General features: G+C 64.2%; 100 protein-coding genes, 2 pseudogenes and 2 riboswitches (2 of these 104 running past the window's edge). Of the genes and pseudogenes, 37 read left to right on the top strand and 65 right to left on the bottom strand.

Going from position 1 to position 115,343, the window contains the following annotated elements:
• Together LA343_RS03600 and LA343_RS03595 are read left to right on the top strand one after the other, a co-directional pair.
• Nucleotides 1-1,288: the 3' portion of a dipeptidase gene (locus LA343_RS03600; RefSeq protein ID WP_039910851.1), read on the top strand. 101 nt of this gene lie to the left of the window's left edge; 1,288 of the gene's 1,389 nt are visible here — the last part of the coding sequence; its start codon lies beyond the left edge, outside the window; it ends in the stop codon at nt 1,286-1,288.
• Nucleotides 1,289-1,556: 268 nt separating this feature from the next.
• Nucleotides 1,557-2,183, top strand: coding sequence for a hypothetical protein (locus LA343_RS03595; RefSeq protein ID WP_224209212.1), 627 nt, complete (start codon nt 1,557-1,559; stop codon nt 2,181-2,183).
• 81 nt (nt 2,184-2,264) lie between these two features.
• On the opposite strand, the gene LA343_RS03590 is transcribed toward LA343_RS03595, so the two are convergent.
• The 3 genes from LA343_RS03590 to LA343_RS03580 form a co-directional block, all read right to left on the bottom strand.
• A complete protein-coding gene (locus LA343_RS03590; protein ID WP_025401997.1) occupies nt 2,265-3,470 on the bottom strand; it encodes a glutamate--cysteine ligase in 1,206 nt (401 codons plus the stop codon).
• Nucleotides 3,471-3,601: 131 nt separating this feature from the next.
• Nucleotides 3,602-4,351 (bottom strand): LytR C-terminal domain-containing protein, encoded by a 750-nt coding sequence (locus LA343_RS03585; protein ID WP_025401996.1) that lies wholly within the window; start codon nt 4,349-4,351, stop codon nt 3,602-3,604.
• Between the two features lie 73 nt (nt 4,352-4,424).
• Entirely contained in the window at nt 4,425-4,631 is a 207-nt protein-coding gene (locus LA343_RS03580; protein WP_025401995.1) for a DUF3263 domain-containing protein, read from the bottom strand.
• Between the two features lie 25 nt (nt 4,632-4,656).
• On the opposite strand from LA343_RS03580, the gene LA343_RS03575 reads away from it, so the two are divergent.
• From LA343_RS03575 to LA343_RS03555, 5 genes are all read left to right on the top strand, one after another.
• Nucleotides 4,657-5,295 carry a peptide deformylase gene (locus LA343_RS03575; RefSeq protein ID WP_025401994.1) on the top strand — a complete coding sequence of 213 codons (639 nt, stop codon included), beginning with the start codon at nt 4,657-4,659 and terminating at the stop codon, nt 5,293-5,295.
• A complete protein-coding gene (locus LA343_RS03570) occupies nt 5,267-6,421 on the top strand; it encodes an N-acetylglutamate synthase, CG3035 family (RefSeq protein WP_396021870.1) in 1,155 nt (384 codons plus the stop codon). The genes LA343_RS03575 and LA343_RS03570 overlap by 29 nt, the downstream gene beginning before the upstream one ends.
• A gap of 9 nt (nt 6,422-6,430) precedes the next feature.
• Nucleotides 6,431-7,189: an exodeoxyribonuclease III gene (locus LA343_RS03565; RefSeq protein WP_025401992.1), complete on the top strand. Its 759-nt coding sequence runs from the start codon at nt 6,431-6,433 to the stop codon at nt 7,187-7,189.
• Nucleotides 7,190-7,271: 82 nt separating this feature from the next.
• On the top strand, nt 7,272-8,780 hold the full coding sequence (gene cls / locus LA343_RS03560; protein WP_025401991.1) for a cardiolipin synthase: 1,509 nt from the start codon (nt 7,272-7,274) through the stop codon (nt 8,778-8,780).
• A 144-nt stretch (nt 8,781-8,924) separates the two neighbouring features.
• On the top strand, nt 8,925-9,464 hold the full coding sequence (locus LA343_RS03555; RefSeq protein WP_025401990.1) for a MarR family winged helix-turn-helix transcriptional regulator: 540 nt from the start codon (nt 8,925-8,927) through the stop codon (nt 9,462-9,464).
• Between the two features lie 21 nt (nt 9,465-9,485).
• Here LA343_RS03555 and LA343_RS03550 read toward each other — a convergent pair whose 3' ends face one another.
• The 3 genes from LA343_RS03550 to LA343_RS03540 form a co-directional block, all read right to left on the bottom strand.
• On the bottom strand, nt 9,486-10,661 hold the full coding sequence (locus LA343_RS03550; RefSeq protein WP_039911105.1) for a multidrug effflux MFS transporter: 1,176 nt from the start codon (nt 10,659-10,661) through the stop codon (nt 9,486-9,488).
• 110 nt (nt 10,662-10,771) lie between these two features.
• The gene (locus LA343_RS03545; protein WP_025401988.1) at nt 10,772-11,584 is read right to left on the bottom strand and encodes a DUF2705 family protein; all 813 of its coding nucleotides are present in this window, start codon (nt 11,582-11,584) and stop codon (nt 10,772-10,774) included.
• 2 nt (nt 11,585-11,586) lie between these two features.
• On the bottom strand, nt 11,587-12,576 hold the full coding sequence (locus tag LA343_RS03540) for an ABC transporter ATP-binding protein (RefSeq protein WP_025401987.1): 990 nt from the start codon (nt 12,574-12,576) through the stop codon (nt 11,587-11,589).
• A 71-nt stretch (nt 12,577-12,647) separates the two neighbouring features.
• On the opposite strand from LA343_RS03540, the gene LA343_RS03535 reads away from it, so the two are divergent.
• From LA343_RS03535 to LA343_RS03525, 3 genes are read left to right on the top strand one after another with little or no spacing between them, the layout of a single operon-like run.
• Nucleotides 12,648-13,997 (top strand): GlnX family signal transduction membrane protein, encoded by a 1,350-nt coding sequence (locus tag LA343_RS03535; protein WP_039910850.1) that lies wholly within the window; start codon nt 12,648-12,650, stop codon nt 13,995-13,997.
• On the top strand, nt 13,997-15,046 hold the full coding sequence (locus LA343_RS03530) for a glutamate ABC transporter substrate-binding protein (protein ID WP_025401985.1): 1,050 nt from the start codon (nt 13,997-13,999) through the stop codon (nt 15,044-15,046). The genes LA343_RS03535 and LA343_RS03530 overlap by 1 nt, the downstream gene beginning before the upstream one ends.
• A complete protein-coding gene (locus LA343_RS03525; RefSeq protein ID WP_025401984.1) occupies nt 15,039-17,423 on the top strand; it encodes a serine/threonine protein kinase in 2,385 nt (794 codons plus the stop codon). The genes LA343_RS03530 and LA343_RS03525 overlap by 8 nt, the downstream gene beginning before the upstream one ends.
• Before the next feature lie 18 nt (nt 17,424-17,441).
• Here LA343_RS03525 and LA343_RS03520 read toward each other — a convergent pair whose 3' ends face one another.
• From LA343_RS03520 to LA343_RS03450, 15 genes are all read right to left on the bottom strand, one after another.
• Nucleotides 17,442-18,659, bottom strand: coding sequence for an acetate kinase (locus LA343_RS03520; protein ID WP_025401983.1), 1,218 nt, complete (start codon nt 18,657-18,659; stop codon nt 17,442-17,444).
• Nucleotides 18,660-18,725: 66 nt separating this feature from the next.
• Nucleotides 18,726-20,114, bottom strand: a complete 1,389-nt coding sequence (pta, locus tag LA343_RS03515; RefSeq protein ID WP_396021876.1) for a phosphate acetyltransferase — start codon at nt 20,112-20,114, stop codon at nt 18,726-18,728.
• Nucleotides 20,115-20,310: 196 nt separating this feature from the next.
• Nucleotides 20,311-21,291 (bottom strand): sulfite exporter TauE/SafE family protein, encoded by a 981-nt coding sequence (locus tag LA343_RS03510; protein WP_025401981.1) that lies wholly within the window; start codon nt 21,289-21,291, stop codon nt 20,311-20,313.
• Nucleotides 21,292-21,342: 51 nt separating this feature from the next.
• A complete protein-coding gene (locus LA343_RS03505) occupies nt 21,343-21,990 on the bottom strand; it encodes a sirohydrochlorin chelatase (RefSeq protein ID WP_025401980.1) in 648 nt (215 codons plus the stop codon).
• Nucleotides 21,991-21,992: 2 nt separating this feature from the next.
• Nucleotides 21,993-23,216, bottom strand: coding sequence for a sulfate adenylyltransferase subunit 1 (locus LA343_RS03500; protein ID WP_182841001.1), 1,224 nt, complete (start codon nt 23,214-23,216; stop codon nt 21,993-21,995).
• Entirely contained in the window at nt 23,216-24,151 is a 936-nt protein-coding gene (gene cysD / locus LA343_RS03495) for a sulfate adenylyltransferase subunit CysD (RefSeq protein ID WP_025401978.1), read from the bottom strand. The genes LA343_RS03500 and cysD overlap by 1 nt, the downstream gene beginning before the upstream one ends.
• The gene (locus LA343_RS03490) at nt 24,133-24,918 is read right to left on the bottom strand and encodes a phosphoadenylyl-sulfate reductase (RefSeq protein ID WP_025401977.1); all 786 of its coding nucleotides are present in this window, start codon (nt 24,916-24,918) and stop codon (nt 24,133-24,135) included. Before LA343_RS03490 ends, cysD begins: the two co-directional genes overlap by 19 nt.
• Before the next feature lie 201 nt (nt 24,919-25,119).
• Nucleotides 25,120-26,526 carry an NAD-dependent succinate-semialdehyde dehydrogenase gene (locus LA343_RS03485; protein ID WP_025401976.1) on the bottom strand — a complete coding sequence of 469 codons (1,407 nt, stop codon included), beginning with the start codon at nt 26,524-26,526 and terminating at the stop codon, nt 25,120-25,122.
• Between the two features lie 111 nt (nt 26,527-26,637).
• Complete coding sequence (locus tag LA343_RS03480) at nt 26,638-28,332, bottom strand: phospho-sugar mutase (protein WP_025401975.1); 1,695 nt, start codon at nt 28,330-28,332, stop codon at nt 26,638-26,640.
• Nucleotides 28,332-29,009, bottom strand: a complete 678-nt coding sequence (gene deoC, locus LA343_RS03475; RefSeq protein ID WP_025401974.1) for a deoxyribose-phosphate aldolase — start codon at nt 29,007-29,009, stop codon at nt 28,332-28,334. Before deoC ends, LA343_RS03480 begins: the two co-directional genes overlap by 1 nt.
• A gap of 31 nt (nt 29,010-29,040) precedes the next feature.
• Complete coding sequence (locus LA343_RS03470; RefSeq protein WP_025401973.1) at nt 29,041-30,390, bottom strand: MFS transporter; 1,350 nt, start codon at nt 30,388-30,390, stop codon at nt 29,041-29,043.
• A gap of 62 nt (nt 30,391-30,452) precedes the next feature.
• Nucleotides 30,453-31,169 (bottom strand): purine-nucleoside phosphorylase, encoded by a 717-nt coding sequence (deoD, locus tag LA343_RS03465; RefSeq protein WP_025401972.1) that lies wholly within the window; start codon nt 31,167-31,169, stop codon nt 30,453-30,455.
• Between the two features lie 117 nt (nt 31,170-31,286).
• Nucleotides 31,287-32,222, bottom strand: coding sequence for a sugar-binding transcriptional regulator (locus LA343_RS03460; protein ID WP_025401971.1), 936 nt, complete (start codon nt 32,220-32,222; stop codon nt 31,287-31,289).
• A gap of 7 nt (nt 32,223-32,229) precedes the next feature.
• Entirely contained in the window at nt 32,230-32,439 is a 210-nt protein-coding gene (locus LA343_RS03455) for a hypothetical protein (protein WP_025401970.1), read from the bottom strand.
• On the bottom strand, nt 32,436-34,115 hold the full coding sequence (locus tag LA343_RS03450) for a nitrite/sulfite reductase (protein ID WP_144084471.1): 1,680 nt from the start codon (nt 34,113-34,115) through the stop codon (nt 32,436-32,438). Before LA343_RS03450 ends, LA343_RS03455 begins: the two co-directional genes overlap by 4 nt.
• A gap of 215 nt (nt 34,116-34,330) precedes the next feature.
• Here LA343_RS03450 and LA343_RS03445 point away from each other — a divergent pair, with 215 nt between their 5' ends.
• Together LA343_RS03445 and LA343_RS03440 are read left to right on the top strand one after the other, a co-directional pair.
• Complete coding sequence (locus LA343_RS03445) at nt 34,331-35,746, top strand: FAD-dependent oxidoreductase (protein ID WP_025401968.1); 1,416 nt, start codon at nt 34,331-34,333, stop codon at nt 35,744-35,746.
• Nucleotides 35,736-36,215, top strand: a complete 480-nt coding sequence (locus LA343_RS03440) for a GNAT family N-acetyltransferase (RefSeq protein WP_025401967.1) — start codon at nt 35,736-35,738, stop codon at nt 36,213-36,215. The genes LA343_RS03445 and LA343_RS03440 overlap by 11 nt, the downstream gene beginning before the upstream one ends.
• Here the strand turns inward: LA343_RS03440 and trhO are convergent.
• From trhO to LA343_RS03425, 3 genes are read right to left on the bottom strand one after another with little or no spacing between them, the layout of a single operon-like run.
• Nucleotides 36,193-37,119 carry an oxygen-dependent tRNA uridine(34) hydroxylase TrhO gene (gene trhO, locus LA343_RS03435; RefSeq protein WP_025401966.1) on the bottom strand — a complete coding sequence of 309 codons (927 nt, stop codon included), beginning with the start codon at nt 37,117-37,119 and terminating at the stop codon, nt 36,193-36,195. The genes LA343_RS03440 and trhO overlap by 23 nt on opposite strands.
• 27 nt (nt 37,120-37,146) lie before the next feature.
• Entirely contained in the window at nt 37,147-38,367 is a 1,221-nt protein-coding gene (gene purT / locus LA343_RS03430; RefSeq protein WP_025401965.1) for a formate-dependent phosphoribosylglycinamide formyltransferase, read from the bottom strand.
• Between the two features lie 23 nt (nt 38,368-38,390).
• A complete protein-coding gene (locus LA343_RS03425; RefSeq protein ID WP_144084470.1) occupies nt 38,391-39,572 on the bottom strand; it encodes an HNH endonuclease signature motif containing protein in 1,182 nt (393 codons plus the stop codon).
• A 412-nt stretch (nt 39,573-39,984) separates the two neighbouring features.
• On the opposite strand from LA343_RS03425, the gene LA343_RS03420 reads away from it, so the two are divergent.
• A complete protein-coding gene (locus LA343_RS03420) occupies nt 39,985-40,395 on the top strand; it encodes a Rieske (2Fe-2S) protein (protein ID WP_025401963.1) in 411 nt (136 codons plus the stop codon).
• Between the two features lie 11 nt (nt 40,396-40,406).
• On the opposite strand, the gene LA343_RS03415 is transcribed toward LA343_RS03420, so the two are convergent.
• The 3 genes from LA343_RS03415 to LA343_RS03405 are packed head-to-tail and all read right to left on the bottom strand — an operon-like array spanning nt 40,407 to nt 42,972.
• A complete protein-coding gene (locus LA343_RS03415) occupies nt 40,407-41,564 on the bottom strand; it encodes an ATP-binding cassette domain-containing protein (protein ID WP_025401962.1) in 1,158 nt (385 codons plus the stop codon).
• On the bottom strand, nt 41,564-42,172 hold the full coding sequence (locus LA343_RS03410) for an energy-coupling factor transporter transmembrane component T family protein (RefSeq protein ID WP_025401961.1): 609 nt from the start codon (nt 42,170-42,172) through the stop codon (nt 41,564-41,566). The genes LA343_RS03415 and LA343_RS03410 overlap by 1 nt, the downstream gene beginning before the upstream one ends.
• 53 nt (nt 42,173-42,225) lie before the next feature.
• On the bottom strand, nt 42,226-42,972 hold the full coding sequence (locus tag LA343_RS03405; RefSeq protein WP_039910847.1) for an ECF transporter S component family protein: 747 nt from the start codon (nt 42,970-42,972) through the stop codon (nt 42,226-42,228).
• 257 nt (nt 42,973-43,229) lie between these two features.
• On the opposite strand from LA343_RS03405, the gene metE reads away from it, so the two are divergent.
• The 4 genes and pseudogenes from metE (at nt 43,230) to LA343_RS03385 (ending at nt 48,175) form a co-directional block, all read left to right on the top strand.
• Nucleotides 43,230-45,503: a 5-methyltetrahydropteroyltriglutamate--homocysteine S-methyltransferase gene (gene metE, locus LA343_RS03400; protein WP_025401959.1), complete on the top strand. Its 2,274-nt coding sequence runs from the start codon at nt 43,230-43,232 to the stop codon at nt 45,501-45,503.
• Between the two features lie 59 nt (nt 45,504-45,562).
• A complete protein-coding gene (locus LA343_RS03395; protein WP_025401958.1) occupies nt 45,563-46,948 on the top strand; it encodes a YibE/F family protein in 1,386 nt (461 codons plus the stop codon).
• Between the two features lie 152 nt (nt 46,949-47,100).
• Nucleotides 47,101-47,592 (top strand): annotated as a pseudogene (locus LA343_RS03390) (LssY C-terminal domain-containing protein); the annotation flags it as partial.
• A 283-nt stretch (nt 47,593-47,875) separates the two neighbouring features.
• The gene (locus tag LA343_RS03385) at nt 47,876-48,175 is read left to right on the top strand and encodes a hypothetical protein (protein ID WP_025401956.1); all 300 of its coding nucleotides are present in this window, start codon (nt 47,876-47,878) and stop codon (nt 48,173-48,175) included.
• Here LA343_RS03385 and LA343_RS03380 read toward each other — a convergent pair.
• Entirely contained in the window at nt 48,172-49,077 is a 906-nt protein-coding gene (locus LA343_RS03380) for a nucleoside hydrolase (RefSeq protein ID WP_039911100.1), read from the bottom strand. The genes LA343_RS03385 and LA343_RS03380 overlap by 4 nt on opposite strands.
• 43 nt (nt 49,078-49,120) lie before the next feature.
• On the opposite strand from LA343_RS03380, the gene LA343_RS03375 reads away from it, so the two are divergent.
• A complete protein-coding gene (locus tag LA343_RS03375) occupies nt 49,121-49,762 on the top strand; it encodes a TetR/AcrR family transcriptional regulator (protein ID WP_025401954.1) in 642 nt (213 codons plus the stop codon).
• Between the two features lie 51 nt (nt 49,763-49,813).
• On the opposite strand, the gene LA343_RS03370 is transcribed toward LA343_RS03375, so the two are convergent.
• A complete protein-coding gene (locus tag LA343_RS03370; protein WP_224209211.1) occupies nt 49,814-50,308 on the bottom strand; it encodes a hypothetical protein in 495 nt (164 codons plus the stop codon).
• Between the two features lie 590 nt (nt 50,309-50,898).
• On the bottom strand, nt 50,899-52,215 hold the full coding sequence (locus LA343_RS03365) for an ISL3 family transposase (protein ID WP_025401756.1): 1,317 nt from the start codon (nt 52,213-52,215) through the stop codon (nt 50,899-50,901).
• A 442-nt stretch (nt 52,216-52,657) separates the two neighbouring features.
• Between LA343_RS03365 and LA343_RS03360 the strand changes: the two genes are divergently transcribed.
• Genes LA343_RS03360 through LA343_RS03350 form a run of 3 tightly spaced genes read left to right on the top strand, consistent with a single transcriptional unit; the run spans nt 52,658 to nt 55,673 of the window.
• Nucleotides 52,658-53,437, top strand: coding sequence for an SDR family oxidoreductase (locus tag LA343_RS03360; protein ID WP_025401952.1), 780 nt, complete (start codon nt 52,658-52,660; stop codon nt 53,435-53,437).
• 3 nt (nt 53,438-53,440) lie between these two features.
• A complete protein-coding gene (locus LA343_RS03355) occupies nt 53,441-54,646 on the top strand; it encodes an acyl-CoA dehydrogenase family protein (RefSeq protein WP_025401951.1) in 1,206 nt (401 codons plus the stop codon).
• Nucleotides 54,636-55,673 (top strand): phosphotransferase family protein, encoded by a 1,038-nt coding sequence (locus LA343_RS03350; RefSeq protein WP_025401950.1) that lies wholly within the window; start codon nt 54,636-54,638, stop codon nt 55,671-55,673. Before LA343_RS03355 ends, LA343_RS03350 begins: the two co-directional genes overlap by 11 nt.
• A 27-nt stretch (nt 55,674-55,700) precedes the next feature.
• Here the strand turns inward: LA343_RS03350 and LA343_RS03345 are convergent, their stop codons facing one another.
• Nucleotides 55,701-57,314: an AMP-binding protein gene (locus LA343_RS03345; protein WP_025401949.1), complete on the bottom strand. Its 1,614-nt coding sequence runs from the start codon at nt 57,312-57,314 to the stop codon at nt 55,701-55,703.
• Nucleotides 57,315-57,944: 630 nt separating this feature from the next.
• Between LA343_RS03345 and LA343_RS03340 the strand changes: the two genes are divergently transcribed.
• Together LA343_RS03340 and LA343_RS03335 are read left to right on the top strand one after the other, a co-directional pair.
• Nucleotides 57,945-58,445, top strand: a complete 501-nt coding sequence (locus LA343_RS03340; protein ID WP_025401948.1) for a phosphoribosyltransferase — start codon at nt 57,945-57,947, stop codon at nt 58,443-58,445.
• A pseudogene (locus tag LA343_RS03335) lies at nt 58,375-60,252 on the top strand (choline/carnitine O-acyltransferase). Before LA343_RS03340 ends, LA343_RS03335 begins: the two are co-directional and overlap by 71 nt.
• A 217-nt stretch (nt 60,253-60,469) precedes the next feature.
• Here the strand turns inward: LA343_RS03335 and LA343_RS03330 are convergent.
• Nucleotides 60,470-61,294, bottom strand: a complete 825-nt coding sequence (locus tag LA343_RS03330) for a GNAT family N-acetyltransferase (RefSeq protein ID WP_025401947.1) — start codon at nt 61,292-61,294, stop codon at nt 60,470-60,472.
• A 3-nt stretch (nt 61,295-61,297) separates the two neighbouring features.
• Complete coding sequence (locus LA343_RS03325) at nt 61,298-62,587, bottom strand: adenylosuccinate synthase (RefSeq protein WP_025401946.1); 1,290 nt, start codon at nt 62,585-62,587, stop codon at nt 61,298-61,300.
• 231 nt (nt 62,588-62,818) lie between these two features.
• Here LA343_RS03325 and LA343_RS03320 point away from each other — a divergent pair, with 231 nt between their 5' ends.
• Nucleotides 62,819-63,694 carry a hypothetical protein gene (locus tag LA343_RS03320; RefSeq protein ID WP_025401945.1) on the top strand — a complete coding sequence of 292 codons (876 nt, stop codon included), beginning with the start codon at nt 62,819-62,821 and terminating at the stop codon, nt 63,692-63,694.
• An 84-nt stretch (nt 63,695-63,778) separates the two neighbouring features.
• Here LA343_RS03320 and LA343_RS03315 read toward each other — a convergent pair whose 3' ends face one another.
• The 15 genes from LA343_RS03315 to LA343_RS03245 form a co-directional block, all read right to left on the bottom strand.
• Nucleotides 63,779-64,420 carry a response regulator transcription factor gene (locus LA343_RS03315; RefSeq protein WP_039910844.1) on the bottom strand — a complete coding sequence of 214 codons (642 nt, stop codon included), beginning with the start codon at nt 64,418-64,420 and terminating at the stop codon, nt 63,779-63,781.
• The gene (locus tag LA343_RS03310; protein WP_025401943.1) at nt 64,420-65,625 is read right to left on the bottom strand and encodes a sensor histidine kinase; all 1,206 of its coding nucleotides are present in this window, start codon (nt 65,623-65,625) and stop codon (nt 64,420-64,422) included. Before LA343_RS03310 ends, LA343_RS03315 begins: the two co-directional genes overlap by 1 nt.
• Before the next feature lie 66 nt (nt 65,626-65,691).
• Entirely contained in the window at nt 65,692-66,468 is a 777-nt protein-coding gene (locus LA343_RS03305) for an ABC transporter permease (protein ID WP_025401942.1), read from the bottom strand.
• 182 nt (nt 66,469-66,650) lie between these two features.
• Nucleotides 66,651-67,583, bottom strand: coding sequence for an ABC transporter ATP-binding protein (locus LA343_RS03300; protein WP_081737393.1), 933 nt, complete (start codon nt 67,581-67,583; stop codon nt 66,651-66,653).
• A 229-nt stretch (nt 67,584-67,812) separates the two neighbouring features.
• On the bottom strand, nt 67,813-69,033 hold the full coding sequence (locus LA343_RS03295; RefSeq protein ID WP_025401940.1) for an FUSC family protein: 1,221 nt from the start codon (nt 69,031-69,033) through the stop codon (nt 67,813-67,815).
• Between the two features lie 11 nt (nt 69,034-69,044).
• Nucleotides 69,045-69,959, bottom strand: a complete 915-nt coding sequence (locus tag LA343_RS03290; RefSeq protein ID WP_052337500.1) for an endonuclease/exonuclease/phosphatase family protein — start codon at nt 69,957-69,959, stop codon at nt 69,045-69,047.
• Between the two features lie 19 nt (nt 69,960-69,978).
• The gene (locus LA343_RS03285) at nt 69,979-70,494 is read right to left on the bottom strand and encodes a DUF3151 domain-containing protein (RefSeq protein ID WP_025401938.1); all 516 of its coding nucleotides are present in this window, start codon (nt 70,492-70,494) and stop codon (nt 69,979-69,981) included.
• 149 nt (nt 70,495-70,643) lie between these two features.
• Entirely contained in the window at nt 70,644-71,678 is a 1,035-nt protein-coding gene (fbaA, locus tag LA343_RS03280) for a class II fructose-bisphosphate aldolase (protein ID WP_025401937.1), read from the bottom strand.
• A gap of 120 nt (nt 71,679-71,798) precedes the next feature.
• Nucleotides 71,799-72,119 carry a ferredoxin gene (locus LA343_RS03275; protein WP_081737254.1) on the bottom strand — a complete coding sequence of 107 codons (321 nt, stop codon included), beginning with the start codon at nt 72,117-72,119 and terminating at the stop codon, nt 71,799-71,801.
• Nucleotides 72,112-73,290, bottom strand: a complete 1,179-nt coding sequence (locus LA343_RS03270; RefSeq protein WP_025401936.1) for an NADH-ubiquinone oxidoreductase-F iron-sulfur binding region domain-containing protein — start codon at nt 73,288-73,290, stop codon at nt 72,112-72,114. Before LA343_RS03270 ends, LA343_RS03275 begins: the two co-directional genes overlap by 8 nt.
• On the bottom strand, nt 73,287-73,943 hold the full coding sequence (locus LA343_RS03265; protein WP_025401935.1) for a hypothetical protein: 657 nt from the start codon (nt 73,941-73,943) through the stop codon (nt 73,287-73,289). The genes LA343_RS03270 and LA343_RS03265 overlap by 4 nt, the downstream gene beginning before the upstream one ends.
• A gap of 5 nt (nt 73,944-73,948) precedes the next feature.
• Nucleotides 73,949-74,158: a hypothetical protein gene (locus LA343_RS03260; protein WP_144084468.1), complete on the bottom strand. Its 210-nt coding sequence runs from the start codon at nt 74,156-74,158 to the stop codon at nt 73,949-73,951.
• Between the two features lies 1 nt (nt 74,159).
• Entirely contained in the window at nt 74,160-75,218 is a 1,059-nt protein-coding gene (locus tag LA343_RS03255; protein ID WP_025401934.1) for an FAD:protein FMN transferase, read from the bottom strand.
• A 108-nt stretch (nt 75,219-75,326) separates the two neighbouring features.
• A complete protein-coding gene (locus LA343_RS03250) occupies nt 75,327-76,514 on the bottom strand; it encodes a glycoside hydrolase family 76 protein (protein WP_224208021.1) in 1,188 nt (395 codons plus the stop codon).
• A 186-nt stretch (nt 76,515-76,700) separates the two neighbouring features.
• Nucleotides 76,701-77,258, bottom strand: coding sequence for a hypothetical protein (locus LA343_RS03245; protein WP_025401932.1), 558 nt, complete (start codon nt 77,256-77,258; stop codon nt 76,701-76,703).
• A gap of 224 nt (nt 77,259-77,482) precedes the next feature.
• Here LA343_RS03245 and LA343_RS03240 point away from each other — a divergent pair, with 224 nt between their 5' ends.
• Nucleotides 77,483-78,085, top strand: a complete 603-nt coding sequence (locus LA343_RS03240) for a TetR/AcrR family transcriptional regulator (RefSeq protein ID WP_025401931.1) — start codon at nt 77,483-77,485, stop codon at nt 78,083-78,085.
• Between the two features lie 313 nt (nt 78,086-78,398).
• Here the strand turns inward: LA343_RS03240 and LA343_RS03235 are convergent, their stop codons facing one another.
• The 4 genes from LA343_RS03235 to gcvH form a co-directional block, all read right to left on the bottom strand.
• Entirely contained in the window at nt 78,399-79,031 is a 633-nt protein-coding gene (locus LA343_RS03235; protein ID WP_052337499.1) for a TrmH family RNA methyltransferase, read from the bottom strand.
• Nucleotides 79,032-79,101: 70 nt separating this feature from the next.
• Entirely contained in the window at nt 79,102-79,641 is a 540-nt protein-coding gene (pyrE, locus tag LA343_RS03230; RefSeq protein WP_025401929.1) for an orotate phosphoribosyltransferase, read from the bottom strand.
• Between the two features lie 114 nt (nt 79,642-79,755).
• A complete protein-coding gene (locus LA343_RS03225; RefSeq protein ID WP_025401928.1) occupies nt 79,756-81,750 on the bottom strand; it encodes a type III secretion system chaperone family protein in 1,995 nt (664 codons plus the stop codon).
• Nucleotides 81,751-81,758: 8 nt separating this feature from the next.
• Nucleotides 81,759-82,142: a glycine cleavage system protein GcvH gene (gene gcvH, locus LA343_RS03220; protein WP_025401927.1), complete on the bottom strand. Its 384-nt coding sequence runs from the start codon at nt 82,140-82,142 to the stop codon at nt 81,759-81,761.
• A gap of 262 nt (nt 82,143-82,404) precedes the next feature.
• On the opposite strand from gcvH, the gene nadA reads away from it, so the two are divergent.
• The 3 genes from nadA to LA343_RS03205 all read left to right on the top strand — a co-directional run bounded on the left by nadA (nt 82,405) and on the right by LA343_RS03205 (nt 85,268).
• Complete coding sequence (gene nadA, locus LA343_RS03215; RefSeq protein ID WP_025401926.1) at nt 82,405-83,457, top strand: quinolinate synthase NadA; 1,053 nt, start codon at nt 82,405-82,407, stop codon at nt 83,455-83,457.
• On the top strand, nt 83,457-84,374 hold the full coding sequence (gene nadC / locus LA343_RS03210) for a carboxylating nicotinate-nucleotide diphosphorylase (protein WP_025401925.1): 918 nt from the start codon (nt 83,457-83,459) through the stop codon (nt 84,372-84,374). The genes nadA and nadC overlap by 1 nt, the downstream gene beginning before the upstream one ends.
• Nucleotides 84,375-84,509: 135 nt before the next feature.
• Nucleotides 84,510-85,268: a hypothetical protein gene (locus LA343_RS03205; protein WP_025401924.1), complete on the top strand. Its 759-nt coding sequence runs from the start codon at nt 84,510-84,512 to the stop codon at nt 85,266-85,268.
• Here LA343_RS03205 and gcvT read toward each other — a convergent pair whose 3' ends face one another.
• Both gcvT and gcvP read right to left on the bottom strand, forming a co-directional pair.
• Nucleotides 85,269-86,438 (bottom strand): glycine cleavage system aminomethyltransferase GcvT, encoded by a 1,170-nt coding sequence (gcvT, locus tag LA343_RS03200; protein ID WP_025401923.1) that lies wholly within the window; start codon nt 86,436-86,438, stop codon nt 85,269-85,271.
• Between the two features lie 63 nt (nt 86,439-86,501).
• Nucleotides 86,502-89,456, bottom strand: a complete 2,955-nt coding sequence (gcvP, locus tag LA343_RS03195; RefSeq protein ID WP_025401922.1) for an aminomethyl-transferring glycine dehydrogenase — start codon at nt 89,454-89,456, stop codon at nt 86,502-86,504.
• 40 nt (nt 89,457-89,496) lie between these two features.
• A riboswitch (glycine riboswitch) is annotated at nt 89,497-89,601 on the bottom strand.
• A riboswitch (glycine riboswitch) is annotated at nt 89,602-89,695 on the bottom strand.
• Between the two features lie 99 nt (nt 89,696-89,794).
• Between gcvP and LA343_RS03190 the strand changes: the two genes are divergently transcribed.
• A complete protein-coding gene (locus LA343_RS03190; RefSeq protein ID WP_025401921.1) occupies nt 89,795-90,658 on the top strand; it encodes an SDR family oxidoreductase in 864 nt (287 codons plus the stop codon).
• A gap of 6 nt (nt 90,659-90,664) precedes the next feature.
• On the opposite strand, the gene LA343_RS03185 is transcribed toward LA343_RS03190, so the two are convergent.
• From LA343_RS03185 to clpB, 7 genes are all read right to left on the bottom strand, one after another.
• Complete coding sequence (locus tag LA343_RS03185) at nt 90,665-91,255, bottom strand: hypothetical protein (protein ID WP_025401920.1); 591 nt, start codon at nt 91,253-91,255, stop codon at nt 90,665-90,667.
• Nucleotides 91,256-91,369: 114 nt separating this feature from the next.
• Nucleotides 91,370-91,933: a PTS sugar transporter subunit IIA gene (locus LA343_RS03180; RefSeq protein WP_081737252.1), complete on the bottom strand. Its 564-nt coding sequence runs from the start codon at nt 91,931-91,933 to the stop codon at nt 91,370-91,372.
• Nucleotides 91,934-91,944: 11 nt separating this feature from the next.
• On the bottom strand, nt 91,945-92,832 hold the full coding sequence (locus tag LA343_RS03175) for a sulfurtransferase (protein WP_025401918.1): 888 nt from the start codon (nt 92,830-92,832) through the stop codon (nt 91,945-91,947).
• A gap of 230 nt (nt 92,833-93,062) precedes the next feature.
• Nucleotides 93,063-94,466, bottom strand: a complete 1,404-nt coding sequence (locus tag LA343_RS03170) for a sodium/glutamate symporter (RefSeq protein ID WP_025401917.1) — start codon at nt 94,464-94,466, stop codon at nt 93,063-93,065.
• Between the two features lie 574 nt (nt 94,467-95,040).
• Nucleotides 95,041-96,933, bottom strand: coding sequence for an HNH endonuclease signature motif containing protein (locus LA343_RS03165; protein ID WP_025401916.1), 1,893 nt, complete (start codon nt 96,931-96,933; stop codon nt 95,041-95,043).
• 414 nt (nt 96,934-97,347) lie between these two features.
• Nucleotides 97,348-98,868 (bottom strand): acetaldehyde dehydrogenase ExaC, encoded by a 1,521-nt coding sequence (gene exaC, locus LA343_RS03160; RefSeq protein ID WP_025401915.1) that lies wholly within the window; start codon nt 98,866-98,868, stop codon nt 97,348-97,350.
• A 251-nt stretch (nt 98,869-99,119) separates the two neighbouring features.
• Nucleotides 99,120-101,729 (bottom strand): ATP-dependent chaperone ClpB, encoded by a 2,610-nt coding sequence (gene clpB, locus LA343_RS03155; RefSeq protein WP_025401914.1) that lies wholly within the window; start codon nt 101,727-101,729, stop codon nt 99,120-99,122.
• A 337-nt stretch (nt 101,730-102,066) separates the two neighbouring features.
• On the opposite strand from clpB, the gene LA343_RS03150 reads away from it, so the two are divergent.
• Nucleotides 102,067-103,335: an FAD-binding oxidoreductase gene (locus tag LA343_RS03150; RefSeq protein WP_025401913.1), complete on the top strand. Its 1,269-nt coding sequence runs from the start codon at nt 102,067-102,069 to the stop codon at nt 103,333-103,335.
• 24 nt (nt 103,336-103,359) lie between these two features.
• Here LA343_RS03150 and LA343_RS03145 read toward each other — a convergent pair whose 3' ends face one another.
• Nucleotides 103,360-104,259 carry a carbon-nitrogen hydrolase family protein gene (locus LA343_RS03145; protein WP_025401912.1) on the bottom strand — a complete coding sequence of 300 codons (900 nt, stop codon included), beginning with the start codon at nt 104,257-104,259 and terminating at the stop codon, nt 103,360-103,362.
• A gap of 281 nt (nt 104,260-104,540) precedes the next feature.
• On the opposite strand from LA343_RS03145, the gene LA343_RS03140 reads away from it, so the two are divergent.
• The 4 genes from LA343_RS03140 (at nt 104,541) to LA343_RS03125 (ending at nt 109,117) form a co-directional block, all read left to right on the top strand.
• A complete protein-coding gene (locus tag LA343_RS03140; RefSeq protein WP_025401911.1) occupies nt 104,541-104,849 on the top strand; it encodes a hypothetical protein in 309 nt (102 codons plus the stop codon).
• Complete coding sequence (locus LA343_RS03135; RefSeq protein ID WP_025401910.1) at nt 104,846-106,132, top strand: alpha/beta hydrolase; 1,287 nt, start codon at nt 104,846-104,848, stop codon at nt 106,130-106,132. The genes LA343_RS03140 and LA343_RS03135 overlap by 4 nt, the downstream gene beginning before the upstream one ends.
• 103 nt (nt 106,133-106,235) lie before the next feature.
• Entirely contained in the window at nt 106,236-107,486 is a 1,251-nt protein-coding gene (locus LA343_RS03130; protein ID WP_025401909.1) for an NAD(P)-binding domain-containing protein, read from the top strand.
• Between the two features lie 161 nt (nt 107,487-107,647).
• Entirely contained in the window at nt 107,648-109,117 is a 1,470-nt protein-coding gene (locus LA343_RS03125; RefSeq protein WP_039911087.1) for a basic amino acid/polyamine antiporter, read from the top strand.
• Nucleotides 109,118-109,131: 14 nt separating this feature from the next.
• Here LA343_RS03125 and LA343_RS03120 read toward each other — a convergent pair whose 3' ends face one another.
• On the bottom strand, nt 109,132-109,929 hold the full coding sequence (locus LA343_RS03120; RefSeq protein WP_025401907.1) for an IclR family transcriptional regulator: 798 nt from the start codon (nt 109,927-109,929) through the stop codon (nt 109,132-109,134).
• A gap of 96 nt (nt 109,930-110,025) precedes the next feature.
• On the opposite strand from LA343_RS03120, the gene LA343_RS03115 reads away from it, so the two are divergent.
• Entirely contained in the window at nt 110,026-111,189 is a 1,164-nt protein-coding gene (locus LA343_RS03115; protein WP_025401906.1) for an acyl-CoA dehydrogenase family protein, read from the top strand.
• Nucleotides 111,190-112,305 carry a CaiB/BaiF CoA transferase family protein gene (locus LA343_RS03110; protein ID WP_025401905.1) on the top strand — a complete coding sequence of 372 codons (1,116 nt, stop codon included), beginning with the start codon at nt 111,190-111,192 and terminating at the stop codon, nt 112,303-112,305.
• A gap of 6 nt (nt 112,306-112,311) precedes the next feature.
• Here LA343_RS03110 and LA343_RS03105 read toward each other — a convergent pair whose 3' ends face one another.
• Both LA343_RS03105 and dnaJ read right to left on the bottom strand, forming a co-directional pair.
• Complete coding sequence (locus tag LA343_RS03105; protein ID WP_025401904.1) at nt 112,312-112,812, bottom strand: heat shock protein transcriptional repressor HspR; 501 nt, start codon at nt 112,810-112,812, stop codon at nt 112,312-112,314.
• Nucleotides 112,812-114,053 (bottom strand): molecular chaperone DnaJ, encoded by a 1,242-nt coding sequence (gene dnaJ, locus LA343_RS03100; protein ID WP_025401903.1) that lies wholly within the window; start codon nt 114,051-114,053, stop codon nt 112,812-112,814. Before dnaJ ends, LA343_RS03105 begins: the two co-directional genes overlap by 1 nt.
• A gap of 245 nt (nt 114,054-114,298) precedes the next feature.
• Between dnaJ and LA343_RS03095 the strand changes: the two genes are divergently transcribed.
• Nucleotides 114,299-115,343, top strand: the 5' portion of a protein-coding gene (locus tag LA343_RS03095) for a hypothetical protein (RefSeq protein ID WP_025401902.1). The gene runs 335 nt beyond the window's last position; only the first 1,045 of its 1,380 coding nucleotides appear in the window; the start codon lies at nt 114,299-114,301; its stop codon lies off the right edge, out of view.

Genomic DNA, 115,343 nt, shown 5'->3' with positions numbered 1-115,343 from the left:
CACCCCCGGCCTCGAGGAAGACAATTCCGGCGCCGCACAGTGGGTTGTCGATGCCTACACCAAGGCCGGCATCCCTTGTGAAGCCATCGACACCGCCGATGGATCCAAGACCGTTGTGGGCCACCGCCCCGCCGCCGAGGGCTTCCCCACCGTCCTTCTCTACTCGCACTACGACGTGCAACCCGCCGGAGACGTCAACGAATGGACCTCCGACCCCTGGACCCTCACCGAACGCGACGGGCGCTGGTACGGCCGCGGCTCCTCTGACTGCAAGGGCCACGTGGCCATGCACCTCGCCGTACTAAACGTCATGCGCGAGCTCGCCGAAGACGGACACGAGGACTACGGAAAGCTCGGCATCCGCGTGATCGTCGAAGGCTCCGAGGAGCGCGGCGGGTACGGCCTCGAAGACCTGCTGGAGCAGCGCCCCGAACTGTTCGAGGCTGACCTGTTCATGATCGCCGACTCCGGCAACGACGCCCTGGGCGAGCCCAGCGTGTGCACTGCCCTGCGCGGCTCCGCCCCGGTGAAGGTTCACCTCAAGACCATCGAACAGCCCATGCACTCCGGCCAGTACGGCGGCGCCGCACCGGATGCCCTGCTCGAGCTCATCAAGCTGCTGTCGACCCTGCACGATGACAATGGCTTGGTTGCCGTCGAGGGTCTGCAGCCGAAAAACCACTGGGATGGCGTCGGACCCGATAATGAGACCTTCCGCGAGAATGCCGGCGTGCTCGATGGGGTGAACGTGATCGGCGTGGACGAGGGCTTTGAGCCGAACGACCTGACCGTGAGCAACCCCTCGATCACCGTGACGGGGTTGGATTCACTGTCGGTTGCGGATTCCATCAACTCCGTGCCCGCCACCGCCGCCGCGGTGGTCAGCCTGCGCGTGCCGCCGGGACGCGACCCGAAGGAGTGCCAGGACCAGCTCATCGCCCACCTGGAGAAGCACCGCCCCAACGCGATCATGGAGATCGAGCGTGTCGCCCGCGCCGAACCGTTCAGCGCTGATACCTCCGGCCCATACCTGCGCGAGTTCTCCGAGGCGATCGGCGAGGTGTACGGCAAGGAGACGGTCGAGGTGGCATCCGGTGGGTCTATCCCGCTGACCAACAAGCTGCTGTCGAAGTTCCTGGAGGCCGAATTGGCGCTGTACGGCATCGAAGAACCACTGTGCCGTATCCACTCTGCGGACGAGTCCGTTTCACCAGTTGAGATTCGGGACATTGCGGCCTCTGAGCTGCTGTTCCTCACTCGGGTGGCAGGCACCGCGGCCAACAAGTAGCCGCCACGCCGACGCTCCGCAGGTCAGCGGGGGCACCCGCCGCATCACCCGGATTCCGCAAAAGTATTTGCCAGCCCGGGTGATGCGCATTACATTGTTATCTCATGAGCAACATTCTCAAGCGAGTACCCAACCCGGGTGGAGGCGAGGACTGACCCCTCCACGACCGGGGTTAGACGTATAAACGCTTGAGAGTCGGTCCACTTCCTTACACACATCCAGGAAGCCCAGTCCGCACACGAGACACACACCAGGGACCGATAGACCAATGAATGACTCAATGTTTGAATCCGAAGGCACCATGAACGCCACCACCTTGATCCGCTTCGCCCGCCCGGAGGCTGCCCGCCCCACGTACGAACCGGAACCCCGCCTCCGCCGCTCCACGGCGAAGACGTTCACCCGCTCCACGCCGACCCGCATTGAGAAGCGTCGCCAGCGCACCCGCACCTTCGCCGAGGATCCGTTCCGCGCACGCTTCGGCCAGCGCCTCCCCATGGGCATGCGCCAGGAAGCCCGCGGCATGGAGTGGAAGAACTTCATCCGCACCTACGCCCCCGGCACCATCCGCGTGGAGGCCATGCGCAGCGAGCGCAAGTCCCTCGGCAAGCACGAGTTCTCCATCGCCATGACCGGCCTGCGCGCCGACGGCCAGGGCACCCGCGTGACCATCACCGCCATGGGCGCTTCCTCCGCCATGACCGAGATCCTGGCGGATCACGGCTACCGCGTGGAGATGCTGGAATTCCACCAGTTCTCCATCTTCGAGGCCACCGCGACGTTCATCTACACCGTTCACAAGTCCAAGCGCGTGTGGGCTGTTGGCTTCGGTGCCGACCGCGACCTGTCCATCGCCAACGCACTGTGCAACGCCGCTAGCCGCCTGCACTTCTAAGCAGGATCGCAAGGCTGGGCCGCTGAGCGGTCCTGACGACCCTCTGTCACTGACAGCGCTCCCTCAGCAGAAACACCATTTCTACCGGGCGGAGCGCTTCAGTGCTTCCACGGTCACATCCACCGCTGCAACCCACGCCTCCGGCTGTGTGAAGCCCTCTTCGGCTCCCACATCGCCCCGCATGCGCGTTCCCGGCTCCAGCGCAGCACCAGCAGCTCGGGCAGCCTCGCGCTGGATGGCATAGTCGCCCCCGCGATCCAGCACTGCCGGCACATTACCCAGCTCCTCGGCGCAGCCCAGCTCCTCTGCGATGGACATCAACCGCTCCACCCACGCGCGGATCTCGTCGGTCACCAGCGCCTCGTTGGTGTCGCGGTCCACGATGATTTCCGCCTCCAAGCCGTAACGAGCGGCACGCCACTTGTTCTCGGCCACGTGCCACGGCTGCAGGGTGGGCAGCACCGTGCCTGCCGCACCATCCGCCCCCTCAGCGGCATCCCACTGCCTCTCGAAGTACACCACGAGGCAGTGCACGTACGCGCTGATCGCGGCCAGGACCCACACTTCCATCGTCGCATCCGCGAAGCGCACCTCTACCGTGCCGTACTTCGTGGGCCGCACGTCGAAGTGCATGGAGCCGGTGTGGTTGATCACGCCGGAGCGGTCCTGGTCGCGGTTAAACTCCTCCCACTGCTCCCATGTCTCGAACTGGTAGGGAATACCCGCTGTCGGCAGCTGTTGGTAGAGCAAAGTGCGGTTGGAGGCATATCCCGTGTCCAGCCCTTCCCAGGCCGGGGAGCTCGCGGACATTGCGAGCACGTGCGGGTACTGCGTCATCACCGCGTTGATGATCGGCCAGACCTTGTCCTTGCTGCCCACGCCCACGTGCATGTGGATGCCCCAGATGAGCATCTGGCGGCCCCAATACTGGGTTCGTTCGATGATTTCCTGGTAGCTGGACTTGCTGCTCAGCAGCTGGTCACCCCAGTGCGCGAACGGGTGCGTTCCCGCGGAGAACAGTTCCACCCCCAGCTCCTCGGCGGCCACCAGCAACTGTCCCAGTTGCTGTCGCAGATCAGCCACGGCCTCGGGGACGGTGCGGTGCACGCCGGTCACCATTTCCACGGTGTTGGCCAGAAACTCCCTGGTCACCCTGTGGCCGGGGTGGTCGCGGTCGAGAATGTCTAGCAGTTCCCCGGCGCGGGGTACGAGGTCTTTGGTCTCTGGATCAACCAGCGCCACTTCCCATTCAAGTCCAATGGTTGGCTCAGAGCCGGGGAAGTCCATGGGGTGTCCTCACGTCAACAGGTGCATTCGAATGCGTGGCCGCGCAGGCAACCCCGCCGGTGCACATGCTACTCCGCCGGGGTTTCACCCATCGCAGCCACTGCGGTTTAACTGCGGGCTTAACTCTCGCCCTAGCGCGGCATATCGTTGGTCGTCACCACGATCACTCCGGCGGGCGGCGGTCCCTCCAACATCCGGGCCCCGGCGATCGCCTGGTCGGTCTCGGGCGTGCGTTCCTCGGCCTTCAGCCCCAGGTCTCGGGCCACAGCTTCCGCGTTGGCCTTCGCTTGGGCGTCGCCCTTGGGGTACAGCACCACGGAGGTGGGGAAGGTTCCGGACTGGTCCGGTAGGTTGCCTACGCCCGTCTTCTGCCACTGGTCGCGGCCGAGCTTGCCCGCGACATCGCCCGCGAGTCCCTGCACGCGGGAGTTGTTCAGCACGGTGATGTAGGCATTCTTCTTATCGACGCCACCCTGCGCCCCAGCGTTCCCGGCCTGATCCTGTGGGGCTGGCTGGGCCTGCCCCTCCTGGCTGGCATTGGGATCCTGCGGCGCCGGGGCGGTGCTCTGGTCGGTAGTGGCAGGTGCCAGGCTGTTTCCCGGGGTGCTGGCTTCCTGAGCCGTGGTGGAATCGGAGCCGGAATCGTCGTCTCCGCTCATCAGGGAGTATCCGCCCCAGCCAATGAGGATGATGGCCACGGCCAGCAGGATCATGGCCAGGCCACGCAGCGGTAGCCCCTTGGGCTCTTCGGCCTGGGGCTGACGGTCGCCGGCTGGTTCGTCGAAGGTGAACGCTTCGTCGTACCCGTTTTCGTAGCCGTTCTCGTAGCCGTCGTTGTAATCGTCGTCCAGGGAATGGCGTGGTCGATGAGATTCAGTCACGCCCCAATCTTAACTCCCGTCACATCGGTCACAAATGCGACGCGCGGGAAAGTGAAAGACTGATCGGCTGGTGTTACCCATCCCGGCGGCGCAGCAGCATCCGCACCAACACCGGGTCGTAATCCAGGGCGTCCGGCTGCGAAATCAGGTTGTTGAGCTGCTGAAAGTAGCGCACCGGAGACACCCCAAACTCGCTACGGATGGCCTCCCGCTTCGCACTGGGGTCGCGCCACCATCGCCGTTCAAAGTCCAGCATGTGGATGTCTCGGTCCGTCAACATGGTTCAAGATTCTAGACTGTAAACCATGACAATCATGCCCATCGTTATCGCAGGCGATCCCGTGCTGCACAACCCCACCGAGCCGATCGAGCTGGCGGATGGTTCCATCCCCGAGGATCTTGCCACCCTCATCGCCGACATGTACGAGACCATGGATGCCGCCCACGGGGTGGGCCTCGCCGCCAACCAGGTGGGAGTGAACAAGCGCGTGTTCGTCTACCACTGTCCCGACATTGAGGGACCGGATGGCGAGCGCCTCAGCGAGGAGGAGATCGAGGCCAACGGCGGCCCCATGCGCCGCGGCTGCGTGATCAACCCCGTGCTGGAAACGAGCACCATCCCGGAAACCATGCCGGATGAGGAACTCGACGAGGAAGGCTGCCTGTCCGTTCCCGGGTACTCCTTCCCCACCGGTCGCGCCGACTGGGCGCGCGTGACCGGCACCGACGAGCACGGCCAGCCCGTCACCGTGGAGGGCTACGGATTCTTCGCGCGCTGCCTGCAGCACGAGACCGGCCACCTGGACGGCTACCTCTACACCGACATGCTCATCGGCCGGTGGAAGCGTGCCGCGAAGAAGGCCATCAAGTCCGAGGGCTGGAAGGAAGCAGGCCACACCTGGACCCCCGGCGTGGATGCCGACCCCTTCGGCCACGACGATTAACGCTCCCCCACCGACCATGAACACCCCCTACACCTCCTATAGCGCCGCTGCCGCCGGCGCCCGCCGCGTCCCCGGCTTGGACTTTCCCATCTCTCGGCGCACCGACCCCGTCAGCGTGCGGCCGGGCACGCGCGTGATCGTGCGCCGCCTCCTCGATACCCCAGATGACCACGGCCACACCGTCACCGACGTGATTGGAACACTGGTCTCCACGTCGCCGCTGCGGGTTCGAGCGCATTCACCGCAGGACAACCTGACTGCCGCTGACGACGCAACAGACGCGCAACGCACTGTGGAAATCGACCCACGTAGCGTCGTCGTGCTTAAAACACTGAGCACCAAGCCGGTTCGCAACAGGGATATCCGCGCCGTGGAGCAAGCGGCGGCCGCGGCGTTTCCCGGCAAGACCAACCGCATGATCGGCGGGTGGCTGGCTCGGGCTGGCGACGGGATCACGGAGCGCTCCAACTCCGCCGTGCCCATCGGGCCGGAGGCCGCGACCTCGGCACTGCCGCTCGACGAGATCCACGCGTTCTACCGCGAGCACGACCTGCCCACGCAGCTGCTCGTTCCCGACCGCATCGGACGCGCCGCCGAGAACGTGGCCGGTGAGCGGGGCCCGGAGATCATCGTGATGACCCGGGATCTGAAGAGCACAGACGCCCCAGACGCCACAAACTCCCCAGCCACCCGCCCACCCGAGCTGTCCGCCGGGGTGGAGATCACCGTAACCGATCAACCGGACGAAGACTGGCTGTCCATGTACCACTTCCGCGGCGAACCGCTGCCGCGCCACGCGCTCGAGCTGCTGTGCGAGCGCATCGACGGCACGCTGGGCTTTGCGCGCCTCACCGTTGATGGGCAGCTCGCCGCAATCACCCGCGGCACGATCACCCGCGGCGGGGAACACACGTGGCTGGGCTATTCCGCCGTGGAGGTCGCCGAAGATTTTCGACGCCAAGGCCTCGGCACTCTGCTGGGCCGTCACATGCTGTACTGGGGCACCGCCGGAGGGGCGGATGGAGCCTACCTGGATGTCATCAGCACCAACGTGGCCGGGCGAGGGTTGTATCACAATCTGGGTTTCGGAGAGCATCATAGACACCGCAGCGTGCGGGTGGGCTAGCCTATATCCATGCGCATCGCAACGTGGAACATTAACTCCGTCCGGAAGCGGGAGCAGCGAGTACGGGACTTCCTGGAGCGCTCCGACGTTGACGTGCTGTGCCTGCAGGAAACCAAGTGCACAAACGCACAGTTCCCCGACTTCACGGACACCGGATACGAGCAGGCCCACAACGGGGGAAGCAGCTTCAACGGCGTGGCTCTCCTCTCGCGCGTGGGGTTGGACAACGTGAGCACGGAGTTCGGCCAGCCCGGGTTCTCTAAGGACCTGTCGAAGGAGCCCGCTGTGGAAGCCCGGGCGATTGGCGCGGAATGCAATGGGGTGACGGTGTGGAGCCTGTACGTGCCCAACGGCCGTGAGATCGCGGACCCGCACTACACCTACAAGCTGCGCTGGCTGCACGCCCTGGCCGACTACGCGGCTCAGGGACCGGAGAAGCTGTGCCTCGTGGGCGATTTCAACATCGCGCCGCGTGACGAAGACGTGTGGGATCGCAGCTACTTCAACGGCAAGACCCACGTGACACCCCGGGAGCGGGCGTGCCTCGACGAGCTGGAGAAGGCCGGTCTCACGGCCGCGACGGATCTCATCAAGGATGAGTACACCTACTGGGATTATCAGGCCATGCGTTTTCCCAAGAACGAGGGCATCCGCATTGACTTGCAGTACGCTCGCGGGATCACCGCGGAATCCGCCCGCGTGGACCGTGATGAGCGCAAGGGCAAGGAGCCGTCCGACCACGCCCCCGTCATCGTCGACTACAGCTAATGACAAGCTAATTACAGCTAACAGACCTGTGTAGAGCTGTGTAGAGCCCCAGGGCCAAGAACCGCCAAAGGAGAGCCACCCCATGACGTTCAATGTGTTCAACCTTGTGCTCAACATGGCCGATGACCTGCAATGGTGGCAGGTGGCGCTCATCGTGCTGGACTACACCTTCAAGTTCGTAGCGCTCGGTTGGGTTCCCGCAGATCGGCGCCCCACCTCGGCCATGGCGTGGCTGTTGGCGATCTTCCTCATTCCCTTCCTGGGACTGTTCCTGTTCTTCCTCATGGGTTCGCCCTACGTCAACCGACGGCGCCACCGCATCCAAAACGAGGCAAACGAAGCGATCCGAACAATCAGCGCGGACGAGCCGGATATCCCCGATGGCAACGATGTCAACGACGAATTTCGCAGCATGGTGCAGCTCAACCGCGAGCTCACCGCCATGCCCGCAGTGGATGGCACGCTCACACAGCTCTATACCCACTACACGGATTCCATCGAGGCGATGGTGCGCGCCATCGACAAGGCACGGGAATACGTCAACGTGGAGATTTACATCATGGCGTGGGACGACACGACCGAGCCGTTCTTCCTAGCCCTGGGACGCGCCGCGCACCGCGGGGTGAAGGTGCGTGTGCTGTGGGATCACCTGGGCGCCCATAAGTACGAGGGCAACAAGGATCTCGGCAAGAAGCTCACCTCCATGGGCATCGAATGGGCAGTCATGCTCCCCCTGCAGCCGTGGCGCTGGCGCTTCCGCCGACCCGATCTGCGCAACCACCGCAAGCTCGTGGTGGTCGATGGAGACGTGGCGTTCATGGGCAGCCAGAACATGATCGAGGCACCCTACGAGAACAAGAAGAACCACGAGATCGGACGGCATTGGGTAGACATCATCGCTGAGGTGCGCGGCCCCGTGGTCGCCACGATCAATTCCGTGTTCGCGGTGGATTGGTACACGGAAACTGATGAATCGCTGGATCTCATCGCTCCCGGCACGATGAAGGAAAACCTGCGGGACAGCAATTCCGATACGGGCAAGGACCTCATGCAGATCGTGCCCAGCGGACCCGGGTTTACCACGGAGCCGAATCTGCGGCTGTTTACCTCCATGGCCCACCACGCCAAGCGCAAGCTGCAGATCGTCAGCCCGTACTTCATCCCCGATGAGTCCCTCATGGAAGGCGTGACCACGGCGTGTTACCGCGGCGTGGAGGTGGAGCTGTACGTGTCCGAGGAATCCGATCAGGCGCTTGTGGGGCATGCGCAATCCTCGTACTACCGCGAGTTGCTCAAGGCCGGGGTCAAGATTTACCTCTACCCCGCCCCGGCCGTGCTGCACACCAAGTGCGCTGTCGCCGACGACGACATTGCCGTGATGGGAAGTTCCAACATGGACATGCGCTCGTTCGGTCTGAACTATGAGATTTCGATGATGACTGGCAAGGGTGAGCTTATGAATCAGCTCGTGGCTCTTGCGGAAGAATACAAGGAGAAGAGCACTCTGCTCACCGCCGAGGAGTGGGAGAAGCGCCCGTGGCACAAGAAGTATCTGGATAACGTGGCGCGCCTGACCAGCGCCCTGCAGTAACGCGCCCTGACGCGGACAAAGCTGGCCTGAATGCCGATTCACCCCCGGCATTTTGGCAAAATTCACCAATCCCCAAACTATTCCCCTGTCTCCGTTACTCTGTTACCAAAACATGTAGCCATAGCAATAAATAGGACGCACACGATGTACAACGATTCACCAAGCCAGTCCGCGCCCCAACCCATCCGCGGACGCCGGGCACCCGAGGTGTTGCCCGAAGTGGATGTCGCCGAGATCGCGGCCAGCGTTTATGACTTCCTCTCCGCCACCCGCCGGCTGATGGAGCGCCCTAACCAGAAACTCGCCATCTCCCAGTCCGAGATCGAGGTTCTGCAATTCGTCGCCCAACACCCCGGCTGCGGCGTATCCGATATCGCCCGTCTGCGCTTCCTCCGCGCCTCCAACGTCTCCGCCACCGTGCGGCGACTCATCAACAACGGGCTCGTGAAGCGCCAGGCCAACAGCCAGGACAAGCGCGCCCAGGATCTCTTCCTCACCGACGACGGCGTGGAGATGATGAACTCCATCACCGACGAGTGGGCGCTGCTCATCGCCCGCGCCACCCGCCGCATGGACGCCCGCGACATCGCCAAGCTGCGCCGCGGCGTGCCCGCGCTGCGCAACCTCTCGATCGCCGCAGAGACGCTCATCGACGACATGCAGCGGGAAAGCACCGGCGAGTAGTTCTCACCCGCTAGAACTCAATCAGTCGGCACTCGCTGACCGCGAGGTGAAGGAGACCAACTTCCCCACAACCGCACCGGCCGCGCATACAGCCATGACAATGGCCATGGAAGCCAGCTTGTTGTCACCCACAGCAACAAGCGGGCTCACCAGACTTCCCACCGCGAACTGGCTGGCCCCCAGCAGCGCCGACGCGGCACCCTGACGGCCCGTGGCCATCCCCTGAGCAATAGCAGTGCTGTGCACCATGCACAGCGCCGTTCCGCTCGTCAGCACAAAAGTGCTGGCGACCACCGGAACCACCACCGGGTCCGTCAGCGTGACGATCCCCAACGACAGCGCACCCAGGGCCACCAACGTGACACCCACGGCTTGCAGACGCTGCGAAGACACCCGGCCAGCCAACCGCCCGCCGATGATGTTTGTGACAATGAGCGCCGAGGCGTTGATCGCGAACACCACCGAGTACATGCCAGCGCTCAGCCCCAACTGCTGCTGCAGTACCACGGAAGAGCCGGAGATAAACGAAAACATGGCTCCGAAACCGAGGCCGAAGACCACGAGGTTGGCCACGAACGGGCGAACCGTTAGCAACCCACCCATGTTGCGAAACGTTCCGGCCACTCCCGTGCCCGTACGTTGATCCGGCGGCAGGGACTCCGGGAGCCGCAGCGCCACCAGAAGCTGTGCCACGGCGATGATCACCAGCAGCCAGAACACCGCACGCCAATGGAACACCCCGGCCACGGCCGCGCCGATGAGCGGCGCGATAACGGGAGCAACACCCACCACGGTCATCATGACGGCGTACGCCTTCGCCGCCCGGGCACCAGATACCCGGTCGCCGACGATCGCGCGCGCCAGCACCACGCCCACGCCGCCGGCGGTGCCCTGCAACAAACGCCCCGCAATAAACACCTCGATGGTCGGGGCAACGGCGCACACGATCGACGCCGCCACGGCCAAAATCATTCCCGATATCAGCAGCTTGCGCCGGCCGCGCTCGTCAGACAAGGGGCCGATGAAGACCTGTCCCAAGCCCATGCCGAGCATGAAGAACGTGATGCCCAACTGAGCCATCGGAGCCGTGGTGGAATAGTCCACGGCAATCTGGGGAAGCGAGGGCATGAACATATCCATGCCTAGCGGGCCAGCCGCTGAGAGCAGAGCTAACCCCAACAAAACAAAGATCCCCATCCCCGGGCGGGGATGGGGCTGCCGCGTCGAATCGCTTTCGCCAGAAACCATAATAGGCTTACCTTACCAAGCGGCATGGGGTGACGTCGAAGTGACGAGAGACCCCAGGGTTAGGCATCCCGCTTCTGCAGCGCGACCACACCGGCGATGAAGATCACCGCGGCGATCCCCGCAAAGTAGGCGATGCTGCCGACCTGACCCCACGGCGCATCGGGAGTGTCCATCATCAACGTGGCATTTTCCATGTTCTTGAAGGGCATGTAGGGCGGGAGGTAGTCCCGAACCTTGGGGAGCAGCTGCACCAATGTCTGCTCGATCACCAGCACCCACAACAGGATCAGGGAGATGCCACCGGCGGTGTGGCGCACAAGGTAACCCACCCCGATTGCCACGGCCACGGCCAGAACGGCATAGAGCACGCCGCGGCCGATCATGGTCCAAGCGCTATCGGCGCCGAGGCCAACGTTGGTGAGCATGGCTGCATCGTCGATCTTGGTCCCGAGCGTCCACTGATAGACCAGGATGGACCCCGCAGTGCTGATGAGAGAAATCACCGCCGCGATCAGGCCGTACACCAGGAACTTCGCAACCGGAACGGGCCAGCGCTTAGGGGTGGCCAGCAGGGTTGTCTTGGACGTGTTCGAACCATAATCGCTGGTGACGGTCAGAACACCCTGAATGAGGATGACCATGAGCCCAAAGAAGAGGAAGCCGCTCAGGGCCGAGGAGTTCTTTAGCGAGTTCATCATCGCCGAATAGATATCCGGCTCCTTGGCCGGGTCAGTGTTGGCCAGGGTGCTGCCGGTGAGAAGCCCCATGAGGAGGGTGAACCCGAGGGAGAACACGATGACCAGAACAGAGGTCCACCACAGAGACTTGGTAGTGCGGAGCTTGATCCACTCGGAACGTGCGATTCGGAGCATGATTATCGTCCTTCCGGTGGGGTGGGCTGGTTCTGGCGCGGCTGGTTCTGGCGCGGCTGGTTCTGGCCCGGCTGTCCAACGCTGGCGTGGTACTCCACCGCGTCGCCGGTCATGCGCATGAAGGCATCTTCCAAGCTCGGGCGGGTCTCCGACAGCTCGCGCAGCAGCAAGCCGTAGGTGTAGGCCAAGGCGCCAACCCAATCCGAATCCCTATTGGGGATGAGCACGGTGGTGCGCCCCTCGGCGTCCGTGCCCAGGCTGAAGCGCACCTCTTCCTCGCGCAGCGCTTTCTGCATCTCCTCGAGGTGATCGGTGCGCACCACGGTGGTTGCTTCGGATGCGTTCTTGATGAAGTCGTGTGTGCTGGCGTTGGCTACCAGCTTGCCCTTGCCAATGACGATGAGGTGGTCGGCGGTCTGCGCCATCTCACTGAGCAGATGCGAGCTCACCAACACGGTGCGCCCCTCCGCCGCGAGGGCGCGGACGAAGTCGCGCACCCAGCGGATGCCTTCCGGGTCCAGGCCGTTGACGGGCTCGTCGAGCATGAGCACATCCGGGTCGCCGAGCAGCGCCGCTGCCAAGCCGAGGCGCTGACCCATACCGAGGGAGAACTTGCCCGCCTTGCGGCCAGCAACGTCGCTGAGGCCAACCAGCCCCAGCACCTCGTCCACGCGCTTAGCCGAGATGCCGTTGGTGGCGGCGATCCATTTGAGGTGGTTGGCTGCCGAGCGGTTGGGGTGCATCCACTTCGCGTCGAGCAGCGTGCCGACCTTCTCCAGCGGCCGGGAGTAGTCGGAGTAACGCTTCCCATCGACCAGGGCTGTGCCGCGCGTGGGTTTATCCAACCCCACGATCATGCGCATCGTGGTGGACTTGCCCGCGCCATTGGGGCCGAGGAAGCCGGTGACGATGCCGGGCTTAACCTCAAAGCTGAGGTCATCCACAACTGTGGTGCCACCATAGGCTTTGGTCAGGGAGCTGACAGTGATCATGCGATCCAGTGTGCCACACGCACAAGGAAAATTCGGGGTAGGTTCACCCAGCGGCGTATATACTTTTGGCCATGCCACCTGTTCCCGCGTTCGACGCCGACCGTTGGATGGATCGCGATGATTCCCCAGCCGGTCGCAATGGGTCGATTCGCGGGCTGGTGAATCCGGCGCTGGAAGCTCCCCGCCGATTTGCCAGTTTCGCCCGGACCACGCCCGGCTTGCTCACCATCGTGTCCACGATTTTGGTGATCGCGATCCTCGCCGCGGGCGGCGCAATGGTCTTTAGCGCCGGTAATCGGCAGTCGCAGCTGGACACGCTGGTCTCCCGCACCGAGCCACTGTCCAATGCTTCCCAGGAGCTGTTCAACTCCCTGTCCGTGGCCGATTCGGTGGCGACCACGAGTTTCCTGCAGAAGAACACCGGCGATTATTCCTCGGTGGAGGCCTATCACAAGGCCATGCGCGATGCGTCCTCGGCGATCGTCCGCGCCACGAGCGGTATCAATGATAACCAGTCGCGCGAGATGGAACTGGTGCTCAAGATCCAAACGGCCCTGCCGGAGTATGTGCAGCTGATCACCACGGCCCAGACCAACGATCGCCTCCGCAACCCGGTCGGCGCCTCGTATCTTTCCCAGGGCTCGGTGCTCATGCAGGACACGATGCTGCCGGCCGCGGAGGAGCTGTATCAGCGCACGTCCCGACAGGTCTCGGACCAGGAGGCTCGGCTGGTCACCCCGTTGTGGTTCCCTCTGTCTGGCCTCGTGGCCGCGGTGATCATGTTGATCATCGCCCAGTTCTGGCTGGCCGCGATGACCAACCGCCGCCTCAACATCGGTTATCTGCTCGCCACGGGTCTCATGATCTTTGCCTTGGCGTGGACCTCCGTGTCGTCGGTGCTGCTGTGGAATGCGGGCACGAAGGGGGTGCAGGGTACGGTGCAGCCGTTGGAGCAGCTCACGCAGGCTCGCATTGAGGTGCAGCAGGCCCGCACGCAGGAGGCGCTGGGCCTCATCGAGCGCGATTACGGCTCGGGCCGCCAGGCGGAGTTTTCCAAGTCTGTGTCTTCCATCGACACCACGTTGGATAACCTCCGCGATTCCGTTAGCACCCCCAGCCGCGTTGACCAGGCCCGTGAGGCGTTGGTCGATTGGGATAAAACCCACGCGCTCATGGTGTCGCAGTTGCAGAACGGCAATTATTCTCAGGCGCTCGATACGGCGCTGCAGACCAATGACTTCGACGTGGTGGATCAGCAGCTTACCGAGCTCATTTCGGACACGCGCAAGGATCTCCGCGACTTGCTCGTGGAGGGCCGCGCCGCCGCCGGCCGCGTCACGGGTCTAGTCCTCGCCCTGACAATCATCTCTGGTGTCTGCGTGATTCTCGGCACTCGCCCCCGGTTGCAGGAGTTCCTCTGATGTTTTCTTTTCGACGCCACCAGCTCGCCCTGTATTCCACCGTGTTATTGGCCGCCTGCGCAGCGTGCTCGGCACCAAGCCCGGCGATGCCGCAGTGGCCGGAGCCGCAGGATCAGGCGAACAATGCTCTGCCCGTGGGGGCGCAATACGTGTACCCGGGTGAGGCGGATGGTTCCGGCAGCAAGCAGCAGCAGAATAAGCCTCCGTTTGGCTCGTTGCGGCCGGACGATGCCACGCCTGAGGAGCGCATTCCGGCAATCGTCAAGCGCGGTCGCGTGATCGTGGGTGTTGCCCAATCGCTCAACCGGTTGGGATTCCGCGATCCGGTTACGGGTGATTTGGCGGGCTTCGAGGTGGACTTGGCGCGCGAAGTCGCCCGCGATATTTTCGGCGATCCGTCGCGGGTGGAGTTCCGCTACGTGGAGACGAGGGATCGCGAGGAGGCCCTAGACCAGGGTGATGTAGACATGATCATTCGCACTATGTCGATCACCCGCCCGCGGCAGAAGCAGTTGGAGTTTTCCATTCCCTACCTCAAGGTCAATCCGCGACTGTTGGTGCTCGACAATTCCGAGATCAAGAGCTTCAAGGACCTCAAGGGCAAAACGGTGTGCGTGGCCCGCGATTCCACCTCATTTAATGAAGCGGAACGTCTGCAGATCGGTCGGATCATGCACACCCGCACCTGGACTGATTGTTTGATGGCGATGCAGCGTTTCCAGGTGGATGCGATCTATACCGACGACGCAATTCTGTCCGGCCTTCAGGCGCAGGATCCGTACACCACGCTGACCGGCGATTACGGTGAGGATTCCTACTACGGCGTGGCCTTCGCCCCGCCCACCAAGACCCGGGACACCGCGGGGCTGGTGCGGCAGGTCAATAGCACGTTGGAGCGCATCCGCAACGATGGGACGTGGAAGAAGCTGTACGACAAGTGGATGGCCGAGTACCTCGGACCGGCACCGTCGTTGCCGATGACGTACCGCACCCCAGAGCAATCGGCGGAGCTGGAGCAGATGCGAGGGCAGGTGAATTCCCATGAGTGATAGCGATAACCCCAGCAATAACCACAGTGAGCCCACCGAAGTCACCGAGGCGGTGCCCTTCGACCCGTTTGCCGATTCCGATGGGGAGACCACTACGGCGGCGGTCGCGTTTGACCCGTTCGCGGATACGGACGGTGATACGGACGCGAGCGCGGGAGCGAACGCTGAAGACACCACGGATGTCAACACCGACCCCGTTACCACGACGCACAGCGCGGAGGATTCCGACGAGCGCTCCCGGCGCGAGGCTCTCAGCACGTTCCGCAAGCGCCGCGGCACACATCGCCAGGGAGCGACGGTGGCTGGCGGCATGGTGCGCCTGCCGTTCGTCTCTCCCACGGAGCCGGAAACGGCCGTGGTGGATCCCAGCGAGGAGATCGCCCGCGGGGTGGAGGCGCCGTCGCTGAAGAGGGGCGACATCATCGCCGGCCAGTACGAGATCCTGGGCCCCATCGCCCACGGTGGCCTGGGCTGGGTCTATATCGCGATCGATCACAAGGTGGCCGATCGCTACGTGGTGCTCAAGGGAATGATGGCCACGGAGAATCCGCACGAGGCCGCGGTGGCGGAGTCCGAGCGGGCGTTTCTTGCGGATATCACCCACCCGGGCATCGTGAAGATCTTCAACTTCATCGATGATCCGCGCAGCCCCGGCGGGTTCATTGTCATGGAGTTCGTGGGCGGCCCGTCGTTGCGGTCGCGCCGCAGGCGCCTGTCCAGTGGGGTGTTCGACGTGGACATCGCCATCGGTTACATCCTGGAGATCCTGCAGGCGCTGGACTACCTTCACTCCCGCGGGGTGGTTTACAACGACTTGAAGCCGGACAACATCATCATCACCGAGGACCAGGTCAAGCTCATCGACCTGGGCGCGGTGACCGGCATCGGCGCCTACGGTCATATCTTCGGCACGAAGGGTTTCCAGGCCCCGGAGGTGGCGCAGACCGGCCCGACGGTGGCCACGGATATTTACACGGTGGGCCGCACGCTCGCCTCCCTCGTCGTGAAACTGCCAGTCACCAACGGCGCCTACGCCGACGGCCTTCCCACCCCGGATGAGGAGCCACTGTTCCGCGAGTACCTGTCGCTTTACCGACTGCTGTTGCGCGCCACGGATCCGAACCCGGATGTCCGATTCAGCTCGGCGACGGCCATGACGAATCAGCTCATGGGCGTGCTGCGCGAGGTGTTAGCGATCCGCGACGGGCGGCAGTATCCGCACCTCAACACGCGCTTCACGGCGCAGCGCTCCACCTTCGGCACAAAGCACGCCGTTTTCCGCACCGACCAGCTCGTCGACGGCATCGAGCGCTCCGCTGAGATCAGCGCCGCGGAGGTCATTGCAGCACTGCCCACTCCCCTGGCGGACTCCTCCGATCCGGGCTTCGGGCTGCTATCGGCGACGAGCTACACCGAGGCGTCCGACCTACTCGATACCCTTGCGCAGTCGCTGAAGCAGCCGAACCTGTCAAACTCCGTGGAGATCCCCCTGGCGATGGTGCGCGCCCGCCTCGACCTGGGGCAGACGCACGAGGCCCGCGAGCTGCTGCACGAGCTCGAGCCGCGCCTGCGCAACGACTGGCGTTTCCACTGGCATTCGGGCGTGGCTGCCCTGCTCGGCAGCGATTTCTCCGCCGCGCAACGCTTTTTCAACCGGGTGCTCTACATCCTTCCCGGCGAGCCTGCGCCGAAGTTGGCACTGGCCGCCACCGATGAGCTCATGCTGCAGCAGCAGGGTGTGAACACGCAGCAACTTCTTTCAGCCGACGCCGCCCGCGTGGCCTCTGCCCTGGCGTATGCTCAGCGAGTTCCCGTGGATGATTACTCGGCGGTTCCGGACTGGAACCACCTGACCAACGATCCCGAGGCGCTGCGTTTTCACGCGATGCGCCTGTATGGCCTGGTGTGGGCCACGAACCCCACGACAGTGTCCAGTGGCTTCGGCCTGGCCCGCCAGCTGGAGGCCGAAGGGTTGGTGGATAGCGCCGTGGCGGCGCTCGACCGCGTGCCATCCTCGTCTCAGCACAGCCGGTTGGCACGGCTGACCACGATCTTGATGCTGGTTAACGACCATGCCAGCCTCACGGAGTCGCGCATTCGGCGCGCGGCCCGGCGCTTGGAGATCATGCCCACGAACGAACCCCGCCTGCCGCAGGTGCGGCTGGCTGTGCTGGCGGCGGCCCTGAGCTGGCTGCGGGACCAGAAAGCCACCCCCAGTAATGATGCCCCGCTATTCGATGTGGAGTTCACCGAGCGGGGCCTACGCACCGGCCTGGAGGCGGGCCTGCGCTTGCTTGCGCGGCAGTCACAGTTCCCCCGCCACCGCTACCGGCTGGTGGACATGGCGAATAACATCCGCCCGGCCACTTGGTTCTAACTCTGGGGTTCTAACTCACTAAGCCTCGTCAGCCAGCGCCTTAGCCTGGCGGGCAATGGCGAGCTCTTCGTTGGTGGGCACCACGAAGACCTTGACCGTGGAGTCATCGGTGGAGATCTCGCGTGCTCCTTCGATGCCGTCCTCGTTGTTGTTGCGGGCCTCATCAATCTTGATGCCGAAGTTCTCCAGGTTCGCCATGGCGTCTCGGCGCACGTTGACGGAGTTTTCACCCACGCCCGCGGTGAACGTGATCGCGTCCAACCGGCCGAGGATCAGCATGTAGGAGCCAATGAAGCGACGGAGCTGGTGGATGTACACACCGTAGGCCAGGTTCGCGTTCTCATCACCGGACTCGATGAGCTCCTTGAGCTCGCGGAAGTCATTAACGCCCGAAACACCCTTGAGACCGGAGTTGCGGTTGAGCAGCGTGTCGATCTCGTCGACCTTCATATTGGCCGAGCGTTCCAGGTGGAAGATGATGCCCGGGTCGATATCGCCGGAGCGGGTGCCCATCACAAGGCCGGCCAGCGGGGTCAGACCCATGGACGTGTCCACGGCCTCGCCGCCGCGGATCGCCGCGGCGGAGGCACCGTTGCCCAGGTGCAGGGTGATCTGGTTGACATCCTCGGCCGGCTTGCCCAGCAGGCCGGGGACCTTGTCGGAGACGTAGTGGTGGCTGGTGCCATGGAAACCGTAGCGGCGGATGTCATACTTCTTCGCCACCTCGCGGTCGATAGCGTAGTTTGCCGCGTCCTCGGGCAGGGTGGAGAAGAAGGCGGTATCGAACACTGCCACGTGGGGGACGTGCTCCAGCAGCGCCCGGGCGTTCTCGATGCCGTCGATGTTGGCGGGGTTGTGCAGCGGCGCTAGGGGGATGAGGCCCTTGAGCTTGCTGATGACGGTGTCGTCGATAACGACAGGCTCGGTGAAGGTGGCACCACCGTGCACCACGCGGTGGCCGACCGCCGCGAGGTTGAGGTCCTGCGGCCCCACACCGAGCAGCGTCATCATGCCGAAGGCGCGCTCCAGACCCACGGAGTGGCTGAGGATCGGGCGGCTGTCCTCCATCTTCGAGGTTTCCGTCTTAATGGCGATGTGGCCGCTGGATTCACCGATGCGTTCCACGATGCCGGAGACGAACGGGTCCTGGGCAGCGTCTGCCGCGGGGTCGAGAACCTGGAACTTAATGGAGCTAGAGCCGGAATTGAGAACCAGAACGTACGGAGTGTCGGACATGTCTTTCCTTCGCGAGAATGAGTGGGGCTGAGTGAGTGAGAGTAAGAGGGTGTAAGAGAGCGCTACCTAGCCAGCCTGGATCGCAGTGATGGCTACGGTGTTGACGATGTCCGGCACGGTGGCGCCACGGGACAGGTCGTTGACGGGCTTGTTGAGCCCCTGGAGGATCGGGCCGACTGCCAGGGCATCGGCGGTGCGCTGTACCGCCTTATAGGTGATGTTGCCGCTGTTGAGGTCGGGGAAGATGAAGACGGTGGCCTCGCCAGCCACGCTCGATCCCGGCATCTTTTTCTGGCCGACGGAGGGGACCACGGCGGCGTCGAACTGAAGGGGACCATCGAGTTGCAGATCGGGGTGATCCTGCTTTGCCTTCTCGACGGCGGCAGTCACCGCTTCGACGTCCTCGCCAGCACCCGACGTGCCGGTGGAGTAGCTGAGCAGGGCGACCTTCGGGTCGATGCCGAACTGCGCGGCGGTCTGCGCGGACACTGCGGCGATCTCCGCGAGCTGATCCGGGGTGGGGTTCGGGTTGACGGCACAGTCACCGAAGGCCCAGAGCACACCGTCCATGACCATGAGGAAGATGGAGCTGACCACGGAGGAGCCCGGCGCGGTCTTGATGATCTGGAAGCTCGGCTTGATGGTGTGCGCCGTGGTGTGGGCGGCGCCGGAGACCATGCCGTCGGCGATGCCCTTGTGGACCATCATCGTGGCGTAGTAGCTGATGTCCTTCATGGTCTCGCGGGCATCGTCCAGGCTCACGCCCTTGTGCTTGCGCAGCTCGGCGAACTCCTGGGCGAACTCCTCGAGCTGGGTGCCCTGCGTGGGATCCGTGAGCGTGGCGCCCGAGAGGTCCAGGTTGAGCTCCTTGGCGCGCTGGGCCATCGCATCGGGATCGCCAAGGATGGTCAGCGCGCACACCTTGTGCTCGAGGAGCTGGTGGGCAGCGGTGAGGATGCGGTCATCGTCGCCTTCCGGCAGCACGATGTGGGCCTGCTTCGCCCGGGCCTTGGCGATGAGGTTGCGCTCGAACAGTTCGGGGCCGATGACGGGAGTGCGGCGCTCGGCGGAGCCGATGGATTCCAGAGCCACGAACTTAATGGCCTGCCCCTCAGCTTCGAGGGCGTTGGAATGCCCCGAGGTGGCGTCGAGAATACAGATCCCTGCGGGCCGCACACCGGAACGAACGAGCTGGCCGCTAGCGAGCTGGAGGGTGGTGATGTCCTGGGAGGTGCCGGCGACGAGGAAGTGCGCGGCGCCGGAGGCTGCGGCAAGGCGGGAGTCAAAGGTGATTTCGCCGGTGCCGACGAGGACGGGCGCGGAGGTGGAATAGGCGGCGTCGAGTGCCTCGGCGAAGTCCGGGGTGGACGGGCGGATGTGATCGAAGATATCCGCGGCGTTGGTTTGCTCAACGATGTCGCTGCGGCGGGCGGTGGCCGTGGCGAGCGGGGAGATGACGGCACGAAGGGTAGCGTCTGCTGGCACTATTCCAACCTTTCACTGAAGAGATACAAGATATACGAGATATCTAGGCCATCCTCCATTGTGCCGGGAAACACAAAGACGGGCACGAAATTGTGCCCGTCTCAGTAAAAGTGGTGGGAGTTTGGGGGTTATTTATGCCCCTTTCTACCCCGTATTGTGACCGATATCACTTATAACGATATTCGGCGAGAATTTTTTCATGATCGGTGTGCGGGGGCTCTGGGGTGGTGTCAGTGGCGGTGCTATCAGCGGTGTCGGAACCGGCGTCGTCACCAGCCAGCGACCGAGCCAGCAGCGACCGCTTCCGTACCAGTACGAGAGCGACCACCACGGCCAGCCCCAGCAGCAGGACCGCGACCACACCGGCGAAGCCGAAGTAATTGATGAGGCGCGTGGAGTTGAGGAACATCAGCAGGGCGCCGACGACCGCACCGAGTACCTCCGGCTTGATCACGGTCACCGCCCACGCGGCGATCGGCGCGGCAATCGCGCCGCCGATGAGCAGGCCGAGGACGGGCTGCCACGACTGCACGAGGTCGTTGCTCATGCCCACGATGAAACCCGCCGATGCGGACGCCGCCACGAGGAACTCAGCGGTGTTCACCGTACCGATGATGCGACGCGGCTCGTCCTTGCCCACGCTCATGAGGGTGGAGGTGGTGACGGGACCCCAGCCACCGCCACCGGAGGCGTCGAGGAAGCCACCTGTCAGGCCCAACACCGACAGGCCCAGACGCGACCGGCGCGTGGTGGACGCCGGCTGCACCTTATCCGCACGGCGCCACGGCACCGCCACACTGCGCACCAGCACGTACGCACCGAGCAGAACCAGGATGGTGGAGACGACTGGCTCGGCCGCCTTCGTGGACAGGTTGGACAGCAGATACGCACCGGCAAAAGCGCCGATCGCGCCTGGCACGCCGAGGGCCACCACGGTGGGCCAGTGGACGTTGCGCAGCCGCCAGTGCGACAGGCCGGAGAACAGCGTGGTGCCGAGCTCCGCGAAGTGAACGGCGGCGGAGGCGTGGGCGGGGCCCAGGCCGGAGAAGATGAGCAAGGTGGTGGCGGTGACGCCGAATGCCATGCCGAGGGCACCGTCCACCATCTGGGCGGCGAGGCCAACGAGAGCGAAGATGAGAATTTTCATGAGGGTCTACCCTTGGGATTTTCAGAAAGCTAGTGGAGAGCTAGTGCTGTGCTAGTGCTGTGCTTGAGCAATCACGGCTGGCGCGACCGCCGCACCGAGGTGCGGCGCACGAGCCAGTCCGCTGGGCATTCGTTCACAGAGCTGGTCCCACAGCACGCCCGGACAGACGAACAGGGGCACCACGAGGGTGTCCGCCGGGTCGGCGTAGGCCAGCAATTCGTCGCGGTCGTTGAGGGAGAAACTGCGGGCCTCGCGTGCTGTGGTGGCGGCGGCGAGGCGCTGAGCAAAGTCGGGCACGGGCTTGCCCACGTTGAACAGGGCAATCTTCGTGTGCTGCGGTTGCAGGTAATTGCGGATGTGGTCGGAGACGACGCGCACCATGGTCTCCCCCGTGCCCAGCCCCTTGGCGAGGTGCAGGGTGATGCCGGTGGCAGCTTCGGCCTCGTCGATGGCCGCTGGCACGTCGTGGCGCATGTGGAACGCGTCAGTGAAGAGCAGCGGAACCACGGTGGCCTCGTCGTATCCGTCGGCGCGCAGTAGGTGGGCAACGTTGGTGAGCGTCCGCGGGTTGAAATCCAGGTAGGCCGGATATGCGCCCGCACCACTGCCCTGCCGCACGGCGTCGGCGATCTCCTGCACGGCCTGGTCGGCGTGCGGATGCCTGGATCCGTGAGCGAAGCAGATGATGGGGCGCGCCATGGTTACTTCACCAAACCTGCAGTCAGGGTGTCGCCGGTCTGCGGGTGGACGATGAGCAGGCTGCCGACCTTGCCGCTGCGACGGTAGGGCTCCACCGGCAGGGGCTCGGCCACGGTGATGCGGACGGTCGCGATGTCGTTGAGCTGCAGCTGCGTGCGATCGCCGTCGATGGAATCGACCCGGCCGCGCACCAGAGCGCTGCCGTAGCGGATGAGCACGTTGCCCCGCACCTGCACGGGCGTTTCGGATAGGTGGAACACGGTAGCCTCGAAGGTCTGCTGCGGCGCGGGCACGTCCGCGCCTGCGGCGATGAGGTCGCCGCGAGACAGGTCAATGTCGCGGTCGAGGCGCAGGGTCACGGACTCGCCGCGGGTAGCAGTCTCCTGCTCCCCCTGAGGGCCATCGATGCCCTCGATGACGGCTTCCAAGCCTCCGGCACGGACGACGTCTCCACGGCTGACCTGCCCGGCTGCGACCCGTCCGGCGTAGCCGCGGTAATCGGTGGCATGGTCCCGGATGACGATCTGAACAGGGAAGCGCAAGCCGCGCTGAACGTCCTGGGAGTACTGGGCCGGCTGGGCGGTCTCCAGCAGTTCCAGCACGGACGGCCCGGTGTACCAGGGGGTGTTGGAGCTGCGCTCCACCACGTTGTCCCCGAGCAGGGCGCTGGTGGGGATCACGTCCACGTGGGCGAGGCCGAGTTCCTCGACGAGGGCCTCAACGTCGCGCTTGACGTTGTTGAAGACCTCCTCGGAGTAGTCCACCGCGTCGATCTTGTTGACGGCCACGATGACCTGGGAAATCTTCATCATCGCAGCAACCTGGAGGTGGCGGCGGGTCTGCTCGATCACGCCGTTGCGGGCGTCGACGAGGACGATGACCAGCTCAGAGGTGGACAGGCCGGTGACGGTGTTGCGGGTGTACTGCACATGGCCCGGGGTGTCCGCGAGGATGAAGCTGCGCTTGTCGGTGGCGAAGTAGCGGTAGGCCACGTCGATGGTGATGCCCTGCTCGCGCTCGGCGCGCAGGCCGTCAACGAGCAGCGAGAGGTCCGGGTTTTCCAGGCCCTTGGCGGTGGACGCGCGCTCGACGGACTCGTACTGGTCGGCCAGGATGGACTTCGTGTCGTGGAGCAGGCGGCCCACGAAGGTGGACTTGCCGTCATCGACGGAACCGGCGGTGCACAACCGTAGGGTCGGCAGCTGCTGGGTCAGGGTAGCGGTCATCAGAAGTAGCCTTCCTTCTTGCGGTCTTCCATGGAGGATTCACTGAGCTTGTCGTCGGCACGGGTGGCGCCGCGTTCGGTGGTGGTGGAGCTGCGGATCTCGTCGATCACGTCAGCGATGGTGGTGGCGGTGCTTTCCACGGCGCCGGTGCAGGACATGTCGCCCACGGTGCGGTAGCGCACGGTCTTGTCCACCAGCTCCTCGCCCTCCTTGGGGCCGCCCCATTCGCCGGGGGTCAGCCACATGCCGCCGCGGTTGAACACGGTGCGGGTGTGGGCGTAGTAGATCTCCGGAACCTCAACGTTGCGGTCGCGGATGTAGTCCCACACGTCCGCCTCGGTCCAGTTGGAAATGGGGAACACGCGAATGTTCTCCCCGGCCTGGTGACGGCCGTTGTACAGCCCCCACAGCTCGGGGCGCTGACGGCGAGGATTCCAACCGCCGAAGCTATCGCGAACGGAGAACACGCGCTCCTTCGCGCGGGCCTTCTCCTCGTCGCGGCGAGCGCCACCGAGCACGGCATCGTAGCCGCGGTTCTGGATGGTCTCCACGAGTGGGATTGTCTGCAGCGGGTTGCGCGTACCGTCCGGGCGCTCCTGCACCGCGCCGCTATCGATCCAGTCCTGGACGTGGGCGACGTGCAGCGACACCTTCGGGTCGGCGGCGATCTTGTCGCGGAACTCGATGACCTCGGGGAAGTTGTGCCCGGTGTCCACGTGCACCAACTCGAAGGGCACGGGCGCGGGGTGGAAGGCACGCTTGGCCAGCTCGAGGACAACGACCGAGTCCTTGCCGCCGGAGAACAGCAGCGCGGGGCGGTCGAACTGGCCGGCTACCTCGCGCAGGATCTCGATGGATTCGGCCTCGAGCGCTGCGAGGTGCGGGGAAAGGGAAGTATCGATGGTGGTTGGAGTGCTCATGTGTGAAGTCCGCATTCTGTCTTGGAGGAACCGGCCCAGCGGCCGGAGCGTGGATCTTGGCCTTCCGCAACGGGCAGGGTGCAGGTGGCGCAACCGATGGAGGGATAACCCTGGGTAGTCAGTGGGTGGATGATGAGGTCGTGATCGGCGATGTAGCTCTCGACCTGCTCGTCCGACCACTCCACGAGGGGGTTGATCTTTAGCCGGCCGGTGCGATCGACCTCGAGGACGGGAGTGTTGGCCCGCAGCGCGCTATCGACGCGACGGATGCCGGTGATCCACGCCTCGAAGGGGTCGAGCATCCTGGCCAGCGGCTCCACCTTCCGCATGCGGCAGCACGCGGTCGGGTTGGTGGAGTAGAGCCGGGGGCCGTAGACCTCGTCCTGTTCTTCCCGGGTGAGCACCGGGGTGATGTTGCGCAGGGGAAGCTCGTAGCGCTGCTCGACCTTGTCGCGAGTCTCGATGGTCTCGGGGAAGTGGTATCCGGTGTCGAGGAAGACGAGCTCGGCGTTGTCCAGCTTCCCGTCGGTGAGCTCGGCGAGGATCGTGTCTTGCATCGACATCGTTACGGCGATGGGGCCAGTGACGTGCGTGCTGGCCCAGTCGATGATCTCCTCGGCGGTCGCGCCTTCGAGCTGGTGATTCCACTCCTCCACCAGGCGCTCGTGAGCCTGCCGCTGGCCAGCGGACAGTGGCTCGGTGGTGGTGAAGGCACCCTCCGGGCTGAGCTCTGGGTCCCGGTAGTCCGCCGCCTTCCCACCGCTGCGAAACAGGGGTTCCATTGCGCGTCCTCTTCTGTGTTTACTATGTCGTCTACTGTGTCGTCGTATCTCACGGCGCGCTCGTCACGGCCGCATTTTCCGAACAGACTGTTCGGTCTACACAGAGCCTAGACCGATCGGTTCACTTACGCAATAAAAGCAGCAAAAAAGGGCGAAAAAGTAGACTAGCTTGTCTACCCTTTCGCCCTTAGGCAGCGGTTCCTAGAACGCCGGAGAGTTACCAGCGCTCGACTGATCCGACACCCGATAGAGGTGCTCGTTGACGAATTCGCCCACACCCCAACGGGCCAGCTCGCGGCCGTAACCGGAACGGCCGATACCGCCGAACGGCAGGCCCGCGGCCGTCACCGAGGCCTCATTGACGAAGGTCATGCCAGCGCGCAGGCGGCTAGCGACCTCCTCTGCCTTAGCCAGGTCGGTGCCCCATACCGAGCTGGACAGGCCGTAGTCGGAGTTGTTCGCGATCTCCACGGCCTCGTCGGCATCCTTGGCCTTGTACACGATGGCCACGGGGCCGAAGATCTCGTTGCAGCCCACGTCAGCGGTAGGGTCCACATCGGTCAGCAGGGTGGCCTCCATGTAGGCACCCTCGCGGTCGATGGCCTTGCCGCCGACGCGCACCGTCGCGGTCCCCTCTTCCGCCGCCTTGTCCAACCGCTCGACGATCTCATCGCGAGCACCCACGGACGATAGAGGGCCGAGATCCGCGTTGGCGTCGTCCCACGGACCGACCGAAAGGTCGGCGATCTTCTTCTCGAGGGTCTCCACGACACGATCATAGAACTCGTCCATGACGATGAGGCGCTTCGGAGCGTTGCAGGCCTGGCCGGAGTTGTACATACGGATGCGCACGAACTGGTCGAGGACCCAATCGAGGTTGTCGTCATCGAGAACGATGAACGGGTCGTTGCCGCCGAGCTCCAGCAGGGACTTCTTGTAGTTCTCACCGGCGGTCTTGGCCACGGCGGAACCCGCGCCCTCGGAGCCGGTCAGAGACACGCCAGCCACGCGCTTGTCCGAGACGAAATCGTCCATCTGCGACCCGGAGGCGTAGATGTTGATGAACACACCCTTCGGCAGGCCTGCTTCCTCCAGGATGTCCTGGCAGGCCTGAGAGGACAGCGGGCAGATGGATGCGTGCTTGAGGATCAGCGCGTTGCCCAGCAGCAGGTTCGGGGCTGCCCAGCGGGCCACCTGGTAGTAGGGGAAGTTCCACGGCATGATGCCGAGAACGGTGCCAATCGGATCCTTGCGCACGTAGGTCTTGATGGCCCCTTGCGCCGGGAGCTGTTCGTCGGCGAGCAGCTCCTGGGCGTGCTCGGCGTACCAGCGGTAGATGTCGACCACGATGTCGACCTCCGCCTCACCCCAGCGGGTCAGCTTGCCCATCTCGCGGCCGATGATTGCCGCGAGCTCGTCCTTGCGCTCTTCGTAGATGTCGGCAGCGCGGGCCAGCACGGCTGCGCGCTCCTCCACGCTCGTGGCGCGCCACGACTCGTAGGCCTTGGTGGATTGATCGAGGATCTGATCCCGATCGGAATCGTTGATGCGGTCGAATTCTTCTTCAGTTTGACCGGTGCTTGGGTTTTCCAATGCGAATGTTGTCATAAGCACCGTGATACGCCTCCGCGTCCGAACTTTTCAAGGGTAACCTATTTGAAGCCCCACAACTTATAGGTCACCCTTGAGGAAATGCCTGGTCGGCGACTTCGGCCGCGTCTACATTCCCAGGAATTTCTTAAGCTCGGCGGACATCTGCGCCAGCCGCTGTGTCGCTTTGTCGCGCGGCACAGCGCCGTGATCACCCTCGCCATCCACCGGCAGCACCACCTCCAGGTAGCACTTCAGCTTCGGCTCCGTGCCAGACGGCCGGCAGATCACCCGGTCGTTGTCTGCGGTGACGAACAACATGCCGTCTGTCGCCCCGATGCCCAGCGGATCGGTCGCCAGGTCCTTCACCTCGGTCACCGGCGAGCCCGCGAGCGACTCCGGCGGCTGAGCACGCAGCTTGTCCATTCCCTCGCTGATCAGCGACAGGTCGGTGACCCGGAACGTCAGCGGCGCGGTCTGGTACAGCCCATGCTGCCGCGCTAGGTCGTCCAGCGCATCGTCGAGTGTCTTCGACTCCGCCTTGAGATCCGCCACCAGGCTGGCCAACACCACGGAGGTACCCACGCCGTCCTTGTCGGCCACCGCCTCGGGATCGCAGCAGTACCCGATGGCCTCCTCGTAACCAAAGCAGAGCTGCGGAGTGCGGGCGATCCACTTGAATCCGGTGAGCGTGGTCTGATGCTCCAGGCCGTGATGCTCGGCCACGCGCGACAGCAGGCGGCTAGACACCACCGAGTTCGCCATCACGCCCGTGGCCCCGCGGCGGGCCAGGTAGTCGCCGAGCAGCGCGCCGGTTTCGTCGCCGGTGAGCTGTCGCCAGCCGCCCTCGGCACTATCGTCCGGGGTGGCCACGGCGCAGCGGTCGGCGTCCGGGTCGTAGGCGATGATGACGTCCGCGCCGATCTCCGTCGCGTGCTTCTTCGCCAAATCCAGCGCGCCCGGCTCCTCGGGGTTAGGGAACGACACGGTCGGGAAATCCGGGTCCGGCTGGGCCTGTTCCGGCACCAGCGACACCTCGAAGCCCGCGGCGGTGAGGATGCGCTCGCCCAGGGCCGCGCCCACGCCGTGCATCGCGGTCAGCGCGATGCGAACGTCTGCGTTTTGCTCTGTGTCTTTCTCAGTGCGCTCCCCCGCCAGCGCCACCGCCCGCGCCGCGTAATCGTCGCGCGGGTCGATGGCGCGGATGTGGTCTGTGTCCTTCGACGCCATCAGGACCTCATCAGCCGCGGGGGCCGCCGCTATGGCCTCGGCGATCTCCTTGTCCGCAGGGGAAATAAGCTGCACTCCCTCCGCCGGACCCGTGGCCACACGGCCACCGAGGTACACCTTGTAACCGTTATCCTTCGGCGGATTGTGCGAGGCGGTCACCATGATGCCCGCGTCCGCACCCTGCTGCTTGACGGCAAAGGCCGTCAGCGGGGTGGGGTTCTGCGCGGGCAGCACCAGCGCGGTGCCCCCGGCGCCGGCGATGACCTGCGCGGCGTCGCGCTGGAACTCGGCGGAACCGTAGCGCGCGTCGCAGCCGACCACCACCACGGGGTTGTCGACCTTGGTCTTCAGCCATGCCACGAGGCCCGCGGTGGCGCGAATGACGACCGCGCGGTTCATGCGGGATTCGCCCGGGCCGATCTCCGCGCGCAGCCCGGCGGTGCCGAAGCTCAGCGGACCGTGGAAGGCCTCGCCGAGGCCCACGGCATCGTCCGCGACGATGAGCTGCTCTACCTGCTGTTTCGTTGCCGGGTCGGGGTCGTGCTCGGCCCATTCCCGGGCGCGGGCAATGAGGTCAGACGATACGGCACTCATTACTCCAGTCCTTCCACAATCTTTTTCGACGACGACAGCCCGAGCCGGCTCGCACCCGCCTTCATCATGGCCACGGCGGCTTCGGCGGTGCGGATGCCACCGGATGCCTTCACCCCGAGGCGGTCACCGACGGTCTTGCGCATGAGGGACACGGCGTGCTCCGAGGCGCCACCCGCCGGGTGGAAGCCGGTGGAGGTCTTGACGAAGTCGGCCCCCGCCTTCTCTGCGGACTCGCAGGCGCCCACGATTTCCTCGTCCGTTAGGGCAGCGGATTCAATGATGACCTTGAGGATCTTCCCCGGGATGGCCTCGCGGACCATGGCGATTTCCTCCGTAAGGGCGTCGAACTTATGCTCCTTGGCCAGGGCGATGTTGATGACCATATCGACCTCGTCGGCGCCGTCGGTGACGGCCTGCTTGGCCTCGGCGGCCTTGATCTGTGGCTTGACCGCGCCGGAGGGGAAGCCGACGACCGTGGCGACATGCACGTCGCCCGTGTCCTTGAGGGGCAGCTGGGAGGGCGACACGCATACCGCGTAGGTGCCGAGGTCCTTGGCCTCCTGGACGAGGGCGGCGACGTCTGCGGAGGTGGCCTCCGGCTTGAGCAGAGTGTGGTCGATGATGGCGGAGACGTCTGCTGCGGATGGTGTGGATGGTGAGGATGACTGTGCTGACATGGTGTGGTCCTTTCTCGGTGGTTAGTTAGTGTTATTTGTTCGCCGCGATGAGCTCGCCGGAGGCCTTTTCGCGCGCGTACATCCACCGATCCGCGAGGACGTAGATGACCGCGCCCACCAGGCCGATGGCGGCGAGGGCCCAGAGCACAGCGTTGTAGCTCGGGAGGGCATCCATGAACTGGAAGGTGTAGGCGATGCCCAGGGGGATGCCGATGTTGATCGTGAGGTTGTAGAAACCGATGGCGATGCCGGACTTTTCCGGCATGATGCGGGACAGGGCGGTGTTCACCAGCGGGGCGTAGAGCAGGGCAAAGCCCGAGGCGAACAGGATGATCGAGACGATCTGGAACACGATCGCCATCTGGATCGTCAGCGCGCCCAACACAAGAGCGCCGATGATCATGCCGAGCGCGGTGAAGATCGTGGTGCGGGACGTGAGGTAGTGGCCGATCTTGCCGGAGAAGATGCCGACGAGCACCGCACAGATGTAGCCGGGAACCATGAGCAGCGCGGCATCCGACTGGTTGAGGCCGTGGAAGTCCTTCGCCGCGAACGGGATCATGACGATGTAGCCCAGCTGCGTGGAGTAGATGATGAGGACGAGAACGAGCGCCCAGACGTAGCGGCCATTAGTGAAGAACTCCGGCCGCACCAGCGGCTTGCGCCCCTTGGCCACGTAGAGGGCAAACAGTGCGATACCGATCACGGCGGGGATGATCCACCCCCACACGAACTCCTGCATGAACATGATCAGCGATGTGGAGAACAGGGCGACCAGGAACAGGCCGATGACATCCAGCGACGTGGAGGAGGCCTCGTCTTCCGGCACATACTTAAGAACGAACGGCACGGCCAGCACGAGGATAAGCGGCACGAGGAACATAGCGGTCCAGCTGATGTACGTGGAGATCGCTCCGGAGGTCAGCGCGCCAACCAGCAGGCCCGCCTGGAAAGCAGCGGTGGAAAATCCCAGGTAGGTCTTCTGATCCTCGTCTGGGATGTGCTTGGTGACGTAGATGACATAGAGCGTCTCGGCTGCTGCCAGGCCGCAGGTTTGGATGAGCCGGCCCGTGAGCACCATCGGCCACGAGCTGGAAAAGAGGAAGCCCATCAAGGAACCGACCACCACGAGGCCGATGCCGATGAGGGTGAGCTTGCGGATGGAAATCGCGTCGGCCAGCGCAGCGTACACCACGGCGCCGATGCCGATGATGATGCCCGCCAGCGATGCCTGCAGCGACGCAACGTTCGGGTCGATGTTGAGGCCGTCGGCCATGGGGCCGGTCATGGTCTTGAAGCCGTTATCAACGATGAGGCTGAACACGAACGTGAACAGCAGCACCGGGACGGCGGCCTTGGCGGAGCGAACGGGGGTGCCCATGATGTTCTCCAGGGGTCAGGGGAAGCGAAAAGTTGGGGGTGAAAAACTGCAGCGCGAGCGGACTACAGCGCCGCGAGCGGGAGCGCGAGTTCCATCATCTGAGTGAAGGCGTTTTGCCGCTCGTCCGCAGTGGCGCGCTCGCCGGTGACGATGTTGTCCGACACCGTGAACACGCCCAGTGCCTCCACGCCCGCGTAGGCGGCGTTGGCGTACAGCGCTGCCGATTCCATCTCCACGCCCAGCACGCCCATGCGCGCCCAGCGGTCGTTGACGGTCTCGTCGGCGTTGTAGAACACGTCCGAGCTCAGCACGTTGCCTACGTGCAAGCGGACATCCTGGCGCTCGGCTTCGTCCACCACGCCCTTGAGCAGCTTCCAGCTGGCCGTGGGGGCGTAGGTGCCGGGCAGGTTGTACTGGTCCAGGTAGTTGGAGTCGGTGGAGGCGGAGGCGCCCACGATGACGTCGTAGAGCGGGATGTCCTTCTGCAGCGCACCGATGGAGCCGATGCGGATGATGCGCTTGACGTCGAAGAAGTTCATCAGCTCATAGGAGTAGATGCCGATCGACGGGATGCCCATGCCGGAGCCCATGACCGACACCTTCGTGCCGTTGTAGGTTCCGGTGAAGCCCAGCATGTTGCGGACCTCGTTGAACTGGACCACGTCATCGAGGTAGGTCTCGGCGATGAACTTGGCTCGGAGCGGATCCCCGGGCATGAGGACGGTCTCGGCAATCTCCTCGCCGCGGGGGTTGATGTGGGGGGTTGCTTTTGTGCTCATAACTTGAGCTTAGGACGGTCGGGAACAATCGTCAATGGTTATTTTCGCAAATGTTCCAGGGGTAGCCGACGAACCAGGGAAGCTGCTCGATAGTTATTCAATGGCTGCTAGCCCGACCTATCCGTACACCCGCGCCGCCGTCTCATGATCAATCACAAGATGCGTCGCCATCCCCATGGTCAGCGCCACCCGAATGGCCTCAACCTTGTCCGCTCCCCCAGCGACGAGCACCCGAATCGGGCGGGCCTTCAAGTCCGCCAGCGAAATCCCCACCGTGCGCTGATCCACCTCCGGCGACGCCACCTCGCCCTCCGCCGTGAAAAACCGCGAGCAGACATCGCCCACCGCACGAGCCATGATCTGCTTTTCCTCATCCGGCGCCAGCATCCCCAGGTTCACAAGCAGCGAATGCCGCCCCACTCCCCCGACCGTGAACACCGCCATATCAGTGCTCGCGCCCGCCTGAAGCACCGCGGCGATATGCCGATCCTGCACCACGAGATCCTTCGTTTCCTTCGAGTCCAAGATCACAGGCAAAGGCAGGGCCTCGACTGCGGCGTCGAACGAACGAGCAAACCTGGTGAGAGTCGCGATGTCGTGAGTGCTGCGTTCCGAATGGGAATGACCCCCCTTGAGCTGCACCACCCGAACGCCCCGCACGGACAACGGGCGCAAGTGCTCCGCGACGGCATACATGGTGTCTCCCCAGGAGATACCCACGGACATGTCGTCGTGGACAAGCTCCTCGAGCAGGCTCGCGCCGCTGCGCCCCAGCTCGCTGAGCAAGTCCGCGTTCGATCCGCGCACCGGGCGAACCATGCGGACCTCCTCTAAGCCCCAGCGCTCCACAAAGCCATCGATGAGTTCGTCGGCACGCTCCCGCGGATCGTGAATTGTAATCGACACGTAGCCCTTGTCGCGGGCTGCCTGCAGCAGCTTCGAGACCGTGGGGCGCGATACGCCCAGCTCCGCGGCGACCTCGGACTGCCCTAGCCCCTGCTCGTAGTAGAGCTTCGCGGCGGCGATGGATTGGGAGTCTCGAGAGTCGATCATTGCTCCATTATCGCAGGTGGCCGTGGAACTTCACCGAAAACACCCGCATACACTCGCGGCACTGCCAGGCGTTGTCGGTCTCGTCGTCCGGGAAGAGGTTCTCGCTCATGCAATACGGGCAGTTGTTCACCGTGGCGCGGCGGCCATTGGCATGCCCGGCGCGCCCGCCGATTGCGGCGTTGACGCTGGGGAGGGAATCGCGATCGGGCTCGCTCATACCAAGGCCTCGTCCTCGGCGCGGGCGACCCAGTCGCGGAACTGCTCGCCCTCAGTGCGCTGTTCCTTGAAGTTCTCCACGACGCGGACCACGTAGTCGCCGAGGTCGGAGGAGAACACCTGGTTGCCGCGGACCTTACGGCCGAAGTGCGGCTCCAGGCCGATCGTGCCACCCAGGTGCACCTGGAATCCTTCGACGCGCTCGCCGTCATCGGTGGTGAGGATCTTGCCCGTCAGGCCAATGTCCGCGACCTGGGTGCGGGCGCACGAGTTCGGGCAGCCGTTGAGGCTGATCTTCAGCGGCACATCGAGGTCGCCGAGGCGTTCCTCCAGCTCGTCGACCAGCGCGATCGCGCGCTGCTTGGTGACCACGTGAGCGAGCTTGCAGAACTCCAGCCCCGTGCACGAGATGATGTCTCGACGGAATGCTGAGGGCGACGCCGACAGGCCGACCTGCTCCAACTCCTCCGCCAACTGCTCGGCCGCCTCGCGCGTGAGGTCGAGGAAGAGCAGCTCCTTGTCCGCGGTAGTGCGCATGCGCGTCACGCCGTGCTTGTCCGCCAGGTCCGCGAGCTGCTGCAGCTGCGTGCCGTCCGTGTGGCCGACGGTGGGCTTGACGCCGAGGTAGAACAGGCCGTCCTTTTGCTCGTGGATGCCGACATGGTCTCGATATCCCGGGTGAACCTCCGGGGCAGGGCCGTCGGTGAGGCGTCGACCCAAATATTCTTCTTCGAGAACCTGACGGAACTTCTCCACGCCCCAGTCGGCGACGAGGAACTTCAGGCGCGCACGGTTGCGCAGGCGGCGGAAGCCGTAGTCGCGGAAAATACCGACGACGCCGGCCCACACATCCGGGACCTCCTCGAGTGAGACCCACACGCCGAGGCGCTGGGCGAGCATCGGGTTCGTGGACAGGCCGCCGCCGACCCACACGTCGAAGCCGGGACCGTGCTCTGGGTGTACCGATCCGATGAAGGAGACGTCCTGGATCTCGTGGGTGACATCCTGGCGGCTGTTGCCGGAGATGGCGGACTTGAACTTGCGCGGGAGATTGCCGAATTCGGGCCTGGGAAGGACCTCTTCGGTGATAGTGCGGATGGCCGGGGTGGCGTCGATGATCTCGTCCTTGGCGATGCCGCTGACGGGCGAACCGAGGACCACGCGGGGCACGTCGCCGCAGCCGAAGAAAGTGTTGAGGCCAACCGACTCGAGCTTGTCCCAGATGGCGGGGACGTCCTCGATCTTGATCCAGTGGAGCTGGACATTTTGGCGGTCGGTGAAGTCTGCGGTGTTGCGGGCGTACTGCTCGGAGATCTCGCCGATGGCGCGGATCTTCTCGGGGCTGGCCAGGCCGCCGTCCATGCGGATGCGCATCATGAAGTAGCGATCCTGCAATTCAGCGTTGGTGAGCGTGCCGGTGTGCTCGCCGCCGAGGTTCTGCTTGCGCTGGGTGTAGAGGCCGACCCACTTGAAGCGCGGGGCGAGATCCTCGGCAGGGATGGAGTCGAAGCCTTCCTTGGCGTAGATGTCGCGGATGCGCTGGGCGACGTTGATGCCCGGGTCTTCCTGCTTGATCCGCTCGTCATCGTTGAGCGGATCGCGGCCGTCGATAGCCCACTGGCCTTGGGGCTTCTTGGCGCGCTTGGTGGCCGTCCTGGGCTGCGTTGTCGTTGGCATCGTTGGCATCGTCCTTTAATCTTCTAGATATTTCTAGACTGACCTGTCTAGCGAGCAACGATAGACCGACCGGTTCAGAAAAACAAGCGGGATGTTGATTTTTCTAGACCACTCTGTCTATAGTTCGTTTCGTGCCGCAACTTGGCTAACCTAGGAAGCACGACCCAAGAAGTACCCAAGAACCACCAACGAGCCCTAAAGGAACCATCAACTCCATGCCTGAGAATCGTCCGCTCCGCGTAGCCGTGATCGGCTCCGGACCAGCCGGAATCTACGCCTCCGATGCCCTCACCAAGTCCGACGTGGACGTCGCCGTGGACATCTTCGAGCGCATGCCCGCCCCGTTCGGCCTCATCCGCTACGGCGTGGCACCGGACCACCCCCGCATCAAGGGCATTATCAAGTCCCTGCACAAGGTCATGGACAAGCCGGAAATCCGCCTCTTCGGCAACGTTAACGTGGGCACCGACGTGACCCTCGACGAGCTGAAGAATTACTACGACGCCGTCATCTACGCCACCGGCGCCACCGACGACCGCGACCTTCGCATCCCCGGCGCAGAGCACACCATCGGCGCCGGCGAGTTCGTGGGCTTCTACGACGCCAACCCCGACTTCGAGCCCGACTGGAACCTCGAAGCCGACTCCGTGGCCGTCATCGGCGTGGGCAACGTGGGCCTCGACATCGCCCGCGTGCTCGCCAAGACCGGCGACGAACTGCACGTCACCGAGATCCCGGACAACGTCTACGAGTCGCTCAAGAAGAACAAGGCCACCGAGGTGCACGTCTTCGGACGCCGCGGACCCGCACAGGCGAAATTCACCCCGCTGGAGCTCAAGGAACTCAACCACTCCGACACCATCGAAGTGGTCGTCAACCCCGAGGACATCGACTACGACGCCGGCTCCGAAGAAGCCCGCCGCGCCTCCAAGATCCAGGACATGGTCTGCACCCTGCTGGAGCAGTACGCCATCGCCGAGCCCAAGGGCGCCCCGCACAAGCTTTACCTGCACTTCTTCGAATCCCCCGTGGAAGTCAAGACCGACGACAACGGCAAGGTCACCACCTTCGTCACCGAGCGCACCGAACTCACCGGCGACGGCTCCGTCCGCGGCACCGGCAAGCTCACCGAGTGGCCAGTCGGCGCCGTCTACCGCGCCGTCGGATACAAGTCCGACCGCCAGAACGACCTGCCCTGGGACGAGCGCGAAAACGTGCTGCCCAACGTCGGCGGCCGCGTGCTCACCGAAGGCCCCACCGCCGACGGCATCGCGGGCGTGCCCGGCTCCGCCGACCCCGAGGCTGAGAAGCGCGAGCGCCTGCCCGGCGTGTACACCACCGGCTGGGTGCGCCGCGGCCCCGTCGGCCTCATCGGCAACACCAAGGGCGACGCCAACGAGGCCGTAGCCAACCTGCTCACCGACGCCGCCAACGGCATCGGCTTTGACCCCGCCAACCCCGAACTCGACGCCGTGGAGAAGTTCCTCGCTGACAAGGGCCTCACCCCCACCACGTGGGACGGCTGGCACCGCCTCGACGAGCACGAGCGCGCACTCGGCGAAGCTGAGGGCCGCGAGCGCAAGAAGGTTCGCGAGTGGGACGAGATGGTCAAGCACTCCCATGGCGCCTAGCATCTACTACACCGGCCGGGCGCTGCTGAACATGCCCGCACAGCAGGTCCACGACCTGTACAAGCTGCGCGTGGACGTGTTCGTCCACGAACAGCAGGCCCCCTATGCGGAAATCGACGACATCGACCCGCACCCCAACACCCATCACATCCTCGCCTACGCCAACCCACCCCTACAGTTGGTCGGCACAGCGCGGGTGTTCGGTGGCGTCGAGGACCAACACATCGGCCGCATGTGCGTGCATAAAGACTTCCGCGGTCAGGGCATCGCGCGGCAGATCATGACCGAAGCGCTCGATGTCTGCCGGGCGCGTGCCGCGGCGCTGGACCCCACGACGCAAAGCTCCAAGGTCACGCTCGATGCGCAGACATACATCCAGGATTTCTACGCCTCGCTGGGATTCACGCCGGTCGGGGAACCGTTCGACCTCGACGGCGTGGAACACGTCACGATGGAGATGACGCTGTAGCCGACACGGCAGCGCACTCCTCGCGACCGCAACACGGATCCGCCGCGTGCTCGTCACACAGTAGTGTGAGCTCGCGGCATTCGTCGTTTTTGCAGTTGTAGAAGTTATTTGTCGGCGCGCCACACACTACGCACTCGCCGATCGTGGCGGCGTCGGGAGAAAATTCCATGTGCATCCGAGCATCGAAGACGTACAGGGACCCCTCCCAGAGGCCGGAATCCCCGAACTTCTCGCCGTAGCGGACGATGCCGCCGTCGATCTGGTAGACCTCCTCAAAGCCGCGGTTCTTCATCAGCGAGCTCAAGACCTCGCAGCGGATGCCGCCGGTGCAATACGTGACCACGGGCTTGTCCTTGAGGTGGTCGTACTTGCCGGACTCGAGCTCGTCGATGAAGTCGTGGGTGGTGCGGACATCGGGCACCACGGCATTCTTGAACTTGCCGATCTGCGCTTCCATGGCGTTGCGGCCGTCGAAGAACACGACCTCGTCGCCGCGCTTATCCACGAGCTCGTTGACTTCCTCGGGCTTGAGGTGGACACCGCCGCCGACCACGCCGTTCTCGTCGACCTTGAGTTCGTTGGGGGCGCCGAAGGACACGATCTCGTCGCGGACCTTGACCGACAGGCGGGGGAAATCATCCGCGCTACCGGCCGACCACTTGAACTCCATCTTCTTGAATCCAGGGAATTCGCGGGTGCGGCGCACGTACTGCTTGCAGCTGGCTAGCGTACCGCCGACCGTGCCGTTGATGCCGTGGCGGGAAATGATGATGCGACCCTTGAGTTCCAAATGTTCGCAGAGCGCGCGCTGCCAGAGCATCACCGCCGTTGGGTCCTCGATGGGAGTGAAGCAGTAGTACAGGAGAATGCGTGTTTCGGAGAGATCAGTTGCGCTATGGCCCATGGTTGGGATTGTAGAACCAGGGGCGTTTTAGGAGGAAACCGGGCGAAGGCGAACTTCGCTGGCGGCGCGGTTGGCTCGGTCGCGGGCCTCGTCGATGCTCTCCGCCGTCGCGACGGCCACACCCATGCGACACCGCGGGTAGCATCTGAGCTTAGAGAAGAGATAGATGTTGGTCTCCTCCACAGCCATCGCAGCTTCAAGGCCGGTGTACTCGATGTCCTTATCCTTGGCTTCGACGCCATGAATGACGGTCGAAGCGCCGGGGGAAATGAGGGTCGTATCGATGGGTAGGCCCAAGATGGCGCGGGCGTGCAGGTCGAATTCGCTGAAGCGCTGGGTGCCGAGGGTGACCATGCCGGTGTCGTGCGGGCGGGGGCTGACCTCGGAGAAGTACACGTCGTTGCCTTTGACGAACAACTCCACGCCGAACACACCACGCCCGCCCATCGCGTTGGTGATACGGGCGGCGACGCTGCGCGCGTTATCGAGTGCCTCGGCCGACATGTACGCCGGTTGCCACGATTCGACGTACTCGCCGCGATCCTGCCGGTGGCCGATGGGCTCGCAGAACCACGTTGCCTCCTGCCCGGTTTCGGGGTCGATGGAGCGCACGGTGAGGAGGGTGACCTCGTAGTCGAAGGGGATGTACTGTTCGACGATCACCCGGTGGACATTGTTGTGGGCGTGCGCGGCGGCGTGATCCCATGCGGCGTCGAGTTCGTCGGCGCTGGCGACGTAGCTCTGGCCCTCGCCGGAGTGGCCCATCACGGGCTTGACCACGCACGGGTAACCGATGGCAGCGGTTGCTTCGGCCAGCTCTTCCGGCGAGGAGGCGAAGCGGTAGGCGCTGTTAGGTAGGCCGAGCTGCTCGTCAGCTACCCTGCGGATGCTTTCGCGGTTCATGGTCAGCCGATTGGCGAGGGCCGTGGGGATCACGGTGGCGATGCCTTCGTCCTCGATGTCTTGGAAGACGTCCGCGGCGATGGACTCCATTTCGGGCACGACAAAGTCCGGGCGCACCTCGTCGATGAGCTGCTTGACCGCGTCTCCGTCATTGACATCCAGGATGTGCGCCTCGGTGGCCACGGTGTGTGCCGGCGCGCCGGAGTATTGGTCGGCGGCGTGCACCTCAACGCCGAGGCGTTGTAGCGAGATCGCAAGCTCGCGCCCCAGCTCCCCTGAGCCGAGAAGCAGAACTTTCAGCGCGGTGGGGGTCTGTGGTGTGCCAATTGCCTCCGGTGTGTACATATCCAGACACCTTACCGGTTCACCTAAAACGGTGGTGTGTGGTCTGGCGGCTCCTGTTCTGGTGTGGTCTCGGTGTCCTCGGTACCTTCGCTCTCCTTAATCTCATTGTGGTCCCGAACCGCTTTGGCCTTGCGCACCGCCCGGTGCCCAAAGGTCTCGCGGCCCAGCGGGCCGTTCGGGGTGGTGATGACGGTGTGCCCATCGCCGAAGCTCGTCCACGTCTCGGTTCCATCGGGGGCCATCTCCACGTCCCAGCTCCCGGCGGTCTTCTGCCGGTGGTGCTTGGAACACAACAGATGCAGGTTCGCCGTGGAGGTCGGACCGCCGGATTCGGGATCGTCGTGGTTGTAGCGCTTGATGTGGTCTTTCTGGCAACGGTGCGCGGGCACATCGCATCCCGGCGCGCGGCAGGTGCCATCGCGACCCTCCACGGCAGCGCTCACACTGTCATTGGGGTGGTACCCATTGTTGCGGTCGTAGCCGGGGGCAGCAAGGTGGGTGACCTTGGCCATCCATTCGTCGGTGGCGATCTCGGATAGCCACGATCCGGCGGCGAAAAGCTCGGGCCCCTCGTGAGCCACGTTGCGGTACAGGTTGAGGGTCACAGTGGTCGTCACCTGCTTGCGGATGAGCTTCATCAACGCCTCACCCATCGAGCACCCCTCGGCCACGGCCACATTCCGCACGGCTTTTTCCACCTCGACGCCGTCAAGTTTCGGAAGCTGAATGCGGAAGATCGTGAAGTCATCGGGGCGGCGATCGATATCGAGGGTGATGGGTTCGGTGTTGTCGTAGCTGAGATTGCGCTCGTCATCATCGAGCGGGGTGGCCTTCTTCTCCAGTTCCTCCACGATGGAACGGAGCTTGTGGTGGATCGTGGAGCGCGCCGGAACGCATTGCCCCGGCCGGCTTGGTTTCAACGCCTCGGCTGCGGCGGCATCCACGTCTTCCACGCGCTCGTCTGACACGGCGAACAGGTCTTCCTGGATCTTGCGCACAAGCATCCAGCTGAATGCTCCCGTGTCTAGCTGCTCTGCGACTAGTGGAAAGCGCTGCAGCATAAGCCCTACGTCGCAGTAGCACGTGGCCTGGTACTCGGTGATCCCCATGCGCACCGACAGCGTCGACGTCGTATCGGGCACGAAGTCACCAAGATCGGGCGTGCACATGCGAGCGAGAGCGAGTTGCTGTTTGTTCAAACTCACAGTCGCGGCGCTGAGGCCGTCGGTTTGATCAAGTATTCGATAGTAGGGTGATGGTTTTTTCGGTTGCGCGGTCACAGTTCCCTCCCAATGAAGCCACGCGCGAACAAGTACTCATGATTGCAGATGGCCACCTTCCCACCGGGAATAGTGGCTGGTTTCGCGAGCTAAGTCTGCGTCTTAATAACACTCGCGCGACCCCCTGGCGCGGAACACCCCCACCAAGTCTTTGTTCGTTTCCTACTCTACTCGGTGCCGCGACGGCCAGTCAAGCGTTTTCGTATCTTTTTTCGATTCAATCCCCCTCCAATCCCCCTCCAATCCCCCTCCAATCCCCCTCCATCCCCATCTCACCGCGCCCACGTTAGCCCAACCTTGGCTGCATCCACCGCCGAAAAGTGCGACAATTTTCCCCATGAATCCGCAGTTCACCCCCTGTTCCCGCCGCTCGTTCCTCAAGGGCATTGGCATCGCCACCGCCGCTACCGCATCGGGCGCGCTCCTTGCCGCCTGTGCCAGCGAGGAAACCGTCGCCAAGGCTGCCGCAGCAGACATCCCCGTGGGCGGCGCCAAGATCATCGACGGCTGGGTCGTCTCCCACCCCGCCAAGGACGAGTTCAAGGCCTTCTCCACCGCCTGCCCCCACGCTGGCGGCACGATCAACTCCATCGAGGACGTCAACGGCACCACCGTCGCCGTCTGCCCCAAGCACGGTTCCATGTTCAACGTCGATAACGGCGACGTGGTCCAGGGCCCCTCTCGCGACCCCATGACCCCCGCGAAGAAGGTCTCCGTCAACAACGGCGAAGTGGAAATCTCCAACTAGCCCCCTCCGAGCTAGCTCCCCCACTCGATCCCGGCATCGCTCACGGCGTGGGCGAAGTCGGCGTCGTGGCATGTCCACAGTACTGCCGCGCCAGCCCCGCCAGCCCCGCCAGCACCAATCATCCGGTGATACTCGCCGTCCACGTAGCGGTGCATAAGGTCCGCGAGCTGCCCGTACCCCACGGCATCAAGCCCCACGGTGGGCTCGTCGAGCATGAGCAGTTCCGGCGCGCGCACCAGCGCCGCCGCCACCATCACCAACCGTCGCGGCGAGGCCGGCACGTCCAACGGGTGCGTGTCGGCCCACTCCGCAACCCCGGCGAATTCCAGCGCCGCCGCGGCGCGTTCCTCGTCCGCCCCGAGCGCGACCTCCTCGCGCGCAGTTTTCTTGCTGATTGCGGCGTCCATCGCTGTCGGCGCCCACCCGAGCGTCCGCGGCGCATCGAGGCGCCCCTCGTGCCGCACCAGCCCCAACGCCGCCTGAAACAGGGTGGTCTTTCCACACCCGTTGGGACCAGCGAGGTGCGTCACTTGACCGCCGTTGACCTGCAGATTTACTGGCCCGACGCCACCCTCACCCCGATCAGCAACACGCATGTTCTGGGCCCGCAGGATCACCGGCCCTGGGCGGTGGCGGGGAAGGTCCGGCACGTGCGCGGAGGGCGCTTCGACCGGCTCTAAGGTGGCATCACCCGCACCGTCGTGGAGGCGAAGCTCGGTGGTGGCGTCGTCGGCAAGACACGAGCGCAGGCGATCGTACACGGTCACGGGGCCGGGAAATGTCCGCAGGGTTTCCCGCAGGGTGGTGATGGCGGCGGCGTCGAAGCCGTCCAGGGGGCAGTCGAGAACCAGGGCGTCCGGGCGGGTGAGCAGCGCGGCGGCGATGGCCACGCGGCGGGTCTGCCCGGTGGACAGTGACGAGGGATCCTGGTCGGCGGGCAGGTTCCACTGGCGCAGGGCCGCCTCCACGGCCGCCTGCATCTCGGCGCGGGGCACGCCGGCCTGCTCCATGGGCACGGCGAGTTCCTCGGCCACGGTGGAGCGCAGCAGGGAGATGTGGGACTGCGCGTTGTTTCCCACCCACGCCGCGCCGGTGGCCTCGGCCGTGGCCCAGGCGTGCTCGGACAGGCCCTTGCCGCTGGGGGCCCAGATGAACGTCTCGACGGGCATCAGGCCACCACCAACGCCACGACCACGGCCGTGAACACCACGGCGCTGATACGGATGACCCAATCGAGCCGAGTCTCCCCCACCGGGCGCAGCACTGTCCGCGGGCCGGGCTCTCCGATACCCGTGCGTTGTAGGGGGCGGGCGCGCTGGGCGGCGTCGTCGACGAGACCAACAACGAGGGGCAGCACCAGCGAGCAGTTGGCGCGGAAGCCACGCACCGGAACGCCGCGGCTGATGCGCACTTCGCGGATGGTGCGCAGGCGCTGGCGCGCCATGGGGTACAGCCTGGCGGTGGAGCCGATGATGTAGACGAGCTTGGCGGGCAGGCGCGTCTGCAGGGTGCGCATGAGCTCGTCGAGGTCCACGAAGCTGCCGCATACCAGCGCCACGGTCGTGGCGGCGAGGAAGCGCAGTCCGAGCGCCAGGGCCACGTCCAGGCCGTTAAATGGCGCGTACATCAGCCCGAAGCCGATGAACGCCGGGAGGGAGATCACCGCGGCCGTGACCAGCGACCGCCGTGGCGTGCGCACAACGATGCACACCAGGGCGCACAACCCCCACATGACCGCCGACACCACCCACGAATTCGCGACGAGCACGACAACCATCCCGCACACAGCAAGGGTGAGCGGGGTGAGTGGGTTAAGCCGGGGCGGTTGGATCATCGGAAGGTGCGCAGGGTGCGTTGTGGCATCGCTCGGATAACCAGGTAGATCACGGAGAAGACGATGAGTTTATCGATGGGGTCGGACGTCCAGGATTGGAGGAACACGGCGGTCATCGGATCGAAGCCGAGGGAGCGATAGAAGCTCACCAGCAGGCCCGTGCCGGTGCCGGCCGTGCCGCCGAAGATGAAGCTCGCCACGGGGGCGGAGATCAGCGCGGTAAAGAAGCCAATGACCAGCGCAGACAGTGCAATGCGCCACCATGGGCCGGCCCACCACTTACCCAGCAGACCGGCGCACACGCCCACGAAGGCGTAGGCGGCGGCGAAGGGGATGATCGTGGGGTTGAACGTGGACCACACCAACGCGGAGAGCACGCCGGTGACCAACCCCGCCCACGGACCGGCCAGAGCGCCGACGAGCACGGTGCCGAGCGAGTCCAGGTACAGCGGCAGGGGCAGCGCCATGGTGCCTACGACCTGGCCGAGGATGACGTTGAGCGCCAGGGCCACGGGCATAAGCGTGAGCGTGCGGACGGGCAGGCGCGGCACCACGGCGATGAGCGCGAGGATCGCGGGCACGGTGAACCCGATCAGGGCGATAGTGGAGCTGCGGGAGTCGGCCAGGGATTCCCAGTTGGAGTCGGTGGGCTGCCAGATCACGAGGGTGAGCCAGGTGGCGACGATGATCGCCACGGCGAGGCCGAGCAGCGTGTAGGTGACTTTGGGTGACAGTGGGCGCATGGGGGTGTCCTTCGTCAGGGCAGGTGCGTAAGGGGCAGGTGCGTCAGGGCAGGTTGATGTGGGCGCCTATGTCACCTCGGCGCTCGTAGTGCGCTTTTATAGTGGCCGAACAGCGGGAATTGGTCAAGTTACCCCCACGACACTTGACAGACCAAGCTGTCTACTCTTGAATAGACCACGCGCCTCCTGGAGCCCCGGACAAGGTGCACGCAAGTTCCCTACACGCAAGTTCCCTAACAGTACACGTAAGGATCAGCATGTCTATCAACGCAACTATCGCCGGGGTGCCTCGCATTGGCCCGGACCGCGAGCTGAAGAAGGCTCTGGAAACCTACTGGAAGGATTCTTCCACCGGCCGTGCGCTGGCCTCCACCGCCACCCGCCTGGTCAACGACTACACCGATGGGGTCTTGGCCGCTGGCCTGGACTCGGTCGCCTTTTCTGGTCGTTCTTTTTACGACGCCACACTGGATACGACCGCACTGCTCGGCCTGTTGCCAGAGCGAGTCGCTGACATCGACGATCATGAGAACGATGGCCTGCCCCGCTACATCGACCGCTACTTCGCTGCCGCCCGCGGCACGAAGGACCTGCCGGCCAGCGCCATGACCAAGTGGTTCGACACGAACTACCACTACATCGTGCCGGAGCTGTCCAAGGACTCCCGCGTGGAGCTGGATGATTCCGCATTCCTCGAGGACATCCGCGACCAGGTCACCCGCGCGGGCAAGGCCGTGCGCCCCGTGCTGGTGGGCCCGCTGACCTTCCTGTCCCTGTCCCGCACCACCGACGGCTCCGATGCCCTCGACCACCTCGAGGACGTGTTCGAGGCCTACACCCGCCTGCTGGCCCGCATCGCCGACCGCGGCGTGGAGTGGGTGCAGATTGACGAGCCCGTGCTGGTCACCGAGGTCGCCCAGGACGCCCTGGACCGCACCCGCGCTGGCTACAAGAAGCTGGCTCAGGCATCTGACCTGAAGATCCTCGTGCAGACTTACTTCGGCGATGGCGATCAGGCCATCAAGCTGCTCAGCGGCTCCGGCGTGGCTGCCTTCGGCGTGGACCTCGTTTACGGCGGCGCGGAGCTGCCGAGCTGGACCGGCGCGGAGCTGTTGCTGGCCGGCGTTGTCGATGGCCGCAACGTGTGGCGCACCGACCTCGATGCCGCTCTCAAGACCCTGCAGACCCTGGCCGAGCGCGGCCCAGTGGGCGTGTCCACCAGCTGCTCCCTGCTGCACGTTCCTTACTCCCTGGAGCCGGAAACCCACCTCAACGAAGAGGTGAAGACCTGGCTGGCCTTCGGTGCCGAGAAGATCCAGGAAGTCGCCGCCCTGTCCCGCGCCCTGCGCGGCGAGACCACCGATGCGGACGAGAAGCTGCTGGAGGATACCCGCCAGGCCATCGAGTCCCGCAAGAACTCCGATCTCACGCACAACGCTGAGGTGCGCAAGCGCCAGGATGCCGTGCAGCCCTCCGACCGCGAGCGCGACCCGATCGCCGAGCGCCGCGAGGCTCAGACCGCCGAGCTGAACCTGCCGCCGCTGCCGACCACCACCATCGGTTCCTTCCCGCAGACCACGGAGATCCGCCAGGCCCGCGCGAAGTTCCGCAAGGGCGAGATCGATGCTGCCGCCTACGAGCAGGCCATGCGCGACGAGGTCGCTGACGTGATCCGTCGCCAGGAGGAGCTCGGTCTCGACGTGCTGGTGCACGGCGAGCCGGAGCGCAACGACATGGTGCAGTACTTCTCTGAGCAGCTCGATGGCTACCTGTCCACCGAGCACGCCTGGGTGCAGTCCTACGGCTCCCGCTGCGTGCGTCCGCCGATCATCTTCGGCGATGTGTCCCGCCCGAAGCCCATGACCGTGGAGTGGTACAAGGTCGCTGCCGATCTGACCGACAAGCCGGTCAAGGGCATGCTCACCGGGCCGGTCACCATGTTGGCCTGGTCGTTCGTTCGCGACGATCAGCCGTTGGGCGTCACCGCGGATCAGGTGGCGCTGGCCCTGCGCGACGAGATCGATGACCTCATCGCCGCCGGCGCTCGCGTCATTCAGGTGGACGAGCCGGCTATCCGCGAGCTCCTGCCGCTGCGCAAGGAGGATCAGCCCGCGTACCTGGAGTGGGCCGTGGGATCGTTCCGCCTGGCCACCTCCGGTGCGGAGAAGAAGGTTCAGATCCACACCCACATGTGCTACTCCGAGTTCAACGAGCTGATCGACACGGTGTCCAATTTGAACGCCGACGTCACCAGCATCGAAGCTGCCCGCAACGGCATGCAGGTGCTCGCGGCTCTCAAGGACGAGGGCTACGAGCTGGGCGTGGGCCCGGGTGTGTGGGACATCCACTCCCCGCGCGTGCCGAAGCAGCAGGAAGTCGACGAGCTGCTGTCCGCAGCGCTGGAGTCGGTTGATCCGTCGCTGCTGTGGGTCAACCCGGACTGCGGCCTGAAGACCCGCGGTTGGGAAGAGACCACGGCTTCGCTGGAGGTTCTGGTCTCCGCGGCGCACACCGCGCGCGAGAACCTGTAGGAACCATGAAGGGGTAACGATAATCGTTGGCGTTACTGTTCCCGTTATAATTCCGTGACATGGGACGCCATCACGCCACCGATTCTCGCTCTAGTACCCGTACCGCCCGCAGCCTGCCACGCTTGGTATTGGCTGCGGGATTGCTCATTGCAGCTCTCGCCACCGTGGCGGGGCTCCTTGTTCAATGGCCTTCCCATGAACCCCCGCCGGTCAGCACCGAGTTCACGCAAAACTCCGGGCTAACCGGCTCCTTGGTCGAGGGAACAGTGGCGTTTGTGCAGCCAGGGATGTGTAATTCTCCTTCCCTAGGCAAAGTTTTCGATGGCTCCCCCGTCAACCACTCCTACGCACCCCAGGATTGCACGCACGCGATCGTGGACATCACCGATGGACCTGATGCAGGTAAACGGACACTGTTAGAGATTCGTCCCTCTGTGCCGGGGAGCCCAAACCTCCAGGTGGGCGATGACATCCTACTCACCACCCACGTGGCCGGTGGTGGCTATGGTTTCCAAGACTTTCAACGGTCCACCACCATGTGGCTGTGGCTCGGCGCAGCACTGATTCTCATCACAGCAGTGGGCGCGTGGCGCGGAGTGCGCTCCATCGTTGGGCTGGCCATCACGCTTGGAATCGTCGCTCTATTCCTCATTACCGGACTCACTCATGGGGGGTCGCCCGTTTTGTTCGCGTTGACGTGCGGCTCGGCGGTTCTCTTTTTCGTAGTATTCCTAGTCCACGGTTTCAGCTGGAAGACGGCCAGTGCAATGGGAGGAACGCTCCTAGCCTTGGGGTCCTCCGTTCTGCTATCCGCTTTGGCTGTGCGTTCTGCTGGAATCAGGGGATTGGGGGATGAAAACAATCTCCAGATCTTGCTGTACCTGCCCGGAGTGAGCATTAGCGGGCTCATGCTTGCCGGAATGATTGTGGGTGCGCTCGGTGTTCTCAATGACGTGACAATAGCCCAAGCGTCTACCGTGAACGAGCTCCATGAGCTTAACCAGCACGCTAGCGCGTGGCATTTGTTCAGCTCTGCAATGCGGGTCGGGCGCGATCATATTGCCTCAATGGTGTACACGCTGGTGCTGAGCTACACGGGTGTGGCACTACCTACCCTCATGTTGCTGAGCGTATCCGGCCGGCCCTTGGCTCAAACGCTCACCTCCGATGTCATGGCGACGGAGATTCTGCGGTCAGTCACCGGCGCCATCGCTCTTGTTCTCGCTGTCCCACTGACCACAGCCATCGCGGCGACTACGGTAAAGGGGCTCAGCCAACCCCGAGCAGAGAGTGATCCACACTCCCCATGGACGCCCCCAATGACCGCTACCCTATCCCGGCTCACGCGCCGGTCTACCATCTCGAGCCGAGTGCTCGCAGAGTCTCCCGCGGCCGCTTCTACACGGTGCTGGATAGCGTGTTCGCCGGACTCGGCCTGCTGCTGACGTTCTGGTTCGTCATCACCTTGTTCCTCTCGAGCCTCACGTTTTCTTGGCAGAGCATTGTGTTGCTGCTGGCCTTCTGGTTCGTGCTCACCTATCTGGCGCTCCCCAGGCTTCACCAGCTGTTCACCACGTTGTACGTGCCGGATTACTTCATGGCACGCACGAAGACCGCCGACGGCCTCCTGGGTGACCCGGTGAACTTGGCTCTCATGGGGTCGGAAGCCGATATTCACGCCGCGATGCGCCGGGCCAACTGGATCCTGGCTGATCCGATCACCCTGCGCTCGAGCTTGGGCATCATCAAGTCCTCCGTCACGCGGAAGTCCTACCCCGCCGCCCCGGTGTCGGATCTCTATCTCTTCGGCCGCAAGCACGATTTCGCGTATCAGCAGGAGGTCGATGGCAACGCGTCCCAGCGCCACCACGTTCGCTTCTGGCGTGTCCCCGAGGGCTGGACCCTGCCCGGTGGTGAGCAGGTGGAATGGCTCGCGGCGGGCACCTACGACAAGTCCGTCGGCCTATCCTCGCTGACGCTGCAGATCACTCACAAGATCGATGAGAACATCGACGCCGAACGGGATTACATCATCGACACCGTGCGCTATCAGGATCACGATTGCGATGTTGATGTCATCGAACAGTTCTCCACTGCCTTCCACGATCGCAACGGTGGCGGAAATGCCTTGCGCACGGACGGCCACATGCCCGTCCTTGAAGTCACCGGGGCCGCGGAGCGTGCCCGCGCGCAAGGCATCGATCTGCACCAGGACGAGTCCATGGACATTTCGGTGTCTAATACATCCGTCGATAGTGCCCTCGACAAGGAAGTCCCGCCCACATCCCTGACGATGGCGGGCATCTTTCTCGCGATTCTCCTGCTCATCGTCGCTGTGGCTACGGGCGTCACCGTTAGCACCAACGGTGGAAATGGTGCCGACATCGGCGGGGGAGCTCATCGGTTTCGCCATCGTGCTGGCCCTGCAGGTGGGGCTCTACATTTACACGCTGAAGCGCCGCCGCTGGGCCCGCCTCATCCTGCTGATCTTGGCTACGTTCTCGGCGGTGGTGCACAACTACATGGTCACGGTGGACGAGACCCCGACCCTGCTCCACTTCGCGGACGCAGGCACGGCCTTGGCGCTGGTCCTCGCCTTGTCTGCCCCGTCGGTTCGCGAGTGGGTGGATCGCATCCGGCGCCGCGGCGGCGATGCCCCGATCGGCTACTAGCGCCCCTCCCCCAACACCACGCGTTCGAACTCCGCGAACACCCCCTCCGCGTCCAGGTCCACCACGACCTGGGCGTTCGCCGTGTCGGACCATTCCACGGTAGTCGTGCCGCGCAGCTCGCCGTCGACGGCCACGCTCACGCGCCCTGCCCGCGTGCGGTAGTTCACGGTCCCCAGCATCACCATCGCTGCTGCGAGGTCATGGATCTGCGCGCAGTACCCCACGCCCACTGATTCGTGGAACTCGAAGTAGAACCGCAGCGCGTTTTCCAGCAGCGATGCCAGTTCCTCTCGGCCTTGCTTGCGCAGTGTGTCGCACCAGGAGTGCAGCCGGTCCGGGTGGAGTACCACCTGTTCGGTGACGTTCAGTGGGCAGATGCGGTGTGGCACGCCGGCTGTGTCTAGTGTGCGCAGCGCCTGCTCCAGGCCCTGGGGATCGACCCAGGCGTTCCACTCGGCTGTGGTCGTCGTGTTACCGGGGTAGTCGAAGGCGCCACACATGAGGGTTACGTCGGGGGCGTGTCCGTGGGCGAGGTTCGTGGCGGGCCCGGCGACGAGCAGCTTGTCGGCGCCGCGCCACGCCTGGATCGCGGCCGCTGCGCTGCCGGTATCGGGCGGGGTGGCGTGGGTGTGGTGGTAGCCCAACCCGTCGGGTCCGTGGGTTTCGGGTGTTGTTGTTAGTTCGACGCCACCAGGCGCCAACGCCCCCACCGTCACCGGGGTGCCGGCGCTTCCGCTGGCGTTCAGGACGTCCATGGAGTTGGCCGCTGCCTGGGGTGCTGTGCAATTGCCGGCGCTGGTGGTGACCACCAGGTCCGCGCCCGTGGTGCGTGCCCAGTGGCTGAGGTAGATCAGCGCGAGAGCGTCGTCGATGCCGGTGTCTACGTCTGCGGCGATTTTCATGATGTCCACGATACGTGCGGGCGTGGCCTTATAGCATGGGGGCATGGCACAGGACAGGACACAAGGCGGCGCCCAGGAATCGCCGCGCGCGGCGGCGCGGCGGCAGGCGATCCTGGCTGCGGCGCGGCGAGTATTCGTCCAAGACGGCTACCACAGCGCGCGGCTGACGGACATCGCGGCTCAGGCGGGTTGCTCGGTGGGGACGGTCTACACCTATTTCGAGGACCGCTCCGAGCTGCTGGCGGCAGTGTTAGAGCAGGTGGAGCAGGAGATGCGGGGCCGCAACCGCACGCTGCGCACGGACGGCGACACGGTTGAGGAGGTCAAGGGCTCGATCAGCCATGCCAATCGCTTCTACTTGGAGTCTTTCCGGAAGAATGCGAAGGAGATGGCGCTCATGGAGCAGGTAGCGCTATCTGACCCGGCGTTTCACCGTCAGCGCCAGGAGCGGGCGACGCGGTTCGTGAAACGCAATGCGGGGATGATTCGCACACTGCAGGACAAGGGAATTGTGCGCGCGGGCGAGGATCCGGAGATGCTCAGTGCAGCCCTGTCAGTCATGGTGAGCCGTTTGGCGTATAACGCGTTCGTGGAGGGCAACTTCCTCTCCGAGTACACGGTGGAACAGTTGGCGGAAACGGTCGATGAGGTGTGGTTCCGGACGCTGGGGTTGGAACAAGCCTGAGTGATTGGCCTAACTCCGCTAGCTACACGATGGCGCCCTCGAGCTTAAGGATCATCTTTCCCTCACCACACCACTAGGGCTGTATGTGGTCAGATCGCCATACCCAAACTCGCACAACTTGTCATACAACCGCTGCCCAGAGGTGCCGCTACACAACCAATCATCCGACCTCTTACTCTTTACATCGGGGTTTAACCAACCCAACCGATCCGTCACCTCACCTTTGCCCCAAATATAAATACTCGGACACCGCTCGCCTAACACCTCCATGGACTCAATATCTTCCCGCTCAAACCGCCACCCCTTATGTCCGATTTTCCGAACCTCCACACGATCCGGATAAATCCGAACACCCGACGCCCCATCCCCAAACACCTGAACGAAATAATAAGTAAGTATCGTCAGAGGAAAGATACCAACCATCACGAGCATGTACACCGAACTATGCCGCTGATGACCATCGAACATCTCCGGAGTCAAATTCGACCCCAAAGCCGCGCGCAACACAACACCACCGATAGCGAATATGGCAACAAGTGTCGCCATCCACGATCTCGTTTCAAAGCGATCCTCTCCATCAATCTCAAGACTCTGCAACCACCGCGGATGCAACCTAGGGAGGGCCGAAAAAAAAGGGAAAAATAGGGCCAAGCCAGTAAAGAACGCCCACCAGCCCCAAAACCTAAACGGTGTGCCCTCACACAACCAACGGATCACAGCATACGTCGCCCCATACAACGCGCTCAGCCCCAAGACCACCGGCACCGGCCTATTCAACGTCATCACATCGACTCCTTACATAATTGAGAAATCTCGGCTAGGATCCTTCGCACACATGCCCTTACACGGTGTGCATCTTGGGGGGTTTCGAATGCTGCTCCCACCGCGAACACCATGTCCATCCCCTGAACCGTTGACCGCAGCCACACCAACGAACCCGACCGGATACCACCTTGCAACGGCAAAACAGACTCCAATATCCACACCCATCAGCCGATCATTAGTAACGTTACAGGCCATCGGTCAAAAACCTCGGCGACAAACCTTCTCAGCTATAGAAAGAGATGATTTCTTCCTGAATTGCATTACTGAAAGGCATTTTCCACTCACCATGCCGTTTGCCGGCTCTTCACGATTTAGAGTGCGTTGATCCGGTTGTGTATCTGGCCGGAGTGGATCAGTGACCGCAAGATGTAGTGGTTGAGATTCCTGAACCCCAGAGCAATCCCGCGTAGATGCTCGAGCCGTCCGTTGATCGCCTCGACCGGACCGTTGGACGCCCCGATATCGAAGTACGCCAGGACATCCTCACGCCGACGCCACAATGTCCGACCCAGTTGCGCGAGCTCTTCCAGCCCCTTCGGTAGGCCCTTACGAATGCTGTTGATCACCCTGCTCATGAGCTTCTTGCCCTCCGACTTCTGCGGATGCCCGTAAGCCGCAATCATGTCCTGATAGAACATCCAGGTCACCTCCAGGGCCACGTATTCGTCATCGGTGGCCCACAGCATGTCCAGGCGCTGCTTCTGCCGCTCGGTGAGGTAGTCCGTCCTGGTCAGTAGCGTGCGACGGTGCTTGTACAGCGGATCGTCCTTGCGGCCCCGGTGTCCGGTGGTCTCTCGTTGGAGCCGTTGCCGGCATCCGGTGAGTTTGTCGGCTGCCAGATGCACCACGTGGAAGGGGTCCATGACCTTGGTGGCATCCGGGAGCATCTGATCGACGGCTGAGGCGTAACCGGTGAAGCCGTCCATGGTCACCACCTGCACATTTTCCCGGAAAGCAGGATCGCGTTCCTGCAGCCAGGTGCGCAGCACCTGTGCACTGCGGCCGGGGCGCATGTCCAGCAGTCGGGCAGGGCCACGGCCGTCGACCAGGGGCGTGAGGTCGACGAGGATGGTCACCAGACTGGATGGCTGACCTGACTTTCGGGTGTGTTTCCATACGTGCTCATCCACCCCGAGGATGCGCACCCCGTCCAGATGCGGAGAGTCGTCGTAGACAAGCTTGCGGCAGGCCTCGAGGGCGACCTGATTGACCAGCTCCCAACCCACGCCGAGTGCCTTGGCGGTGGCAGACACGCTCATCCGGTCGACCGCGAGGCGCTGGAGGATCCAGCGGGTCACCCGGTGGGTGAGTTTCGCTCCGTCATCGGCGCAGCTCAGTGTGGCCTGGAAGATCTTCCTGCCACAGGAGGCATTCGTACAGGTGAAGCGGGGCACGCGGACGTGCAGACGGGTCGGGAACCCGACCACCGGCAGATCGACGAGACGGCGAAGGACGTGGTCGCGAAGCTTCCCGGATTGTGCGCAGTCAGGGCAGGTGTTGCTCGCGGACACGGGTGTGGCGTCGATGATGGTGATGTTTCCGGCGTCGGCGGCACCGGTGATCGTCAGGCCGATCTCGGCGGTGCGGCAGATGGTGTCGGCGACGAGGTTGCCAGTAGTAGGCTGCACAGTAGGGTCCTGGTTCGGTTGGATGGAAGCGTCGTAACTCTCATCTTGTACCGGCCAGGACCCCTATATGTTGTGCCACCCCGAACCCCACCCCGCGGTCAACTACGCACTCCGAAACGTGAAGAGCCACCGAAACTCCGAAGACGTCAGCGAACGCTAACCGTTCATGACGATATACCCTCATTGACAGAATCTTCTCAGTGACATTGCACGATTTTCTCAGGAAATGTTTCGGCCGTGTTACGTTACGATCTCAGCACGATCACATCAGCAGGTAAACAGTTGTCGAAAACTCCCAGATTTGCGTTACAACTTCTCCCATTTTCACTCTAGGAAACACCCCCACTTAGGGCTACTTGCCCCACCTCCGCAATGAATTTTCCTCTGCGCAAAAACCCAAATCTCGCTCAATTGAATCTAGATTCACCCTAAAATGTGGAGCATGACCTCATACGACTTCACAGACCGCATCGCCTTGATCACCGGCGGCACACGCGGCATCGGGTACGCCACCGCCCGGTTGCTCGCAGCCTCCGGCGCCAACGTCCTCATCACCGGCCGCAAGGAAGACACCGTCGACTCCGCCGCCACCGCGCTCACCAACGAAGCCCGCACCATCAGCCCCCACGCCGGCCGCGTCATCGGCACCGCCGCGCACGTTGCCGATCCCCAAGCCGCCACAGCCGCCTGTGCCCTCGCCACCGACACCTTCGGCTCCCTCGATATCCTCATCAACAACGCAGGCACCAACCCCGCCTTCGGCCCAGTCGTGGCCCAATCGGCAGAAATCATGACCAAGGTGTTCCAGATCAACACCATCGCCCCGGCCGTCTGGGCCGGAGAAGCAATCAAGGCAGGCTTGGGCAACCGCGAGGGCGCAGCGATCGTCAACGTCTCCTCCATCGGCGCGCTCACCATGGAGGACCACATCGGCGTGTACAACGCATCAAAGGCAGCCCTTATCCACCTCACCAAACAAATGGCACGCGAACTCGCCCCCGCCATCCGCGTCAACGCGATCTCCCCTGGCGTGGTGCGCACCAAACTCTCCGAAGCCCTCTGGAAAAACGACGAAGCCGCTGCAGCCAAGCTCAGCCCCTTGCGCCGCATTGGCGAACCAGAAGACATCGCTGAAGCCATCGCCTTCCTCGCCGGCCCAGGCACGCCGTGGATCACCGGTGAAAACCTCGTGGTCGATGGCGGAATGCTGATCGGCGGTTAACCCATGGACTTCCGCCCCTCCGACCGCAGCCTGGACTACCAGCGCCGCCTCACCGCCTTCATGGACGAATGCGTCTACCTCGCCGAACCCATCGCCGCCCGCCAAATGGCCGACTCCGGCGACCCCCACCACTACCCCGCCGTGCTCGATGACCTCAAAGCCGAGGCCCGATCCCGCGGCCTGTGGAACCTGTTCCACCCCCACCGCGACCCGGGCCTCAGCAACACCGACTACGCCCCACTCGCCGAAATCATGGGCCGGTCCATCCACCTCGCCCCCGAAGCCTGCAACTGCAGCGCCCCGGACACCGGCAACATGGAAATCTTCGAGCTCTACGGCACAGACGAGCACAAGGAAAAATATCTCCGCCCCCTCCTCGACGGCACGATCCGCTCCGCGTTCGCCATGACCGAACCCGGCATCTCCTCCTCCGACGCCACCAACGTCGCCATGTCCATGAAGCGCACCACGGGTGGTTTCATCCTCAACGGCCGGAAGTGGTTCACCTCCAACGGTATGCACCCGCACCTCGAGGTCATGATCGTCATGGGCAAAACCAACCCCGAGGCAGAGGTGCATCGCCAGCAATCAATGCTCGTGGTGCCCGCGCACGCTGATGGCGTCACAATCCTCAGAAACCTCCCCGTCTTCGGCTACCACGACCGCGAAGGGCACGCCGAAGTGGAATTCGCGGACGTGTTCGTGCCGGACAAGGACATCCTCGGCGGCGAGGGCGCAGGCTTCCGCATCGCCCAAGACCGCCTGGGTCCCGGGCGCATCCACCACTGCATGCGCTCGCTGGGCATGGCCGAACGCGCGCTGGAGCTCCTATGCACCCGCGCGCTCTCGCGATCCACCTTCGGCACGCGGCTAGCGGACCGCGACAATATCCGCGATCAGATCGCCCAAGCCCGCATCGACATCGAACAAGCCCGGCTGCTGACCCTCAAGGCCGCATGGATGATGGACACCGCAAGCAACAAGGAAGCCCGGCAGGAAATCGCCGCGATCAAGGTCGCCGCCCCCGCCGTGGCGCTGCGCGTGGTGGACCAAGCCATTCAGGTCTTCGGTGGCGAAGGTGTCACCGACGACACCCCCCTCGCCGCCATGTACGCGGGCCTGCGCACCCTCCGCCTGGCCGACGGCCCCGACGAAGTACACCGCATGACCATCGCCCGCGCCGAATTGAGGAAATACCGTGACCGCTAAATCTTCTCCGTTCGACGCCGCCACGTTAGCCACCTGGCTCGAGCACGTGGCCGGCACCCACGGACCCGTCGACCTCGAACGCATCGGGTCCGGCCAATCCAACTTGACCTACACCGCCACGGACACCGCTGGGCGGGCCGTGGTGGTGCGCCGCCCACCGCTGGGAACGCTTGCCGCCAGCGCCCATGACGTCGCCCGCGAAGGGCGCATCATGGCCGCCCTAGCTGATACCGATGTTCCCGTGCCGCGCATCTACGGCACCACGCACGACGTCGCCGACGTGCCAGTCGTCGCAATGTCCGCGGTGGAGGGCATCACGGTGGCGTCGACAACAACATCAGAAACACTCAGCCCGCACGTGCGCAGGACCATCGCCGACGGGCTCATCAGCGCCATGGCCGCCATCCACGCCGTGGACCTCGACCGGGTGGGACTCGCCGACCTCGCCTCCCACAAGCCCTACGCACCGCGGCAGCTCCGCCGGTGGGCCGGGCAGTGGGAGAAAACAAAAACACGCGACCTGCCCGCACTCGACGAACTCACGGCCCTGCTCACGCGCTGCCAACCCGACCAACAGACCACCGTGCTCGTCCACGGCGACCTGCACCTCGGCAACGTCATCGCAGACCCGCAGACCGGCGCGATCAATGCCGTGGTCGATTGGGAACTCACCACCCTCGGCGACCCGCTGGCCGACATCGGCTCACTGCTGGCCTACTGGCCCACCCCGGATGGGCTGAAACTCCCCGGCTTCGAGGCCGCCCTGGCACCCGGCTTCCCCACCCCGGACGAACTGGCGCAACGCTACTTCACCATCACAGGCCGCTCAGAAGAATCCCTGGGCCCGCTGGGATTCTGGCACGTCCTGGGCCTGTGGAAAGTCGCCATCATCGTGGAAGGCGTGGTGCGCCGCGTCCAAGACAACCCCTCCAACCGCGCGGTCACCGGCGCGCCCACCCCAGAAATGGTCGAATGGATCGTGGGCTACGCGCACACGATGGCGGCACGTTACGGGCTCGCGGCGTAGGGAGCGGCTAGAGGTGCGGCACCAGCTTTACACCTCGGGAAGGGAAGCCTTGAGGTCCTTCCGGAGGATTTTGCCGGTGGAGGACTTGGGGATGGCGTCGAGAAAAGAAACAAACCGAACCTTCTTATACGGAGCCACGCGCTCAGCAACCCAACCCAGCAACTCCTGCTCATCGATGGTGGCGCCACCGGCCGCGACCACGAAAGCGTGCGGCACCTCCTCCCCATCCTCGGCGCGCCGCTGACCGACCACAGCCACGTCCGCGACATCCTCACGCGAAAGAATCAGCGCCTCCAGCTCGGCAGGAGCCACCTGGTAACCCTTGTACTTAATGAGCTCCTTCGCGCGATCAACCACGTAGGCATTGCCCTCGTGATCGAGGTTGACGATATCGCCCGTGCGCAACCAACCATCGGCGAGGAGGGTGTTGCGGGTGGCCTCCTCATTGTTGAGGTACCCCAGCATCACCTGCGGGCCGCGGACCCACATCTCGCCGGCCGCGCTGCGCTCGCCGGGGTTGGTCGGCGGGGCGATCTCCGCCCACTGCTCGATCGGGGTGTCATCGCTGAGCTCCATGACCTTGAACTCCGTGTTCGCCACGGGGGAGCCGATGGAATCCAGCGGAGAGACCCGCGCGATGGAGTTGTGAGTCACCGGCGACGTTTCAGTCATGCCGAAGCCTTGGACCACGACCACGTCGAGGCGCTTTTGCACGGCCTCCGCGAGGCTCTTGTCCAGCGGCGCGGCACCGGACTGAATGTACTTCAACGCCGAGAGGTCGTACTGACCCACCATCGGATGCTTAGCCAGCGCGACGGCAATGGGCGGGGCGATGAAGCTGAAATCAATGCCGTATTGCTGGTGGAGCTGGAGGAACTGTTCGAGGTCGAACTTCGGCATCGTGACGATGGCGCCGCGGATGCGCAAGGTGCTGTTGAGCAGCACGTTCATGCCGTAGATGTGGAAAAACGGCAGCACGCCCATGACGGTGGAATCCGCGTGCAGGCCGATATCCTGCAGCGCCGGGGCGACCTGGCGGATATTCGCCGCGAGGTTGTAATGGCTGAGCATCACGCCCTTGGGGATGCCGGTGGTGCCGGAGGAATACGGCAGTACGGCCACATGGGTGCGGGGGTCGATGTGTGGGTGCGGGGCCTGCGCGCCTTCCGCAAGCATGGACTGCCGACCGCCTTCCGGGGCGAAGAGGTCGATCACTGAGTTGTCGGGGAGGCCGGCTTGGGCAGCTCCCCCGCGTGCAGCTTCGGCGAGCGGAGTGGCCGTGAGCACCAGCGTGGCGCCGGAATCCTTCAACTGCTTGGCGATATCAGCAGCCGGAGCGAGGGACCCCACCGTGGTGACGGTTGCCCCGGCGCGCATGATGCCATGAAACGCCACCACGAACGGCAGGGAGTTCGGGCAGTGCAGCGCCACGACATCCTTCGACTGCACTCCGCGGGCGGCGAGGGCACCGGCGAAGGCATCGATGGCTGCGCGCAGCTCGCCGTAGCTGGTGGTGGTGCCCGTCAGTGGGTCGATGATGGCGGGCTTGGATTCCTCCTCCGGGCGCAGGTCAGCGAAGACGGCATCGTACACGGACTCTTCGCGGATATCGACGGCTTCGCGCGGGCTGGAAATCGGCATGAGTGTGAGTGAGCCTTTCGTGTTGTTGGGGTGCTACGGGTTTGTGTTGTTGGGGTTCTGATTACGGGGGCGTAGCACGGAGTTTGCGTTGTTGGGTATGGCGGGCGGCTCAGAGGTCTGGCTGGCTTTCTGCAGACATGCGCCACCTCATTGTGATGCGAATCACCGGTAACTCTACCGATAGGCCGGTGGAGCGGAGCCGAATTGGCTGAATCCCGGCGAGAGGCGAGCTGCAGGCGCTCAACCCGCTGAGAGTGGGGGTCACAGAAGGTCGCCGGAATCACGGAAAATGAAGAAAATGAAGAGGAAAAGCAGCACCCAAGACCCGACGCGCCCTCCAAGCCCCCCAGGTAGCACAAGTGCAGCGAAAATATCTACCGAAGGGGTACGTTCGAAGCCCGGAAATGTGCATGTTCGTCCATACATTCGCTGCACATCTGCTACACAGGACTAAGGGGCACCATCCGGGGTGCGTTAGGCCTTACGGGGCGTGAGTCAGGGCGCCAACCGGGGCGCGTTTGGGCCGTGGGGCGCCACCCACCGCACGGCACCACGCTCACCCACGCTCACCCACCACCACACAACACCACACCCACCCCGGCCAACCACCCCACGCGCTAGAGTTTCACCATGGCCTATCACGCAGATTCCTCAGACCTCCAAGACAAGGAAGTCCTCACCTGGGAGGGCTTCGGCCGCGCCAACCGCGAGCTCGCGCAGCAGATCGTCGATTCCGGCTTCGAGCCGGAGATCATCATCGCCGTCGCCCGCGGTGGCCTCGTCCCCGCCGGCGCGCTGTCCTACTCCATGGGCGTGAAGCTCTCGGACGCCATCAACGTGGAGTTCTACACCGACGTCCACGAAACCCTCCCCGACCCCGTGCTGCTGGAGCCCCTCCTAGACACCTCCGCCATCTCCGGGAAGAAGCTCCTCGTCGTGGACGACGTCGCCGACTCCGGCCGCACCCTCGACCTCGTGCTCAAGCTGCTGGAAAAGCACGGCGCCGAGGTTCGCTCCGCCGTCATCTACGGCAAGTCCCGCTCCGTCATTTCCCCTGATTATGTGTGGAAACACACCGATGAGTGGATCGTTTTCCCCTGGTCTGCGGAGCCCCCGGTCACTAAAATGTAACGGCATGGTCGATAACCGCGCCGCACTGAAGTCCCTGCCTGTTCCCGAGCTCAGCGCCACCCTCCGGTCGCTCCACACCGTGGTCTCCGCTGTTGTCGACGCCCCAACGCTCGCAACCACCGATCGCACCATTCGGGACTTCGCCGCCTCCCCCGGCCCGGAGCTGCAGGAAGCGCTGCTCCGCTTCGCGGCAGAGAAAGACTCCGCCGATTCCAGCTGGCTGGCAAACCGCTGGCTGCAGGACTACCTCACCGTGCGCGCACCGTTGCCCCTGGCCACGAACGTGGGCTTCCAGATCAACCTCGCCACCAACTCCACCGGCCTGGACCGCGCGGTGGAGCTCATCGGCATCCTGGCGCGCCTACACCTGCTGCAGGCCGACGGCCGCATGCCCGAGGAACGCGACGCCCGCGACCAACCCATCGACGCCGCCCAGTGGCGCTGCTTCAACGGCGCCCTGCGCCACCCCGCGCCGGACTGCGACACGGTGACCTTCTGCGAGCTCGATGAAACCTCCCGCAGCATCGGCGTGCTCGCCAACGGCCACATGTTCGATGTGCAGCTCACCGATGCTGCCGGGCGGCTCGCCAGCGATGATGCGCTGCGCGGCGCGTTAGAGTCCGTGTTGTCCCAGGCTGCTGGGGAACCTGGCCATACCACTGAGAGGTCTTATGTTGGTTCGGGCGGTTTGGCGTCGGATATAGAAAGGCTCCGTGACAGCGACGCGTACCACACGCTGCAGAACCAACTGTTCGCGGTGAACCTGCTGGAGCTCGACGTGACCGAGGCGGAGGCGCTGCGGCGTGTGGCGTTCGATGCGGGGCACGCGTGGGTGTACCGGCCGATCACGTACCAGATCAATATCGCGACCGGCGGGCAGATCGACGATTTCGCGGCGATGCACGTGGAGCACTCGACTGTGGATGGGGCGACGCTGGTGACCGCGATGGTGCGGGCGCAGCAGATCCGCGATGGCAAGTTGGAGGCTGGGGTGACTGGTGAGACGGCCGGGGAGTCTTGGGCCGGGCCGCTGCCGGTGGAGGAGATGACGTGGGAGGATCAGGGTGCAGGCGCTGAGCCGGACGTACGCGAGATTCCACAGCGCGACCTGCGCGTCGACCTCGTGCAAGTTCCGCGCGTGCCGAACGCCGAGCTGCCAATGAAGTTCAGCGCGGACGCCATGAGCCAGCTGATCCTGTCCATCGCTCAGGAGCTGACGTACGGGCGGATCCGGGCTGTGTACGAGGCCGTGGACATGCGCGAATACAAGGCCGGACGGACCGAGTGTCTGCGCGCCGTGACGCCCGAGGCGGTGGCGTTCGCGCAGACGCTGGTGCGGGGTGGGCGTGGCAATGGCAGTGATGACGGGGCCGACAGAAGTGGCAGCTGCGGTGACGAGACTGCTGGTGAATCCCTGGCGGAGCTGCTGCGCGCCGCACTCGATGCGCACCGCAATTGGGTGATCGGCTGCAAAACCGGCAACGGCATCGACCGCCACCTATAGGCGCTGGCGTTTACCGCGGAGAAGGAGGGGCTTGGCTCCCTCGACCTCATGGCTGATCCGGGCGTGATCGCGGCGCGGACGGACTTCCTCTCCACCACGTCCATCGGCTCGGATCGGCAGATCGTGCGCTACGTGTTCGCGCCGACGGTGCCGAACGGCTTCGGAGTGAACTACACGCCGGGTGCGGAGAAGATTGAATACTGCCTGACCTGGGACGCCGCCACGGCGGAGAAGCCGGAAGAGTTCCAGCGCAACCTTGCGCGTGCTGGGGAGATGTTGACGTCGTTCTTGCGTGGCATGTAGGCGCGCACAACAGAACTGCTGTGTACGAATGCCGTGGTTTGTGAATTTTCGCCTTCGGAAAGCCTAGGTGATCACATGTGAAGCACGGGATGCGAGCGCTTCACGTGTGACAATGTTGTGTTTTACGCAGTCTCAGAAAATGCGACCTGGGGTTTTGCACAGGCATTTTCCACAGAACACAACATTGTCACATCTGTCGCCCCTTGCTGAACGGCACCTACAGCAGGCGGTCGAGGGCGCGGTGGGCAGCATCGGCAGTGAGCGGCACGCCGAGCACGTCGGCAAGTGCGGGTTGGTGGCGTTCGTCGGCGCTGACCATCCAGGCATCAGCAGTGCTGTGGGCATCGAAGGCGACAAACATGCCGTCTTCCTGCGCGTGCTGGATCTGCACCCAGTCCACACCACCGGCACCACCAGCGCCCAGCGCCAACCGCAGCAGCTCCCGCAGCTCCCCGGCATCCTGCACGCGCACCGCGAAACCATTAGACGCCGCAAACACCCAGTCCACCGGCACCAACGTCCGGAAGAAGTACAGCGATTCACCCACGCGCCCGTCCGGATACTCCCGCGGCGCCTCATCCACGTGCGAGAACACCGCCCCGGCGCGCTCCACTCCACGCCGCGAGGCCTCGTTCTCCGCATCCATCCGGAACCACACCCCGCGCACTCCGCGCCGCGCCAGCTCACCGAACAGCATCATCTTCAGCGCAGGGTTATACCCCCTCCCCCGTTCCCCAGGCAGAACGTAGGTGAACCCCAGCGTCACGTGATCTGCGCCCACGTTGGCGTCGTATATAGAAGTCTGCCCCACGAACCGCTCACCCGCGAACAACCCATACGTGATGCGCCCAGGAGCCTCGACAAACTCGTCCAGCGGGAAGACGGAGCGCGTGTAATAGCGGAAGAGCTCCTCCCGCTCGGCCTCTGTGGTCGACGCCACCACGTACCCCTCCACCTCAGCCGCCAACGCGGGATCCAGCCGGCGCAGCTGCAGGTCGCCGGGGCCGTCGATGACCTCGGGGAGCGAGGCCACATCAACCACGAGCTAGTTCTCCATCACGTCGTGCACAACGATGGTCTGATCGCGGCCCGGGCCCACACCGATGTAGGAGATCCGGCAGCCGGACAGCTCCTCCAAGCGCTTCACATAAGCCTGCGCCTTCTCCGGAAGTTCATCGAAGGTGGTGCAACCGGTGATGTCCTCGTCCCAGGCAGGCATGGTCTCGTAGATCGGCGTGGCGTGATGGAACTCGGTCTGCGTCATGGGCATCTCATCGTGGCGCACGCCGTCCACGTCGTAGGCCACGCAGATCGGGATCTCGCCGATGCCGGTGAGCACGTCCAGCTTGGTGAGGAACAGGTCCGTGAAGCCGTTGACGCGGGAGGCGTAGCGGGCGATCACCGAGTCGTACCAGCCGGTGCGGCGCTTGCGGCCGGTGTTCACGCCCACCTCGCCGCCGGTGGTCTGCAGGAACTCGCCCCACTTGTCGAACAGTTCCGTGGGGAACGGGCCGGCGCCCACGCGGGTGGTGTAGGCCTTGATGATGCCCAGGGAGCTGGTGATCTTCGTGGGGCCGATGCCGGACCCCACGCACGCGCCGCCGGTGGTGGGGTTGGAGGACGTGACGAAGGGGTAGGTGCCGTGGTCCACGTCCAGCATGGTGGCCTGGCCGCCCTCCATGAGCACGTGCTTGCCTTCATCGAGTGCCTTGTTGAGTTCGTATTCCGCATCGATGAGCATGGGCTTGAGGCGGTCGGCGTGGGAGAGGAAGTAGTCCACGACCTCGTCGGCGTCCACGGCCTTGCGGTTGTAGATCTTCACGAGGATCTGGTTCTTCTGGTCCAGTGCGCCTTCGATCTTCTGGCGCAGGATGGACTCGTCGAGCAGGTCCTGGGCGCGGATGCCCACGCGGGAGACCTTGTCGGCGTAGGTCGGGCCGATGCCGCGGCCGGTGGTGCCGATGGCGCGCTTGCCCAGGAAGCGCTCGGCCACGCGGTCCATCGCCACGTGGTACGGCGCGACCAGCTGGGCGTTGGCGGAGACGCGCAGGCGGGAGGCGTTGGCGCCGCGGGCTTCGAGGCCGTCGATTTCCTCAAACAGGGCCTCGAGGTTCACCACGCAGCCGTTGCCGATGACGGGGGTGGCGTTTTCGGAGAGCACACCGGCGGGCAGGAGCTTCAGCTCGTACTTTTCGCCGCCGACGACCACGGTGTGCCCCGCGTTGTTGCCGCCGTTTGGCTTGACCACATAGTCCACTTTGCCGCCGAGGATATCGGTGGCCTTGCCCTTACCTTCATCGCCCCATTGAGCGCCGACAACAATGATCGCTGCCATGTGGTAAACACGTCCTCACTGATTGAATAATTGTGCTGCGTTTTTCGCCGCACTCATGCGTGTGCATGCTCGTACATGCGTGTGCATACTTGAGCCCACCTCAAGCTGCGGCGGTTGGCGCGGAAGTGTTCGCGCGTTTTGCCGGAGCGTATGGTGGGCACAGGCTGGGCACAGACGTTGCATTATTTTACTATGAACACAAGTGTTTCACGAAAGTTTTAGGCGATAACCATGCTGTTTCTCTTGCGCTGTGGGGTTCCCGACGATCGGCAATTGGACACACCGATCCTGCCCGGCGAGCGCGTCGAGTCCGTAACTATGCCAGAGGTTCCCGGTCGCCGCGACCTGAAAATCTTCGATCCACTGCCCAGCCAATACACTGGCGGGGAGACTGAGTCGCTGGAGGAGCTAACGCAGCGCCCGGACGTGTCCTACCAGGGCACGCCGAAGCCCGATCCGCACCAGGTCACGGAGCGTGTGCGCGTGATCGTTCATGGCACGGACGCTGCGCTGGCCGCGGTGGTCTCCAAGCTCATGCGCATCGATGCGCTGTGGGTGGAGGTGGCGTATGTGCCTCTGTCGCCGGATTCTTTGGTCGCCACGGTCTGGGGTATCGACGCCGCAACGCATCCCCGAACCCTCCTCCATTCCGCGCTGACAGCCCCCGCTGTCTCGGTGCCGCTGATTCGGGACGACCACGGATTGGTGACTCTGGGCCTCGCGGAGATTACTGGCCCCATGCGGGAGGGCGAGGTGCAGCCCCTGGTCGGCGAGGTGATCGTGGACTCGGAGACGCTCTACGCCCACGACGCCACCGGCCGCGACAACCACGGCCGCAAAGCCGTGTTCACCAACGGGGTGCGCATGGTGCCCACGCCGGATGCGCCCGGCTTGGCGGCGGTGCAGCGCCCGCCACTGCCCCGGCGCGGCCTGTTCGGTCGGATCAAGCGACCGGTGGCGGCGGAGCCGTCGGTGCTGCAAGGCCGGGCGCTGCAGGCCGGCGGCGAGGACATGCGCGTGGTCCGCGACGGCACGGAGCACCCGCGGCCGCTGCAATCGGTGACGTTCTACCGGCACCTGCGCGACGGGCAGTTCGTGCGCTTCTAGCGCCGGGGCTGGTTTGGGCTGGGGCTGGTTTCGCGCGGCTGGTTTGGGCTGGGGCTGGTTTCGCGCGGCTGGTTTGGGCTGGGGCTAGATCCACCCCTTCTCCGCCGCGATCTTGTAGGCCTCAAACCGGTTCGCCCCGCCCGTCTTGCTCATGGCCGAGCTCAGGTAGTTCCGCACCGTCCCGGGCGCCAGGCACACCACCTCCGCGAGCTGTTCCACGCTCTGCCCATCCGGCACCAGCTCCAGCAGTTCTTTCTCACGAGGTGTGAGGGGGCTACGGGTGGCCTCGAACGCGGCGGCCGCGACCTGCGAATCGATGTAGCGCCGACCCTGAAATACCGTGCGGATCGCGGTGGCGAACTCCTTGGCCGAGGCCGTCTTCGGCACGAAGCCGCGCGCCCCAGCCGCCAACGCCCGCTGCATCCCCTGCGGTTGTGCGTGGCTGGTCACAATTAGCACGCCGATGTCCGCTGGTCTTTCCGCTGCATCTCCTGCCGCGCACAGCCGCTCGGTCGTGGCCACCCCGTCAATGCCCGGCATGTGCAGATCCACCACGCACACGTCCACCGGGTGCACGCGCGCCCAATTCACCAGTTCTTCCCCCGAGCCGAAGGTGGCGACCACCTCGATATCGGCCTCGAGCGACAGCAGCGTTGCCAGCGACGTAGCAATGAGCGTTTCATCATCCGCAATCGCCACGCGCACGGGCGCTTCACCGTTCTGCATCAGCATTCCTCCCCGCTCGTCTGTGCGTTGCCTGCACCAACTGCGTCCACTCCGTCTCCCTCATCCGCGCCATCCCACCGAACACTCACCGCGAACTCGCCGCGGTCACCACGAGCGACGCTAAGCCTTGCCCCCATCAGAGCACACCGGCGCCGGATCGCCTCCAATCCGGACAGCGGTCGCATGTCATCACCCGCACCGTCGTTCGTGATGGTGATGGCTTGTGGCGTCAGATCACAACGAACCCACGAAGCCCGCGCATGGCGCACCACATTCGTGGCCGCCTCTCGGATAAACCAACCAATCATGGTGTCCTTCTCCGCGCCAAGGTCCGGCAGTTCGCCGGCTATTTTTACCTCGACGCCACTACTTTCCAGCAACGACCGGGCACCCTCGAGTTCCACGGTGGAACTGACCGTGCGGTAGCCGCGAACAACGTCGCGCATCTGCTCGGACGAGTCCCTGATCAAGGATTGCAGGTCGCGGAGTTCATCGTGCAGGCGGGGATCGTCGGCATCGGCAAAGGCCATGGCAAGCTGGGTTTTCAGCGACATGGCGGCGAGCTGCTGGCCCAGGGAGTCGTGAAGTTCCTGGGCGATACGCAGCCGCTCTTGCGAGAGCTGCAGTGCGGATTCGACTTCGTGAGAGCGCTGCTGACTCTTCAATGCGTCAAAGGACCACTGTGAAAACCACGTACTGATTGCGCCAACCACGGGCCAGATCAGCACAAGGAGCCCCAGCCATTGAGCCGGGTAGATCAGAGCCACAACGATGGCTAGGGTGAGCAGCTTCGAGTGCGAAACCCACGGGATCACGGCGAACCCCGCGAACAGTGAGCTCCACAAACACAGCAACAACCCGACCCAACGCCACGGCAGGTCTGCCCACACGACGAGCCCCAGCCCGCCCGCCGTGCCAAGAACGGTCACCGCAGTTTCCAGGCGCAGGACTATCGCAAAGCGGCGCAGCTCGGCCGGGGTCGATTCCATGCGCAACGCCGGCGCCCACATCATGGACAGCAGCCCAAGAATGCACGCGGGAGCGGACAAGAGGGCGGCGACCACGGCGGGCCAGGTTGCGACGTACTCGACCACGTACGAAATGTAGGCCACAGCGCCAAACACCGCGACAAACAACGCCGTACCAAGGAGACTGAGGCGAGTGAGCGCGGCAAGCGTGGCGGGGTTTCTGCGAGAAAGTTTCATCGTAGATCAGATCCTAGCGATGAAGGTGGACAGCCATTGCACAACAACCAGACGTTCATCCGAGAACTAGCGCGGATCCCAGCGCATCACGCGCTGTGTCACATAGACAAGCGCCACGCACCACACCACCAACTGAATCGCCACTAAACCGCCTTCGCGGAGGGTGTCGGCGAAGCTCTTGGACATGGGATTCTCACCAGGTTCCGGAGCGACCACCCCTGCCCAACCGATGTTGACGAGGTCGAGCATGAGGCCGAAGGGGTTCTTCTCCCCGATAACCTGCAAGGCGTCGGGAAGGAAGGGACGAACCATGGTGAGCGACAGCATCGCGAGAATGACAACGGGGAAGGACGTGACCTGCGCTGCCTCAGCATTTTTGGTGTATGTCGAGGTGATGAACCCTGTCGTGGCCCCCAGGACGATTCCGCACAGGACGGCCAGGATGTAGAAGCCAACGTTCACCGGTGGGGCGGACCCCATCACCATGACGATGATGGGCGTGACGATCGCAGCAATGAGGACAAACACAGCGGACGGCATGCAGATGGCGATGAGGATGTCGCGGTCACGGGCCTCGCCGGTGCGCAACCTTTTGAGCACCCCCTCATCGCGGCGGGTGGTGGCCATGGACAGCACGGAATAGAACAGCACATAGGTCACGGCCATGAGCAGTAGCAGCTGAAGGGAAAAGGCGGCGGCGACGCGCGCCTTTTCTGGCGAATCGCTACCGCCGACTGACCCCATGGTGCTCAACGGGATGAAGATGAGAACGAGGATCACCATGAAGACGATGACCTTGTTGCGGCGAAACTGCTTCCACTCGCCGAGGGCAAGCGGCAGCATGCGGTTCTTCCTCGGGGAGCGAGAATGTGGTTCTCGGGTGGGAGCTGACGTGGCAGTAGGGGGCGTGGCGTTCATGGGGAAGGTCCTTTCTGGTGTGAGCTGGATGGTCGGCACAAATGCAGTGGACGGGTTGCAGCTGATGCGAATGCAGCTGACGTGACTGCAGGGGGTCAGGACGTGACCTAGGCGCTTTTCGCTAGCGGCGCAGAGACGCCTTCCCCAGCGATCTGCATGAACACCTGGTCCAAGCTGGCTGGGCGGGCGGCAAAGTTCGGCAAGGCGATGCCGAGCCGTTGCGCGTTGCTCAGGACGGTAAGCGCGTCCTCTTGCAGCGCCTTTGTGGAGACGGTGACCTGCTGCCCGCTGTGGACGATCCCACTGGCGCGTACTCCTTGAACAAGCTGGTCAAGGGCATCAGGCGCGCATGCGAAGGTGATCTGGGCGGGCACGGTGCTTTTCAGCTCGGCGACGGTGTCGCTGATGTGGATCTTGCCGCCGTCCATGATGGCGACGCGGTCGCACAGGGCCTCGGCCTCTTCCATGTAGTGGGTGGTAATCATCATGGTCAGCCCGCCCTGGTTGAGCCTGCGCAACAACTCCCACGTTCGGTGGCGGGATTCCGGGTCCAGGCCCGTGGTCGGCTCGTCGAGGAACAACAGCTCGGGATCTCCCACCAATGCGCACGCAAGGTCCAGGCGGCGCTGCTCACCACCGGATTGTGACCCGACGCGAACATCCGCGCGATGCACCAGGTCAACATCGTGGAGAACATCCTCCGTTGGCCTGGGGTGGGTGCAAGTTCCGCGCCACACGGTCATGGTCTCTCGGACCGTGAGCTCACGTGGCAGGCCACCGGACTGCAACATGATGCCCATTGCGGGGCGCACCAGCTCGCGATCCTTCAGCGGATCTCGGCCAAACACTTCGACGGTGCCTTCGGTGGGCGCGTTCAGTCCCTCGAGGACTTCCAGGGTGGTGGTTTTGCCGGCGCCATTGGTTCCGAGGAGGCCGAAGATTTCCTGGTGCTGGACGGTGAAGCTCACATCGTCTACGGCGAGGAAGCGCTGTGCTGCTCCCGGGAACCACTGCCTTCCAGTGGTGTAGGCGCGGCTCATATTCCGGACGGTCACGGCGGGTGCGGCCGGTGAATGGGGTGAGCCGGGAGAGTTGGGCGCTGCGGAGGAATCGGTGCTGGAATTCGTCATACCTCCACTGTCGCGAACCGTGCGCGCTGGCCACAGTGTGCTTTGCCATGACTTTCCCATGACATTTGTCATTCCCCTGTCATGTTCCCTGCGGCGCTACCGCTGCAACGATTGCCTGCGCGCACACCCGCTGCACAGGTTATTCGCGTACCTCGGGCGGCAGCCACGGCTTATCCACCGTGGGCACGAGGGTAGCCAGGGCCGATTCCCGGGAGAAGCCACACACCTGGAGGGCATCCACGATGATGCTGCGGCATTGCGCCAACACCACCGTCCCGCTAAGCCCGGTGTTGTCCGCGATATCCAAGGTGGCACCGGCGGCCAGGCGCTGCAGGTTGCGGATGATCTCCGGGATCTCCACGGCTTCCTCGCGGGTGCCGCGGGTGCCGCCTTCGGCGAAGAGCGCGCCCAGGTGCCCCAGCTCGTCGGAGATCCCGCGCACCAGCTCGATCATCTCCTCCGGCGGGGTGACCCCATCGGCGATCATGGTTTCGGCGCGGCGGGCGAGCACGCGTACGTTGCGCATCACGTTGTCCACCGGCACGAGAATGCGTGTCATGGACTTCGTGTACCTCCGCGCGGTCCAATAGACCGGGGAGACCACCACGGCCTCCGAGCCGCCGTCGACGTTTTGCAGCAAAGCGTTGACGGTCGTCTGCGTGCCTCGCGCCGTGCGCAGCGCGGTCGCAATTTTCTCTCGGCTACCCCTATCCATGCCCGTAGCCACATCGTCTAGAACCAGCGCAGCCTTGGAAATGAGCGTGGAGACCTCACGGCGCGCCGGTTTCAGCGGGGAACTTGGCACCACGGCCATCACCACAATGCCGATCACACCACCCACCAGCGCATCGATGACGCGGTCAAAGGACGCCGAGGACCCAGGCGGCAACAGCGTGGCGATCAGCACCGCCGTGCTGGACGCCTGGAAAGCCACCGTGGGCGACTTATCCACGAAGGTCGCCACCACGATCGCCACGAACACCACCACGGAGACCTGCCAGTACCCCGAGCCGATGTTGGAGATCACCAGGTCGCCGATACCCACGCCCACCGAAGCGCCGAGGACCAACTCGAAACCGCGGCGCAGCTTCTTGCCCGAGCTCACGCCCAAGCTGAGCACCGCGGCGATCGGGGCGAAGAACGGCTGGTGGTGCTGGAACACGTTTTCCGCCACCCACAGCGCCAGGCCCGCGCCGATCGCGCACTGCAGGGCGAAGATCCACCCCTCGCGCACGCGCATGAGCCCCTTCACGGGCGCGACGCGCCGCACATTGCGGGCGGCTGCGCGCACGCCGGGACGCAGGCGAGCTGCCGGCTCGCCCCACTTCTCCCGGGCACTCAAGGGTTTATCGGAATCCATGTTCCCCAATCTTACGTAGTCACATCCGCCCACACGCCACGGTGATCCGTGCCAGACACCTTGACCGTGCCGCCGTCCAAGCACTGGCCCGTGGTGAGGATGTGATCCAGCCGAATCACGGGCGTACTCGACGGCCACGTGGGCGTTTGAGAAAAATGCCCGGTGCACGAAGTCAGCGCGAACTCGCGAAAACCTGGATGCCCCCGGGTGGCGTTGAAATCTCCTGCCACAACCAACTTCTTCTTGTCATTCGACCATTCCGTCAGCCTCGACAGCCCATCAACCCACGCCGAGCGATCAGAGCCGACCGGCGCAACATTGTGGATACCCACGAACTGGGAATTATCACGCAGCGGAGCGTACACCCGAGGCATCTGGAACCGTGTCACCCCCGTGACCATCTCCCCGAACGCCCCGGATTCCTTGCCGAACTGCGGCGTCACTAAAGCGGCCACACCATCCGCGCCCTCAGGGCCAGGGTCAGCCTTGGTCAGCGCGATCATCCCCGTCCCTCGGGCGACGGTGGCGACTTCCTCCGGGTTCGTCTCACTGAGGAACACGATATCCGGCCGCAGCTCGTTGATGACCTGTGCCACCTGCCCGTCATCCGCCCCGGCGAAATACGTATTGAGGGCGAAAACCCGGGTATGCGTAGTGGCGTCGGGAGAAAAGAAAGCAGCCGGAATCCTAGGCACCACCAACAGAGCGAGCAGCACCACCAGCCCAAACACGAATCCCCGACGCACGGACGTGAGCACACCGACGCCCACGAAGAGCACAACCGCGCCGAGGAAAGCGCTGGCCTGCAATTCCGGAACCCACCGCCACGTAGCGGTGGGGTGGATCGGCCAGATGATCGTGGAAAGCCACAGCAACCCGCCCGCGATGAGGACGGCGCTGAGGCCCACATGAAGGTGTTTGCTCATGCTGCGCCCGAGCGCTGCGCTAGGAAGCCAGGTGGCCGAGGCCCAGGGCGTCGGTGGCGAAAGGATCGCAGTCGTGGAGGAGGTTGAGGCAGCGGATGAACTCGTCTTCCTCCTGCAGCGCGTGGGCAGTCACCGCGAGGGCGCCGATGGCGCGGAGAACGCCCTGGTTGGGAGTGTGATCCCACGGCACGGGGCCGGTGCCACGCCAACCATTGGCGCGCAGGGCGTCTAGGCCGCGGTGGTAGCCGGTGCGGGCGCAGGCGTAGGCCTCAACGGGCTGGTCGGCCTCCAGCAGGCGGGTCGCCAGTGCGGCCCATGCGCCGGAATCCTTGAGGTTCGCGGCGACGAGGGACTGCAGGGCCTCGAGGGACGCCCCGGCGTCGTCAGCGGTGATGGAGGTCGCGAGCTCCTCGGGCAGGCGCACCTCGGGCTGCTCGGCGCCGAAGAGGTCGCGGTTGTGGCGGAGCTGCTCCTTAGGCTGCTCTTTGGGCTGCTCTGCGGACTTATCGGTGGGCTGCTGGCCGTTGTCAGACATGGCATCCTGCTTTCCCCGGAGCTGTTCCGCCCCGGCGTATGTGCGAGTGTCCGATCCGGATGTCGGATCGGACCCGGATCATCCAACCTGGATACCAACCCACGATACCGCCCAATGCCCCAGCGAGGCGGCGTGTTCGCGAGAAACCGCTACTTCGCCACCGAGGTGCCGAAGGAGTGCAGGTCGCGGCAGGCCTCCACCACGCGGACGGACATGCCCTCCTCAGCCTTCTTGAGGTAGCTGCGGGGGTCGTAGACCTTCTTGTTGCCGACCTCGCCGTCGATCTTGAACACGCCGTCGTAGTTGGCGAACATGTGGCGGGCGACCGGGTTGGTGAACGCGTACTGAGTGTCCGTATCCACGTTCATCTTGATCACGCCGTAGCGCAGGGCCTCCTCGATCTTCTCCTTCTCGGAGCCGGAGCCGCCGTGGAAGACGAAGTCGAACGGCTTGGAGCCTTCGGACAGGCCGAGTTTCTTCTCGGCGACCTTCTGGCCCATGTCCAGAACCTCAGGGCGCAGCTTCACGTTGCCGGGCTTGTACACGCCGTGGACGTTGCCGAAGGTGGCGGCCAGCAGGTAGCGGCCCTTCTCGCCGGTGCCGAGGGCATCGACGGTCTTCTCGAAGTCCTCTTCGGTGGTGTAGAGGTTGTCGCCGGCCTTGGCTTCCACGCCGTCTTCCTCGCCGCCGACCACGCCGATTTCGACCTCAAGGATGATGTTGGCCTTCTGCGCGTCGGCGAGCAGGCCCTGGGCGATCTCGAGGTTCTCGTCGATCGGGATGGCCGAGCCGTCCCACATGTGGGACTGGAACAGCGGGTTCTCGCCTGCCTCCACGCGCTTGCGGGAGATCTCCATGAGGGGGCGCACGAACCCGTCCAGCTTTTCCTTCTGGCAGTGGTCGGTGTGCAGCGCCACGTTGATGCCGTAGTGCTTGGCGGCCTCGTGGGCGAAGGCGGCGAGCGCCTCGGCACCGGCGACCATGTTCTTCACGTTGAGGCCGGAGCCGAACTCCGCGCCGCCGGTGGAGAACTGGATGATGCCATCGGACTCAGCGTCTGCGAAGCCCTTCAGCGCTGCGTTGATGGTCTCGGAGGACGTGCAGTTGATGGCGGGGTAGGCGAAGCCGTTTTCCTTGGCGTTATCCAGCATGTCCTTATAGACAGCGGGGGTTGCGATTGGCATGGGGGTTGCTCCTAGCTGTAGTCCGACTAGTTCCGTCTCTTCAATTATGCCTTCTCTTCCCCCGCCGTGGCCGCTGCGGAGGCGCGTTTCCCCGTTCACCTCGGGCCGCCACGCCCGTGTTTACCCCTGTAATGGTGGGGTGATGTCTGTGATAATCACCGCACGCCTGGGGCAGCTGCGTTCCGCCGCCCGGGCTCTTCCTATATCCGACGCCGCTACGGGCACTCCGCGCCGCAGATTTCCTCGAGCGGACCGGGCCACGGGGTAGCCGTCGTAATCGTCCGTCAGTGTGCTCGGCAGGAAGTCGATGCACGCGCCTCGGGCGCGGCAATGGGTCATGTCGATCTGCAGGCGGTACTGCTGCGCGCGTGGTGTGGTGTTGGATTCGCGGTTGGTGGTCGGGCGCGGTTGAGGATTTTGTGGTTGAGGAGTTTTAGGCATAGTCGGCCTCCTGCCAGTAATCGGGGACGTACGCGGCCTGGGACATTCCCGACTCCGCCCCAGCCACCAGCGCCAGGGCGCTGCGGGTCAGCTCGGACACACCATCCGGGTGCGAACACGCTCCCCGCCCGGCCAGCGGCCCCACCGATCCGGGATAGGGCGCCCGCCGTCCCGTCATGAGGTCAACCGTCTCGCGGGCCTCGGCGCCGTAGCGGGGATCGCCGAGCCGGTCCCACGCCTCGGCCAGGCGCGGCAGCCCGAGCGCGCAGGGCCCGCACTGCCCCGCCGAGGAATCGGCCGCGCTATGCAGGATCTGGGAGGTGGCCACGTTGATGGGGTAATAGTCCGCGGGAACGAACAGACTGTGCGAGCCGGCGGGCCGATCGGTCAGCGCGGGCACCCACGTGCCGTGCATGCCGCCGACAAGAACGTGATGGTCGGGGGAGCAATGCTCGGCGAGGAATCCTTCGGGAAGCGCCCGGAGGATCTCGCGAACGCTCATGCCCGATGGCATGGCGATGACCTGGGTGTTCGTGGGGGCGGCGTCGACCAAAACACCGGAGGACACGCTGATCAGCACGTATTCATGCGGGTCGCGGCCCTGCTCGATGAGGGCGATGCAGTGGAATGTTTCGACGTTGCCCACGTAGGTGGGGCGGCGGCGGTATCCGCTGTCGGTGGAGTGGATGTGGGGTCGACGCGGCCGGGCGGCGCGACCCTCGAGGTGAGCAGCGACGGCCGAATCCTGCCCCGCCACGAAGCCGGGCGCGGCGGCGCTGACGTGGATCCCGGCCTCGGCTGCGAGGGGGCGCAGCGGAGCCACGAGCTCTGGGGGCACGACCATTTTGAGCTTCTTCGCGCCGATGAGTCGGGCCATCAGCACCGCGCCGCGCAACACAGTTCGGGGGCTGTTGTGCAGGAGGTAGCGGTCCTTGACGGAGAAGGGGTCAGACTCCGTGCCGTTGATGATGAGCACGGGGGTCTTGCCGGTGCGGGCGGCGGCGTTGATCACTGCCTCGGCCTTGGCAGCGACGGGGAAGTTGCCGCCGCCGCGGCCGCGGAGGGTGGCGACGTCCGCGAGGGTGATGGTGCCCGGCGCGGTGAGGCTGGGGTGATTGGGTTGGGTGGGATGGTTGGGTTGATTGGAGTTGGTGCTGTGGCGACGATTCATGACGCTGCCGCGTCCTTTCCGCGTTGTGTTGCGATGTGCTGCCGCATGAGCGGCGTGGTTGATGCTGTGTGCTGGGCTGGCTGTGTGTGGCGTCCCGATTCCCCCGGAAGCGCGTCCGGCCACAGCCGCACCACCAGCAGCCCCGAGACCAAGGCGCTGGCGCCGACGATCCCGGCGATAAACCAGGGCGAGGCGGCGTCCGTTCCCGCAGCGACCGCGTGGATCAGCGCAACGGGCCAGCAGATATACGACGCCGAGTGAACCACCCGCCGTGCCCGCTGCGGCAACCTGCTGCGCAGCCAGCCCGTCGCCGCGGTGATCAGCAGCAGGTCGAAGGCAATGGCCCCGAGCCCGTAGGCGATCCCGACGCGGAAAGGCACCACCACGTCGAGCACGCTGACGGGAACGTGAGTGTTGAGCAGGGTCGTGACGATGTGGATCGCCAGCGCCACAAGCGCCGCCAGTGACATCGACGCGTGGAGCTGCAGCGGCAATCCCCGGTGCGGACGGAAACGCCCCATCCATGCCAGGCGCCTAGTGGCGCGCAGCCCGGCCGAGGAGTACAGCCCCAGCGCCACCGACATGGTCAAGGCCGCGAAGGCCGCCACGGCGGCGCCGCGGTTGGCGAACCACATGAGATCAACAGGATTCATGGCGATCAGCTCCCTCGGGTTCTGGTGTGGAAGGTGCCGTTGAGGTGGGTGTTGGTCGTTGTGTCCGCTGTGCCCACCGACCCGGCCGTGCCCGTCCCGTCATTCTTCGCGTGCGCGGTGTCGTGCCACGCGAGGGCACTGACTCCAGATCCGACGCCCATGACAACAGCCACGCTCGCCGCAGTAATCAGTCGAGGTGAAAATTGTGCTGGCATGTCACGCCGCCTTTCGTTCGTTTTCTGCTGTGTCTGCAGTGCCCACTGTGTCTGAAGTGCCTGAAGCGTCTGATTCGGTGCGTTCCTCCGCAGCCCTCGGCCACATGGAGCTACGCGTTACCCGCCCGTCGCTGCGCACGAGCCGGACGGGCAGCGCACTGAGCGTGCCGATCCCCTCGGCCTTCGCGCCCTGCACGACCACCGCGGTGGTCCACACGTTCGCCTCGGTCGCGGTCGGCGCGATCGCCGTCACGCTGCGCCAATAGTCGCTGGCGGGCGCGCCCGTCCGCGGATCAAACAGGTGGCTAATCGTGGTGCGCGCGCCGTCGATGTCCACTGCCCATCGCCTATGCAGGGTGCTACTCGTGGCGACGCCCATACGTTCACCCCGCCCGCACACAATCGTGAGGGAGTCGGCGGGCTCATCGGCCCCATCTTGAACGAGGATGCGCCACCCACCGCGCGGCGATGCACCCGCGCAGGCGATGTCTCCGCCGAGGTTGACGAGCACTCCGCAGCCGCACTGTTCAGCCGCAGCCGTTGCGGCCCAGTCGGCCGCATAGGGCTTGGCCACGGCGCCGAGATCGATGACCCCGCCCTGCGGAAGGTCGAGCCGGTTGCCGTCGATGGCAAATCCGCGCCGCGCGCTGCTGCGGTATTGGGGTGCGCTCGTGTCCCGGTGAGTCTCTCCCCCGCCATAGCCCCAGGCCATCACATCGCGGCCGACGTTCGCATCCACCAAGCCCGCCGTCAGCCCGCGCGCATGGTCAGCGAGCTGGAGCAGGTCGGCGAGGACATCCGATACTTCCGTCCGGACATGCCTCGTGGAGGCCATGGCGGTGAGGAGGGAGAGCTCGCTGGTGGCGTCGAAGCGATTACAAGCCCGATCGATGGACCGCAGAACCTGGTCCACGATGGTGCGCGCGTCGGCGAGGCGGCGACCGTCGGCGACCCACAGGTCCATCTCGCACGTCCATTGCGTCCAGCGGATGCAGGCGGGTGCAGCGTCGGTGGTGGGTGCAGCGCTCGTGGCGGGGCGGGGGTATTCGTTGTCCAGCATGGTCGCCACAGTAAGAAGCGAACGTGAAAACAACCCCCGGTTAACGCTCGGGGGTTGTCAGTAGAATTCTGGGAACTCTCGGTAAAGCGGCTGGCGATTTAGGCGGGCTTATGTGCTGCTCTTGCTTTTATCGGCGGCAGCGGTTGCGGCGGCCGCTTCCATGAGCATCCAACCGGACAGCTGCACGGACAGGTCGCGCTCCGCGATGTCGGAGCTGGAGACCGCGCCCGCGATCGTGGCCCCGACGAGTCCACCGGATTGGGGCATCACGGCATCATCGGCCCACTTCGAGGAGAAGACCGGGAGTCCATCGACTTCCAGGCGATAGCGCCACACTGTCTCCGCGGTCGTGAAGACGAGCTGGCGCGCGATACGACGGCTCTCGTCGCTGTGGCGGCCCGCCGGGGGAAGGCTGGTAGCCACAAGCGCAAGATAACGGGCAAGAATGCCGTTGAACAGGCCGCCATCGCCACCCGACGTGGGCCAGTCGATCGACCCAGCGCTGGTGGTCATGTGGTTATTGATCGCCTTGATGAGGCCATGAACGCGGGTGATGTGCTTCATGCCCACCTCCGAGACCTCGCCGGGCTTGACCCCAGCTTGGCGACGCTGCGCCAACGCCAGCTCCGTGCACGCACCGAGCATGACGCCCTGGCAGTACGGGTGGATAGCGCTGACGATCTCCGGGCCATGCATGCGCATGCGCACGCCGTCCATGACCAGACCCTGCTCGTTAATGAGGTGCTCGAAGGTCCAGTCCACCAGCTGCTCAGCGAGCTCCACTTTGCCCTCGCGGGCGGCCAGGATGGCGGCGGGACCGTTGGTGGGGACGTTGTAGAAGGTCTCGTTGGTGCGCCACGGGAGCACGCCGGTGAGGCTATCCACGCCATCGAAGATATTCTGCACCAGCGCGTCGTAGCCGCGGAAGTGGCCGATCTTGTCCAGCTTCTGGGCGCGCTGGAGGGCGAGGGCGAGCCACGCTTTGTCGTCGTAGTAGTTGTTGCGGGTCAGCTTGCCGAAGTTCCGGATCTTCATGGCCCGGACATGCCTGCGGATGGCCGCGAGATGGCTCTTGGTGGGCCGGCGCGTGGCGGCGTCGACCAAATTATCGATGTAATGAGCCTGCCACCAGTAGTGCCAGCGGAAGAAGAACTTGTCGCGGGAGGTCGGGGGCCAGGCGATGACGGCCAGGGTGGTCTTCGGCAGGCCCCAGAGGCGGGTGGCGTGACGCTCCACGACGGCCTGCTCGGCGAGGTCGGCGCGGTGATCCCATTGTTCCGGAGTGATATGTGGCACGTTTCCTATAGTGCCGGATAACCAGCGGTTTTGCCAGTGTGTGAGTTTCGGCCGTGTGAGACCCAAAGTAGGGCGTACGAGGCGCGACACTCAAGATTGTTCCGTCCAGAACACCGACACAAAACCACACCGCACCGCGCTGCACCGACATAAAGCTCAACGCACAACCCGACTCACACTGAACTCTTAGCTGGAATGAGTCGACTCCGCCTGCGTGCGCTGCCGTGGCCACACCTTCCAGCTCAGTGCGTATATGGTCTCCACGACAAAGATGATGGTGTAGAGCCTCACGAAAGCACTGAGTGTTTCAGTCCGCGCGGCATCACCAACAAACCAGATGAGCAGTTGCAGCAGGCCTACCGAAACGAACCACGCCACAAGAAAGTTGACCCACAGGGCCGCTTCATAGCGGACTCGGTCTTTGCCGTATTTGGGGGTTGGAGTAGGTGCCGGACCACCAGCAAAGCGATGGGCGAACCGTTCGTCTGCCCATCGAATGGTTCGGCGACCGAACCCCAAGGAAAAGCCGAGGTACCCAGCGGCAAGGCCGTGGCCCACTGTAGCCGTAGCACCGTTGTGCAAGTCGACGGCAGTGGCGGCAAGGAGGATGAGATCGATGATGGGCACGCAAACCAACAAACCGGCACCCAGCCTTGGCATGTTGAGCAAGTATCGGGTTGAAAGTCCCGCGAGAATGGCTACCCAAAAGAGGATTTCGCAGGCGAGGATGATGGCAATAATCATGGGCACTCCATTGTCGGTCGAGGATAAGCGGGAAACGCCGCAAACTGCGCAGAAGCTGCGCAGAAAAGCGAGTTAACTGGGCAATAACCAGATAGTTGACTCCCAGATATTCAATTAACACAAGTGTGTTAATTGACTGAACACCACTGTAGCACAAGTGTGCTACTTTTAGGTGTTCCGCCTACCTAACCCTCAGTCATGGGATCGATGCATAAAATTGTCGTATGTCACGGAAGATCGATCGGGAACAGCGACGGCAGGAACTCGCAAACGCGTTATGGAACGTGATCCTCAAAGAAGGCATGGCGGCCGTCTCTATCCGCTCGGTCGCTAAAGAGGCCGGAGTGGTTCCCGGCTCCCTGCGCTACGTCTTCCCCACCCGCGCGGAGCTCATCATGTACTCAGCCAGGCTTATGATCGACAAGGTCACAGATCGCATCCGCACTATTACCCCTCCAGGGTCCGCCCGAGAATACGCACTTGCTGTAATCGCCGAACTACTCCCGCTTGATGACACGCGCCGTGCGGAGTTCGATATCAATCTCTCGCTAGCTGTTGAAGCTCGGACATTCCCCGAGTTGCGGGAGATCCTTCGTGAGGCGAGCGATGGCCTCCTCTACATCTGCCGCCGTGCAGTGTGTGGTGTTCGTGGCCTTCCCGAAAATAGCGCCGATTCCGACATCGAACTTCAGGCTCACACCCTCCATTCCCTAATCGACGGAGCCTCTTTCCGCATTTTCCAACAGGATCCCAGCGAGGGAACATCCTGGGCAATGCGGATGATTGAGGCGGAACTGGAACGCATCGCGGCGATTTCCAATGTATGAGGGAAGTCTTTCCCTTCTTTTCGACGTTAACGCGTAGCGCCCCTCAACGCGATTGCGAGTCATTCTCCGACGCCACACGAAGGCCAACGCCCACGTCACAGCTGCGCAGCCAAGACTGACACCAACACCGCCGAACAGGCTAGTGAGGTAGATTTACCTGCAACAACAGAGGGATATGTACACTTTCCCCAAAATTTCGACATACGATTCTGCTACATAGTTGGGGTGACAGGCGATTTCGCTCAACGTGAAGTGGGATGACTCAAAATTCCCGGCCCTAAGGCAGCAAACACAACAGCGCACCGCACCACACTCACCACGCCCGCGACAGATCCGCGTGCTGCCGCACCCACGCATGCATCGCGATCCCCGCGGCCACGCCCGCGTTGATTGACCGCGTGGATCCGAACTGTGCAATGGACACCGTCATCCGCGCCCCAGCCTGAGCCTCCGCCGTCACACCAGGGCCCTCCTGGCCGAACAGCAGCAGGCACCGCTCCGGCAGCTCCGCCGTCTCCAGCGGCACGCTCCCCGGCGTATTGTCCACCGCCACGACCTCTAGGCCACGCTCGGCCGCGAAGTCCAGCACCTCCCCCACCGTCGCATGGTGCTGCAAATGCTGGTAGCGATCAGTGACCATGGCGCCACGCCGATTCCAGCGGCGTCGACCAACGATGTGAACCGTATCCACCGCGAAAGCGTTAGCGGTGCGTACGACCGTGCCGATGTTGGAATCGTTCTCGAAGTTCTCGATCGCGATGTGCAGACTATGCCTACGCTGGTCGATGTCCGCGACGATCGCCTCGCGGGTCCAGTAGCGGTAGGCGTCCACAACGTTGCGCCGGTCGCCCTCGTCGAGGAGCTCGGGGTCCCACTGGTCGCCCTCGGGTCGCGGCTCGCCCGGGTGCTCCTGCTCCCACGGGCCGACGCCCACAGGGTGCGGCAACCATTCAGTCGGCCCGGGCTTATCCGTGCCGTTCTCTCCCGCCGCGCCAGCCTCCGAAGCGCTCCCCGAACTATGCAAGGCCCAGGTCTTCCAGCCCCAGCAGGTAGCGGTACTCCAGGCCCTCGGCTTCGATGACGTCCTTCGCACCCGTCGCGCGATCCACCACGGTCGCCACGCCCACTACCTCGGCGCCGGCCTCGCGCACCGCCGCTACAGCGGTCAGCGGGCTATTGCCGGTGGTCGTGGTGTCTTCCACCACGAGCACGCGCTTGCCCTCAATATCCGGGCCCTCAATGCGGCGCTGCATGCCGTGCTTCTTGGCCTCCTTGCGGACCACGAACGCATCCACGCCCTCGCCGGCGTGCATCACGGCCGTGGCCACCGGGTCCGCACCCAAGGTCAGCCCGCCAACGTGCACGTAATCCCAGTCGGCGGTGAGCTCGCGCAGCAGCTCGCCGATCAGCGGGCTCGCCTCGTGGTGCAGGGTGGCGCGGCGCAGGTCCACGTAGTAATCGGCTTCCTTGCCGGAGGAGAGCGTGACCCGCCCGTGTACCACCGCGAGCTCCTTGACGAGCTCGGCTAGTCGCTGCTTCTTGTTGTTATCAACCATTACTGGTCCTTCCTCGATTATTCGTGTGACGTTTCTTCGGGCTTGTGCCGTTGTGGCTGCGTTGCTGGCCCGGCTCACTGCGCCGTGAGCTGGGCCCAGCGCGGTCGATTAGGGCTAGTCATCGATAATCTCACCGTCGACGGTCTCATACTCCACGGCCTCGATCGGGTCCGGCCTGGCGTGCCGCGCTTCCGGCGCCCGGTGACGGCCACCGCGGCGGCGTCGAGCTTCGTGAGACAGGGTTTCCGCATCGCTATCGAGGTCATCAGCGTCCTCGGCGGGATCGTCGAAGATCGTCGCCTCCTCGTCAATGTCCACGCGGATCACGCGCGGTCGCCGCGACGCCGTGGCGCCCGTGTGCTCCGGATCCTCGCCCAGGGATGGGATCTCTTCACTCGAGGCCGCTACGGGGAAATCATCGAAGTCCGCCTCGGCGTCTTCCCAGCGGGCATTGGCCCGGGTGGGGAAACTGACGGGCTCAGCGGGGCGGGTGATGTCCGGACGGTCCGCGGTGGGAACCTCGGCGTGGGCGACGGGTGAGTCATCCGTGGACGAGCTGGGGTCGCGGTGGTCTGAGGGCGTGGATCCGGAATCCGGATCGGCGCTTGTGCCTGCATTGGACTCGCCGTTGGGGACAGCATCGGGCACGGCGCGGATGTATGCGGGGCGCGGGTTTCCCGTGCTTCCTGAGTTTCCTGCGTTTCCTGCGTTTCCTGCGTTTCCTGCACGTCCAGTATCGCCCTGACCTGCGTAGTCCGCGCCGTACCCATCATCGGAATCCTCGGCGCCGGCGAGGGCTTCGGCCACCGTGCGCTCCACGCCCCTGGTACCCGGCTCGATGACGAGCGGCCCACCGGGCATGGGACGGGTCTGATCGGCGTGGATGAGGTCGAGCGGAATGTTGAGTTCGTAGGGCGGGAGCACCATTGCGGCGTCGGCCATGTCGCGGACGTGCGGGATGATCGCCTTCCACACGCTGAGCTCGAGGCGCTTGGACATGCGCACGGCCACCCAGTTGTCTTCCCAGGCGATGTCGTCGGCGACCTGCGACAGGGCGGCGAGGGCATCCTCGAGGCGGGAGTCCAGCATCCGGTCGAGAGCGCGCACGTCGGTGGCGTAGCTGAAGAAGGGAGGCTGGTCGAGCAGGGAGGTTCGGCGCATGCCCTGCGGCATGGCACCGGCCTTGGAGTAGTGAACGCGCACGGGCGATCCGGCGGACCGACGCATCGCGAGAATTGTGTACTCACCGATGTCGCCGATGTGGGTTTGGTGGCCTTCGAAGAAGCCGCTGATCATGTCACGCACGGTGGGGACCGTGGCGGAGTGGCCGATGATGCTGACGGGCCACTGCGCGGCCACGGCCTTGTCCTCGCGGTCGTAGGCGCAGCCGTTGTCGAGGGCCCACTGCTTGCGGCGTCGCTTCATGAAGTCGAAGCCGCTGCTGGTGCGGGGAGGTTCGGGGCGCGGTTCGGCCTTGGCGTGGTTGGGGGCGTGATTGAGGTTGGCGTGATTGGGGTCGGAGTGGGTTTCCTCGGTGGCCTGCTCACCGCCATCGGTACGCTCATCTACCTGGCCGTCGTCAGTGCTGACGTCGGTCGTGGCCTCTTGGCTGGCTTCTTGATTGTCGCCATCGCCTTCACCACCGTTCTCGGCACGGCCATCGGCACTGATGTCACCATTCTCGCCGTGGCCGCGTTCTTCCGAATCGCGTGCGTCCCCATCGCCTCCCGCATCGGCGCCCCCGACGGCGCGAGCGTCATCAACGTCATCGGCGTCATCGGCGTCATCGGCAGCGTCCTTACGTACACTCTGTTCAGGCGCCCCGTGGACTAGCCCGCCCCGGCGCTCCTCGTCATGCGTTGCCCGGCTCTGAACCGGCTCGCCCGGCCCCGCCTCGCTGAACCCAGCTTCGTTGGTTCCAGCCCCGTTCAAGCCAGCTTCGCTCGACCCGACCTCGCCAACCCCAGCGCCACCGGAACCAACACCAGCCTTCCCCTGTCCGGGCATGCCAACGCGCCCGTCGGCATCGGAGCCGCGGGCGCGCAGCAGCAGCGCAACGGCCGCACCCAGCAGGGCGAGGCCGACGAGCAGCAGGAGAAGACCGGACACGAAACGCCTTACTGGTTGGCGGCTTCGTATGCCTCCGCGTCCATGAGGTCACCGGACTCGGTGACCTTCACCTCGTAGAGCCAGCCCTCGCCGTAGGGATCCTCGTTGATCACGTCGGCGTTGTCTTCCAGATCCTCATTGATGGCCACGATCTCGCCGGAGACCGGAGCGTAGATGTCGGACACAGACTTGGTGGACTCGACCTCGCCGTATGCCTCGCCGGCCTCAATCTCGGTGCCGACCTCAGGAAGCTCAACGAACACGATCTCACCCAGGGCCTCGGCGGCGATGTGGGTGATGCCCACGCGCACGGTTTCGCCCTCAACGACGGCGGAAGTGTTCACCCACTCGTGCTCTTCGGAGTACAGGAAGTCAGTTGGCAGTGCGGTCATTACGCGGTCTCCTTCGCAGGGGTTTGATAGCGAATTATGCCCAGAATCTTACACGAGGGTGCACTATTAATAGTGCTGCCATGCAGGGTCTGCACATCACGTGTATGTCTGCCCCGCGCCAACAAGGCGGCTATAACATCCATATCAAGATCCCAACAAAGATCCACACCGCGATCCACACTAAATAACCCCACAGATATCCCAACAGCTAACCCAACAACGACCACCTGAGACCACCAGAGACCACCAGAAGAGAAAACCAGTGACCCTCCTCAACGACATCCGCCGCGGCCCCCACAGCTGGGAAGGAGTAAACGCCTCCCCCGAGTGGGCGGATCGCATCCGCGAGCTCAAGGAAGAGAAAAACGCCATCATCCTGGCGCACAATTATCAGATACCGGAAATCCAGGACATCGCCGATCACACCGGTGATTCCCTTGCACTGTCCCGCATCGCCGCCGACGCCGAAGAGGACATCATCGTGTTCTGCGGCGTGCACTTCATGGCGGAGACGGCCAAGATCCTCTCCCCCGACAAGAAGGTGCTCATCCCGGACGCGGAGGCCGGCTGTTCCCTCGCCGATTCCATCACCGCCGACGAGCTGCGCGCGTGGAAGGCCGAGTACCCCGATGCGCTCGTGGTTTCCTACGTGAACACCACCGCCGAGGTGAAGGCCCTCACGGACGTGTGCTGCACCAGTTCCAACGCCGTCGATGTGGTCCGCCACCTCCCCGAGGATAAGGACATCCTCTTCCTCCCCGACCAGTTCCTCGGCGCCCACGTGCAGCGCGAGACGGGCCGCGACAACATCCACGTCTGGGCCGGCGAGTGCCACGTCCACGCGGGCATCAACGGCAAGCAGCTCGGCGATCAGGCCCAGGAGCACCCCACGTCCCAGCTCTACATCCACCCCGAGTGCGGTTGCGCGAACTCCGCCATTTACCTCGCGGGCGAGGGCGCCATCGATCCCGATCGCGTGCACATGCTCAGCACGGGCCAGATGCTCGGCGAGGCCACGTCCCTCGGCGAGCAGAACGCCGGTTTCGCGGGCAGTTCCTCGCCGAGCCGCACGGTGCTGGTCGCCACGGAGATTGGCATGCTCCACCAGCTCCGCAAGGCCGCCCCGGGCGTGGACTTCCTGCCCGTCAATGAGCACGCGAGCTGCCCGTACATGAAGATGATCACGCCCGCGGCGTTGCTGCGCTGCCTCGAGCTCGAGCAGGACGAGGTCACGGTTCCCGCGGACATTGCCGATCGGGCCCGCGCTTCGGTTGAGGCCATGATCTCCATCGGTAACCCGGGTGGTGGCGAGTAGTGCGGGACGCGCTCCGGCCCCTCATCCGCGCGGGCTTGGCGGAGGATTTTCTTTTTGGTCCCGACGCCGCCACGCTCGCAACCATCGATCCGTCTTCGCGCTCTGAGGCGGTGCTGCGTTCGCGGGAGCGGGGCGTGGTTGCTGCCCTGGCGGCGGTGCCCCTGACCTTCGAGGAGCTGCCGCATGCCCTGCCTGCGGGTTCCCATGCTTCTCACGCTGCCCCGACAGCTCAGGCAGCACACGCTTCGTCAGCACACCCTTCAGGCGTAAGCGTCGAGGTGCTCGTGGAGGACGGGGATACGGTCGAACCCGGTCAAGACCTCGTGCGCATCGCGGGGCTGACGGCGTCGATCTTGGAAGCGGAACGCACGATGCTCAACATCGTGAGTCATGCGAGCGGCATCGCGACCGCCACCCGCCGGTGGGTCGACGCGGTGGAGGGCACGCACGCGCGGATTCGCGACACCCGCAAGACCCTGCCAGGCCTCCGCGAGCTGCAGAAATACGCGGTGCGCTGCGGCGGCGGGGTGAATCATCGGATGGGGTTGGGCGACGCCGCCATGATCAAGGACAACCACATCGCCGGGGTGGGTGATGTCGCAGAGGCGTTTGGGCGGCTCACGACGCGCTTCCCGGATCTGCCGCGGGAGATCGAGGTGGACACGCTCGAACAGCTGCGCGAGCTGCTGCCGCTACGCCCGGAGCTCATTTTGCTAGATAATTTCTCGCCCGAGCAGACGCGGCAGGCGGTGGAGCTCACGCACGCGGCAAGTCCGGAAACGCAGCTGGAATCCTCGGGCGGGCTGAGCCTCGAGGTGGCGCGGGACTACGCGGAAGCGGGCGTGGATTACCTGGCGGTCGGCGCGCTGACGCACTCGGTGCGGGCGCTGGACGTGGGGCTGGACTTCGTGGTCTGAGCCGGGGCATTTCCCTAAGAAAATGTGACTTATGGTGCACAAGTGAACTCATGAGCCGCTTTTCAACTGTGCACGGTGAACAAAAACACGCCGCTTTCGTCGTGGATCCATACCGCGTGCCTTAGCATTTTCGGCATGAAAAATACCTTCCGACGCATCGCCGCCGCGGGTTCCGTGGCGCTCGCAACGACCCTCGCGGCCACGCTGGCCTCCCCGGCTGGCGCCGTGCCGCTCGCCAATGGTTACACGCCCTCCCCAGAACGCGGCACCTGCTTCAACCTCTGCGGTGATGCGTGGGGCCTGGGCTTCGACCTCTTCGCCGTGGCCCCACGCCACAAGATCTGGCTCGATAACGGCGGACGCACCGGCGGCCTCACCGCCGGATCGGCACAAAACGCACTGGAAGGCGCGGGCGTCAATGGCCCCCTGACCACGGCTCTGGGCGCGCTCGGGTTCGCCAACAATGCGCAGAACTTCTTCGGCTCCCCCGAAGAGGTCGCAAAGTCATTCCAGGACGAACTCGCCGCGCTGGCCAAAAGCAAGGGACTCACTGATGAGCAGGTAGCCGGCATGCGCAAGGAGCTCGGCACCTGGGGCAACTTCGTGCTCGGCGGGAAGATCTACGGGCTCACCGACGAGCAAGCCAAGAAGTTCGGAGAATTGCGCCCGCTGTTCCTCGACCGCGTCCAATACGCGGGCACGCAGCGGGCGCTGCGCGAGCTGTTCGCTGCCCTCGACAATCTCAAGTCCGGCAAGGACCTCACGTGGGGCCCGATTGCCGCCGGATCCTCGCTGCCGGGTGGCCCCATCGGCGGAACCAACGGGTTCCACCCCGCCGATGACATCGGCGGCCTCGCGGGCGGATCCTCCGGGCTGGCCTCCGGCAGCAGCTAGCTACTTTTCGCGGGAGTAGAACGGCAGCGCCACCACCGTAAACGGCAGGCGCTTGCCGCGGATATCCACCTCAACCTCGGCGCCCTCGGCAGCCGCGCCCGAAGTCACGGCAGACTTGGACACGTACGCCATGGCCACCGGGTGCCCCAGCGTGGGCGACAGCGCACCGGAGGTCACCTCGCCGATCTTCTTATCGCCAGCCATCACGGCATAACCACCGCGTGCTGCCCGGCGCCCCTCCCCGGATAGACCAATCAAGGTCTGCTCGGTGCCCTTGTCCTTGGCCGCCATGATGGCGTCACGACCAACGAAGGAATCCTTGGACTTGGTGGCGGCGAGCACGCCGAGCCCCGCGTCGACCGGGGTGAGCTTCAGAGACAATTCGTTGCCATACAGCGGCATGCCAGCCTCGAGGCGCAGGGTGTCACGGCAGGCGAGGCCACAGGGCAGACCACCGAGACGAGTAGCCTCCGCGAGAGCCTTATCCCAGACGTCCTGGGCGGCGTCGTTGTTGACGATAATCTCGAAACCATCCTCGCCCGTGTAGCCGGTGCGAGCGACCAATACTGGCTGACCAGCGACAATACCCTCGAAAGCAGCGTAGTAGCCTAGGCCGGCGATGGCTTCGGTAACAGTGGAACCGGCGCCGGAGGCCTCGGGGGCCTCCACGACGTTCTCGACGATCTCCACCATGGCCTCAGCGGCCTTGGGGCCCTGGACTGCGATCATGGAGGTCTTCGCGGACTTGTCTTCCACGTCGACGTCGAAAGATCCAGCCCGTTCCTGGAGGGCCGAGACAACGTTGTCGATGTTGCCCGCGTTGGGGACGACCAGGTACGTGTTCTCCTCGATGCGGTAGCTGATGAGGTCGTCAATAATGCCACCCGACTCGGTGCAGATCATCGAGTACTTCGCCTTGCCGACCTTTACGGCGGACAGCTTGGAAATCAGGGCGTAATCGAGGAACTCGGCTGCCTGGGGTCCGCGAACCCACACCTCGCCCATGTGGGAGAGGTCGAACACGCCCACGGCCTCGCGGACGGCGCGGTGCTCGTCGAGCTCGCTGGTGTACTTCAGGGGCATGTCCCAGCCACCGAAATCGGTGAACCGGGCGCCCAGCTTGGCGTGAACGCTGTGGAGTGCGGTGTGCTTGAGTTGATCCTGTGCCATAAGACGTCTATCGCTTTCGTTGCTATTGGTTAGCTATCGGTTAGCTGGGGTGTCGGTGTCAGCCTACGCGTCCGCCCCAGTGTCAGTATCGTTGTCGGCCTCAATATCGAAAGCCTCCAGCGGCGGGCACGAGCACACCAGGTTACGGTCGCCATACGCATTGTCGATGCGGCGCACCGGCGGGAAGTACTTCGTGTGCCGCAGCCCCGGAACCGGGAAGGCCGCCTGCTCACGCGTGAACGCGCCCTTGGACACGGCCTCTTCGAAGTCGTCGCGGGTCACAGAGAACGCGGTGAAGGGAGCCTGGCGCACCACGGAATCCTCGAGCGCGACCTTGCCGTCCACGATCTCCTGGATCTCGCCGTGGATCGACACCATGGCCTCAATGAAACGATCGAGTTCAGCCTTATCCTCCGACTCGGTGGGCTCCACCATGAGCGTGCCCGCCACGGGGAACGCCAGGGTCGGGGCGTGGAATCCGTAGTCCATGAGGCGCTTCGAAACGTCCTCGGCGGTCACACCGGACTTCTTGGTCAGCTCCCGCAGATCCAGGATGCACTCGTGGCCCACCAGGTCGTTCTTACCGGTGTACAGCGTGGGGAAGTAATCGTGCAGCTTTGCGGAAATGTAGTTCGCGTTCACCAGCGCCATGCGTGATGCCTCGGTCAGACCCTCGTCGCCCATCATCGCAATGTACGACCAGGTGATCGGCAGCACGCCCACGGAACCATACTTGGTGCCGCTCACCGGCTGACCTTCCTCGAAGCCTTCCTTCACGTCCTGGCCCGGGTCGGAGGGCAGGAACGGAACGAGCTGCTCGGCCACGCACACCGGGCCCACGCCCGGGCCGCCACCACCGTGGGGGATGGTGAAGGTCTTGTGCAGGTTCAGGTGCGACACGTCGCCGCCGAACTCGCCCGGCTGCGCTAGCCCCACGATCGCATTGAGGTTCGCGCCGTCGACGTACACCTGGCCGCCCGCATCGTGTACCTTCTTGCACACCTCGCGGACCTGCTCCTCGAACACGCCGTGCGTGGACGGGTAGGTGATCATGATGCCCGCGGTCTGCGGGCCGTACTTCTCCAGCTTCGCATCCAGGTCGTCGAGATCCACCGAGCCATCCTCGGCGTTCTTCACGGCAACCACCTTGAGCCCGGCCAGCGCGGCTGACGCGGCGTTGGTGCCGTGCGCGGAAGCCGGGATCAGCACGATCGTGCGCTCGTGATCGCCGCGGGACTGGTGGTAGCGGCGGATCGCTAGCAGGCCGGCAAACTCGCCCTGCGCACCGGAGTTCGGCTGCACACTCACCTTCGCGTACCCGGTGATCTTGGCCAGCTTGGTCTCGAGGTCCTCGATGAGCTCCAACCAACCGGCGGCCTGCTCATCCGGCACGTGCGGGTGGATCCCGGCGAAGTTCGGCCACGTGATCGGCTCCATGGACACCGCCGAGTTGAGCTTCATGGTGCAGGAACCCAACGGAATCATCGTGCGATCCAGCGCCAGGTCGCGATCGGACAGCATGCGCATGTAGCGCATCATCTGCGTCTCGGAGGTAATCGAACGGAAGATTGGGTGGGTGAGAATCTCGTCCTCGCGCAGCAGCCCCTCGAGCACAGAACCAGCCAGCAGTTCCTCGGCGGAGCTGGCGGCGGTGTTCACTGTGGCGTCGCGACCAGAAAGAACCCTAACCAGCTCCTCCACGTCAGCGTCGGTGGTGGATTCGCCCACGGATATGCCCACGAAGGAATCGTTGACGCGGCGCAGGTTGAAGCCGGCATCGCAGGCGGCGGACAGGGCGGCATCCGCGCTGTCGAAGGTGGAGCTGACGTCCACGGTCACGGTGTCGAAGAAAGTGTCGTGCGCCAGCGGGAGGCCGGCTTCGGACAGGCCCACGGCCAGCGCCATGGCCCGGGCGTGCACGGACGCGGCGATCTCGCGCAGGCCCTCGGGGCCGTGCCACACGGCGTAGAAGCTCGCGACCACGGCCAGCAGCGCCTGGGCGGTGCAGATGTTCGAGGTAGCCTTGTCGCGGCGAATGTGCTGCTCGCGGGTCTGCAGGGCGAGGCGGTAGGCGGGGTTGCCCTCGGAATCGACGCTCACGCCCACGATGCGGCCGGGCAGCTTGCGCTGCAGGTCCTCAGTACACGCGATGAAACCGGCGTGCGGTCCGCCGTAGAACAGGGGCACGCCGAAGCGCTGTGCGGAGCCCACGGCAATGTCCGCGCCCTGGCTGCCCGGCGACGCGATGAGCACCTGGGCCAGCAGGTCGCAGGCCACGGTCACGAGGGCGCCGGCGTTCTTGGCCTGGGCAATGATGCCGGAAAGATCCTGCACGCGGCCGGTGCTGCCCGGGTTGGACAGGACCACGCCGACGATGTCGCGGTCGAACAGGTCGGCCGCCTCGGCACCATCGGCACCCTCGGCACCGCCAGTCAGATCCGCAACCTCCACGGCAATCCCCGCCGCCTCGGCGCGCGCCAGGGTCACGGTGATCGACTGCTGGTGCAGCGCCGAATCGAGCAGCACCACGCCACCCTTCTTGAACGCCTTGGCGTTGCCGCGGGCCATGAGCTGCACGGCCTCGGCCACGGCGGTCGCCTCATCGAGCAGCGACGCACCGGCGATCGGCAGGCCCGTCAGGTCCTCCACCATCGTCTGGAAGTTCAGCAGCGCCTCGAGTCGGCCCTGGGCAATCTCCGGCTGGTAGGGCGTGTAGGCGGTGTACCAGCCCGGGTTTTCCACCACGTTGCGGCGGATCACGGCCGGGGTGATCGTGTCGTAAAAGCCGTTACCGATGAGCTGCTTCTTCAGCGTGTTCTTGGCGGCGTAGGCGCGCAGCTGGGCCAGCGTGTCCTGCTCGGAGAGCGGCTCGGGCAGGCCAATGGGGTTCTGCTGCTTGATGGAATCGGGCAGGGCCGCGTTGGCGAGGTCGGTGCTGCTGGAGTACCCGAGGAAGTCGAGAATCTCCTGGGTATCGTCGGCGTTGGGTCCAATGTGACGGTGGACGAAGGGGGTCATGGGGCGGATCTTTCTGTGGTCTCGCACGACTATCGATGGCCCTCCCCGCTCTGTCGTTGGTACCTGAGAGCTTGGGCGCGCTAGGCGCTTTTCTCCTTCGGTGCCCCCGCGGCATACGACGGCTCGGGGATCTTTCCAGAGGTGCCTGGCCGCGGCGGTTCGGGGGCCTGAGAGTGTCCCGGGGAGGATTTGCTCCTTCGGCAGTCGGCGCGAAGCTCGACATCTCCCGCCGCGGCTGCAAACGGCGTATGCAGTTGTCCCTCGATCATACGTGGCGAACGTGACCCGCGTAAACGAAAGCCGCGTTGTACGCTGCGGGGTTGCCCCATAATTGGCTCATGGCACACGAACACTCACACGCATCCTCACGCACATCTTCACGCACATCCTCACGCTCAGCTTCGCCGCGCCGCCTCGCGATCGTCACCGGGGCGTCCTCGGGCATCGGCCGGGCCACCGCTCTCGCTCTTTCGTCCGACGCCACCCTGCGCGTCATCGGCACCAGCCGCAATCCGGGGGATTGCCGGGAGCCCTTCGACATGCTGCCCCTCGATCTCGCCGATCCAGACAGCATCGCTTCCTTCGCCGAGTCGGTTCTGGCGATGGGCACGCCCGCGGTGCTCGTCAACAACGCGGGTGAGAGCCAATCGGGGCCGTTCGAGGAGCTGCCCCGCGCCGCACTGGAGAGACTTTTCCAGACGAACGTGCTGGGCCAGGTAGATCTCACGCAGAAGCTGTTGCCCGCGATGCGCGAGGCGGGCTACGGCCGGATCGTCATGGTCGGGTCGATGCTGGGGAGCTTCCCGCTGGCCTATCGCAGTAGCTACGTGGCGAGCAAGGCGGCGCTCAAGGGCTTCGCGTTCTCGTTGCGTCGGGAGGTCGCGCCTTTCGGAGTGGGGGTGTCGGTGGTGGAGCCGGGCTCGATCAACACGGGGCTGTCGCAGCGTCGCACGAAGTACGCGAACCTGGAGGGACCGTACGGCGCGGAATTTTCGACGATGCTCGACCACCTGGACGCCAACGAGGCCCGCGGTATCTCTCCGGAACGGGTGGCGCGGGAGATCCTCAAGGCGATTGAAACACCTAAAAAACCGCGCCCGCTCTACGCGGTGGGGTCGATGGCGCCGCTGGTGTTCCCGCTGGCGCGGGTGCTGCCGACGGCGTGGATGCACCGGCTCATCAACCGGAAGCACGGGTTATAGCTGCGGCTACTCGCCCTGCGACTGCTGCGACTGCTGGGTCTTTTGCGCCTCTTGTGCTGGCTGGGCCTTCTGCACCTTCTGGGCCCCCAGTGTCTTCTGTGCCCTCAGCGTGTTTTGTGTTTTCTGCGTCTTCTGGGCCAGTGTTCTCTGCGCGGCCACGATCTTCTCACGGGCACGCCCGCGGTCCCCTGCCGACTCCCGGCTGCGCTCCCTGCGCACCATATCCTCCCGAAACATGTGGTCGCGCCATGGCGTCGCAAAAAAGGCGAGAACACCGGCCCCAACGATGCCCATAAACATCAACGACCCAGCGATGCTCACCGCCACCACCGACGAGCGGATCACCATGAACGAAAACATCACGATCGTCCCCACGATCCCGATGACCGAAAAGAGGCTATACATACGGTTCACGGGATGCCGAAAGTGCCCGTAGGTCGACTGCTGGGTCAGGTAGAGCGGCCAGATTTGGAGCAGGAGCATCACCACGAAAAAGGCGATCGAGACGGGCGGAGACGGGGTGAGGTATTCGGTCACGCCCGACATGGCGCCCACGAGTCCAAGCACCGCGAGCAGGCTGAAGATTCGGCGAGTCACTCCACAACAGTATGGCTTCGCGCGGGGGCATGACAAGCTCCACCGCACTCCTGCACAACACCCGCGCAATCCCACACAGCCCCGGACAGTCCCACACCGCCCCCGCACAACCACCTACAGGAGAAACAGACAGTCCCCCGCCAGAACGGGCTCGCCTTCCATGACCCGAAGCTCCACCTCGTCGGCGGTGAGCTGCAGCCCGACCACCGACGTGATCGGATCGAAGCCGAGCCGGCTGAGCTCACGCGGCGCAAAGCTGCAGAGGGCCTCGCCGCGGCGGACGAGCTGCCCCTCCCCCACGTGCAGGTCGTACCCAACCCCGCCGAGCCGCGCGGTATCGACGCCCACGCTCACCACCACGCTCGGGTGGTCGCTGGCCTCGGCGAATCGGCGCCACCCGGACAGGATCCTTCGTGCGGTGCTCTCGGGCGGGACGGCCTGGATCACGTACAGGTGCGGCTGCACGCGCGTGATGACGCCGGTGATGGGCGCGGTGACGCGGACCATTTCCACATCGGGATCGGGAATGACGGCCACGCCGTATCCCATGGTGCCCATGGCGAACACGGGGTCGGGCACCGCGCGGAGGCTCACCGCAGTGCCCGAGAAGGGCGTCACGACAGCTCGTCCTCCGCCCGCGCCCGAACCGCGCGGTTCTGGGGAGGGCAAGCTGTTCATGGCCCAAAAGCTTAATCGCGTTCGATGGGCCGTGTGCGGGAAGCGGCCCATTGTGACCAACCTCCCACGAAGTGCCGCGCCCCGGTCAAACCGGCGTGCTCCATGGCCGCGATGAACAGGGCCGATCCCACACCCGAGCCGGAATACACCGCCACATCTTCACCCTTATCGACGCCGAATTCCGCGAGCACCTCACGCACCTTTTCGGGACTGGCGATGGGGCCCGCCTTGGCACCGCGGTCGGCGCGGAGTTCGCTGACGGGAATATTGATCGCCCCGGGGATGTGCCCGGCTTGGTGGTCGTATTGCTCGCGGAGCCCGGCGAAGCGTCCTCTACCGCGGCAGTCGACGAGGAACTTGTCTTCCTTCCAGTCGTCGACCTCATCGATGTTGAGCTCGGGCATGCTGTTGGGGGCAACAGTTACATTCCCTCGCCCGCGCAGGGCTCCGATGCCGCCGGCGAGGTCGCCGCCGGCCTTTTCCCACTCGGAGGTGCCACCGTTGAGAATGTGCACGTCATGGAATCCGGCCCAACGCAGGACCCACCAGGCGCGGGCGGCGTAGAGGTTGGTGCCGGCGTCGTAGATGTAGACGGGCTTGCCCTCGGTGATTCCCCAATCGTCAAAGAGCTGCTGGAGGCGGCCGGTTTCGGGCAGGGGGTTGCGGCCGAGCTCACGCGAGGGAATGGCCGCGAGGTGCATGAGGGGATTACAAAACATCGAGCCGGGGATGTGCTGGCTGACGTAGGCTTCCCAGGCGCTGTTCTCGGTCTTGTAGTAGTGAGAATCGAGGATCGTCATACGCTCGCCGCGGTTGTAGGCGGCGTACATGTCTGCGCCGGTGATGAAGGCGGGAGACTGTGGCTTTGACGCTTCAGGTGACTCGGAGTTGGGGCTCATGATGCTCCAGTTTAGGGCAGACTCGGCCGGGCTGCGCGGGGTGCCGGGTGCGCGGATGTGGATGCGCGGATGTGGGCGCTTGATTGTGAGTGCACTGTTGTGGGCGCGTGGATGCTTGGTTGTGAGTGCATTGTTGTGGGCGCGTGGGCTCTTGGCTGCACGCGTGTTCCTTCGCGCTCACCCGCACTCGCCCACGCTCTCTCAAACTCCCCCACATACTCCCCCGCTTCCTAGTCTGCGTTCGAGGTGGCGCTCGCCGCCGAACTCCCCTTCCCGCTCCCCTTTCCTCTCGAACCTCCCTTCCCGGATGACTTTCCATGATTAGGCATCCACCCGAGGAAGAAGGGCACCACGAACACACCGACCGCCACGACCAGAGCCACCCCTCCGAGCCCGGACAGGAAGCCTGCGAGCACCGCAATGGGCGCAAGGATGTTCATGCCGATCTCGAAGGGGGCGAACCCGACATAGGCCACCCCGTAGTCGTCGAGCGTTCCGGACTTGAGGTCAGGATCGACGATCTTCAGCAAGGCGATGCCGGTGGCCACGGAGGCGGTAGCCCAACCCCAGCCGAAAATGCCGCGCTCGAGCCACTGATCGCCGAAATACAAAGGCGAGGAGAGGAAGAAAATCAGCGTGCAGTACACCACGCCCGCGGCGAAGAGAATGAGCAATGGAACGAGATAACCAGCCACAGCCGACGGAACGATCGATGCGATGCCGAACGCAATGAGGTAGTCCGTCGACGCACCTGAGATCGAGCGGACCGTTTGGGCGTCGAGGTACTTCGGCCGATTGATGACACGCAGGAAGATCCGACCGCCGACGCCGACCACGAAGGAGAGCGCGAAAAGCGGAATGGTCAGCTCGGGGAAGATGGACTCGAGCCACTGTTTGAGGAAGTAGGCGATCATCACGGTGACGGTGATGAAGCCGACGTGCAGAGCCAGGGGTTCGATCGATGAGGGGTTCGTGGTGGCCTTGCCGATCGAGGGCTGCTTGTCTTCGTCGGTGATCTCGCCGCTGCGGAGCTCCCAAGGGAGCTTCTCGGGCAAGGTGTTGGTCCGACCGGTACGGATGCCCCAGTTGGCAAAGATGATGCCGCCCACGATGGCGGCGAGGGTGCCGAGGGTGGCGGCGGTGAAGCCGAGGGAGCTGGCGGCCTCCATGCCCACGGAATCGAGGGCGCCACCGACTGCCGCGGCGGTGCCGAAGCCGCCGACGAAGCCGACGGGCAGCATCATGCCGAACCAGTCGGGAGTACCGAAGAGCGGGGCGAAGACGAAAGCCCCGAGGAGGATGAAGATGCCCCACTGCCCAAGGAACATCGACGTTGAGTACGCCCACATGTTCCGAGCCTTGGCGAAGCTGCCGGACGCGAAGGCCATGCTGTAGGGCATGGCGGCGAAGACGACGGCGATGAGGATCGTCGAATAGGTGCTCAGGGAATCGGAGAAGGGCATGATCCCGAGGACCTGCGGGCCGAGCGCCAGGGCGAGGAGCCCGGCGGTGATCGGGGCCGGGATGAGAAGCCTACGGAACCACTGGAAGTGCCGGCGCATGAAGGTGCCGACGATCATGAGTACAGAGATCAATCCGACATCGACCATGAGATCGTAGGGCGTGAAATCCATGACTGGCCTTTCCGTTTTATGCGGTTTGTATGCGCTTTTGGTTCGTATTCGGTTTTGATTTGTATGTGGTTCTTGCGAGTGCTTCGGTGAAGCGACCCGATCGGCAACCATGATTGTCTCGGCAACCCCGGCTAGGTCAGTGATCAAGTCAGTCCATTCGGAGATTCGGCAGAAGCGCCCAACCGAGGCAGGCGAGGTTGGCGAGGCTAGCTCGGTCGCTTTGAACAAGCTCGCGTGTGAGCGGTCGGCTCTCCGCCGAGGTCGGCTGGGAACGGCCGGGAGCGGCCGAACACGACAACCGGAAACGCGGTACAACCAACGCCACATACCTGAGAAATTCACATATTTTGCCGTTGATTTAATGTATCAATCACATAAGAGGTAAACGAACCTGCACCCCAGTGAGATGGTTTTCGGAGTTGGCCAGGGGTTGGTTGTATGAGCCCCTAGCTCGAGTGGTTTGCTTTCACATCCTTTTCGTTCGCCTTTGCGTCCGGATTCCGGATCGGCTCGGTTCGGTTCGGGCTTGGGTTTGGGGTGACGCTCAATGTTGGTGCTGGGTGTTGGTGGTTGGTCATGATGCTCGATCACTGCGGCGTCCCGGGGACTGTGGTGGGTCGAACAGTGCCTGGACCTCCGTGCTGCCCCAATCCTGATCCGGCACCTTGGCGCCGGGGGCCTGGCTGGCAGTGGTGGACGTATTCACCACAACCGTGTCGCTCAACCGCGGGTGCGGACGCGGGCGTGCGCGCGTGCCCGAACCTAAGGATTCGGTGGCCGGTGATGGATCTGTCTTTGGTTCAGTATCTGGTGGTGGCGCCCCAGGCAGATCCGGTAACCCCTCATGAGTGTGGCGGGCTTCCCTCCAGCCGACGCGTCCGGAATCCGGATCAACCTCGGCATGGCCCATACCCACACCACCGTCATGTTGATCCCTATTCATCCGATGATGCGTGCGACACAACAACGTCAAATTATCAATGCTCGTGCGTCCCCCATGGGACCAGGCTGTGATGTGGTGAACATCGCAGTCCACCGCTGCCCGGTTACACCCCGGATACGCACAACACAGCTGCTCGGCAACAAGCATGAGCTTCTGCTCCACCGTGGCATGCCGCTTCATCCGCGCTGAAGCAAGGGAGCGTCCGGAATCCGGATCGAGCACTACCCCTAGATCATGCTCAGCCAAACCCAGTCGAAGAATATCGATGGGGTGCAGCCGTGCGTTGGTGTTTGTGGGGAACCACACGCCAGGTGCGTTGACCGACTCGGCAGTGGGAGGTGCTGCAGGGGCTGCACCAACGGCACCGCTCGAGCTGTGGCCGATAGTGCCGGTAGTGATGGCACCGGCACCGACGTCATCACTGGTGGTGTTGGTGGGCAGTGTGGTGAGATCCTTAGCGGACAACGCCACCACCAAAGACGCCAGTCCTCGTGTGCGTGGGGCGGTGGCGGCGTCAGCATCCTCGGCCCAGGTTTCCAACATGGACATGAACACATCCGCCCGGCGTTGAGCCATGGTTCTACGGTCTTCGTCTGTGTTCACCCCACGACTGCGGTCGAAGGCCGCTAGCCGTGCCGGTGACATCAGGGTTTCCAACAATGCATGCCCAGTCCTAGGTAGGACGGCGGTGAGGCGGATGTTGCCGTTGGTGTCGGCGGGTGACCAGAGGAGTTTGCGTGCCCGGTAGTCAGCGGTCGGGTCCACCACAGTGCTATTCAGCGTGCGGACTTGGGTGCGCAAGGTAAGTTTGAGGTCTTCGACGGTGGTGGTTGTTGCCATGGTGGTGGCGTTGTCGAACAAGACGTGGTGATGCTCGGTGTGCAGGCTGGGGTGGAGGTGTTCGAGTTCGCGGTTGATCTCCGCCAGTTTCGCATCGCTAAGCTTCCGGGCTTGTTTGCGTGCCTGTGCTTGGGCGGCCAAATGGGCTTGGTGGGCCTCGTGTGCTCGGCGGCGTTCGGCGAGTTGGTCGACGCGACTCGGGGCATCGTCGGTGTCACCGTTGTCGCCCGGGTCTTCAGCGGTGCTGTCGCTGGCATCCCCGTCAGTGTCGTCTGCCGGTGGTTCGGGTGGTTTATACAGGCTTATCCCAAGGTTGATCCACTGTCGTGCCTGGTACTCGGAGCTGTCCAACAACCTCGCGAGGTAGGTCGACGTCCGTGTCGTGCCCGCCGCACGGGAGATGCCCGCTTCGTGGGCAGCGTAAGCGAATGCGGCGTAGAGGGTGTCGGTGTGGCTGATGGTTGTGAGTAGGCGGATGATGTCGGCGCGGTGGGTGTGGAACAACTCCGCGGTGGGGTTGGTGAGGATGTCGGTGACCACAGCCATGGATGCTTCGATGACATCAACATGCGTGGCCAGATCGGCGGCACCAGTGGCAGCGTTATCGGCGCTGTTATCGTTGTTGGTATCGTTTGTGTATTCGACTGGATTGATCGACTCTTCGGCGTGTTGTGTGGTGGTCATGGTGACCTTCCCCCTGAATAATTCCCCTACAAAATTCCTACATGATCCGTGACACCACCGGGGATATAACCCCGATGCACCTGCTAATTAACCGGCGTATCCGAGCTAGGTTTGATGTTTCCCCGTGGTGTGGTGTCCCCGTGTTCTGTTGTTACCTTTTATAGTACAGGTGTGTGCGACACCGGGCAAGAGGTTTCGGGAACATTTTCGAAAACTATTCAGGCGGACTACCCGGATGGAATTCAAGCAGGGGCAGGTTGTGGAGAGTCCGCACGGCGCCTGCGCAGGCACTACCTGCAACCACCCGCGCTGAACCCCAAGCAGCGCGGGCTGGTGGCGTCGAACGCAAAAGAGTCGAACGAAAAGGATACGGCCACAGCTAGGCCACCACCCAACCCCCCAAACAAACAACCGCTAGAACAACCCGGTCGGCTTCTCGTCGTAGGACCACAGCAGGTTCTTCGTCTGCTGGTAGTGGTCCAGCATCATCAAGTGCGTCTCGCGGCCCAGGCCGGACTTCTTGTAGCCACCGAACGCCGCGTGCGCCGGGTAAGCGTGGTAATTGTTCACCCACACTCGCCCGGACTGGATCGCGCGACCAGCCTTGTAGGCCACCGTGCCATTGCGCGACCACACGCCCGCGCCCAGGCCATACTCGGTGTCGTTCGCGATGCGGATCGCCTCGTCGAAGTCCTTGAACGTGGTCACCGCCAGCACCGGACCGAAGATCTCCTCCTGAAACAGGCGCATATCGTTGGTGCCCTTGAAGATCGTCGGCTCGATGTAGAACCCACCCGAGCGCCCAGACACCTCATTAATGCCGCCGCCGGTGAGCACCTCCGCGCCCTCTTCCGGCCCGGATTGCAGGTAGCCCGTGATCTTGTCCATCTGTTCCTGCGACGCCTGCGCGCCCATCATCACGTCCGTATCCAGCGGATTTCCAACCTTGATGCTCCGCACCTTCTCGATGGCGAGCTGCAGGAACTCCTCGGCAATATCCTCGTGCACCAATGCGCGCGAGGGGCAGGTGCAGATCTCACCCTGGTTCAGCGCGAACATCGCCAGGCCTTCCACACACTTCGCGCGGAAGTCGTCATCCTCATCCATGACATCCTTGAAGAACACGCTCGGCGACTTTCCACCCAGCTCCAGCGTCACCGGAATGAGCTTGTCCGCGGCAGCTTTATTAATGACCTTGCCAATCTCGGTCGATCCAGTGAAGGCAATCTTGTCGATTTTTTCCGACGCCGTCAGGGCCGCACCTGCCTCCTCTCCCAAACCGTTGACCACGTTGAGCACCCCGGCTGGGATGAGGTCTTCAATGAGCTCCAGGACGACAAGGATGGAGGCCGGGGTCTGCTCAGCCGGCTTCAGCACGATGGCATTACCCGCCGCCAGGGCCGGAGCGATCTTCCACGCAGCCATGAGGATGGGGAAATTCCAGGGGATGATCTGCCCGACCACGCCGAGCGGCTCGTGGAAGTGGTAGGCGATGAGGTCATCGTTGATCTGGGAGGTTCGATCCTCCTGGGCGCGCAGAGCTCCGGCGTAGTAGCGGAAGTGATCGACCGCCAGAGGAATGTCGGCCGCGAGGGTCTCGCGCACGGCCTTGCCGTTATCCCAGGTCTCGGCGACGGCGAGCATCTCCAGGTTTTCTTCGAGACGATCCGCGATCTTCAGTAGGAGGTTGCTGCGATCCTGCACGCAGGTAGCCGCCCAATCAGCCTTGGCCTTGTGGGCAGCCTCGATGACATTGGTGATGTCCGCTTCCTTGGAGCGCGGAACCTGGCAGAACACCTCGCCGGTGATGGGCGTGACGTTGTCCATGTACTCGCCATCGACGGGTGGGACCCACTGCCCGCCGATGTAATTGTCGTAGCGCTCCTTGAAGGTGACGAGGGCGCCTTGGGTGCCGGGGTCTGCGTAGACAGTCATGGAAGCTCCTAGGGTATAGTTTTGCCACACAAACTGTGGCCTGACTCACACCCTACACGCCCGCTGGATTCACCCGCTAGGATTCGATCGTCAAGGACCGTTCTTTGGTGCAACATTCCCCGTCGAGGATCAATAGAACCCGTCCAGGATCCATAGAAGAAGCCCAGCTCGCAGGTGAAGCACCTGCAAGCTGGGCTCAATCGAGTGGCCAAAGTGGCCTCCCATGTGGTTATTGCAGCACAGCCATGTTGCTAGCTCTCGTCATCCTCGTTGCCGACCGAGTAGATCCGCAGCCCCGGTTCCGTGGCCAGGTCCTTGGACTGATCAGCATCGCCCTCGGCAACATCCACGCGAACCGTGTCGCCATCCCGGATCTCACCGGCGAGCAGCTTCTTCGCCAGCTCGTCGCCGATGGCCTTCTGAATCAGCCTGCGCAACGGGCGGGCGCCGTAAGCCGGATCGTAACCCCGCTCGGCCAGCCACTTCTTGGCGGCGTCGGATACATCCAACACCAACCGGCGAGCAGCCAACCGCTCGGCAAGGGCGCGGATCTGGATAGACACGATGGACTCCAACTGCTCCTCGGTCAACGGATCGAAGATCAGCACATCGTCCAGACGGTTAATGAACTCCGGCTTGAACGCACGCTTCACCGCTTCCATGACCTGCTCCTCGGTACCACCGGCACCCAAGTTGGAGGTCAGGATCAGGATCGTGTTGCGGAAATCCACCGTGCGACCCTGGCCATCGGTCAGGCGACCTTCGTCCAAGACCTGCAGCAGCACGTCGAAGACATCCGGGTGAGCCTTTTCCACCTCGTCGAACAGCACCACCGTGTAGGGGCGGCGCCGCACGGCCTCGGTGAGCTGACCACCGGCATCGTAGCCAACGTATCCGGGAGGCGCACCCACGAGGCGAGCCACGGAGTGCTTCTCGGCGTACTCGGACATGTCGATGCGCACCATTGCGGTCTCGTCGTCGAACAGGAAGTCCGCCAGGCCCTTGGCCAGCTCCGTCTTACCCACACCCGTGGGGCCGAGGAACAGGAAGCTACCGGTCGGCCGGTTCGGATCGGCCACGCCAGCGCGCGATCGACGGACCGCATCGGACACCGCGTTCACAGCCTTCTCCTGACCAACCACACGTCCGGCCAGCACCAGCTCCATGTTCAGCAGCTTTTCGGTCTCGCCCTGCAGCATCTTGCCCGCAGGCACGCCCGTCCACGCGCTGACCACGTCCGCGATCGTGTCCGGAGTGACCTCCTCGGTGAGCATCATGCTTTCCTGCTGCTCAGCAACGGTTTCCTCCGCTGCGGCGAGCTTCTTCTCCACGTCCGGAATCCGGCCGTAGCGCAGCTCGGCGACCTTGGCGAAGTTGCCCTCGCGCTCGGCGATCTCAGACTCACGACGCAGGCTATCGAGCTCTTCCTTGAGCTCGCGCAAGCTGTCGATGCTGCCCTTCTCGTTTTCCCACCGGGCGGTCAGGCCAGCCAGTTTCTCCCGCTCATCGGCGAGTTCACTGCGCAGGCGTTCCAACCTATCCTTCGACGCCGCATCAGTCTCCTTTGCCAGCGCCATCTCTTCGATCTCGAGGCGGCGCACCACGCGCTCCACATTGTCGATCTCCTCCGGGCGGGAGTCGATCTCCATGCGCAAGCGGGAAGCGGCCTCATCGACCAGGTCGATGGCCTTATCCGGCAGGAAGCGGCTGGTGATGTAGCGGTCAGACAGGCTGGCGGCCGCCACCAAGGCAGAGTCCTGGATACGCACGCCGTGGTGCACCTCGTAGCGCTCCTTGAGGCCACGCAGGATACCCACGGTGTCCTCCACCGTCGGCTCACCCACGTAGACCTGCTGGAAACGGCGCTCCAGCGCGGCATCCTTTTCGATGTACTTGCGGTACTCGTCCAAGGTGGTGGCGCCGACGAGGCGCAGCTCACCGCGGGCGAGCAGCGGCTTAATCATGTTGCCTGCGTCCATGGCGGAATCGCCACCGGCGCCTGCACCCACGATGGTGTGCAGCTCGTCGATGAAGGTGATGACCTCACCCTCGGCGCCCTTAATCTCGTCCAGAACAGCCTTGAGGCGCTCCTCGAATTCGCCGCGGTATTTCGCACCGGCCACCATGGATCCCAGATCCAGAGCGATCAGCTTCTTACCGCGCAGCGATTCCGGCACATCGCCGGCCACGATGCGGCGGGCAAGGCCCTCTACGATGGCGGTCTTACCAACGCCGGGCTCGCCGATGAGCACGGGGTTATTCTTGGTACGGCGCGACAGCACCTGAACCACGCGGCGGATCTCCTGGTCACGGCCAATCACCGGGTCGATCTTGCCCTCGCGGGCGCGGGCAGTCAGATCCGTGGAGTACTTCTCCAGGGCCTGGAACTGACCTTCCGGCTCCTCGGTAGTCACCTTGCGGTTACCGCGGACTGATTCGAATGCGCCCTTGATGGCGTCATACGTAGCACCCTTATCGTGTAGAACCTTAGCGGCTTCGGATTCGCCCTTGGCGATACCGGCGAGCAGCACCTCGGTGGACACATACGTATCGCCAAGCTGCTCGGCCAGCTCCTGGGCTGCGGTCAGCGCGTTGAGGGCATCGCGGTTGAATTGCGGATTAGCCATGTTGCTGCCGCTGGCCTGCGGATAGTTGTTCACGATCCGCTTGGCCTCAGCCAGGATGCTCTGCGGCTCTACTCCGGCAGCCTGGAGCACGGGCAGGGCGATAGAGTCCTGCTGCTCGAGCAGCGCTACCAGCAGGTGTGCCGGGCGAATATCAGGGTTGCCCTTTGCGGAGGCATCCTGCAAGGCAGCCTGCATGGCCTCCTGTGTTTTCGTTGTGGGATTAAAGCTGGACATTGTTACCTCCTACAAGCAGTCTGTCCATCATTGTACTTGAGTTCACTAGACTCAACCACGTTTACCTTGAGTCTATTCCACTCAACTTGTGCGCATAGGATGAAATGGATCACAGTTTTGGTGATGAAAGGGCAGGTATCGAGGAATGCGAGGTTTCCTCCACAGCGACAATGAGTAATCTGTAAGGCATTACGTGCAGCAGTGCCGCGCTAACCCGGTTGCCCTGCATGCCCCTGTACGCTCCCGTACACCTAGTACGCACCTGTGCGCCCTGTACGCACCCGTACACCTAGTACCCCCTGTACGTTCCGGACCATCATCAAGGAGGATTGAGTCGGTGGCACGCCACGCATCCAATGACAATCGTCCTTTACGGGAACTTGTCGAGGAAGCCCAGCTCAAGCGCGATCTCATCATCCGCACGGCTCGGCGCGCTATGCGGAAGCAGGGACTCACCCCCGCTCCCGTGCATATCCCCCACCACGCTGGCTCCGTCCGGAATCCGGACGGACCGGACAGGCTGAACGACCCGGACAACACGGCATCCGGAAACTTCGCCACCGACTTTTCCGAGACCCTCAACCTCGACGAGATCTACATTGAGCAGATCCTCGACTTCCTCGAAGCCGGAGTGACCGCCGCAGGCGAATTCGATTCCACCCGCGGCGAGTTCCTCGTCGCCACCGGCCGAGACTTCCGCAAGCACGGCCTCGAGCAAGAGCACTACGCAGCACTCGGCGAAGCCGCCATCAACTCCATCAACAAGTACATGGAGGACACGAAGGAGCTTACGGACATCACCGAGCTCACGTGTTCCCTCCTGGCCTATGGCGCGGAAGAGGACCGCACCGACGGAGTGCACGCCACCGCCCAGGCCACCGTCCTCGCAGTGGAGCATCGCTGCTCAAAGGTGGCCGTGGTGCGCGTGCAGCTCGATCCGCCGCTGCCTTTCTGGCCCGGACAGTTCGTGGAGGTCCGCACCCCGCACACTCCCCAGGTGTGGCGCAGGCTCTCCCCCGCCAATCCCTGCAATGATGACGGACTCGTGGAGTTTCACGTCCGCGCAGCCGGGCCATTCTCCGAGGGCATTGTGAACAATACGGTCGTCGGCGAGCGCTGGGTGGTGGCCAACCCGTATGGTCACCTGCAGGTATCGGGCGATCGCCAGGTTGTCATGATCGCAGGTTCCACTGGCCTTGCACCCTTGCGATCGATCATTCTAGATCTCGCGGGGCAGGATAATCCCCCGAGTGTCCAGCTCTACTTCGGCGCACAGAACCCCGGCGAGCTCTACGACTGGCAGGGTCTCAAGAGCCTCGACGATGCGTTTGACTGGCTTCAGGTCACGGCCGTGTCCGAGCGCAGCCGCATACCCGCGGGCACGAATCCCAAGGAATCCACCGAGTTCCGCGCGGATGGCATTGAGCTTGCCATTCCTCGCAACGAATGGGTCCACGGCCTCGTGGGAGACGTTGCGCTTGATCGTGCCCAGTGGCGGAACGCGGAGATTCTCATCGCCGGAAGCCCGTCGATGAAGCGTGATGTGGTCAACGTGTTCCTCGCCGCCGGCGCCGATCCGGATCTCATCCAGATGGATCCGGACTAACCCCACCCCACCGCAGGCCTGCGCTTACTCCACGCAGTCGACCGCCACGCCCAGCTCGCGGTCCTGCTTGTGCCCCTGCAGAACCGGCAAGGACTTGCGCACCTTGTCCACGAAGTTCGGGTCAATATCCACGGTCAGCACCTGCGCCGCATAGCCAGTCTCCGCGAGTCGAGCACCGTTCGGGCCAATCACCACAGAGTGGCCAATGCCAGTCGGGCCATCAGCTTGGCCGTAGCGCTCCGGCGAGCCCGGACGAGCCATGCTGCCTGCCACCAAGTACGAGGTCGAATCCAGCGCACGAGCCGCTGTCAGCTCGCGCCACTGCTCCAGCTTGCCGGGGCCGTCTGCCCAGCTTGCGGGCACAACCATGACCTTCGCGCCCGCCGCGGCCATGGCCACGAAGTGTCCGGGGAAGCGAATGTCGTAGCACGTCGCCAGGCCCACCTGCACGCCCTTGACGTCCACGACCACGCGCCGCTTGCCCGGCTTCACCGTGTTGGATTCGCGGTAGCCGAAGGCATCGTAGGTGTGGATCTTGTCGTAGTGCGTCACGTAGTCCGGCCCCGCGACCAACAGGGTGTTGTACACGCGGTGGAAGCGGTTGGCTTCACCGGAGTCCTTCGGCGGCTCCTCCTTGAGCTCACCCGAGGGATCGCGGTACACCGTGTCCGCGGGCGTGAACATTCCCACCACGGCGGTGGTGCCGTGCTTCTTGGCGGTCTCGATGATCGCCTGCGCGAACGGCCCGTCAATGGGCTGCGCAACCTGGTCGAGACGACCACTGTCGAAGGGGAACATCGCAGCTTCCGGGAACACCACTAGGTCTGCCCCGTTGGCCGCGCCGGATGCAATGTATTTCAGGATGCGAGCCAGGTTGGCTTCCACATCGGGTTCGGCGTTCATCTGGATCACTGCGATTCGCATACCCACCAGCGTAGCGATCTTAGCGACATCGCGCCCCTCAACGACCGATCAATTTTCCTCCCCTGTGGATAACTCTCAGTTATCCACAGGCCGCCTTTTTTCTTTCTCGTCTCGACGCCACACCCTCCCCTACCCTCAGCCGTGTTCCGGTCATGCCCCGGCCTGCCTGTCCCGAGAACCGCACACGCGGCGGCGCTAGATCTCAAAGGCACACGCTTCCAAAGACCTCCAAGCCCCCAAGACTCCAAGACCCCAAGCTCGCACCACAAGGACTCGATCTCATGCTCAACATCTCCTATCTCACCACCTTGTCCATCCACACCCCCGGTGTGCACCGGCGCTGCTCGAACCTCGAGCTTGCGGCAGAGCACTGTCAGAATCTTGGCACGGCCCTCGCGGGCGAAAGTCCCCCGACGATCGCTGGGAACATCTTCCCCGGCGCTCTTGCGCACCTGTGCACCGAGGGCGGCCGCGCTATCCGTGGACATGGGGAGCAGCTGTTAGCCACGACGCTATCGATCATGCGGTTCGCTGATGGCGTCGATAACCAAGACAGTGTGAACGCGAACGCCCTGGACGGTGCGCGATGAGCATCACGGTAGCGGACCTCGAACACAGCGACGCCGCAGGATTGGCGAAGCTCGCCGAACAACTACGCTTCTTCGGTGACGGCGTGCAAGACGATGCCTCGTGGGCGCGGGACACCGCCGAGTGGGGCGAGATATGGACGGGAAGTGCGGCGGACGCGGCGTCGCGGGCGGCGGATACCTCGTCGGCCCCGCTGGAGGCGCTGGGGTTCACGGTATCCGCGGCGGGAGCGGTCACGGACGCCCAGGCGTCGGCCCTGGGTGGGGCCCGGACAACCGTGCAGGCTGCGATGACGGTGGCGCGGGGTCTGAGGTTCACCGTCAGCCCAGCGGGCGATGTATCCGCGGGGGCGCTGGCACTTCTCCCTACAGTCGGATCCAGTTTGTCGGCGATGGCGCAGACGCTTGGTGTGATCCTTCGCGCAGCCATCACCTTCATCACCGGCCTAGACGCCGCCGCTGGGGCAGCGCTGCGCGCGATGCTGAGCGGAGCGCCGCCCGCGCCCGGGCCAGCGCGCGACATCCCTCACGAGGCAGTCGCGGGCGGTGGCGTGCCGATTGTGGAAACCACAGGAGCCAACGGACCGATCGTGACCGTCGGCGACGTCGAAAAAGCAGACCAGATCATCACACTGGTCAGCGGCGTGGGATCCAGCGAACCCGGCGCGACGGAAAGAACGGTCGCATGGGCTCGCACCCAGGTAGAGCAGGCGGCAGCGCAGGGACGCTCCGTGGCGGTGGTCGCGTGGCACGATTACAAGGCCCCCTCGAACACAGCAGTAGGATCCTTGCCTTTCGCTGCGCACGCTGCATCGGGCTCGCTGGAAAAGTTCCAGCGCGGATTGCGATCCGCCAACCCGAACGCGCAGCTCACGGTGGTGGGATACAGCTACGGATCCGTGGTCACGGGCACTGCGGCAGAACAAGGGCTCACGGCGGACAATATTCACTTTTGGGGCAGCCCCGGAACGCGCGTTCCCTCGGCGTCCGAACTGGAGTTGCACACACGGGAGGGCACCGTACCTGGCGATGGTCGAGTGGAAACAACGCTGCAGCCTGGCGACATGATCAGCTTCACCACCGGGCCATTCGGCGGAGTACATGGCCCCGATCCAGCGGCGCCGAATTACAGCTCGCCGCCACAGTCCGGCCGGGGGTCGCCGGCAGAATCGCAGCCCGGGTGGGACTCGTACGCATGGCGCAAGATACTGGACGCGCTGGTGTGCTTCCGCGGCGAAGGCGATGCCCACAGCTCTTACCTCGCTGATCCGCAGGTGAGCCCCTGATGGCAGGACAACGAGTGCCGACAGGCGCTGCTCCGCAGCGCGTGCGCCACTGCGCTGCTCCGCTGTTCATGCACGACTGCATCACTGCACTACTGTGTGAGCTATGACGAGCAATGCTCAGAATTCCGCGTGGCTCGCGCAGAACAACGACCGCCGCTTCGCCGCCGTGGTCATCGGAGCCGGTCAGGCTGGGCTCGCCGCCGCCCACGAACTGCGGCGGCGTGGGCTGACGCCGTGGGAAGACTTCATCGTGCTCGATGCCAACGACGGCCCCGGCGGGGCATGGCGGCACCGATGGGACTCCCTCACCTTGGGCAAAGCCCACCGCATCGCCGACCTGCCCGGCATGCCCATGGGGGAGGCAGACACCCACCGGCCGGCCTCCAGTGTGGTGGCCGACTACTACGGCAGCTACGAGGACACCTTCGAGCTGCCCATCATCCGCCCCGCGCACGTCACCGCGGTGAGCGATTCCTCCCCGCGCCCCGCCGGCGACTCCTCCCCCGCCGGCGAATCCTCTCCCGCGCCGCTGATCCTCACCGTGGAACTGCCCGGAAACAGCACCGATTCGGCACCCCCGCGCTCCATCCACATCAGCGCGGACGTAGTGCTATCCGCCACCGGCACATGGTCCCAGCCGTACATCCCCCACATCCCCGGCATGGAGAACTTCCGCGGCACCCAGCTGCACACCGTCAACTACCGCGCGGCCGAGGACTTCCGCGACAAACACACCATAGTCGTCGGCGGTGGACTGTCGGCCGTGCAGTTCCTCCTGGAACTGGAGCAGGTCACCACCACAACATGGGCCACCCGCCGCGCACCGAACTTCTCCTACCGCCCGTTCGATCTGGAATGGGGCCACCACGTTGAGGAAACAGTGCGGCGCCGCACCTTCCGTGGGTACACCCCGCCCTCGGTCGTCAGCACAACAGGCATTCCCCAAACACCCGCCTACCTTCGGGCTGTGCAGCGGGGAACCTTGGTGTCCCATGGGATGTTTAGCGAGGTGCTGGCTGGTGGCGTCGGATATAACAAGGCCCAACCCGAGCCCACGGAGGATCTCGCGATTCCCGTAAGCTGGCAGCCATACCCCGCCGGAACCACCATCGAGGCCGACGTGATCTTTTGGAACACGGGATTCCGACACGCGCTCAATCACCTGCGCCCACTCCACCTGCGGGAGCACGGCGGCGGGATCACCATGGCCTCGGAAGTAGACGTGGCGCGGGAGCCGAGAGTCAAGCTCGTCGGGTACGGCTCCACAGCCTCTACCGTGGGCGCGAACAGGGCCGGAGTGCGCGCGGGCCGAGAAGCGATGAAATACTTGGAACGCAGTAGTGCTCGGGGCTGATTCACGGTACGGTAACAACCGTGAAAGAGACAGATAGTGGGGATAACCCAGCAACTGGCGGAGTTGTGAAGAAGACGGTGATCGACGACAGCGCGAGCGCCGACACCTACGCACCCAACGCCTCCACGCCCGAGGTCCTCGTCAAGGACGATCCGCGCACCGTGCGGATGGGCACCCTCGTGAGCCTCATCATCGGCTCCACCGTGGGCGCGGGTATCTTCGCGTTGCCACAGAACATCGCCTCGGTCGCATCCCCCGGCGCGGCCCTCATCGGCTGGCTCATCACCGGCGTGGGCATGCTGTGCATCGCCTACGTCTTCCAGGCGCTCGCCCTGCGCAAGCCGCACCTGGACTCCGGCGTGTACGCCTACGTGCGCGCCGGGCTCGGCGACTTCGTGGGCTTCGCCTCCGCGTGGGGTTACTGGCTGGGCACGATCATCGCGCAGGTCGGCTACGCCACGCTGTTCTTCAGCTCCCTGGGCTTCTTCTTCCCCGTCTTCAACGGCGACCAGCCGCTCATCCAGGCCATCTGCGTATCCGCGCTGACCTGGGGCATCTTCGTGATCCTCTCCCGCGGTATTCGCCAGGCCGCCATCATGAACGTGATCACCACGGTGGCAAAGATCCTGCCCATCGTGGCATTCCTTGTGCTCGTGGCTTTCCTGGGCTTCAACACGGAAGTGTTTACCTCTGACTTCTGGGGCCGCGCCGCCACCTTCGGCGAAAATCAGGACACCGCCATGTCCGTCACCGACCAGGTCAAGGGCATGATGCTGTTCACCGTGTGGGCCTTCATCGGCGTAGAGGGTGCCAGCACGTACTCCAAGCGCGCACGGCACCGTAAGGACGTCTCCATCGCCACGTTCCTGGGCTTCGTGTCCGTATTCTTCCTGCTGATCTCCGTGAGCTTCCTCTCCTATGGCGTGGTGCCGCGCGAGGAGCTTGCGGCCATGGGCGATAACTCCATGGGCGCGGTGCTGCAGCAGGTAGTCGGCCCGTGGGGCGGCGGACTGATCTCCATCGGCCTGTGCATCTCCGTGCTCGGCGCCTACGTGTCGTGGCAGATGCTCTGCGCGGAGCCGATCAGCCTCATGGCTCAGGATGGGCTGCTTCCGAAGATCATCGGGCGCACCAACTCTATGGGCGCGCCGTACGTCTCGCAGTTCGTCTCCGCGGTGGTCATCCAGATCTTCATCGTGGTGTTCTACCTCAACCAGTCCACGTACACCACGATGGTGCAGCTCGCCACGTCGCTGTACCTGGTGCCCTACGTGTTCGCCAGCCTGTACCTGCTGTTCCTCGCCACCCGCGGGCGCGGCATCTCGCACCCAGACGCCGGCCGGAAGTTCGACCTCACCGGCCCCGAGGTTCCCCGCTCCACCAACCGCGTGCACCTGCTCATCTCCGCGGTGGCCTTCGGTTACTCGCTGTGGCTGCTGTACGCCGCCGAGCTGCAGTTCGTGCTGCTCGGCACGCTGCTCATCGTGCCCGGCATGATTGTGTACGTTTTCACGCGCATCAGCGCCAGCGAGCGCATCTTCAACGCCTTCGAGTGGGTGATCTCCACCCTCATCGTGGCATCGGCCATCTTGGCGCTGGTGTTCATCGCCAACGGCCAGATCAACCTCTAAGAGCCCTCGAGCTCCTAAGAGTTCCAACGGTGCGCGTGCTTGCGGAGCACGCCGATGATGTGTTCTGCATTCGCGCTGATCTCCTCGGTGGTCGCGATGACACTGACCGCTGCCACGGCCGTGCCCTCGATGCTTGCACCGGCGCCCGTTCCTGCGCTTCTAGCTGCGCTCCGGTCGGCGCTCCTGTCGCGCACCGCAACGGCCACGCCATCCGCCCCGTTCGACGCCACCCCAGGCGCCACACACTCGCCGGTCTGTCGAAGAGTGGGATATTCCCTTTGGAATCGGTCGACAAGCTCCTGTTTCCCCTCCGCGGCGGCGAGATAGTTCCATGCCGTGGGCACGTCCAGGCCAGACAGCAGCACCCACCCCGCTGAAGTCTCCAGCGGGTGGCGCTTCAGCCGGTTCTGCGCCAAGTATTCAAAAGCCGGATCCGAGCAGGCGTAATCCACGTAGTAGACGTCCTCCCCGATGAGCACGGCCAACACCACAATGAAGCCGGTTTCCGCAACGATGTCCTCGAGCATCTCGTGTGTCACCGTCGTCACGAGCTGCTGTCCAGCCAGGGCCGTGAGGAAATAGGGTGCCAACCCCAACCGGTACGCCTTCCCCTGCTCCTTGAGATACCCCGTGGCCGTGAGCCCATTGACGAGGGACTGCACGGAGCTGACCGGCGCTCCCACGGCTTGCGCGATCTTCGTGAGGCTCTGTGGCTCTCGTTCGCGCGCGACGAACTCTAGGATGCCCGCGATGCGATCCACCGTGCGGTGATTCGGCCGTGCCGGGGTGGGGTCCTCAGGGAAGGGGAACATGTTTACCTCCGATTGCTTCCCAAGACGAAACTAGTGATGTAAGCTACACTACAGAATATCGCACGCACTTACCTATATCCGTAAGGAGACTGAAGGATGATCCACCCCCTCGAGCTCACCAACTTCGATTCGCTCCTCAGCGATGACGAGCAGCTTCTCAAGAACACCGTCCGCGACTTCGCCGACCGCGAGCTGCGCCCCAACATCCAGGACTGGTTCGAGCAGGGCACCCTGCCCGCCAAGGAACTCGGCCTGAAGTTCGGCGAGCTCGGCGCCCTCGGCATGCACCTCGAAGGCTACGAATGCCCCGGCATGTCCGCCGTGGAATACGGCCTGGCCTGCATGGAAATCGAGGCCGTGGACTCCGGCCTGCGCTCCTTCGTCTCCGTTCAGGGCTCCCTGGCGATGTACGCCATCTACCGCTGGGGCAGTGAAGAGCAGAAGCAGAAGTACCTGCCCGGCATGGCCAAGGGCGAGCTCATCGGCTGCTTCGGCCTCACCGAGCCCGATGCCGGCTCCGACCCCGCCTCCATGAAGACCCGCGCCACCCGCGACGGTGATGAATGGGTCCTCAACGGCGCGAAGATGTGGATCACCAACTCCCCCGTCGCCGACGTGGCCGTGGTGTGGGCCCGTACGGACGAAGGCTTCGCCGGTTTCATCGTGGAGAAGGGCACCCCTGGATTTACCGCCCTGGAGATCCACAGGAAGCTGTCGCTGCGGGCGTCGATCACCGGAGAAATCGTGCTGGACAACTGCCGCGTGCCCGAGGAGAACCGACTGCCCGAGGTGCACAGCCTCCGCGGCCCCCTGACCTGCCTCAACGAGGCCCGCTACGGCATCATCTGGGGCGCAATCGGCTCCGCGCGCGACGCCCTGGAAACCACCATCGACTACGTGCACGAGCGCCAGGTGTTCGGCAAGTCCCTCTCCGCGTTCCAGCTCACCCAGGCCAAGCTCGCCGACATGGCCGTGGAACTAAACAAGTCCACCCTGCTGGCGCTGCAGATCGGCCGCATCAAGGACTCCGGCAAGGCCGCGCCGCACCAGATCAGCACCGGCAAGCTCAACTCCACCCGCGCTGCGCTGGATATCGTCCGGCAGTGCCGCACCATGCTGGGCGCCTCGGGTGTCACGCTGGAATACTCGCCGCTGCGCCACGCCAACAACCTGGAATCGGTCCTCACCTACGAAGGCACCGCCGAGATGCACCAGCTCATCATCGGCAAGGCCCTCACCGACGAGGAGGCATTCCGGTAAATGGGAGCGCTCAGCGGAATCAAGGTCGCAGACTTCTCCCGCGTGCTCGCGGGCCCCTACGCCACCATGATGCTGGCGGACATGGGCGCGACCGTCACGAAGATCGAGCGCAAGGGAGTGGGCGACGACACCCGTCACTGGGCCCCGCCCGTCACCGATAGCGGTATCTCCACCTACTTCGCCAGCGTGAACCGCAACAAGAACACGGTGGCGCTGGACCTGCGCGACCCAGACGACCTGGCCACGGCGCGTGACCTCATTGCGGAGGCAGACGTGGTCATCGAAAACTTCCGGCCCGGCACGATGGACAAGCTGGGTTTGGGGTTCGACGCCGCCAGGGAGCTCAACCCCGCAGTGGTCTACGCGTCCCTCTCCGGTTTTGGCAGCGGGGCAGGCCGCGACCTGGGTGGATACGACCTCGTCGTGCAAGCCATGGGCGGGCTGATGTCCATTACTGGGCCGAGCCCGGATGAACCCACGAAGGCAGGGGTGGCACTCATCGACGTGCTCACCGGCCTGCACCTGGGCATGGGCATCCTCGCGGCGCTGCACCACCGCGATGCGAACCCGGATAGCGGCGGGCGAGGCCAGCACATCGAGATCAACTTGCTCTCTACGGCGCTATCGTCGCTGGTCAATCAGGCCTCGGCGTACCTCAACGCGGGCGTAATCGGGGTGGCGCAGGGCAATAAGCACCCGTCCATTGCACCCTACGAAGTGTTCCGCACCGCTGACGGATCCATCGCCATCGCGGCGGGCAACGACTCGCTGTACCAAGCGCTGTGCCGCTGCATGGACCGGGAGGATCTGGCTACCGAGCCGAGGTTTGCCACGAATTCCTCGCGCGTGATGCACCGGCTGGATCTCGTGGCCGAGCTGGAACACACGCTGGGGACGAAGACGTCCAAGGAATGGTTCGCGCTGCTGCGCGAGGCGGGTGTGCCCGCGGGGCCGGTAAACAACGTGGCCGATGCTTTCGCATTCGCCGAGGCCGAGGGCCTGGCGCCCATCGTGGATATCGACGGCGAGAAGAGCGTGCGCAACCCCATCAGTTTCTCCGAGACTCCGGTGGAGTACCGCACTCCCCCACAGCCGCTGCCCGGCACGGAAGGGTAACTGGGGCTAGCTGCCCGAGTTCCCCCGCCGCCGACGCCGCGGCTCCCACATCACCACGGCGGTGGACCGTGGCACGTGGACGATCTCGCCACGGCGCCGCTCCACAGCGGAGCCGGGCGAACCACCCGGCCCGGCTTGACCAGCTTGGCCGCCCTGTCCAGCCTGCCCAGCCTGGACCAGCAGCGCTTGGATCTTCTCCTGCGCCTCAGCCAGCCGATGCCGCAGGGCAGCGTTGTCATCTTCCAGCTGGTCGATGCGCGACTGCTGGTCAATGATGGTCTTAATGCCCGCGAGGTTCACACCCTCTTCGTGGGACAGGCGCTGAATCTCCATGAGCCGGTCGATGTCTTCCCGGGAGTAACGGCGGCCACCGCCGCGTGTCCGCTCCGGGGTCACCAACCCCATCCGGTCGTACGTTCGCAGGGTCTGCGCGTGCATGCCCGTGATCTCCGCAGCCATGGAGATCACGAACACCTTGCGCTTCGCCCCGCGATCCTTGTCACTCATCAGTTACCCTCCCATCCTTCACGAGGGTCGAACCCGGACCGCTTTTCTTCCTCAGCGAACTTGCGCAAGGCACTCATCGCGCCTTCGTCCAGGTTCTTCGGGACGGCCACCTTGACGGTCACGAGCAGGTCGCCGCTGGTGCCGTTGCGCTTGTGCACGCCGCGGCCACGCACGCGCAGCGTGGTGCCGTCTTGGGTGCCTTGCGGGATGCGCACCCGCACCTTGGAATCGAGGGTGGGCACGGTCACTACGCCGCCGAGCACGAGCTCGCTGAAGCTCACCGGGACGGTAAGTTTCAGGTCGTTGCCGCTGCGCTCGAACACCTTGTCCGGCCGCACGTGCACCGTGACGAACAGGTCGCCCGCGGGCTTGCCGTTCTGGCCCGCAGCTCCCTGCCCAGCCAGGCGGACCTTTTGTCCGTCCACCACGCCGGCGGGCACGCGGACGGTGATGGTGCGGGCCTTGGTGACCCGGCCGGTTCCGCCGCAGTCCGTGCACTTGTCCTTAATCACCGTGCCGGTTCCGGCGCAGTCCGGGCAGGGGCGCGAGAATCCAAATGCGCCGCGCTGCTCGTTCGTCATGCCCGAGCCGTTGCAGGTGCTACACGTCACCGGCGAGGTTCCCGGCTTAGCGCCCGATCCGTGGCAGGTCTCGCACGGCTCCGGCTTGGTGAGCCGGATCGGTACGGTCACGCCCTTGGTAGCTTCGCGGAAGTCGAGGGTGAGCTCGGTTTCCACATCCGCGCCGCGGCTGCGCTGCTGGCGCCCTGCGCGCTGGGTACGCTGGCCACGCTGACCACCGCCCATGTCGTCGCCGAACAGTCCGCCGAACATGTCGCCGAGCCCTCCGCCGCCGTCGCCGAACAGGTCGGACATGTTGAATCCGCCCGTTCCGCCGCTAAAGCCGCTGCTGCCGGCACCGCTAAAGCCACCGCCGTAGCTGCTAAATCCGCCGCCACTGCTGTAGCCGCCGAATCCGGGTCCGCCACTGCTAAACGCGCCGCTGGCGAGCATCTGTTTTAGCTCGTCGTACTCCGCGCGCTTTTCCTTATCGCCGACCACGCTATAGGCCTCGGACGCCTTCTTAAAGCGTTCCTCCGCCGCCGCATCCCCCGGCTTTTTGTCCGGGTGATCCTCGCGCGCTATCTTGCGATAGGCCTTCTTAATTTCCTCCGCTGTGGCGGTGGAGGACACGCCGAGGTCGCCATAGTAGTCCTTCTCGGCCCATTCTCTTTGTGCCATGGGTCACTCCTTTTGTCGTTTCTAAAATAGCTGTTCACGCTGGGGTGTTGCTCTCAATCTTGAGTGTACCCCGCTGAACTTTGCTTGCCTATTTTTTATAACGACGCCACCCCACGGTTATTCCCACCCCATGCCCGTTACGGGTCGCTGCACGAGGGTCACTGAGCTGGGTGGAAGACAGATGGCGCGTAGTGGCGTCGACGAGAAATATTCGGTGGAAAAGACAAGTAGTTAGAGTAGAGAGTATGTCTGACAAGAAGCGGAACTGGCTGCACAAGCTCTTCGGTCACGAAGAGCCGCAAGGTGGCGCGAGCACGCCGGAAGACCCGGGCAGCGGCGAGCCGTTAGACGGAATCCTCGACGAGCTGGAACAACCGCACCCCGTCTTCGACAAACTCAAGATGAACCAGGGGCTCATGCTTGAGGAGACCCTGGTCAAGGCATTCAACGAACGCGGCTACCACGCCGAGGTCAATGGCAAAGACGTACGCATCACCCCGCCGAGTGGGCGGCCCTCCACGGTGCACCTGGACAACCTCCACCTCCAGGTATCGAACCTGCGGAACATCGATGCGGACATGCCGCAGGTGGTGCACGCCTTCGTCTCCAGCCTGCTGAGTGTCCGGCCCGCCACCAGCTACCGCGACGCCGACTTCTTCCGCGGCATGCGCGTACGCCTGCAGCCGATCGACTCGCTGGAGTGGGAAGAGTGGGCCATGGACGCGTTGGGACTGCCAGTGACCCTGCGCACAGAATCGGATCAGAATGGCCCGCAGCCGCTGTTCCGCACGAAGTCTGGGGGAATCGGTACGGCAGCCCAGGGTGACACACAGGGTGCCGGTGGCGCGGGGAACTCCGGCGGCTCCAGCAGCTCCGGTGATGATGTACAGCTCGATTCGGAAGTCGTACAGCCACTATTCACCAAGGATTCGCCGGTGCAGCCGTGGAGCGAGGATACAATCGTTCGACTGTGCTTCGACAGCGAGGAATCGGTGGAGAATCTCAACCCCTCCTCCTTGGAGGATCGCGGTCCGGTCGAGGACCTGTACCGCATGGGTTACCGAAACCTCTGGCAGGAGCTCATCGACTCCGACCTCAGCGCCGTGCGATTCACGCCCAGCGAGGAGCAGCGGTTCGGTGCGTCCCAGGCCAGTACGCTGCCGCCGTCGATGCAGGACGCGAATGCGGAGGAAAGCTGCTGGCTGCTGGAAACCTCCAGCTTCTTCGGCGGGTCAATCCCCTTGTTCCTGGACGAGATTATGGAGCGGTACGCGCCGGAGGTGGATCGTT

The organism is Corynebacterium falsenii, assembly GCF_020099275.1.
In the GTDB taxonomy this organism is placed as follows: domain Bacteria; phylum Actinomycetota; class Actinomycetes; order Mycobacteriales; family Mycobacteriaceae; genus Corynebacterium; species Corynebacterium falsenii.
The sequence above is the reverse complement of the archived record's forward strand: the minus strand, read 5'-3'. Positions and strand labels throughout refer to the sequence as shown.

Bases quoted from the DNA above. Each gene is read 5' to 3' on its own strand.
- LA343_RS03595 (WP_224209212.1), top strand. From the start codon at position 1,557: ATGAATGACTCAATGTTTGAATCCGAAGGCACCATGAACGCCACCACC.
- LA343_RS03590 (WP_025401997.1), bottom strand. From the start codon at position 3,470: ATGGACTTCCCCGGCTCTGAGCCAACCATTGGACTTGAATGGGAAGTG.
- LA343_RS03580 (WP_025401995.1), bottom strand. From the start codon at position 4,631: ATGTTGACGGACCGAGACATCCACATGCTGGACTTTGAACGGCGATGG.
- LA343_RS03575 (WP_025401994.1), top strand. From the start codon at position 4,657: ATGACAATCATGCCCATCGTTATCGCAGGCGATCCCGTGCTGCACAAC.
- LA343_RS03570 (WP_396021870.1), top strand. From the start codon at position 5,267: ATGCCGACCCCTTCGGCCACGACGATTAACGCTCCCCCACCGACCATG.
- LA343_RS03565 (WP_025401992.1), top strand. From the start codon at position 6,431: ATGCGCATCGCAACGTGGAACATTAACTCCGTCCGGAAGCGGGAGCAG.
- cls (WP_025401991.1), top strand. From the start codon at position 7,272: ATGACGTTCAATGTGTTCAACCTTGTGCTCAACATGGCCGATGACCTG.
- LA343_RS03555 (WP_025401990.1), top strand. From the start codon at position 8,925: ATGTACAACGATTCACCAAGCCAGTCCGCGCCCCAACCCATCCGCGGA.
- LA343_RS03550 (WP_039911105.1), bottom strand. From the start codon at position 10,661: ATGGGGATCTTTGTTTTGTTGGGGTTAGCTCTGCTCTCAGCGGCTGGC.
- LA343_RS03545 (WP_025401988.1), bottom strand. From the start codon at position 11,584: ATGCTCCGAATCGCACGTTCCGAGTGGATCAAGCTCCGCACTACCAAG.
- LA343_RS03540 (WP_025401987.1), bottom strand. From the start codon at position 12,576: ATGATCACTGTCAGCTCCCTGACCAAAGCCTATGGTGGCACCACAGTT.
- LA343_RS03535 (WP_039910850.1), top strand. From the start codon at position 12,648: ATGCCACCTGTTCCCGCGTTCGACGCCGACCGTTGGATGGATCGCGAT.
- LA343_RS03530 (WP_025401985.1), top strand. From the start codon at position 13,997: ATGTTTTCTTTTCGACGCCACCAGCTCGCCCTGTATTCCACCGTGTTA.
- LA343_RS03525 (WP_025401984.1), top strand. From the start codon at position 15,039: ATGAGTGATAGCGATAACCCCAGCAATAACCACAGTGAGCCCACCGAA.
- LA343_RS03520 (WP_025401983.1), bottom strand. From the start codon at position 18,659: ATGTCCGACACTCCGTACGTTCTGGTTCTCAATTCCGGCTCTAGCTCC.
- LA343_RS03510 (WP_025401981.1), bottom strand. From the start codon at position 21,291: ATGAAAATTCTCATCTTCGCTCTCGTTGGCCTCGCCGCCCAGATGGTG.
- LA343_RS03505 (WP_025401980.1), bottom strand. From the start codon at position 21,990: ATGGCGCGCCCCATCATCTGCTTCGCTCACGGATCCAGGCATCCGCAC.
- LA343_RS03500 (WP_182841001.1), bottom strand. From the start codon at position 23,216: ATGACCGCTACCCTGACCCAGCAGCTGCCGACCCTACGGTTGTGCACC.
- cysD (WP_025401978.1), bottom strand. From the start codon at position 24,151: ATGCGGACTTCACACATGAGCACTCCAACCACCATCGATACTTCCCTT.
- LA343_RS03490 (WP_025401977.1), bottom strand. From the start codon at position 24,918: ATGGAACCCCTGTTTCGCAGCGGTGGGAAGGCGGCGGACTACCGGGAC.
- LA343_RS03485 (WP_025401976.1), bottom strand. From the start codon at position 26,526: ATGACAACATTCGCATTGGAAAACCCAAGCACCGGTCAAACTGAAGAA.
- LA343_RS03480 (WP_025401975.1), bottom strand. From the start codon at position 28,332: ATGAGTGCCGTATCGTCTGACCTCATTGCCCGCGCCCGGGAATGGGCC.
- deoC (WP_025401974.1), bottom strand. From the start codon at position 29,009: ATGTCAGCACAGTCATCCTCACCATCCACACCATCCGCAGCAGACGTC.
- LA343_RS03470 (WP_025401973.1), bottom strand. From the start codon at position 30,390: ATGGGCACCCCCGTTCGCTCCGCCAAGGCCGCCGTCCCGGTGCTGCTG.
- deoD (WP_025401972.1), bottom strand. From the start codon at position 31,169: ATGAGCACAAAAGCAACCCCCCACATCAACCCCCGCGGCGAGGAGATT.
- LA343_RS03460 (WP_025401971.1), bottom strand. From the start codon at position 32,222: ATGATCGACTCTCGAGACTCCCAATCCATCGCCGCCGCGAAGCTCTAC.
- LA343_RS03455 (WP_025401970.1), bottom strand. From the start codon at position 32,439: ATGAGCGAGCCCGATCGCGATTCCCTCCCCAGCGTCAACGCCGCAATC.
- LA343_RS03450 (WP_144084471.1), bottom strand. From the start codon at position 34,115: ATGCCAACGACAACGCAGCCCAGGACGGCCACCAAGCGCGCCAAGAAG.
- LA343_RS03445 (WP_025401968.1), top strand. From the start codon at position 34,331: ATGCCTGAGAATCGTCCGCTCCGCGTAGCCGTGATCGGCTCCGGACCA.
- LA343_RS03440 (WP_025401967.1), top strand. From the start codon at position 35,736: ATGGCGCCTAGCATCTACTACACCGGCCGGGCGCTGCTGAACATGCCC.
- trhO (WP_025401966.1), bottom strand. From the start codon at position 37,119: ATGGGCCATAGCGCAACTGATCTCTCCGAAACACGCATTCTCCTGTAC.
- purT (WP_025401965.1), bottom strand. From the start codon at position 38,367: ATGTACACACCGGAGGCAATTGGCACACCACAGACCCCCACCGCGCTG.
- LA343_RS03420 (WP_025401963.1), top strand. From the start codon at position 39,985: ATGAATCCGCAGTTCACCCCCTGTTCCCGCCGCTCGTTCCTCAAGGGC.
- LA343_RS03415 (WP_025401962.1), bottom strand. From the start codon at position 41,564: ATGCCCGTCGAGACGTTCATCTGGGCCCCCAGCGGCAAGGGCCTGTCC.
- LA343_RS03410 (WP_025401961.1), bottom strand. From the start codon at position 42,172: ATGGTTGTCGTGCTCGTCGCGAATTCGTGGGTGGTGTCGGCGGTCATG.
- LA343_RS03405 (WP_039910847.1), bottom strand. From the start codon at position 42,972: ATGCGCCCACTGTCACCCAAAGTCACCTACACGCTGCTCGGCCTCGCC.
- metE (WP_025401959.1), top strand. From the start codon at position 43,230: ATGTCTATCAACGCAACTATCGCCGGGGTGCCTCGCATTGGCCCGGAC.
- LA343_RS03395 (WP_025401958.1), top strand. From the start codon at position 45,563: ATGGGACGCCATCACGCCACCGATTCTCGCTCTAGTACCCGTACCGCC.
- LA343_RS03385 (WP_025401956.1), top strand. From the start codon at position 47,876: ATGGTGCCGACATCGGCGGGGGAGCTCATCGGTTTCGCCATCGTGCTG.
- LA343_RS03380 (WP_039911100.1), bottom strand. From the start codon at position 49,077: ATGAAAATCGCCGCAGACGTAGACACCGGCATCGACGACGCTCTCGCG.
- LA343_RS03375 (WP_025401954.1), top strand. From the start codon at position 49,121: ATGGCACAGGACAGGACACAAGGCGGCGCCCAGGAATCGCCGCGCGCG.
- LA343_RS03370 (WP_224209211.1), bottom strand. From the start codon at position 50,308: ATGGCGACACTTGTTGCCATATTCGCTATCGGTGGTGTTGTGTTGCGC.
- LA343_RS03360 (WP_025401952.1), top strand. From the start codon at position 52,658: ATGACCTCATACGACTTCACAGACCGCATCGCCTTGATCACCGGCGGC.
- LA343_RS03355 (WP_025401951.1), top strand. From the start codon at position 53,441: ATGGACTTCCGCCCCTCCGACCGCAGCCTGGACTACCAGCGCCGCCTC.
- LA343_RS03345 (WP_025401949.1), bottom strand. From the start codon at position 57,314: ATGCCGATTTCCAGCCCGCGCGAAGCCGTCGATATCCGCGAAGAGTCC.
- LA343_RS03340 (WP_025401948.1), top strand. From the start codon at position 57,945: ATGGCCTATCACGCAGATTCCTCAGACCTCCAAGACAAGGAAGTCCTC.
- LA343_RS03325 (WP_025401946.1), bottom strand. From the start codon at position 62,587: ATGGCAGCGATCATTGTTGTCGGCGCTCAATGGGGCGATGAAGGTAAG.
- LA343_RS03320 (WP_025401945.1), top strand. From the start codon at position 62,819: ATGCTGTTTCTCTTGCGCTGTGGGGTTCCCGACGATCGGCAATTGGAC.
- LA343_RS03315 (WP_039910844.1), bottom strand. From the start codon at position 64,420: ATGCAGAACGGTGAAGCGCCCGTGCGCGTGGCGATTGCGGATGATGAA.
- LA343_RS03310 (WP_025401943.1), bottom strand. From the start codon at position 65,625: ATGAAACTTTCTCGCAGAAACCCCGCCACGCTTGCCGCGCTCACTCGC.
- LA343_RS03305 (WP_025401942.1), bottom strand. From the start codon at position 66,468: ATGCTGCCGCTTGCCCTCGGCGAGTGGAAGCAGTTTCGCCGCAACAAG.
- LA343_RS03300 (WP_081737393.1), bottom strand. From the start codon at position 67,583: ATGAGCCGCGCCTACACCACTGGAAGGCAGTGGTTCCCGGGAGCAGCA.
- LA343_RS03295 (WP_025401940.1), bottom strand. From the start codon at position 69,033: ATGGATTCCGATAAACCCTTGAGTGCCCGGGAGAAGTGGGGCGAGCCG.
- LA343_RS03290 (WP_052337500.1), bottom strand. From the start codon at position 69,959: ATGAGCAAACACCTTCATGTGGGCCTCAGCGCCGTCCTCATCGCGGGC.
- LA343_RS03285 (WP_025401938.1), bottom strand. From the start codon at position 70,494: ATGTCTGACAACGGCCAGCAGCCCACCGATAAGTCCGCAGAGCAGCCC.
- fbaA (WP_025401937.1), bottom strand. From the start codon at position 71,678: ATGCCAATCGCAACCCCCGCTGTCTATAAGGACATGCTGGATAACGCC.
- LA343_RS03275 (WP_081737254.1), bottom strand. From the start codon at position 72,119: ATGCCTAAAACTCCTCAACCACAAAATCCTCAACCGCGCCCGACCACC.
- LA343_RS03270 (WP_025401936.1), bottom strand. From the start codon at position 73,290: ATGAATCGTCGCCACAGCACCAACTCCAATCAACCCAACCATCCCACC.
- LA343_RS03265 (WP_025401935.1), bottom strand. From the start codon at position 73,943: ATGAATCCTGTTGATCTCATGTGGTTCGCCAACCGCGGCGCCGCCGTG.
- LA343_RS03260 (WP_144084468.1), bottom strand. From the start codon at position 74,158: ATGCCAGCACAATTTTCACCTCGACTGATTACTGCGGCGAGCGTGGCT.
- LA343_RS03255 (WP_025401934.1), bottom strand. From the start codon at position 75,218: ATGCTGGACAACGAATACCCCCGCCCCGCCACGAGCGCTGCACCCACC.
- LA343_RS03245 (WP_025401932.1), bottom strand. From the start codon at position 77,258: ATGATTATTGCCATCATCCTCGCCTGCGAAATCCTCTTTTGGGTAGCC.
- LA343_RS03240 (WP_025401931.1), top strand. From the start codon at position 77,483: ATGTCACGGAAGATCGATCGGGAACAGCGACGGCAGGAACTCGCAAAC.
- pyrE (WP_025401929.1), bottom strand. From the start codon at position 79,641: ATGGTTGATAACAACAAGAAGCAGCGACTAGCCGAGCTCGTCAAGGAG.
- gcvH (WP_025401927.1), bottom strand. From the start codon at position 82,142: ATGACCGCACTGCCAACTGACTTCCTGTACTCCGAAGAGCACGAGTGG.
- LA343_RS03205 (WP_025401924.1), top strand. From the start codon at position 84,510: ATGAAAAATACCTTCCGACGCATCGCCGCCGCGGGTTCCGTGGCGCTC.
- gcvT (WP_025401923.1), bottom strand. From the start codon at position 86,438: ATGGCACAGGATCAACTCAAGCACACCGCACTCCACAGCGTTCACGCC.
- gcvP (WP_025401922.1), bottom strand. From the start codon at position 89,456: ATGACCCCCTTCGTCCACCGTCACATTGGACCCAACGCCGACGATACC.
- LA343_RS03190 (WP_025401921.1), top strand. From the start codon at position 89,795: ATGGCACACGAACACTCACACGCATCCTCACGCACATCTTCACGCACA.
- LA343_RS03180 (WP_081737252.1), bottom strand. From the start codon at position 91,933: ATGAACAGCTTGCCCTCCCCAGAACCGCGCGGTTCGGGCGCGGGCGGA.
- LA343_RS03175 (WP_025401918.1), bottom strand. From the start codon at position 92,832: ATGAGCCCCAACTCCGAGTCACCTGAAGCGTCAAAGCCACAGTCTCCC.
- LA343_RS03170 (WP_025401917.1), bottom strand. From the start codon at position 94,466: ATGGATTTCACGCCCTACGATCTCATGGTCGATGTCGGATTGATCTCT.
- LA343_RS03165 (WP_025401916.1), bottom strand. From the start codon at position 96,933: ATGACCACCACACAACACGCCGAAGAGTCGATCAATCCAGTCGAATAC.
- exaC (WP_025401915.1), bottom strand. From the start codon at position 98,868: ATGACTGTCTACGCAGACCCCGGCACCCAAGGCGCCCTCGTCACCTTC.
- clpB (WP_025401914.1), bottom strand. From the start codon at position 101,729: ATGTCCAGCTTTAATCCCACAACGAAAACACAGGAGGCCATGCAGGCT.
- LA343_RS03145 (WP_025401912.1), bottom strand. From the start codon at position 104,259: ATGCGAATCGCAGTGATCCAGATGAACGCCGAACCCGATGTGGAAGCC.
- LA343_RS03140 (WP_025401911.1), top strand. From the start codon at position 104,541: ATGCTCAACATCTCCTATCTCACCACCTTGTCCATCCACACCCCCGGT.
- LA343_RS03135 (WP_025401910.1), top strand. From the start codon at position 104,846: ATGAGCATCACGGTAGCGGACCTCGAACACAGCGACGCCGCAGGATTG.
- LA343_RS03130 (WP_025401909.1), top strand. From the start codon at position 106,236: ATGACGAGCAATGCTCAGAATTCCGCGTGGCTCGCGCAGAACAACGAC.
- LA343_RS03120 (WP_025401907.1), bottom strand. From the start codon at position 109,929: ATGTTCCCCTTCCCTGAGGACCCCACCCCGGCACGGCCGAATCACCGC.
- LA343_RS03115 (WP_025401906.1), top strand. From the start codon at position 110,026: ATGATCCACCCCCTCGAGCTCACCAACTTCGATTCGCTCCTCAGCGAT.
- LA343_RS03110 (WP_025401905.1), top strand. From the start codon at position 111,190: ATGGGAGCGCTCAGCGGAATCAAGGTCGCAGACTTCTCCCGCGTGCTC.
- LA343_RS03105 (WP_025401904.1), bottom strand. From the start codon at position 112,812: ATGAGTGACAAGGATCGCGGGGCGAAGCGCAAGGTGTTCGTGATCTCC.
- dnaJ (WP_025401903.1), bottom strand. From the start codon at position 114,053: ATGGCACAAAGAGAATGGGCCGAGAAGGACTACTATGGCGACCTCGGC.